General features: G+C 35.6%; 95 protein-coding genes (1 of these 95 cut by a window edge). 89 read left to right on the top strand and 6 right to left on the bottom strand.

The window, feature by feature from the left end; translation table 11 throughout:
* Positions 1 to 416 precede the first annotated feature (416 nt).
* The 16 genes from fapR to rplS all read left to right on the top strand — a co-directional run bounded on the left by fapR (position 417) and on the right by rplS (position 13,832).
* A complete protein-coding gene (gene fapR / locus HMPREF3177_RS05865; protein WP_070457646.1) occupies positions 417 to 986 on the top strand; it encodes a transcription factor FapR in 570 nt (189 codons plus the stop codon).
* Complete coding sequence (gene plsX, locus HMPREF3177_RS05870) at positions 983 to 1,963, top strand: phosphate acyltransferase PlsX (protein WP_070457649.1); 981 nt, start codon at positions 983 to 985, stop codon at positions 1,961 to 1,963. Before fapR ends, plsX begins: the two co-directional genes overlap by 4 nt.
* Positions 1,956 to 2,861 carry an ACP S-malonyltransferase gene (gene fabD, locus HMPREF3177_RS05875; protein WP_070457651.1) on the top strand — a complete coding sequence of 302 codons (906 nt, stop codon included), beginning with the start codon at positions 1,956 to 1,958 and terminating at the stop codon, positions 2,859 to 2,861. The genes plsX and fabD overlap by 8 nt, the downstream gene beginning before the upstream one ends.
* A complete protein-coding gene (fabG, locus tag HMPREF3177_RS05880) occupies positions 2,854 to 3,591 on the top strand; it encodes a 3-oxoacyl-[acyl-carrier-protein] reductase (RefSeq protein WP_070457653.1) in 738 nt (245 codons plus the stop codon). The genes fabD and fabG overlap by 8 nt, the downstream gene beginning before the upstream one ends.
* Before the next feature lie 221 nt (positions 3,592 to 3,812).
* The gene (locus HMPREF3177_RS05885) at positions 3,813 to 4,067 is read left to right on the top strand and encodes a hypothetical protein (protein ID WP_070457654.1); all 255 of its coding nucleotides are present in this window, start codon (positions 3,813 to 3,815) and stop codon (positions 4,065 to 4,067) included.
* 80 nt (positions 4,068 to 4,147) lie between these two features.
* Positions 4,148 to 4,384 (top strand): acyl carrier protein, encoded by a 237-nt coding sequence (locus tag HMPREF3177_RS05890; protein WP_040929198.1) that lies wholly within the window; start codon positions 4,148 to 4,150, stop codon positions 4,382 to 4,384.
* A gap of 96 nt (positions 4,385 to 4,480) precedes the next feature.
* Positions 4,481 to 5,242, top strand: coding sequence for a ribonuclease III (gene rnc / locus HMPREF3177_RS05895; RefSeq protein ID WP_083286891.1), 762 nt, complete (start codon positions 4,481 to 4,483; stop codon positions 5,240 to 5,242).
* A gap of 1 nt (position 5,243) precedes the next feature.
* Positions 5,244 to 8,789: a chromosome segregation protein SMC gene (gene smc, locus HMPREF3177_RS05900; protein WP_070457656.1), complete on the top strand. Its 3,546-nt coding sequence runs from the start codon at positions 5,244 to 5,246 to the stop codon at positions 8,787 to 8,789.
* Positions 8,790 to 9,905 (top strand): signal recognition particle-docking protein FtsY, encoded by a 1,116-nt coding sequence (ftsY, locus tag HMPREF3177_RS05905; RefSeq protein WP_068128810.1) that lies wholly within the window; start codon positions 8,790 to 8,792, stop codon positions 9,903 to 9,905.
* A complete protein-coding gene (locus tag HMPREF3177_RS05910) occupies positions 9,883 to 10,215 on the top strand; it encodes a putative DNA-binding protein (RefSeq protein ID WP_144265443.1) in 333 nt (110 codons plus the stop codon). The genes ftsY and HMPREF3177_RS05910 overlap by 23 nt, the downstream gene beginning before the upstream one ends.
* A gap of 11 nt (positions 10,216 to 10,226) precedes the next feature.
* A complete protein-coding gene (gene ffh, locus HMPREF3177_RS05915) occupies positions 10,227 to 11,573 on the top strand; it encodes a signal recognition particle protein (protein ID WP_070457661.1) in 1,347 nt (448 codons plus the stop codon).
* Between the two features lie 84 nt (positions 11,574 to 11,657).
* Entirely contained in the window at positions 11,658 to 11,930 is a 273-nt protein-coding gene (gene rpsP, locus HMPREF3177_RS05920; RefSeq protein ID WP_040929193.1) for a 30S ribosomal protein S16, read from the top strand.
* Between the two features lie 2 nt (positions 11,931 to 11,932).
* Positions 11,933 to 12,160 (top strand): KH domain-containing protein, encoded by a 228-nt coding sequence (locus HMPREF3177_RS05925; protein WP_040929192.1) that lies wholly within the window; start codon positions 11,933 to 11,935, stop codon positions 12,158 to 12,160.
* A gap of 47 nt (positions 12,161 to 12,207) precedes the next feature.
* Entirely contained in the window at positions 12,208 to 12,696 is a 489-nt protein-coding gene (rimM, locus tag HMPREF3177_RS05930; protein ID WP_070457663.1) for a ribosome maturation factor RimM, read from the top strand.
* Positions 12,693 to 13,364 (top strand): tRNA (guanosine(37)-N1)-methyltransferase TrmD, encoded by a 672-nt coding sequence (gene trmD, locus HMPREF3177_RS05935; protein ID WP_070457666.1) that lies wholly within the window; start codon positions 12,693 to 12,695, stop codon positions 13,362 to 13,364. Before rimM ends, trmD begins: the two co-directional genes overlap by 4 nt.
* 114 nt (positions 13,365 to 13,478) lie before the next feature.
* On the top strand, positions 13,479 to 13,832 hold the full coding sequence (gene rplS, locus HMPREF3177_RS05940; protein ID WP_040929189.1) for a 50S ribosomal protein L19: 354 nt from the start codon (positions 13,479 to 13,481) through the stop codon (positions 13,830 to 13,832).
* 232 nt (positions 13,833 to 14,064) lie between these two features.
* Here rplS and HMPREF3177_RS05945 read toward each other — a convergent pair whose 3' ends face one another.
* Genes HMPREF3177_RS05945 through HMPREF3177_RS05955 form a run of 3 tightly spaced genes read right to left on the bottom strand, consistent with a single transcriptional unit; the run spans position 14,065 to position 15,902 of the window.
* Complete coding sequence (locus HMPREF3177_RS05945; RefSeq protein ID WP_070457668.1) at positions 14,065 to 14,664, bottom strand: ABC-2 transporter permease; 600 nt, start codon at positions 14,662 to 14,664, stop codon at positions 14,065 to 14,067.
* Positions 14,665 to 15,525 carry an ABC transporter ATP-binding protein gene (locus HMPREF3177_RS05950; RefSeq protein WP_070457862.1) on the bottom strand — a complete coding sequence of 287 codons (861 nt, stop codon included), beginning with the start codon at positions 15,523 to 15,525 and terminating at the stop codon, positions 14,665 to 14,667.
* A 5-nt stretch (positions 15,526 to 15,530) separates the two neighbouring features.
* Positions 15,531 to 15,902, bottom strand: coding sequence for a GntR family transcriptional regulator (locus HMPREF3177_RS05955; protein WP_070457671.1), 372 nt, complete (start codon positions 15,900 to 15,902; stop codon positions 15,531 to 15,533).
* A 158-nt stretch (positions 15,903 to 16,060) separates the two neighbouring features.
* Here HMPREF3177_RS05955 and HMPREF3177_RS05960 point away from each other — a divergent pair, with 158 nt between their 5' ends.
* The 17 genes from HMPREF3177_RS05960 (at position 16,061) to HMPREF3177_RS06040 (ending at position 44,634) form a co-directional block, all read left to right on the top strand.
* Positions 16,061 to 16,525, top strand: a complete 465-nt coding sequence (locus tag HMPREF3177_RS05960; RefSeq protein ID WP_070457674.1) for a GNAT family N-acetyltransferase — start codon at positions 16,061 to 16,063, stop codon at positions 16,523 to 16,525.
* Positions 16,526 to 16,592: 67 nt separating this feature from the next.
* Positions 16,593 to 17,699 carry a glycerol dehydrogenase gene (locus HMPREF3177_RS05965; protein WP_070457677.1) on the top strand — a complete coding sequence of 369 codons (1,107 nt, stop codon included), beginning with the start codon at positions 16,593 to 16,595 and terminating at the stop codon, positions 17,697 to 17,699.
* Positions 17,700 to 17,816: 117 nt separating this feature from the next.
* A complete protein-coding gene (locus tag HMPREF3177_RS05970; protein WP_070457680.1) occupies positions 17,817 to 19,229 on the top strand; it encodes a YfcC family protein in 1,413 nt (470 codons plus the stop codon).
* Positions 19,230 to 19,269: 40 nt separating this feature from the next.
* Positions 19,270 to 19,650 (top strand): PH domain-containing protein, encoded by a 381-nt coding sequence (locus HMPREF3177_RS05975; RefSeq protein ID WP_070457682.1) that lies wholly within the window; start codon positions 19,270 to 19,272, stop codon positions 19,648 to 19,650.
* 39 nt (positions 19,651 to 19,689) lie between these two features.
* Positions 19,690 to 20,850, top strand: coding sequence for a M20 family metallopeptidase (locus HMPREF3177_RS05980; RefSeq protein WP_070457683.1), 1,161 nt, complete (start codon positions 19,690 to 19,692; stop codon positions 20,848 to 20,850).
* A gap of 77 nt (positions 20,851 to 20,927) precedes the next feature.
* Positions 20,928 to 21,518, top strand: coding sequence for a restriction endonuclease subunit S (locus HMPREF3177_RS05985; protein ID WP_070457685.1), 591 nt, complete (start codon positions 20,928 to 20,930; stop codon positions 21,516 to 21,518).
* Positions 21,505 to 22,836 (top strand): N-6 DNA methylase, encoded by a 1,332-nt coding sequence (locus HMPREF3177_RS05990; RefSeq protein ID WP_070457687.1) that lies wholly within the window; start codon positions 21,505 to 21,507, stop codon positions 22,834 to 22,836. Before HMPREF3177_RS05985 ends, HMPREF3177_RS05990 begins: the two co-directional genes overlap by 14 nt.
* Before the next feature lie 14 nt (positions 22,837 to 22,850).
* Complete coding sequence (locus tag HMPREF3177_RS05995; protein ID WP_070457689.1) at positions 22,851 to 26,432, top strand: PD-(D/E)XK nuclease family protein; 3,582 nt, start codon at positions 22,851 to 22,853, stop codon at positions 26,430 to 26,432.
* Complete coding sequence (locus tag HMPREF3177_RS06000; RefSeq protein WP_070457691.1) at positions 26,422 to 30,030, top strand: UvrD-helicase domain-containing protein; 3,609 nt, start codon at positions 26,422 to 26,424, stop codon at positions 30,028 to 30,030. The genes HMPREF3177_RS05995 and HMPREF3177_RS06000 overlap by 11 nt, the downstream gene beginning before the upstream one ends.
* A gap of 16 nt (positions 30,031 to 30,046) precedes the next feature.
* Positions 30,047 to 30,652: a hypothetical protein gene (locus HMPREF3177_RS06005; protein ID WP_070457693.1), complete on the top strand. Its 606-nt coding sequence runs from the start codon at positions 30,047 to 30,049 to the stop codon at positions 30,650 to 30,652.
* A gap of 138 nt (positions 30,653 to 30,790) precedes the next feature.
* Positions 30,791 to 33,376 carry an AAA family ATPase gene (locus HMPREF3177_RS06010; RefSeq protein WP_070457695.1) on the top strand — a complete coding sequence of 862 codons (2,586 nt, stop codon included), beginning with the start codon at positions 30,791 to 30,793 and terminating at the stop codon, positions 33,374 to 33,376.
* A gap of 102 nt (positions 33,377 to 33,478) precedes the next feature.
* On the top strand, positions 33,479 to 36,643 hold the full coding sequence (locus HMPREF3177_RS06015) for a DUF3427 domain-containing protein (protein ID WP_070457697.1): 3,165 nt from the start codon (positions 33,479 to 33,481) through the stop codon (positions 36,641 to 36,643).
* Between the two features lie 839 nt (positions 36,644 to 37,482).
* Positions 37,483 to 40,578: a sigma factor-like helix-turn-helix DNA-binding protein gene (locus HMPREF3177_RS06020; RefSeq protein ID WP_070457699.1), complete on the top strand. Its 3,096-nt coding sequence runs from the start codon at positions 37,483 to 37,485 to the stop codon at positions 40,576 to 40,578.
* 22 nt (positions 40,579 to 40,600) lie between these two features.
* Entirely contained in the window at positions 40,601 to 41,953 is a 1,353-nt protein-coding gene (locus tag HMPREF3177_RS06025; protein ID WP_256388376.1) for a DEAD/DEAH box helicase family protein, read from the top strand.
* Positions 41,937 to 42,122: a hypothetical protein gene (locus HMPREF3177_RS06030; RefSeq protein ID WP_070457703.1), complete on the top strand. Its 186-nt coding sequence runs from the start codon at positions 41,937 to 41,939 to the stop codon at positions 42,120 to 42,122. The genes HMPREF3177_RS06025 and HMPREF3177_RS06030 overlap by 17 nt, the downstream gene beginning before the upstream one ends.
* A gap of 5 nt (positions 42,123 to 42,127) precedes the next feature.
* Positions 42,128 to 44,167, top strand: coding sequence for an AAA family ATPase (locus tag HMPREF3177_RS06035; RefSeq protein ID WP_083286892.1), 2,040 nt, complete (start codon positions 42,128 to 42,130; stop codon positions 44,165 to 44,167).
* Positions 44,167 to 44,634, top strand: a complete 468-nt coding sequence (locus tag HMPREF3177_RS06040; RefSeq protein WP_070457707.1) for a hypothetical protein — start codon at positions 44,167 to 44,169, stop codon at positions 44,632 to 44,634. Before HMPREF3177_RS06035 ends, HMPREF3177_RS06040 begins: the two co-directional genes overlap by 1 nt.
* A 595-nt stretch (positions 44,635 to 45,229) precedes the next feature.
* Here HMPREF3177_RS06040 and HMPREF3177_RS06045 read toward each other — a convergent pair.
* The gene (locus HMPREF3177_RS06045; RefSeq protein ID WP_083286893.1) at positions 45,230 to 46,369 is read right to left on the bottom strand and encodes an ROK family transcriptional regulator; all 1,140 of its coding nucleotides are present in this window, start codon (positions 46,367 to 46,369) and stop codon (positions 45,230 to 45,232) included.
* 79 nt (positions 46,370 to 46,448) lie between these two features.
* Between HMPREF3177_RS06045 and xylA the strand changes: the two genes are divergently transcribed.
* From xylA to arsC, 7 genes are all read left to right on the top strand, one after another.
* A complete protein-coding gene (gene xylA / locus HMPREF3177_RS06050) occupies positions 46,449 to 47,774 on the top strand; it encodes a xylose isomerase (RefSeq protein ID WP_070457711.1) in 1,326 nt (441 codons plus the stop codon).
* A gap of 2 nt (positions 47,775 to 47,776) precedes the next feature.
* Complete coding sequence (gene xylB, locus HMPREF3177_RS06055; protein ID WP_070457713.1) at positions 47,777 to 49,267, top strand: xylulokinase; 1,491 nt, start codon at positions 47,777 to 47,779, stop codon at positions 49,265 to 49,267.
* A gap of 14 nt (positions 49,268 to 49,281) precedes the next feature.
* Positions 49,282 to 50,670, top strand: coding sequence for a D-xylose transporter XylE (gene xylE / locus HMPREF3177_RS06060; protein WP_070457716.1), 1,389 nt, complete (start codon positions 49,282 to 49,284; stop codon positions 50,668 to 50,670).
* A gap of 105 nt (positions 50,671 to 50,775) precedes the next feature.
* The gene (locus tag HMPREF3177_RS06065) at positions 50,776 to 51,240 is read left to right on the top strand and encodes a metal-dependent hydrolase (protein WP_070457718.1); all 465 of its coding nucleotides are present in this window, start codon (positions 50,776 to 50,778) and stop codon (positions 51,238 to 51,240) included.
* Between the two features lie 100 nt (positions 51,241 to 51,340).
* Positions 51,341 to 51,658 carry an ArsR/SmtB family transcription factor gene (locus HMPREF3177_RS06070; RefSeq protein WP_068130537.1) on the top strand — a complete coding sequence of 106 codons (318 nt, stop codon included), beginning with the start codon at positions 51,341 to 51,343 and terminating at the stop codon, positions 51,656 to 51,658.
* Complete coding sequence (gene arsB / locus HMPREF3177_RS06075) at positions 51,655 to 52,944, top strand: arsenite efflux transporter membrane subunit ArsB (RefSeq protein WP_070457720.1); 1,290 nt, start codon at positions 51,655 to 51,657, stop codon at positions 52,942 to 52,944. The genes HMPREF3177_RS06070 and arsB overlap by 4 nt, the downstream gene beginning before the upstream one ends.
* Positions 52,945 to 52,959: 15 nt before the next feature.
* Positions 52,960 to 53,358 (top strand): arsenate reductase (thioredoxin), encoded by a 399-nt coding sequence (gene arsC, locus HMPREF3177_RS06080; protein ID WP_040929157.1) that lies wholly within the window; start codon positions 52,960 to 52,962, stop codon positions 53,356 to 53,358.
* Between the two features lie 31 nt (positions 53,359 to 53,389).
* Here arsC and HMPREF3177_RS06085 read toward each other — a convergent pair whose 3' ends face one another.
* Positions 53,390 to 54,637: a Glu/Leu/Phe/Val family dehydrogenase gene (locus HMPREF3177_RS06085; protein ID WP_246827400.1), complete on the bottom strand. Its 1,248-nt coding sequence runs from the start codon at positions 54,635 to 54,637 to the stop codon at positions 53,390 to 53,392.
* 220 nt (positions 54,638 to 54,857) lie between these two features.
* On the opposite strand from HMPREF3177_RS06085, the gene ylqF reads away from it, so the two are divergent.
* The 44 genes from ylqF to HMPREF3177_RS06305 all read left to right on the top strand — a co-directional run bounded on the left by ylqF (position 54,858) and on the right by HMPREF3177_RS06305 (position 104,411).
* Positions 54,858 to 55,712 carry a ribosome biogenesis GTPase YlqF gene (ylqF, locus tag HMPREF3177_RS06090; RefSeq protein WP_070457722.1) on the top strand — a complete coding sequence of 285 codons (855 nt, stop codon included), beginning with the start codon at positions 54,858 to 54,860 and terminating at the stop codon, positions 55,710 to 55,712.
* Positions 55,702 to 56,454, top strand: a complete 753-nt coding sequence (locus HMPREF3177_RS06095) for a ribonuclease HII (RefSeq protein ID WP_305778311.1) — start codon at positions 55,702 to 55,704, stop codon at positions 56,452 to 56,454. Before ylqF ends, HMPREF3177_RS06095 begins: the two co-directional genes overlap by 11 nt.
* On the top strand, positions 56,451 to 57,626 hold the full coding sequence (locus HMPREF3177_RS06100; RefSeq protein WP_070457726.1) for a DUF418 domain-containing protein: 1,176 nt from the start codon (positions 56,451 to 56,453) through the stop codon (positions 57,624 to 57,626). Before HMPREF3177_RS06095 ends, HMPREF3177_RS06100 begins: the two co-directional genes overlap by 4 nt.
* 98 nt (positions 57,627 to 57,724) lie before the next feature.
* The gene (gene sucC / locus HMPREF3177_RS06105) at positions 57,725 to 58,894 is read left to right on the top strand and encodes an ADP-forming succinate--CoA ligase subunit beta (RefSeq protein WP_068130519.1); all 1,170 of its coding nucleotides are present in this window, start codon (positions 57,725 to 57,727) and stop codon (positions 58,892 to 58,894) included.
* An 18-nt stretch (positions 58,895 to 58,912) separates the two neighbouring features.
* Positions 58,913 to 59,818, top strand: a complete 906-nt coding sequence (gene sucD, locus HMPREF3177_RS06110) for a succinate--CoA ligase subunit alpha (RefSeq protein WP_070457728.1) — start codon at positions 58,913 to 58,915, stop codon at positions 59,816 to 59,818.
* A gap of 90 nt (positions 59,819 to 59,908) precedes the next feature.
* Complete coding sequence (dprA, locus tag HMPREF3177_RS06115) at positions 59,909 to 60,703, top strand: DNA-processing protein DprA (RefSeq protein WP_083286895.1); 795 nt, start codon at positions 59,909 to 59,911, stop codon at positions 60,701 to 60,703.
* Between the two features lie 84 nt (positions 60,704 to 60,787).
* Positions 60,788 to 62,854: a type I DNA topoisomerase gene (gene topA / locus HMPREF3177_RS06120; RefSeq protein ID WP_070457730.1), complete on the top strand. Its 2,067-nt coding sequence runs from the start codon at positions 60,788 to 60,790 to the stop codon at positions 62,852 to 62,854.
* A gap of 152 nt (positions 62,855 to 63,006) precedes the next feature.
* Entirely contained in the window at positions 63,007 to 63,888 is an 882-nt protein-coding gene (xerA, locus tag HMPREF3177_RS06125) for a site-specific tyrosine recombinase/integron integrase (protein WP_070457732.1), read from the top strand.
* Between the two features lie 5 nt (positions 63,889 to 63,893).
* Complete coding sequence (gene hslV / locus HMPREF3177_RS06130; protein ID WP_040929147.1) at positions 63,894 to 64,439, top strand: ATP-dependent protease subunit HslV; 546 nt, start codon at positions 63,894 to 63,896, stop codon at positions 64,437 to 64,439.
* An 8-nt stretch (positions 64,440 to 64,447) separates the two neighbouring features.
* The gene (gene hslU, locus HMPREF3177_RS06135) at positions 64,448 to 65,812 is read left to right on the top strand and encodes an ATP-dependent protease ATPase subunit HslU (RefSeq protein ID WP_070457734.1); all 1,365 of its coding nucleotides are present in this window, start codon (positions 64,448 to 64,450) and stop codon (positions 65,810 to 65,812) included.
* A gap of 18 nt (positions 65,813 to 65,830) precedes the next feature.
* Positions 65,831 to 66,601 (top strand): GTP-sensing pleiotropic transcriptional regulator CodY, encoded by a 771-nt coding sequence (gene codY, locus HMPREF3177_RS06140; RefSeq protein ID WP_070457737.1) that lies wholly within the window; start codon positions 65,831 to 65,833, stop codon positions 66,599 to 66,601.
* A gap of 140 nt (positions 66,602 to 66,741) precedes the next feature.
* On the top strand, positions 66,742 to 67,509 hold the full coding sequence (rpsB, locus tag HMPREF3177_RS06145) for a 30S ribosomal protein S2 (protein WP_040929145.1): 768 nt from the start codon (positions 66,742 to 66,744) through the stop codon (positions 67,507 to 67,509).
* Between the two features lie 82 nt (positions 67,510 to 67,591).
* The gene (gene tsf, locus HMPREF3177_RS06150; protein ID WP_070457739.1) at positions 67,592 to 68,473 is read left to right on the top strand and encodes a translation elongation factor Ts; all 882 of its coding nucleotides are present in this window, start codon (positions 67,592 to 67,594) and stop codon (positions 68,471 to 68,473) included.
* Positions 68,474 to 68,536: 63 nt separating this feature from the next.
* Positions 68,537 to 69,259: a UMP kinase gene (gene pyrH / locus HMPREF3177_RS06155; protein WP_102167568.1), complete on the top strand. Its 723-nt coding sequence runs from the start codon at positions 68,537 to 68,539 to the stop codon at positions 69,257 to 69,259.
* Positions 69,260 to 69,272: 13 nt separating this feature from the next.
* On the top strand, positions 69,273 to 69,830 hold the full coding sequence (gene frr / locus HMPREF3177_RS06160) for a ribosome recycling factor (protein WP_068130493.1): 558 nt from the start codon (positions 69,273 to 69,275) through the stop codon (positions 69,828 to 69,830).
* Between the two features lie 109 nt (positions 69,831 to 69,939).
* Positions 69,940 to 70,689 carry an isoprenyl transferase gene (locus tag HMPREF3177_RS06165; RefSeq protein WP_070457742.1) on the top strand — a complete coding sequence of 250 codons (750 nt, stop codon included), beginning with the start codon at positions 69,940 to 69,942 and terminating at the stop codon, positions 70,687 to 70,689.
* A complete protein-coding gene (locus tag HMPREF3177_RS06170) occupies positions 70,679 to 71,464 on the top strand; it encodes a phosphatidate cytidylyltransferase (RefSeq protein ID WP_070457744.1) in 786 nt (261 codons plus the stop codon). Before HMPREF3177_RS06165 ends, HMPREF3177_RS06170 begins: the two co-directional genes overlap by 11 nt.
* An 11-nt stretch (positions 71,465 to 71,475) precedes the next feature.
* A complete protein-coding gene (dxr, locus tag HMPREF3177_RS06175; protein WP_070457746.1) occupies positions 71,476 to 72,603 on the top strand; it encodes a 1-deoxy-D-xylulose-5-phosphate reductoisomerase in 1,128 nt (375 codons plus the stop codon).
* Positions 72,604 to 73,908 (top strand): RIP metalloprotease RseP, encoded by a 1,305-nt coding sequence (rseP, locus tag HMPREF3177_RS06180; protein ID WP_068130482.1) that lies wholly within the window; start codon positions 72,604 to 72,606, stop codon positions 73,906 to 73,908.
* Positions 73,909 to 73,912: 4 nt separating this feature from the next.
* Positions 73,913 to 75,604: a proline--tRNA ligase gene (locus HMPREF3177_RS06185; protein WP_070457748.1), complete on the top strand. Its 1,692-nt coding sequence runs from the start codon at positions 73,913 to 73,915 to the stop codon at positions 75,602 to 75,604.
* 38 nt (positions 75,605 to 75,642) lie between these two features.
* Positions 75,643 to 79,920 (top strand): PolC-type DNA polymerase III, encoded by a 4,278-nt coding sequence (locus tag HMPREF3177_RS06190; RefSeq protein ID WP_371440540.1) that lies wholly within the window; start codon positions 75,643 to 75,645, stop codon positions 79,918 to 79,920.
* Between the two features lie 106 nt (positions 79,921 to 80,026).
* Positions 80,027 to 80,494, top strand: coding sequence for a ribosome maturation factor RimP (gene rimP, locus HMPREF3177_RS06195; protein ID WP_040929136.1), 468 nt, complete (start codon positions 80,027 to 80,029; stop codon positions 80,492 to 80,494).
* An 8-nt stretch (positions 80,495 to 80,502) separates the two neighbouring features.
* Positions 80,503 to 81,591 (top strand): transcription termination factor NusA, encoded by a 1,089-nt coding sequence (gene nusA, locus HMPREF3177_RS06200; protein ID WP_070457864.1) that lies wholly within the window; start codon positions 80,503 to 80,505, stop codon positions 81,589 to 81,591.
* A 13-nt stretch (positions 81,592 to 81,604) separates the two neighbouring features.
* Positions 81,605 to 81,889 (top strand): RNase P modulator RnpM, encoded by a 285-nt coding sequence (gene rnpM, locus HMPREF3177_RS06205; RefSeq protein ID WP_068130472.1) that lies wholly within the window; start codon positions 81,605 to 81,607, stop codon positions 81,887 to 81,889.
* On the top strand, positions 81,886 to 82,191 hold the full coding sequence (locus tag HMPREF3177_RS06210; RefSeq protein WP_068130470.1) for a L7Ae/L30e/S12e/Gadd45 family ribosomal protein: 306 nt from the start codon (positions 81,886 to 81,888) through the stop codon (positions 82,189 to 82,191). The genes rnpM and HMPREF3177_RS06210 overlap by 4 nt, the downstream gene beginning before the upstream one ends.
* Positions 82,192 to 82,195: 4 nt before the next feature.
* Complete coding sequence (infB, locus tag HMPREF3177_RS06215) at positions 82,196 to 84,283, top strand: translation initiation factor IF-2 (RefSeq protein WP_070457752.1); 2,088 nt, start codon at positions 82,196 to 82,198, stop codon at positions 84,281 to 84,283.
* 2 nt (positions 84,284 to 84,285) lie between these two features.
* Complete coding sequence (gene rbfA / locus HMPREF3177_RS06220; protein ID WP_070457754.1) at positions 84,286 to 84,633, top strand: 30S ribosome-binding factor RbfA; 348 nt, start codon at positions 84,286 to 84,288, stop codon at positions 84,631 to 84,633.
* Positions 84,634 to 84,718: 85 nt separating this feature from the next.
* Positions 84,719 to 84,910 carry a hypothetical protein gene (locus HMPREF3177_RS06225; protein WP_040929132.1) on the top strand — a complete coding sequence of 64 codons (192 nt, stop codon included), beginning with the start codon at positions 84,719 to 84,721 and terminating at the stop codon, positions 84,908 to 84,910.
* 11 nt (positions 84,911 to 84,921) lie between these two features.
* Complete coding sequence (truB, locus tag HMPREF3177_RS06230; RefSeq protein ID WP_070457756.1) at positions 84,922 to 85,833, top strand: tRNA pseudouridine(55) synthase TruB; 912 nt, start codon at positions 84,922 to 84,924, stop codon at positions 85,831 to 85,833.
* Between the two features lie 7 nt (positions 85,834 to 85,840).
* On the top strand, positions 85,841 to 86,779 hold the full coding sequence (gene ribF / locus HMPREF3177_RS06235) for a riboflavin biosynthesis protein RibF (RefSeq protein WP_070457758.1): 939 nt from the start codon (positions 85,841 to 85,843) through the stop codon (positions 86,777 to 86,779).
* Positions 86,780 to 86,876: 97 nt separating this feature from the next.
* Positions 86,877 to 87,146: a 30S ribosomal protein S15 gene (gene rpsO, locus HMPREF3177_RS06240; RefSeq protein WP_040929129.1), complete on the top strand. Its 270-nt coding sequence runs from the start codon at positions 86,877 to 86,879 to the stop codon at positions 87,144 to 87,146.
* Positions 87,147 to 87,240: 94 nt separating this feature from the next.
* Entirely contained in the window at positions 87,241 to 89,376 is a 2,136-nt protein-coding gene (gene pnp, locus HMPREF3177_RS06245; RefSeq protein WP_070457760.1) for a polyribonucleotide nucleotidyltransferase, read from the top strand.
* Positions 89,377 to 89,379: 3 nt separating this feature from the next.
* Positions 89,380 to 91,056, top strand: a complete 1,677-nt coding sequence (locus HMPREF3177_RS06250; protein ID WP_070457762.1) for a ribonuclease J — start codon at positions 89,380 to 89,382, stop codon at positions 91,054 to 91,056.
* 60 nt (positions 91,057 to 91,116) lie between these two features.
* Positions 91,117 to 93,447: an FtsK/SpoIIIE family DNA translocase gene (locus tag HMPREF3177_RS06255; RefSeq protein ID WP_070457764.1), complete on the top strand. Its 2,331-nt coding sequence runs from the start codon at positions 91,117 to 91,119 to the stop codon at positions 93,445 to 93,447.
* A gap of 2 nt (positions 93,448 to 93,449) precedes the next feature.
* On the top strand, positions 93,450 to 94,706 hold the full coding sequence (yfmF, locus tag HMPREF3177_RS06260) for an EF-P 5-aminopentanol modification-associated protein YfmF (protein ID WP_070457766.1): 1,257 nt from the start codon (positions 93,450 to 93,452) through the stop codon (positions 94,704 to 94,706).
* Entirely contained in the window at positions 94,696 to 95,970 is a 1,275-nt protein-coding gene (yfmH, locus tag HMPREF3177_RS06265; protein WP_070457769.1) for an EF-P 5-aminopentanol modification-associated protein YfmH, read from the top strand. Before yfmF ends, yfmH begins: the two co-directional genes overlap by 11 nt.
* Complete coding sequence (locus HMPREF3177_RS06270; RefSeq protein WP_070457772.1) at positions 95,963 to 96,652, top strand: SDR family NAD(P)-dependent oxidoreductase; 690 nt, start codon at positions 95,963 to 95,965, stop codon at positions 96,650 to 96,652. Before yfmH ends, HMPREF3177_RS06270 begins: the two co-directional genes overlap by 8 nt.
* Positions 96,653 to 96,666: 14 nt before the next feature.
* Positions 96,667 to 97,416, top strand: a complete 750-nt coding sequence (locus tag HMPREF3177_RS06275) for a helix-turn-helix domain-containing protein (RefSeq protein ID WP_068130448.1) — start codon at positions 96,667 to 96,669, stop codon at positions 97,414 to 97,416.
* 3 nt (positions 97,417 to 97,419) lie between these two features.
* Positions 97,420 to 98,004, top strand: coding sequence for a CDP-diacylglycerol--glycerol-3-phosphate 3-phosphatidyltransferase (pgsA, locus tag HMPREF3177_RS06280; protein ID WP_068130445.1), 585 nt, complete (start codon positions 97,420 to 97,422; stop codon positions 98,002 to 98,004).
* A 165-nt stretch (positions 98,005 to 98,169) separates the two neighbouring features.
* Complete coding sequence (gene recA / locus HMPREF3177_RS06285) at positions 98,170 to 99,207, top strand: recombinase RecA (protein WP_068130443.1); 1,038 nt, start codon at positions 98,170 to 98,172, stop codon at positions 99,205 to 99,207.
* Positions 99,208 to 99,347: 140 nt separating this feature from the next.
* On the top strand, positions 99,348 to 100,907 hold the full coding sequence (gene rny, locus HMPREF3177_RS06290) for a ribonuclease Y (RefSeq protein ID WP_070457774.1): 1,560 nt from the start codon (positions 99,348 to 99,350) through the stop codon (positions 100,905 to 100,907).
* 47 nt (positions 100,908 to 100,954) lie between these two features.
* On the top strand, positions 100,955 to 101,713 hold the full coding sequence (locus HMPREF3177_RS06295; protein WP_068130438.1) for a TIGR00282 family metallophosphoesterase: 759 nt from the start codon (positions 100,955 to 100,957) through the stop codon (positions 101,711 to 101,713).
* A 95-nt stretch (positions 101,714 to 101,808) separates the two neighbouring features.
* Positions 101,809 to 103,527 carry a 2-oxoacid:acceptor oxidoreductase subunit alpha gene (locus HMPREF3177_RS06300; protein WP_068130434.1) on the top strand — a complete coding sequence of 573 codons (1,719 nt, stop codon included), beginning with the start codon at positions 101,809 to 101,811 and terminating at the stop codon, positions 103,525 to 103,527.
* 17 nt (positions 103,528 to 103,544) lie between these two features.
* Positions 103,545 to 104,411: a 2-oxoacid:ferredoxin oxidoreductase subunit beta gene (locus HMPREF3177_RS06305; RefSeq protein WP_068130431.1), complete on the top strand. Its 867-nt coding sequence runs from the start codon at positions 103,545 to 103,547 to the stop codon at positions 104,409 to 104,411.
* Positions 104,412 to 104,678: 267 nt separating this feature from the next.
* On the opposite strand, the gene HMPREF3177_RS06310 is transcribed toward HMPREF3177_RS06305, so the two are convergent.
* The gene (locus tag HMPREF3177_RS06310; protein WP_070457776.1) at positions 104,679 to 106,799 is read right to left on the bottom strand and encodes a DEAD/DEAH box helicase; all 2,121 of its coding nucleotides are present in this window, start codon (positions 106,797 to 106,799) and stop codon (positions 104,679 to 104,681) included.
* A gap of 198 nt (positions 106,800 to 106,997) precedes the next feature.
* Between HMPREF3177_RS06310 and HMPREF3177_RS06315 the strand changes: the two genes are divergently transcribed.
* The 5 genes from HMPREF3177_RS06315 to mutL form a co-directional block, all read left to right on the top strand.
* A complete protein-coding gene (locus HMPREF3177_RS06315) occupies positions 106,998 to 108,719 on the top strand; it encodes an ABC transporter ATP-binding protein (RefSeq protein ID WP_070457778.1) in 1,722 nt (573 codons plus the stop codon).
* A complete protein-coding gene (locus HMPREF3177_RS06320; protein WP_070457780.1) occupies positions 108,712 to 110,526 on the top strand; it encodes an ABC transporter ATP-binding protein in 1,815 nt (604 codons plus the stop codon). Before HMPREF3177_RS06315 ends, HMPREF3177_RS06320 begins: the two co-directional genes overlap by 8 nt.
* A gap of 58 nt (positions 110,527 to 110,584) precedes the next feature.
* Positions 110,585 to 111,010 carry a YlbF/YmcA family competence regulator gene (locus HMPREF3177_RS06325; RefSeq protein WP_070457782.1) on the top strand — a complete coding sequence of 142 codons (426 nt, stop codon included), beginning with the start codon at positions 110,585 to 110,587 and terminating at the stop codon, positions 111,008 to 111,010.
* A 70-nt stretch (positions 111,011 to 111,080) separates the two neighbouring features.
* A complete protein-coding gene (gene mutS, locus HMPREF3177_RS06330; protein ID WP_070457784.1) occupies positions 111,081 to 113,549 on the top strand; it encodes a DNA mismatch repair protein MutS in 2,469 nt (822 codons plus the stop codon).
* Positions 113,550 to 113,561: 12 nt separating this feature from the next.
* On the top strand, positions 113,562 to 115,343 hold the 5' portion of the coding sequence (gene mutL / locus HMPREF3177_RS06335) for a DNA mismatch repair endonuclease MutL (RefSeq protein WP_070457786.1). 48 nt of this gene lie beyond the right edge of the window; only the first 1,782 of its 1,830 coding nucleotides appear in the window; its start codon is at positions 113,562 to 113,564; the stop codon falls past the right edge of the window.

The raw sequence follows: 115,343 nt of genomic DNA on the forward strand, positions 1-115,343 counted from the left end.
AGAATAAAAAACAATTTTACACAACGCACGTTTGCGTAAACGACCACTCAATTAGTTTAACGCAACTTAAGATTCCGGAGGTTTTTCATCTGAGAATTCAGGAAGAGAAGCATCGAAGACTTCGGTTATCCTGCTTAATTTAACGCAAATCGCCTTTGTGTAAACGCTAACTCGATTAGTTTAACGATTAGAGGAAATGCGTCAACGTATCGGCAACCCTTTTTACGCAACTCGCATTTACGTTAAAAGATGAAAAACAATTTTACGCAACACGATTTCGCGTCAACAAACAATCCATTAGTTTAACAAAAAACAAAATTCACGATTTTTTTCATCTGAAATAATGTAAAAGATTGAAAAGTAATCATTAATTTTATATACTAATTTTAGCACCAACTACTAAATGGGGAGATAATGTGGCAAAGTTAAAGAAAGATGAACGCCGTCTAGAAATTGTGAGGCGATTGGACGAAGATCCGTTTTTAACAGATGAAACACTCGCAAACGATTTGAACGTTTCGATTCAAACGATTCGTCTGGACCGTTCAGTTTTAAACATTCCAGAACTGCGTGTCAGAGTTCAAGCAGTCGCTAAAAAGAATGCTGAAGAAATTAAAAGTATTCCACTTCAAGATGTCATCGGTGAACTGGTACAAATTGAAGTGAACAAACAAGCGTCTTCGTTTTTTACAGTTGAAAAAGAACACTCATTTTTAAATTATAATATCGCACGCGGACACTTCCTATTTGGTCAAGCAAACTCACTTGCTGTGGCAGTACTCGGTAAAAAGAAGGTGCTGACAAAGGAAGCAAACGTAAAATATTTAAAACCGGCAAAAGTCGGAGATAAGATTGTCGCAAAAGCGACCGTATTAAAAATTAAACCATATGAAGCACTTATATTAGTGGAATCATATGTAAAAGATGAAACAGTATTTATTGGACATTATGTCATGCATTTTGAAAATGAAGGTGAAATAGAATGAAAACAATCGCAGTCGATCTGATGGGTGGAGACCACGCACCAGAAGCAATTGTCGATGGTATTAAATCAGCATTAAAGAAATATGAAGATATTCAAATCTTAGCGTTCGGAACAGCAGGTAGTTGGACTGAGACGCATGATAGAGTGAAATTCGTAGAAGTGACAGAGGTCATTACAAGTGAAGACGATCCAGTACGTGCAGTTCGTCGTAAAAAAGATTCATCGATTGTACGTGCGGCAAAAGCAGTAAAAGAAGGGAAAGCAGATGCTTTCGTATCTGCAGGTAACACAGGTGCCTTACTTACGGCTGGATTATTCGTTATAGGACGTATTAAAGGAATCGAGCGTCCAGCGCTCGCGTCGATGATTCCGACGACGAATAATAAAGGCATGCTCTTACTCGATCTCGGTGCAAACTCTGAAAATAAGCCAAAGCACTTATTACAGTTTGCGCATATGGCGTCTATTTATATGGAAAACATTCGTGGACGTAAAAATCCTTCAATCGGTCTCATCAATAACGGTAGTGAAGATATTAAAGGAACACCACTTACTAAAGAGACGCACCAGTTACTTCAAGACTCAAACTTAAACTATAGTGGATATTTTGAGACGAGAGACATATTAACTGGTAAATACGATATCGGTGTCACAGACGGATTTACAGGTAACATCGTTCTTAAAACGATCGAAGGAACAGCAAGTAGCCTACTCGGTGAAGTGAAGAAAATCTTTTTATCTTCGATGTTAAATAAGTTATCTGCACTCGTCGTTAAAAAAGATTTAGGTCAATTAAAAGACTTAATGGATTACCGTCAATTTGGCGGTGCACCGTTACTCGGTTTAAATGGACATGTTTTAAAAGCGCACGGTTCAAGTGACGCTCTCGCAATAGAAAATGCGATTCGAAACGCGATTACAATGGCGAATAGTGACGCGATCGAACAAATTAAGGAGGCGATTTTCGAAGATGAGTAAACTCGTTTTGTTCCCGGGGCAAGGGGCACAGTATCATGAAATGGCAAAGGATTTATATGAACATAATGACGCAGCAAAAGAACTACTCGATACGATCTTTAGCTACGTTGATTTTGATTTAAAAGAGATCATGTTTTCTGAAGACGATGAACGACTCAATAATACAGCGTTCACGCAACCCGCATTATTTGCGCATTCACTTGCGGTGCTTAAAGCAACGGGAATTAAAGGCGATTACTTAATCGGACATAGTTTAGGAGAATTGCCAGCTCTAGTGCATGCGGGTGTTTTATCTTTAGAAGATGGAGTAAAAGCAGTCGCCATGCGCGGACGTTTAATGAGTGAAGCAAAAGACGGTAAAATGGCTGCAGTCATCGGTATGGATAAGGACAAGCTCGAAGCGTTATGTGAGTCACTCAGTGATGACGAAGAAAAAGTCTCACCAGCAAACATAAACGCACCAGACCAAATCGTGATTTCTGGAGATGTAGCGAAAGTCGATTTATTTATAGATGAAGCAAAAGCACACGGCGCGAGACGCGTCATTCCGCTAAAAGTATCAGGAGCATTCCACTCACACTTAATGAAAGACGCTCAAAATTCGTTCGAAACGTTCTTAAAAGATATTACGTTTAATGATGCAGAAATTCCTGTTATACAAAACGTTTCCGCAGAACCAGAAACTGATAAAGAAATTATTAAACAAAATTTAATTCAACAAATTACGTCGCCAGTTCGTTTCGTAGAATGTGTTGAAAAAGCAGTCGAACTTGGTGTAACTGAATCTGTCGAAGTTGGACCGAAAAAAGTTCAAACAGGTTTACTTAAAAAGATTACGAAGTCAGTAGACACAGCACATATCGATACAGTTAAAGAGGTGAATGAATACAATGAGTAAAGTAGCATTAGTTACAGGCGCATCAAGAGGTATCGGACGCGCAGTCGCATTACGTTTAGGTGAAGACGGCTATACAGTTATCGTCAACTATTCAGGAAATAAAGAAAAAGCAGAAGAAGTTGTAGAGAAGATTAAAGAACAAGGTGGCAACGCTGAAAGTTATCAGTGCCAAGTTCAAAATTACGATGAAGTGAAAGATATGATCGCGCATATTAAAGATACGTACGGTCAACTCGACGTTGTCGTGAACAACGCAGGAATCACAAAAGATACGCTACTTATGCGTATGAAGCCAGAAATGTTTGACGATGTTATTAACGTCAACTTAAAGGGTGCGTTTAACGTCATTCAAAACGTTTCTCGTATGATGATCCGTGCGAAATCTGGACGTATCATCAACATCTCAAGTATCGTCGGAACCCTTGGTAACCCTGGACAAGCAAACTATGTTGCGAGTAAAGCAGGAGTCGACGGTTTAACGAAAAGTGTCGCAAGAGAACTCGCAAGTAAAAATATTACAGTAAACGCAGTCGCACCAGGATTTATCGAAAGTGATATGACAGACGTATTAAGCGACGATTTAAAGAACAAAATGCTCGAACAAATTCCATTACAGCAGTTCGGTCAAGTTGAAGACATCGCAGAAGCTGTATCATTTTTAGCATCAGACCGTGCGCGCTATATTACAGGCCAAACGATTCACGTCAACGGTGGAATGTACATGGCGTAACCGCTGTGTTATTATAAACACAAGTTTCAGTGCCGAAAATAAAGGTCGGCCACGAACATTCGCGGGGTGTGGCTTTTATTCTTTTAAGAGAGTGATGAGATGGTTGTAGTCGGGCGACGGATGGTAGGTTTCTCTGTTGATAGTCTCATCTGCGACGGTGAAAGAAGTTTTTCGCAGTCGATTCGGGGAATCGTCGGCGAGATGAAAAACTCCCCGTCGCTATGGAGGTTATCGTCGGCGAGAGTCAGATTTCATCGACGATTCAAGCAGTATCGTCGGCGAAAATCGGGAAAACGAGAAATTCACCGACGATTCGATCATTCCCGTCGGCGAATCAAAAATTCATCGACGAAAGTCTCATCTGCGACGGTGAAATAAACTTTTCGCAGTCGATTCGGGGAATCGTCGGCGAAATTGAAGTTTCCCCGTCGATTCGAGACAATCGTCGGACCAAATCACGAAAATCACGCATTTAAAACCTGCTCACTGGGTATAAAGATTAAGAATCATCTCTACAACTGAGATACGACCACTATTTTAAGGAGGTGAAGTAGGAATGGATAATTTTGATAAAATTAAAGACATTATTGTCGACAAATTAGGTATCGATGAGGATCAAGTGACGAAAGATGCGACTTTCAAAGATGACCTTGGTGCGGACTCTTTAGACATTGCGGAACTTGTAATGGAATTAGAAGATGAGTTCGATACTGAGATTCCAGATGAGGAAGCTGAGAAAATCGTTACTGTTGGTGATGCTTTAGATTTCATCGAGAAGCTTGAAAACCAATAATTTGATAGACAAAATCCACTTTCTATAAAGTGGATTTTTCTTTTATATCGCTACAACAAACCGCATAAGTTTAGTAAACTATATTAGGGTGAGATTATGGATAAATTACTACAATCAATCGAACAAGATGAAGACTCTAAAAGACACGTCGATTCTTTTTTTAAAAAGTTCGATTCTTTTATGAAGAAACATCAGATTCAATATGAAAATGACAAATTATTTTTACAAGCATTTATGCACAGTTCATTCGTGTATAACATTCATTTAGACCGAATTCATTCGAACGAGCGTCTAGAATTTTTAGGTGACGCGGTATTAGAACTGATGGTCTCAGAATATATATTTGACGCGTTTAAAGATTTCCCTGAGGGAGATTTAACAAAGTTGCGTGCAAATATCGTTTGTGAGCCTTCACTTGTAATATTTGCGAACGACTTAAAAATGGAAGAGTTACTATTACTCGGTCCAGGAGAAAAAAAGACAGGCGGTAAAAAGCGTCCGTCGATTATCTCGGATATGTTCGAGGCATTTTTAGGTGCGTTATATCTCGATCAAGGATACGACGCTGTGTGGAAGTTTTTAAGTGTGAATGTATTCCCGAAAATTGAACGCGATGATTACCTCGGAATTTCAGACTTTAAAACAGCACTTCAAGAGTTTGTTCATAAAGCGTATAAAGAGGAAGTGTATTACCACTTACTCGAAGAGACAGGTCCGTCACACGACAAAAACTTCGTTTCTAACGTGACGTTAAACGATAAAGAAATCGGGCGTGGCAGTGGTCGCTCTAAAAAAGAGTCTGAACAACTCGCAGCAAAAGTTGCGTTTTATCATTTAAAAGAAAAGGCCGAAAGATAATATGGTATTTTTAAAAAGTATAGAAGCTAAAGGATTTAAATCGTTTGCCGATAAAACGACGATCGAATTTAATGACGGCGTCACTGCGGTTGTTGGACCGAACGGTAGTGGTAAAAGTAACATTATCGACGCTGTCAGGTTCGTTCTCGGTGAAACGAGCGCTAAGCAATTTCGCGGGTCTAAAATGGAAGACGTTATATTTAACGGAACGACAGAACGAAGTAAGCAAAACAGTGCAGTCGTTCAACTGAATTTAGACAATAAAGACCGCGTGTTAGACTTTGACTACGACAACGTCACGATTCGTCGTGAGCTATTTAGAAGTGGTGAAAGTAACTACTATATCAATAAAGAACGCGCAAAATTAAAAGACGTGACAGAACTCTTTATGGACTCTGGTCTTGGTAAACACGCATACAACATTATTTCTCAAGGTGAAGTTGATCACGTTTTAAATCAAAAACCAGAAACGCGCCGTGAAATTATCGAAGAAGTTGCCGGCGTCATGAAATATAAAACACGTAAAAAAGAAGCAGAACGTAAACTCGATGATACGTTACTCAACTTAAGTCGTATTCACGACATTACGAGTGAACTCGAGTCTCGCGTTAAAAAGCTCGAAAAAGAAAGTGCCATCGCGACTGAGTATTTAGCGCTTTTAAACGAGATGAAACAAAGCGACATTGAAGTTACTGTGTTTGATATTAAAGAGCTGTCTTCAAAACTTCATCAGTTAAAAGAGACGTATTCAAACGATGAACGTACAATTGAAGACGCGAGAAATCACGTCAATTTACTCGACGTTGCGATCAATAACTTACGCGACAAGCGAGAAGTATTAACCGAAAAAGAGCGTAGCATTCACGACGCGTTCGTCAAAGCATCTAGAGAAAAAGAACAAACAATCGGTAAAATCGAGTTATTTAAAGAACGTAAAACGAGTCGTTCAGATCAACACGACAATTTAACTGAAGAAAAAAGCAACAAATTAAAAGAACAAGAATCGTTAGAACGTGATCTCGATGAATTACGTACATCTTTTAATGAAACGAAAGATGAACAGTCGAACGTAAAAGCAGAAATCGATACAATCAACGCTTCGTTACAATCGCTTGTTGACGGTAACGACGTCGATATTGACGCATTAAAAGAACAGTATTATGCGGTCATGGTCGAAAAGACTTCTTTAGACAACCAGTTAAAAGACTATGAAAAACAAGAGGCAATCGATTCAAACAAGCGCGAAGAGTTAGATCGTCGCATGAACGAATTAAAAGAGTCTCTCGACACGTTAAATGAAAAAAATAAAAGTTTAACAGATACACTCTCATCACTTGAATCATCATTAAAAAATAAGCGTGAATCGTATAAAGAAACGAAATCAAAACGTGACCACGAACAGTCTCATACAAAGTCGTTAACAGAGCAATTCGACACGGCGAATCGTTACATCTCACAACTTACATCTAAACGTGATATGTATGAGTCGATGATGTCAAATTACGATGGATATTACCGTGGCGTAAAGTCTGTATTAAAACGTAAAGACAAGCTCACAGGTGTATTAGGTGCCGTTATGGAACTTATCGAAATCGACAGTGCGTATATGACAGCACTTGACGCAGCACTCGGTAGTCAAACGCAAAGTGTCGTGACAAAAACTGAACAGGATGCTAAACGTGCAATCCATTATTTAAAAGATAAAAACCTCGGTTACGCGACGTTTTTACCACTCGACACAATACAAAGGAGATCTTTATCTCAAGAAGTTGTATTTAAACTCGAATCGACATCAGTAGAGCATCATATATTAAAAGATTTAGTCGACACGAAATATGACGCACTGATCGGTCACTTATTTAGTACGACGATTATCGTCGAAAATTATGACGACGGTGCCCGATTATCTAGAGAGTTAAATTTTAAAGCGCGTATCGTAACACAAGACGGCGAAATTTTTAACCCGGGTGGTGCAGTCAGTGGGGGAAGCCGTCAAAACAACAACTCAGCACTTAAATTACGAAAAGAAAAAGATGCACTCGACGAAAAAATCAAAGCGTACACGCTAGAAGTCGACAGGCTTACTAAAGAACTTTCAAAAGAAAAGGACAGTCTAAAAGAATTAGACACTCTTCTAAACACGCTAGAAACTGAAGGCATTCAGTTAAAAGAATCATACGATGAACAGAGTCAGTTACTAGAACAAACGAACCAAGACATTAAATTAACAAATGAACGCATTGCGTTATTAAAAGAAACGTTTGATTCTACAACTGAAACTATGGAAGCATCGACGTTAATAAAAGCGATAGAAGAGAAAACAAAAACACTCGATTCGCTTCAAAAAGATATTCAGTTACTCACGAAAGCTCAAGGGGATACTGAAGCGGCTGAAAAAGAATACGAAAGTAAAAAGCAAACGCTTCTTACAAAACAAGCGGAATTAGAATCGACACTTCGATATAAACGTTCTCAAGTAACGGATTACGAAGAAAGGCTTTTAAAAGTGAAACGTGAAATTGAAGATATCGATTCACGTATTGAAATGTTGACTTCAGATTACGAGTCGATCGATATCGAAGCGTTAGAGACGTTATCTTTAGAACTCGACGAACAGTTAGACGTCTTACAAGACTCTTCATCACAACTTAAAAAAGAGATACACGAAGTGAGTGAAGAAACAAAGCACGACGTGAATTTACGTCAGTCGCATTTAGATACGATAGAGAAACTTTCTGAATCGCTACGTAAAACGCACGGTAAAAAGGAACGCGTCGAATCAATGTTAAGTGTAAAAATCGATTACTTATCTGAAACGTATGAAATGACGTTTGAACGTGCAGAAAAAGAATATACGGACTTAACAGACATCGACATGAAGCGCGAAAGAATTCAGTTAAATAAAAAAAGTATCGACGAACTCGGTAACGTAAACTTAAACGCAATTGATGAGTTTGAAGTCGTGAACGAACGTTATACGTTTTTAAAACACGAAGAAGACGATTTGTTACAAGCACGTGAAACGTTACTCGACGTCATTAAAGAAATGGACTATGAAGTGTCTGAACGCTTTAAAGAGACGTATCACAACGTCAATGAACACTTTAAAAAAGTGTTTAAGACGATGTTCGGCGGTGGGGAAGCAGAACTCCGCTTAACAGAACCGGGTGATTATTTAAATGCTGGATTACTCATATACGCTCAACCTCCAGGTAAAAAGCTAACGAGCATGTCGCTACTTAGTGGGGGAGAGCGCGCGTTAACAGCGATTAGTTTATTATTCAGTATATTAGAAGTGAGAAGTAGTCCGTTTATAATATTAGATGAAGTAGAAGCGGCACTCGATGAGGCGAACGTGTTACGATTCTCAAATTACTTAAGACATTTAACACGTTACAGCCAGTGTATCGTAATTACTCACCGTAAAAAGACGATGGAGCAAAGCGACCGATTATTCGGTGTGACGATGCAAGAAAAAGGTGTCTCTGAGCTAATTAGTGTAGACTTAAAGACATACGAGGAACGAGAAGTTGAGGGGGAATACTAAGTGAGTTTATTTAATCGTTTAAAAAAGAAATTCTCAGGTAAAGCAGATAAAGAAGAGTTTGAACAAACGCCCGTCACTGATGAAATGAAAGATGCAGATTTAGACGGAGACGGTTTAATATCGATTGAAGAATTTGAAGAGTGGGAACAAGAACAAGTCGGTTATAAATTTAAACAAGGACTTGAAAAATCTCGTGAGAAATTCCAAGATCAAATCAACCAGTTAATGGCGACGTACCGTAAAGTAGATGAGGACTTTTTTGAAGCGCTCGAAGAAGTGCTCATTACTGCAGACGTCGGTTTTGAAACGGTGATGGAGTTAACAGACGAGTTACGAGATTATGCGAAACTTAAAAACATTACTGAAACAAAAGAACTCCGTGAAGTCATCGTTGAAAAGATGATTGAAATATACGAGCGTAACGGTGACTTAGACGAAAGCATGAACATGCAAGACGATTTAACGATTATTTTAGTCGTCGGAGTAAACGGTGTCGGTAAAACGACGTCAATCGGTAAACTTGCACATCGCTATAAGTCTGAAGGTAAAGACGTATTACTCGCAGCCGCAGATACATTCAGAGCTGGGGCTATTAATCAGCTTGAAGTATGGGGTGAAAGAGTCGGTGCAGACGTCATTAAACACCAAGAAGGTTCAGATCCAGCAGCTGTAGTGTTCGACGCAGTAAACGCAGCAAAGCGCCGCGGCACGGACGTGTTAATTGTCGACACAGCAGGACGCCTACAAAATAAAGGGAACTTAATGAAAGAACTCGAAAAGATGAAACGCGTCATTCAAAGAGTCGACGAAAATGCTCCGCACGAAGTGCTACTCGTATTAGACGCTACAACTGGTCAAAATGCTATGCTTCAAGCGAAAGCATTTAACGAAGTAACAGAGTTAACAGGGCTTGTCTTAACAAAACTTGATGGTACCGCAAAAGGTGGTATCGTCCTTGCGATTAAAAACGAACTCGGTATTCCAGTAAAATTCGTCGGTCTCGGAGAAAAAATTGATGACCTAGAAATATTTAGTGCAGAAAACTATGTTTACGGACTATTTGCAGATATGATTGACAATGCAGAGGAAGTTGTTGAAGATGAACGAACTGAATAAGACGTTACGTATGAACTATTTATATGATTTTTATAACGGCTTATTAACAGATAAGCAAAAAGATTACGTAAAACTCTATTACTTAATGGACTTACAGTTTTCTGAAATCGCAGATGAGTTAAACGTGACGCGACAAGCGGTTTATGATAATTTAAAACGTACGACAGAAGTACTCGAAGCATACGAAGAACACCTCGGTATGTACGCGCGTTATTTAAAACGTCAACAATTATACGATGCGTTAAAAACATCGCTCGACGATAAGCAACAAGCACTGAGTATAATAGAAGAACTCGAATCACTCGATTAGGAGGAATTATTGTGGCATTTGAAGGATTAGGTTCAAGGCTTCAAAGTATCTTAGATGATATTAAAGGTAAAGGTAAAGTCACAGAACAAGATATAAAAACGATGATGCGTGAAGTACGCTTAGCACTTCTTGAAGCGGACGTTAACTTTAAAGTTGTCCGTCAGTTTATTAAAGATGTGTCCGCGCGTGCTGAAGGCGCAGATGTCATGAAATCATTAACGCCAGGCCAACAAGTCATTAAAATCGTACAAGAAGAACTTACAGCGTTAATGGGTGGAGAAAATGCGAAAATCAATTTAGCAAAAAAACCACCGACAGTTATTATGATGGTTGGTTTACAAGGGGCAGGTAAAACGACGACTGCTGGTAAACTCGCGTTACTGTTACGTAAACAACATAACAAAAAACCATTACTCGTAGCAGGAGATATATACCGTCCTGCTGCGATTGACCAGTTAGAAACGATCGGCCGTCAATTAGACATTCCAGTCTATTCAATGGGAGACAAAGAAAAAGTCGAAACAATCGTAGAAAACGCGATGCAGTACGCTAAAGAAGAACATTTAGACACAGTCATCATCGATACAGCAGGTCGACTGCACATCGACGAAGATTTAATGAACGAATTAAAAAACGTTAAAGAAATTTCAAATCCAGACGAAATTATGCTCGTCGTCGACTCGATGACAGGTCAAGACGCAGTGAACGTCGCTGAATCGTTTAACGATTTACTAGACATCACGGGAGTAACACTCACAAAGTTAGACGGGGACACTCGTGGTGGTGCGGCACTTTCAATTCGTAGCGTCACTGAAAAACCGATTAAATTTATCGGGGTATCAGAAAAACTAGACGGTCTAGAACCGTTCCATCCAGAGCGTATGGCAAGCAGAATTCTCGGAATGGGAGATATTTTATCGATTATCGACCGCGCGCAAGCAAACGTCGACATGGAAGAGCAAGAAAAGCTCGAGCAAAAGTTAAAAGAAAATTCGTTTACGTTAGACGACTTTTTAGATCAAATGGACCAAGTGAAAAATATGGGACCACTTGATGAGCTGATCAAAATGCTTCCTGGTGCGAATAAAATTAAAGGGTTAGATAAAGTAAAAATGAGCGGTAAAGAAATCGACCACGTTCAAGCGATTATCCGTTCAATGACGATGGAAGAGCGCGAGAATCCTGAGAAATTAAACATCTCAAGAAAGCGTCGTATCGCTAAAGGGTCAGGTCGATCACTTCAAGAAGTGAACCGTTTATTAAAACAATTTAACGAAATGAAAAAGATGATGAAGCAATTTACAAACCAAAAAGGGAAGCGTAAAAACCCATTTGGCGGTATGGGATTACCTTTTTAAAATTGTAAAGGAAAACCTCTTTACAACGTTAAAATCATCTGTTATTATTATATAAGTAATTTTGAACATGAGAGGTGTATATAAATGGCAACAAAAATCAGATTAACACGTATGGGTTCTAAAAGAAATCCTTTCTACAGAATCGTAGTTGCGGACTCAAGAGTAAAAAGAGATGGTCGTATTATCGAGCAACTTGGTTACTTTGACCCATTAAAAGAAGAAGACAACGTTAAATTAGATGATGAAAAAGCATTAGAGTGGATGTTAACAGGTGCAAAACCTTCAGACACTGTACGTTCTATTTTCAGTAAACGTGGTCTTATGGAAAAATTCCATAACGCGAAACAAGGTAAATAATTATGAAACAGCTACTCCAAACGATTTTACAACCTATCGTTCGTCATCCCGAAAGTCTTACGATTACTGAGACGACTGAAGATAGAAAAGTGGTCTATACTGTTAATGCACATGAAGAAGACATTGGCAGAATCATTGGTAAAGGTGGTCGTGCCATTAAAGCAGTGCGTACGATCATGACAGCAGCAAATGATGACCCGTCAGTAAGAGTGTTTGTTGACGTAGAGTAAAAACACATCCGACACGGGTGTGTTTTTTTATTCGGAAAGGAATCACGATGATTGATATTGGAACATTAGTAAATTTCCACGGTGTCCGTGGTGAAGTTAAAATTTTAAGTAGTAGTGATTTTACGAACGAACGATTTGCGGTCGGTCAAACAGTGACGATTAACAACGAAACATATACAGTCACGCGTTATCGTAAACATAAAAACTTTCATATGTTAACGTTCGACGGAGTTACAAATTTAAACGACGTAGAACATTTAAAAGGTCACACAGTGTATCAAGCACTAGATGCGATTGATATTGAACTACCAGAAGGGCAATATCATTATGAAGATATTATCGGCTGTGAAGTAATAAACTTAGACAATAACGAAACTTTAGGAGAAGTGACGTCAATTATCCCAACTGGTAGTAAAGACGTCTTTGTCGTATCTGATAAGTATATGATTCCAAACGTAGACGACTTTATTAAACTCATTGATATCGAGCGTAAACGAATTGAAATAGAACCGATTGAAGGGCTGTTAGATTTATGAACATATTCTACTTAACATTATTTCCTGAAATGTATGAAGGTATTTTAAGTTCATCAATTTTAAAGCGTGCAAATGACAAAGGTATCGTGAGTTATAAAACGATTAACTTTAGAGATTACGCAAACAACAAACATAATCAAGTCGACGACTATCCGTACGGTGGTGGTGCTGGTATGGTCTTAAAACCAGAACCAGTATACGAAGCGTTTGAATCATTACATTTAGAAAACGCACGCGTATTACTCATGTGTCCGTCCGGGAGACCGTTCGATCAACAGCTTGCTGAAGAATTATCTACTGAAGAAAACATCGTTTTTATAAACGGACATTACGAAGGATATGATGAGCGTATACGAAACCTCGCAACTGATGAAGTTTCAATCGGGGACTACGTATTAACGGGAGGAGAAATTGCGTCGATGGCAATGACAGACGCCATCGTTCGTCTCATCCCTGGAGTCATTCAACAAGAAAGTCACGAAAACGACAGCTTTTCAACAGGTATGCTCGAGCATCCACATTACACGAGACCAAGAGAATATCGAGGTATGAAAGTACCAGACGTATTACTGAGTGGAGATCATAAAAAAATCGAAGAGTGGCGAGAAGAGGAATCGTTAAAACGCACAAAAGAAAGACGACCAGATTTATTAAAAAATAAAAAATAAGTTGAATCGACCAATTAAATATGGTAATATGAATAAGTCTATGAGGACGAAAAATCACAACGATCCGCTGTATAGATGCTATATAAGATGGTTGGTAGGAAGAGGAGAATTTAAATGTCACAACAATTATTACAAGACATTACAAAGTCACAACTTAAAACTGACTTACCAGAGTTTAGAGCTGGGGACTCAGTAAAAGTACACGTACGTATCACTGAAGGTGAACGTGAAAGAATCCAGGTGTTCGAAGGTGTAGTCATTCGTCGCCGTGGTGGTGGAATTTCTGAAACATTCACAGTAAGAAAAATCTCTTACGGTGTTGGAGTAGAAAGAACATTCCCTGTTCACACACCGAAAATCGATAAAATCGAAGTGACTCGTAAAGGTAGCGTACGTCGTGCGAAATTATATTACTTACGTAGCTTACGTGGTAAAGCAGCACGTATCAAAGAGAAACGCGAAAACTAATTCACGTTATAAAAGACCGAAGATTTATTCTTCGATCTTTTTTTGTATAAATTTTTCTGTTCTCTTATCAATTATACTCTAAAAAACATTGTACTATACTTTAAACTATAAATTACATAAATGAATAGTTATGGGAAAATTTATGAACAAAAAACATACAGAATCCCTGTACTCAATGAATAAGTCTATGTAAAAGAGCTGCTCTAATTGTATAGAGTAGCTCTTTCTACATTTAAATATCTTTTCTTTTAATAATAAATAAGCTAAGTAGCCAAGAGACAGCAAAGAGTACACAAGCTAAAACAAATCCGATGTGTATCATGAGCGTGAATGGACTATCGCTTTTATCTAGTTGTTGTATGTTTTCCACCGCATATCCAAAGAACACTGCTTGTAGCATAAATAATGAGAATACGACATACACTGAGATGAGTAAAGCTTTCTCTGTAGTAAGTGCAAAGTTTAATGGGAAAAACACTATTGAAAGCCATAACGTTAACTGTAAGGCAAACTCTAAGTCTAGAAGTGATACGTCAAAGCCGATAATTTTAAATATTAAAGCAAATAGTGATCCACCAAAAATTGCGTATACTATCGTACTGATATATCTATAATTCACGATATCCTTTCTCGCAATAGGAAGTGTTAAATCAAAATGATTGATATTTGACTTAGCGAGTAAATAAACCGCGTTTACCGGAATATATACCATTGCAACTGCGATAATCGTATTTACAGGTGTCTTCATGAAAAGTAGAAATACAATGAGTACAGGTAAAAGATATAAGTAATTCTTTTGAATTTTAATATCTCTGATCATATAATTTAACATTTATTTCTCCCCCTTTAAGTGGTAGATGACATCATCGATTTTTACGGGTTGTATCACTATAGTGTCACCAAACACCGCTTCAACTTCTTTTGGTGATTGAGTTAAAGCTTCAAAGTTCACGTCACCTTTTTTAATCGATGTAAAATATGATTCTGTATCTCTATCTAATAAGTCGTTACTACCATGAACGATAAAGTAATTCTCAGCTAAATCATTTTTAGAAGTGTTTAGTATAATTTCACCGTCGTCGATCATGACGATGTAGTCTGCTAACTTTTCAAGATCTTCGGTAATATGCGTTGAAAATAAAATAGTTCTATCTTCATTTACCATAATCTCTCTTAATGTTTCTATAATTTCTCTTCTTACAACTGGGTCTAGACCTGTCGTTGGCTCATCCATAATAAATAGTTCAGGGTTATGAGATAATGCGAGAGCAATCGATGCTTTTGCACGCATTCCTGTAGATAAGTCTTTAAATTTTTTGTTTAAAGGTAAATTAAACTCTTTAATATAGTGACTACAAGCCTTCTCATCCCAGTTAGAATACGTTTTTGAAACGTATTTAATAATGTCGTTAAGTTTAAAACTTTCCATGTAGTTATTGGCAGCATCCACGTACCCAATTTTATCTTTTACTACCTTTTCATTGTTACTAATATCTAAACCAAATACTTTAACTTCACCAGAATTTGGTCGTGTCAGGTTCATAATCATTTCAATCGTCGTCGATTTACCAGCACCGTTTCGTCCGACAAATCCTGTAACAAAACCTTTTTTAATATTTAAGTTTAAATCTTCAATCGTAAAATCTTTGTAATGTTTATTTACGTTTTTAAGTTCAATTGCATTTTGATTCATCATTATCACTCCTCATATAAAATGTTAATTAACTCGAACAACTCATCTTTCGATAAATTGACAGATTTACTATTTTGAATGACATCGTCAATCATCTCCTCGAGTAATTTTAATTTTCTTTCACGGATTTGCTCGAGGTTTTGTTCTTTAACAAATGACCCCTTTCCAACAACGGAGTACGTATATCCCTCGTTTTCTAACTCTTCGTATGCACGTTTTGTCGTGATGACACTTACTTTTAAATCTTTAGCGAGTTGTCTCATAGAAGGTAGCGCATCCCCTTCATTAAGAGAACCATTCATAATACTCTCCTTAATTTGATTTACAATTTGTTCGTAAATCGGAGTTTTACTCGTATTGTCAATGAGAATATTCATAGCTGCATCTCCAATCTAAAATAATAATGTATATATACTCTATATACACTATACACATCATACTCACTTTGTGTCAACAAAAAACAGTTATTTCTAAAATTTTTGGTTTAAAAACATTGAGATACGTCTATAAGTTTAAATAAGAAAGGAGTCGACAGATGATAATCAGACGACTTGAAGATAAAGATATTGAATCATTAATGCATTTAGTAAATATCACGATGCGAGAAGTAAACACAGAAACTTATCCCGATGAGTTAATCGAGCAGTGGGTAGATGAACAAAAAGAAGACTATTATAGAAAAGAAGCAAAAGACACACATGTTTACGTTATTGAAAAAGAAGGAAACCTAATAGCAAGTGGCGGTATTTCAAAACCGGTTGACGGTGTATCGACACTTAAACTCGTATACGTTCACCCAGATCACGGTGGTGAAGGGCTCGGTCGTAAAATTATGGAGACCGTGTTAGAAGATGAGTACGTAAAAGAAGCGGATAAAATTGTCGGTAGTGCGTTAATCAACGCGATTCGTTTTTATAAAAAGTTCGGTTTTAGAACGAAAGACGATGAGTATGTGTTTAACGAAGACGGCACGATTGAAATTGAAAAGGATGTTTCATAAAACACTGTACATTAAAAATTAATATATACATCAAGATATTTATAAAATTTGAAAGGAAGTTGTATGAATGGAAAAAGTATTTATTAGTCCAGCGAAATACGTTCAAGGAAAAGATGCCTTACTAAATAGTAAGACGCATTTAGAAGCACTTGGTGAAGCACCGTTACTATTATGTGATGACGTCGTATATGACATTGTCGGTAAAAAGTTTCATGACTATTTAAATGAAAATGGATTTAATGTAACACGTGAGTTATTTAACGGTGAAGCATCGACGTCAGAAATCGAACGTATTTCTGAACGTGTGACGAAAGAAGAATGTGACTTTGTCATCGCACTTGGTGGTGGTAAGACGATCGACACAGGTAAAGCAGTTGCAGATGAAGCGGCAGTAAGTGTTGCGGTATTACCAACAATCGCGTCTACAGACGCACCAACATCAGCACTATCAGTAATTTACTCAGACGAAGGCACGTTTGAAAAGTACATCTTCTATGATAAAAACCCAGATTTAGTATTAGTCGATACAGCAGTCGTAGCAAACGCTCCAGAGCGTTTGCTTGCTTCAGGAATTGCAGATGCACTCGCAACATACGTTGAAGCACGTGCAGTCATCGAAGCAAAAGGTAACACCATGGCAGGCGGAGTAACGTCACTTGCAGCAGAAGCAATCGCAGAAAAATGTGTCGACACACTATTTGAAAAATCAGAACTTGCGATTGCAGCAAACCGTGCGAAAGTTGTAACAGAATCATTAGAAGACGTCGTAGAAGCAAACACACTATTAAGTGGTTTAGGATTTGAAAGTGGTGGACTTGCAGCTGCACACGCAATCCATAACGGATTCACAGCACTAGATGGTAAAATTCACGAACTTACTCACGGTGAAAAAGTTGCATACGGTACGTTAACACAACTTATTTTAGAAAATAGAGATATCGATGAAATCGACAACTATGTGTCACTCTATCAAACACTTGGATTACCAACGACACTCGAAGAATTACACTTAGGCGATGCGTCATATGAAGACTTATTAAAAGTTGGAGAGCTCGCAACAGCAGAAGGCGAAACGATTCACGAGATGCGTGTAAAGTATACAAAAGAAGACGTGGCGAATGCTTTACTCGCAGCAGATGAGTACGTAAAATCTTTAAACGAATTATATCAATAAACTATATATATAATCCGCGCATCTTAGATGTGCGGATTTTTTATTATCAGTCATTATGGTTTTTTATGAAAATACATGTATAATTAACAAATATAAAGAGCTTAAGAGGTGAAGGTTATGGATAATGAAAGTATAAAAAAGAAAAAATGGGAATTCCCAAACGTATTTGCGTTGTTATTTATGTTAATTATTTTTACGACAATAGTTAGCTATTTTATACCAGCAGGATCATTTGAACGTGAAGAGAAAGAAATTAATGGCATAAACCGTACTTTAGTAGTTGAAGGTACATATCAACCCGTTGAAGCTGAAAGTATTAATTTCTTTAATATGTTTGAAGCAGTATATAAGGGAATGGAGAACGCCGCTCCTATTATATTTTTCATATTTATTATCGGAGGGGCTTTCGGTATTTTAAACCAAACTCAAGCTATTGAAAGAGGGTTAAATGCTCTCGTTAAGAATATGGAAAATAGGCAGCACTTACTCATTCCAATCTTAATGCTATTATTTGCGATTGGTGGCGCAACTTTTGGAATGGCAGAAGAGCGTATTCCATTCATGCTAATACTCATTCCGTTAGTAATTAGAATTGGATATAGCTCCATGATCGCAGCAGCAGTAGTTATATTAGGATCTGTTTCTGGATTTACAGCAGCTTTCTTTAACCCATTTACAGTTGGGATTGCTCAAGGTATAGCACAAATCCCATTATTTTCCGGTTTAGGATTTAGATTGATTATGTGGGTTGTCATGGTAGGTATCACTATCGCTTGGGTAATGATGAAAGCTAAAAAAGTTAAAAAAGACCGAGAAGCTGGTTTAATTCCTGAAGAAGAATTGGACTTAGAAGATTTTGAGGCTGATACGAATTTTAACAGTGAAAAGTTTACGATAAATCAAAAAATTATTTTAACTATGTTTATCGCAACAATTTGTACTATTGCCGTAGGGGTCAGCTTCTATGGGTGGTATATTATGGAAATTGCTACGATGTTCTTAATGTCAGGTATTCTGATGGGGCTAGTTGGTAGACTGACTGTTAATGAAATCGCTGACGGATTTATATCAGGATGTAAAGAACTTGTTCAAGGTGCATTAGTAGTAGGATTTGCATATGGGGTATTAGTTATTTTAGAAGAGAGCATGACTATAGATACGATTCTGAATGTACTTGCCAACTCTATTAACCATTTACCATCAGTAGTATCTGCTTTAGCTATGTTAATCACTCAGAGTGGACTTAACTTTTTAGTACCATCAGGAAGCGGTCAAGCCGCACTATCGATGCCAATTATGTCAACTCTTGCAGATCTTACAGATGTCTCAAGACAAACTGCAGTACTCGCATTCCAGCTTGGTGACGGTATTTCAAACGCAATCACACCGACAAGTGGTGTGTTAATGGCAAGTCTTGCTATCGCTAAAATCGAGTGGACAAAATGGGCAAAGTTCGTATTTCCGATTATTATTATCCATTACGTACTCGCAGTTATATTTGTAACAATTGCACATTTATTTGTGTTTTAAATATAAATATATTTTTGTTGTATAATTAATTAATTTAACGATGAAAAGAGGAAAAAATTTACAAATCCCAGAGTTTACACTGTTTCAAAAATGTGATTTAGCGAAAGAGGTTCAAGATATTATGCTACCGAATGAAAAGTTTATCGTGGCATATAAAACATTTAGAGATAGTGTGACATTTACATCAAAAAGAATTATTTTTAGAGATTCTCAAGGAATTACTGGTAAAAAAGTAGAGGTATATTCATTACCATATAATTCAATATACATGTGGTCTACAGAAAACGCTGGGAAATTTATGGACTTTAATGCTGAATTAGAATTATGGACAAGAGCTGGTCAAATTAAAATTAAGCTCGATAAAAAAATAAACATTCGAGAAATCGATCAACTCATAGCCAAAGTTGTACTTGGCGAATAATATATTTAAAAGTGACCAAGTGTATAAAGGAGTCATAGAATGATTGAGTTAAAAGATTACGAAACGATAAAAAAAGATTTAGAAAATAATGCGATTGATATGTATAGAAATCCTGAACTTGGGGATGAGGAATATCGTGCGATGCGATTATTAACTGAAGAGTTAAAAAAGCACGATTTTGAAATAGAAACGAATATCGTCAATCGTCCGACGGCTTTTATTGGAACATATGACAGTAAAAAAGAAGGACCTACGATTTGTTATTTAGCAGAATATGACGCATTAAAAGGACTAGGACATGCGTGTGGACATAACTTAATTGGTAATATGAGTATCGGTGCAGGTATTCTATTAAGTAAACATGTAGATGAAACAGGAGGAAAAGTCGTTGTCGTCGGAACACCAGCAGAAGAAACGAACGGTGCAAAAGTACCGATGGCAGAAGAAGGTATATTTGACGATATGGACGTCGCACTAATGGTACATCCGTCAGACGTCTCATCAGAAAGTGGAGACATGCTCGCAATGGACGCGCTACAATTTGACTTCTACGGAAAAGCAGCACACGCAGCAGGCAATCCTGAAGAAGGCATTAACGCATTAGACGGCGTCCTTCAACTATTTAGTGGCATCAACGGTTTAAGAGAACATGTCCAAGATGACGTGAGAATACACGGCATTATCAATAACGGCGGACAAGCAGCAAATATCGTCCCAGAACACGCAACGGCACAATTCTACATTCGTGCAAACGAAAGAGACTATTTAGATGAAGTCGTAGAAAAAATTAGAAACGTTGCAAAAGGTGCAGCACTAATGACAGGAACAGAAGTCGTAATATCAAACTACGAGCTAAGTTACAACAACTTAATACCAAACGACACACTGTCAGAGCTTTTTACAAAACATCATAAGAAATTTACAGATCGACCAATCAATAAAAAAGAAAAATCAACAGGAAGTGCAGACATCGGAGACGTTTCACACCGAATCCCAGCACTCCATCCATATGTCGGCATGAACTGCCCAGGCGTAAAAGCACACACGCCAGAATTCAGAGAACAAACGATTACTGAAGACGGATTTAAAGCGATGGAAGAAGCGGTATTAGCACTCGCGAATACAGGACTCGAGTTGTTAGAGAATAGAGAAGTGCTTGAAGCGGTGAAGGAAGAACATAATAATCGTATATTTAAATAAGCCTAATTATTAGGCTTATTTATTTTTGCATATTATATATAATTAATTGTATACTATAAAATATAAGAGGTGGTTATATGAAATTATCAGATGTTGCGAATATCGTATCTGGAATGTCACTCGGGAGAATTAAGAGTGATGAACAAAATGGAAGTGCATTTAGTGTTTATAATCAACATATGTTTGACCATGATTTAGTTAGAGAGCCGCATAATGAAGATAACGATTCAAAAGTGATCTACTTGAGTGCGCCTGAAAAAATTGTAATAGTCGAAGAAGATGACATCGTTATAAGTATGGGATCGTATCAATGCACAAAAGTAGGGCGTGACAGCCATTCAAGTATATTGCCATATAACTTTACATATATTGATGAAGTTCATGAAACACTTGATAAACTTTACTTGGAATATTGGTTTAACCATTCAAAAGAAGCATACGATCAATTTCCTAAAAACGATGGACGTCGAATTCGTAAAAGATTAACACTAAACGATGTTCGAGAATTAGAAATTACATTACCTGATATAGAAACTCAAAGAAAAATTGGAGAAGTTTATGCATTGAAAAAAGAGTTAGATGTACTTTATAAAGAACGTGACAATCTTACGTTTAAACTTTTTGATTTAACATTCGTAAGTGAGGGTGATTACAATGGGAATAATTAAACAGTCTATCGATAGATTTTTAGAAATACGTGAAGCAAAACGTGAAGAGACAGGTATCTCAGATTCTGTAGAAAGACAATATGTAACAGCTGTAATATTTTATAAATATATTTCAGATTGTATAGATAAATCGAATACAGGATATACGATAGAAGAAGACGCTTCCTTCAAATCATGTATAGAAAAAATTAAAAATAATGCGTTTGATATGTTTGAGTTTCAGCGTGTTTTAATTGAGCTTCAAGAAAGTACTGATGATATTGATAGACAATTGTTTTCTCATATAAATGTATCAGTAGATAATATTGGTCGAAAGATAAAAGATAAAACATCTTATATTAAAGAACTATTTTTAGATATCGATGATATTGATGGCTTAAATAAAAAAGAAGAATATATATATTTCTTCAATCGTGTAGCTAATGTCAAAAAATCTCATCATCTAATTTCAAACATTAGAACGTCATATACAACAGGGTTGCTTAAACCATTTGTAAAAAACAAGCACTCAATATATTTACCATTTATGGACAATTTAACTGTAACAAATGTTTTAGATGTTATCGGCTCCTCTACAAAAATAGAGGGGACATTACTTTCAGAAGAAGAACGAAATATCGTATCCTTACATCTAATTATGGCGGGTGCTCAGTTTAAAGTAAACTTAATAAAACATCACAATTATTTAAGTTCTCAATTAACAAAACGTGAACTACTCTATGTTGATCTGGTAGATCAAGTGAAATCAAATCACTTAGATCGAAAAGACAAAGAAGAGTTATTTTCAACGTTTGTTAGTAAAATAGATGCCACAGGCGTCGCTATATTTTTCATTGAAGAAATATTTGTTAGAAGACAACAAAGAACAGGACTTATCGATGAACTCATAGAGAGAAACGCAATAGATGCGATTATACAACTATCTAAAGGAAGCCGTACATCATTTATGCCCGAAAATAATATCATTCTTATTATAAATAACAATAAGAAAACAGACGATATCTTGTTTATCGACGGTACTCTAGACAAAGTAAGTAAAAGAAAAATAACAACTTTAACAGATCAACATATTCAAAACATAAATGAAACACTTGTTGATCGAAAAACTATTAAAGGCTATAGCACAGTAGTAAAAAACAGTGATCTTGTAGATAGTATGGAAAAAATTAGTGTCCATAGTTATGTACAAGAAATTGATATTGATGAAACGATGACAACAGATGACCTATACAAAAAATTAACTGAAATCGACAAGACTATTGAAGAAAAAGAACAGAAAATAAATCATTTATTAAAACAGTTATTTAACAAATTATAGGAGAGGTGTTAATCATGAGTTTTCTTAATGATTTTAAAATTGAATATTTATCTCAATTGGACTTAAGTAGGATTTCTCTAGATAGTGAATATAGTTTAAATTCCAAAAACTATATTATCGTAAATGAACAAGATACTTTTGAACTGCAGCAACAAATAACGAATGAATATCCAAAGATTGGTTTTACTACATATGTAAATTCAGTCGAAATATTTTTACTAAACCTCAAAGAAGAATTACCTAATATTTTTGATAATGAACTAAGTAGGGATAGTCACGCGTATATCATTTATTCGATTTTGGAACAAAATAAAGAACGTCTGAATTGTATTAAAGATAAAAACAGAGATGTACAAATTTCATTAGCTTATGAATTTTTAAAATCCATAAATGAGTTGATAGAGTATAACATCAATATTGACAGCTTTGAAAATATAGTGAAGAAACTTAAGAGCGAGAGTCTTTTAGATGAAATTCATATGGAAAATCTTGAGGATATACATTTTATATATTCCAAATGGAATCAGTTTATTGAAAGTCATAATTTAAATAGCGGTCACACTATAAAAGATTTAATTACTGTGATCGAAAATACGAATGATATAGACTTTCTAAAAAACACATCTATTTATTGGCATTTAAGTGAAGAAGTTCTGCCAATTGAACTCGAATTATTTAAAACGTTAAAAAATAAACAACCAGAAGTAAAATTAGCTTTAATATCGAACTATCATAGTGATGATATTGAGAATAATAGAGTTATCAATTACGAGAAATCGATTGAGAAATTAAAACCATTAATCTCTGAAAAGAACCATTTAAAATTTATTGAAACCAAAACATTTGAAGATGAAGTATCCGTAGTAGCAAGTGAAATACGTCGATTAATAGCTGAAAAAAAGATAAATCATCTAAGCGAAATAGAAGTTATTTATCAGTCAGAAGAAACATTGAATAAAATAAAAAATATTTTCAAAGATTATGAGCTACCGATTGTTACAGATGAGAAAAAAACATTAACTTCACATGCATATATTAAATTTTTAATTAATCTAATTGATTTCCATATTTACAAAGAATCATATAAAAATGTTAGTAAAGAGCATTTGTTTATTAATATGCTAAAAACAAATTTCTTAAATGATTCATTGTTTAAAGGCGACATTAAACGCATTAGCAGATTTATAACGGATAACAATTTATCAATTGAAGAATTACATGATTCAGAAAAACTATTTGATATAAAATATGATAATACTTACTCATGTAATAGAGATATTGATTATAAAGTGGAAGCGGTAAAAGAGCTTAAAAATTATGATGACGAAGAGTACTATAAAAAAGTTTATGACGAACGAAGAAAATCGTATGAAGCAACTGATTCAGAAGAAACATTAGAAACTGTTGGCAGAGAGTACGATCCAATAGAGGGAGTCAAAAGCTTTGTTAGATCCATATATATTATGCAGCACGCACTAAAAACAGTTGAAGAATTTAAGTATAGTGTCTTACAGAACTCATCAAATAACTTTGCCACAGCATTATGGGAATATTTAAATGACTCAAAAATCTATGAAAAATTTCAAGGGCAATTTAGTTACTACAGTAATAACATTGAAACAATCGAATATGCTGGTGATATTGTAGAAGAGTCAAAACAAGTCAATAATGCGATAAACAATATACTTGAGGATCTACAAACGATTCAAAATATTAGTCAGTACAATAGTAATGAAAAGCTAATTAAAATTATGAGGGAGAAGCTACTTAATACTATTAAACAAGAAAAGAAAGATAATTCCATACTTGTAGAAAAATTTGGCGAAAGGCTGACACCGCAAGTAAAGTTTAGATTTTTTATCAACTTAACTCAACATGAATTACCTAAACATATAAAAGATGAAGTATTCATAAATGATTTTATAAAAGAGCGTTTTAAAGAAAATAACTATGATATTTCGCTTGACACAGAAAAAAGATATATACAAAACGAATATGAATTTTATAAATCGATTTATCTCACACATACTAATGCATATTTATCTTACTCTAAACGAAATCTTAATGGCGATGATGTACAAGAAAGCCTTTACAGTAGATCATTAAAGAAAGATGAGTCATTTGTTTTAGATGAAGCGGCTATTGGTCATAATGCAAAAACGATAACAAATAAGTTTTTAATTGACTCTAATGAAATAATATCTGATGAAAAGAGCTTCGAAGAAGCACTACAAGCTACAAAAAAACATTTACGACCAGAAAAGTATAGTGCATGGGTAGATATAATGGATACTGTAAAAGAAAGTGATGAGGATTTATATAATCAGCTGACAACTGCATTTGACTTCAATAATGATGAGGAATCAATCGGGTCAGAAATCGCTTCAGAGTTATATATCACACACGAATTAGAGGAAAACTCAAATATAAAGGTGATTGAAGCGAGTGTCTCGAGGTATGAATCTTATAACCAATGTTCATTTAAACATTTTGCAAATTATGGACTACGTTTAAAAGCAAAAGAATCACAAGAAATCGAACCTAAGCATATAGGAACCCTTCAACATGATATTATGGAAATTATTATAAACGATGTTAAAAGCAACATTTCAAAGTATAGAGAAATCGATGAAGAACAAGATGAAGAACAATTTGAATTAGAGATTCAAAGCATTCGAAGTAAGGTCTCAGAATTAGTAGATGTAGAAACATCGAAAATTAAAAATAGAATATTTAATAGTACTACTTATAATATACAAGTAAAAACAGAGGTTAAAAGGGCATTATCTAACGCTGTTGAATTTACATTGCGCACACTAAGAGAAACAAGTTTTGATGTATATGCTCTAGAGTTAGCTTTCGGTTATGAAAATAGTAATAATGATAAAGATTTCTTAAATGTGAAACCGATTTCTGAAGTTACGATAGAAAATTTAAAATATAGACTATATATTAAAGGATTTATTGATAGAGTTGATATATACATTGACGAAAACGGTAATGGGTTTATTAACGTTATAGACTATAAACTCGGTGATAATAAGTTAGAATACGATAAAATTTTAAATGATCAACAGCTACAAATGTTAACTTATATGCACATTCTCGAGAATAACTTAGGATCTCAAATAGAGAATATAAATCTACTACCAAGTGCGATGATGTATTATCAAATTCATTCTAAAATATCAAATTATAAAGCGAAAATAGGTAACAAAAGCAACCTTGAATTATTAACGAATTATAGGCCAAATGTCTTTCAGATAGAGAAATTAGAAGAGTATGAAAATAAAGACCTATATAATAAACCAGCAGAAGAAGACAGGCAAAAGTATAACTTTTTGACTGAACATGTACTGAATAATTTCAAAGATAGTACGAAAAAAATATTTAGTGGAGATGTTTCTGTAAATCCAAAAGAATCAAAAAATAGCAGCAATGATCTTACATTACCATGTGAATACTGTGATTTTAAAGATGCATGTTTATTTGAAAAAAATGCATATAAAAGAAATATTAGATTTTACAATGAGGAATTTATCCGAAATAAAGAAGAGGCTGTTTTAGATAAGGAGGATTCATCAAATGGAAACTAAATTAAATGACGCACAATATATTGCGGTTCATGTAAATGCTAAAAATGTATTAGTGTCCGCAGCAGCAGGATCAGGGAAAACGTTTGTCTTAGTAGAACGTATATTAAATAATATAAGAGACAAAAATTACAATATCGACGAAATGCTAATTAGTACATTTACTAATGATAGTGCTAAAGATATGAAAAGTAGAATTGAAAATAAATTAAGAGAAAAAGGTTTAGATGAGCAAGTTTTAAAATTAAATAATGCGCAGATTTCAACGATGCATAGTTTTTGTTTAAGCGTTATACAAGATTATGGTTACCTATTGGGGTTAAGTAATAATATTAGAACGATTGATGAAAATGAACAGAGACAATTATTTTTTAATATTGCAGAAAAAATTTTAGATAAATATGTTAAAGAGAATAATGAAGACTTTGTTGATTTATTAAATGGCACAGCAGAAAAAAATAATCCCTATAAGTTAATTGATAAATTAGAGACTTTATATAATGTTAAGAGAAGTTCTTCGGATTTAGATGAGCATTTTTCAAAGAAAACCTATGAGAACAGTGATATATATTCAAATGAATTTGAAGCAAACTATAATGCAGTATTGAAAGAAATCTTAAATGAAATAGAAAACAGACTTGTAAATGATTACGAATCTATATTAAGTCTTAACATGATAAAACATTCAGAATATTATCAAATACATGAAGAAGAAATTAAAAGCATATATAAGAATGACTTGGACATAACACCATTTCCGAGTGCAAAGAATGTTACAGGTCAAACTCAAGTATATAATCTTATTAAAAATTGTTATAAGTCCATTAGAAGCTATAAAGATTCGAAAGAAAAATTTTATAATGTTTTGAAAGCAGTCGAAACGAAAGGAAAATATTTTTCTGTAGAGAAAAGATTATTAGAGCTGCTAGATAGTTTGAATTTCACGGAGATACCAACTTTTTCTAAATTAAAAAAAGATGTGCAGAAATATTATGATGTTGATAAACATGATGAAGATGTCTATAACGAATTGAGATCAACGTTTATGAAAAGTAACTTTAAGGAAACAGTTAAAAAATTAATACTTAATAGATTAATCATCGAACCTAAACTGAATAAGCATAAATACTTAATTTTAAAACTACTCGATGACATAGACGAAGAATTAAGAGAGTATAAATTTAATAATGATTTAGTTGATTATAATGATTATGAGCATTTTACAATTCAGATTTTGAAGGAGTTTAAAGATGTAAGAAATATTTATACTCAAAAATTTAAAGAAATACTAATTGATGAATATCAAGATTTTAATAAGTTACAAGAGGAAATTGTTAAATTACTAACTACTGATGACACAGAAAAAACAGTGTTTATGGTCGGTGACGTAAAGCAATCTATTTATCAGTTTAGACTCTCTGATCCAGATCTATTTAACGATAAATATAATTCGCCTGACTACGTAACTATCGATAAAAAAGATGATCTTAACAAAGCAGATCAAAATGTGATTGTTAATTTATCTCGAAATTATAGATCGAGCAAAGGGATTATTGATATTACAAATAATATATTTAAGAATGTTATGAAAGAAGAAGTTGGTGGAATTAATTATACAGATGAGCACTTTCTCAAGTTATATAAAGAAAATGCGAGTGATATCACTATAAAACCACATGTATATAGGAGTGAATTGAATTCTAATGAGAAATTAGACATTGAAAAGAAATTTATCGTGAGTAAAATTAAGTCACTAATCAAAGAAGGTGGAGTTGAATTCAAAGATATTGCGATATTGACGAGCACACGTTCTAATCATAAAGAATTTAGTGTTGAGTTAGCGAGTCACGGTATTCCAACAACTTTAAATACAAGAACCGGTTTTTTTGAGTCATTAGAAATTACGATATTACTCTCCGTATTAAAAGCTGTTGACGATCCATTAGATGATGCGGCTTTAGTAGGTATGATGCGTCTACCAATTTTTAACTTTACTCTAAAAGATTTAGCTTTAATTAAAACGAATGGTAGTGCTGGTCATTACATATATAGCTTATATACAATTAGTTTTGATAAGAAAAATATTTTCGATGATATTCAATTAAAAAATAAAGTGAATGTATTTCTAGATAAACTTAAAAAATTAACTGTACTTGCAAAATATTCATCTGTTACAGAATTAGTTGAAAAAATAATAGAAGAGTTAGAGCTAGAATTTTATATTAAGACATTATCGTTAGCTGAATCTAGATTAAATAATATAGAAAATCTAATTAACCTTATTGAAAACTTTGAACAGCAAGGATTATATACCATCTCTGATGTGTTGAATCAATTCGCTTTTTATCAAAGAAAAGAAATTGATTTTGGTGATGGAAATACAATTACTAATAAAAACAAAGTGAAAATCATGACGGTGCATGCTTCAAAAGGATTGGAGTTTAAACACGTCATTTATGCTGATCTTTATAAAAAGTTTCGATTTGATTCAGCTGAGGGCAGATTTGTTGTCGATCCTAAGAATGGAATTGGATTAAATTACTTTTTTAAGTATAAAAACAATTTTTATAACTATGAAACTGATGAAAACAAATCAATTAAAGGTAAATATAAGTTAAGGTTACTTGGTGAAGAATTACGTAAAATGTATGTCGCGTGTACTCGTGCAGAAGAAAACCTCGAAATGCTAATTTTTGAAGAAAATCCGAAAAGTATAGAATCATCTACTACTCCACAGGATGTTTTATTGAATGCGATTGAGACCGGTAATGTTGAAGTAAAAGAAATTACGAATAATGATTTATCGATAGATAATCAAGAATTTTTTAATTCTGATGAAGAAGAAAAGCATGATATACGACAAACCATTGAGTTCAAAGAATACAAGGGCGTTTCAGATGGAGGAAGAGGATCTCTACTATCTGCAACTAAGATAAAGGAAGAGATTAATAAAAACGAAAATAACTTTGACGATAAAAATAATGTAGAATTTAAAGGATTACCAGTTCCAAATATTTATAAAGGGACAACAAAACTTGTGACATCGCCAGGACTGCTAGGTACATTTATGCATGAACTTATGGAATATACTATCAAAGCATCTAAAGAACATAACTATATTGTTAGTGACGACTTAATAGAAGATAACTTTAAAAAAGTACTCAATAAACACAGATGGACAGAGTCACAAGTGAGTAGGCAAAAAGCCAAATTTAAACAAAATGTTAATCAGTTTTTTGAAGAAGAATTTATCATAGATAAACTAAGGAATGCTAAAAATGTCTTTTTTGAGCATAGATTTAATGTGAAATTAACAGAGACGGTCGGAGAAAACTACAAAGGATATAATTTTAATGAAGGTGATTTGTTAGAGGGTGTTATTGACCTCTTGATTCAAGTGAACGATGACGAATATATAATTGTCGATTACAAAACAGATACTGTCAGTTCTAAAGATACGGATGGTACTCTAATAAGCAAATATGAAGTACAGTTAGAATTATATAAACAAGCATTAATAAAAAGTAATAATGCAAAAAAAGTTGATGCTTATTTATACTTCTTTAACAACAAACATTCTAACGCATTACTAAAAGTTTAATAGGAGATTAGATTTTATGAATTTATTAAGTGTTTTCAACACAGAAAATATTTTGCTACTTATAATGATTACCTTTATCACCTATTTCGTAAATAAATTTCTCCAAGACGGTAAGATTAAGTATGATTATCAATTTCAGTTAACCTCTCAATTGAGGGAACAAACAGCTTTGTGTTTAAAAGCATCAAATACGGTTCGTGAAGTTGTAATACTTATGTATAAGGAGAAAGGATATGATTTAAAAAATAATATTCAGACGAAAGAAAGTAATTTTGAGGAATTAGAGAGAGAATATTATCGTGCACACTATGAATTTATCTATCATTATAATTTACTGCTCCTCACCTTAAAATCTATTAATCAAAAATATTATAATATTAAGAACCAAATTGACCAATGTCAAGAATTAGGAAATAAAGTAAGAATATTTATATTAAATGATATCATAAATCAAACAGACTTTGATAAATTAAAAAACCAACAAAAGAAATATTCAACTGAATATAGAAAGCAATCAGAAGAGCTAAGAGACTCTATATCAGATCTTTTAGTAGAACTCAGTGAACCTATCAGTTTTAAAAGGAAAGTAAAATCTATATTTGATAGTAAAAGACAGAAGTAATTGAATATATTTAAATATACAATAATATCCCTAATATTTTAGGGATATTTTTTATTGACTTTTAAAATTATTGATTGTATACTTCAATTAACGATAATATATATTAAAAAATATATATAAAATACAGGAGGATATACAATGATGAATGTAAAAGTTACAAGAGAATTAAAAGAGAGTCTAGAAACATTGGTACAAATGAAGCATATTGATGAGAATTACGTCATCCAAACACAAGACTTGTTTTATGCAATGATGTTAACGGATGATACAGGATTTGGTAGACGTCTTGGTTCACAGACGATTACGGCACATAAAGTACGACGTTTATTGGATGAAGCGATTATCGTAGAAGAGCGAAACACATTTACCCCAGATACTGCTATGAGTGAAGATGCTTATTTTTCCAATAGACGTGGGCGTCGAAAATTTTTAGAACAATTTAAAAATTCTCCATTAGAAATTTTACAAGAGAAAGAATCAAACAATAAAATTAATGTTCTGAAAGATTTTAAAGTATCTGAAGATGTTTATAACGCATTTGTAGTAGCGAATGACTTAGCAATGCAAGCAAATACTGAAAGTAAAATTGATACATTTTATTTTTTAATTGCATTCAGTCAAGACGAATCGTCAAATGCACATTATTTACTCTTACACCAAACTTTAAAATACGATTTACATGTAGATACAGAAGACATTAGTAAGCGATATACATTTAGTAATTTAGCAGTAAGTAGATGGCATGATGGTTATAAAAAATATCGACATGAAGAACAAAAAGAAGTCCAAAATAAAATGGTAAACCGGTTGAACGATCCCGATTACTCATTACTTAATGATATTTCAGTAGATTTAACGAAAGAGGCATCAACATTAAGTAGTGTAATTGGTAGAGAAGACGAAATTAAGCAGTTAGAACTTATTTTGACGAGAAAGAATAAAAATAATGCGGCGTTAGTTGGTGATGGAGGTGTCGGTAAAAGTGCAATTATTGAAGGACTTGCTAAAAAAATCGCATCAGGAGAAATACAATCATTAAAAAATATTAAAATACTACAATTCAATTTATCGACACTAATGAATAAAATTGGCAACCATTTTTCACAAGGCATCATAAAATTACAGCAAGAAATGGAAGCTGAACGTGACGTCGTATTATATATCGATGAAATGCACATGCTCGCACAATTAAAATCACTAACTGACATACTCAAACCTTTGATGGCACGTGGAGACTTTAGAATCATCGGATGTACGACGAGAGAAGAATTTAGAATGATACAAAATGACAAAGCACTCACACGTAGGTTTGACGTAATAGAAGTCGAGGAACCATCGATTGAAGAAACGACGCAGATTATTAAAAAATCCATCCATTCGTACGAAAAATATTATACGATGAACTATTCAAAAGAAGTTTTAGAAAAAGTAGCAAACGTCGCAAAAGAATATATGCCAAGTCAAAAGCTGCCAGATAGTGCATTTACATTACTCGATAATGCCGGTGCAGTCGCAAGACTTGAATATGGACTAAAAGATACTGTATCAGATTATATTAATAAACGACAAGCAATTAAAGAGAGACTAAAAGCTGCTCAACAAATTGAGTATAACGAACAAGAAGTAGATCGTATTCGAAAAGAACTCGATGAACTTAAAAAAGAATACGAAAACGAATTAGCGACAGAAAGACAGACAAAATATGAGTATACAATTAAGCGTCATCACTTAAAAGAAGCAGTAAAACGAAGAACGAATGACGAAGTTGACGAATCATTGTTTTATTCTGAAGAGGAGGAGATTCAAGCAAAAAAAGAAAAAATAGCGACATTAGAAACCACACTTAAAAATAATATTATTGGCCAGGACGAAGCGATAAAATCTGTCACAAAAGTCGTCAAACGTTCAACGTTTGGTGTAACAGATGACAGTAAACCAGAAGGTGTGTTTTTATTCGTTGGAAATACAGGTGTCGGTAAAACAGAAACTGTCAAAGCACTCACACGCGTGTTAAAAGGTAACGAAAGCAAAATGATACGAATTGACATGTCAGAATACCAACAACCACATGAGGTTTCAAAGCTCATCGGATCACCTCCAGGATACGCCGGAAGCACTTCAGGTGGTCAGCTTACAAACAAAGTCATCGAGCAACCAGACGCAATCATCTTATTTGATGAAATCGAAAAGGCACATCCAAAAGTATTAGACCTATTACTTCAAGTATTTGACGACGGTAGACTAACAGATAGTCTCGGACGAGAAGTAGACTTTACTAAAACGATAATATTTATGACGTCAAACATTGGAGCAGCCGAGATTGCAAACAAGACAGTCGTTGGGTTTGAAGCGGTAGAAACAGACGATAAAGAGTGGCTACACTATGTAAAACAAAGCTTAAGACCAGAATTATACAACCGTATCGATGAAATCATTGTGTTTAAAGAATTTACAGAAGAAGCAGCGATGAAGATAACTACACAGTTAGTTGAAGAAGAAATTTCAAAGTTAGAAGTAGAACTCGGAATGATTGTTACAATCGATGATAATTTCGTAGAATGGTTAGTAAGTGAATGTTACGAGAAAGAATATGGTGCGAGACCATTAAAAAGAGCAGTAAAAAATCATATCACAGATCCAGTCATCGACTGGTTTGGAGAAAAAAGTGAAACGTCGATTAGAGTGAGTAGAAATGGCGTTATTAGTAAATATATTGAAGCTTAAAAGTTTTATGAGTAAGTATAGCATTAATAATAAAACGGTTACATTTATTTATTGATATTTCAATTGTTATATGATAATTAATATTTATAAGGAGTGGTCATAATGGAATATAATATTTCAGATAATGGATTAAAAATTTATGAAGTCGCAGGGGAATATAAAACAAATTCTACTAATATAATAAATAGCAAAATTTTAAATGTTAAAGAATCTCTTGAATACCTTCATAATATGAATGAAGCTAAAGTTGAAGAAGAGCTTAAGAAATTAAAAGAAGAAGACCAGTATAAAACAGAAGAAATAGTTAGATATATACGTGAAAAAGTTTCAGGAGAGCTGAATACCTTTCCAATGGCATTAACTCTATATGGAGATCAAAATATAGAAGAGTATAAGCACGAATTAACTGATGACTTTCAAATGATAGAAAGTAAATTGATTGTAAATGACGACTCAACAGGTGAGAAATTACTAAATCACTTAAAAAATGAGCTATTAACATGTTCTAGTTTTGATATTATCGTTAGCTTTATTAGAGGGTCAGGACTTAATTTACTTATAAACACATTAGAATTATTACAAAAATATAATGTGAAAGGTCGTATTATTACGACAACTTATATGAACGTGACTGAAGCTAAAGCACTACAAGTGCTAAAAGATTTTCCAAATATTGAGTTAAAAGTTTATGAGAGCCAAGACATAAAAGATAGTTTTCATACTAAAGGGTATATATTTCATAGGGAAAAAAATTACGGCTCGGTAATTGTAGGCTCATCAAATATTTCAAAGGCAGCTTTAACGACAGGTGAGGAATGGAATATACGTACGTATGAGAGGGCAAGTGACTCAATATACGACAGTATGTCTTCACGTTTTGAACGCTTATGGAATCATGAAAATACAGTTGAAGTTACCAATGCTTATATTAAAAAATATAAGCACTTCCTAGAAACAAAAACTGTTTTAAAGCCGCTAAAAACTTCTTTTAATAGTCAGGTATTAAAAGATAATAAGTCATCGAATATTTTACCAAACTCAATGCAAAAGACAGCTATAAAAAATATGCTAGAGTCCATAGATAAAGGTTATAAAAGAGGACTAGCGATTGCCGCAACGGGTACAGGTAAGACATTTTTATCCGCAATGTGTGCTAGAGAACTCGAACCAAAAAACGTGTTATTTATAGCACATAGAATTGAATTATTAAATGGTGCTAAAGAAACATTTAAAAAGATATTTAATAATTATGCAGGAGATGAATTTAAAATATATAAAGGCAGTAAAAGAGAGTTTGCGAAATTTACGTTTGCTTCAATTCAAACATTATATAACGATTATGAAAAGTTGAATAGAAATGAATTTGATTTAATCATCATTGATGAATTTCATCACGGATCATCACCAACTTATAAAGAAATCATCGACTACTTTACACCAAACTTTTTACTCGGATTAACCGCAACACCAGACCGTACTGATGGTGGAAATATTTATGAACTTGCGAACTACAATGTTATCGTTGATGTTAGATTACAACATGCACTTGAAAGTGAACTACTCGTACCATTTCAGTATTATGGTATAAGCGATACGACAATAGATTTAGCTAAAAACGATAAAATTAAAGAGGATGATTTAGTTAAAATCTTAAATTCGAACCGTCGTGTAGATTTTATTGTAAAAAAGATGGAACAATACATTTTAACAGGTTCAAGAAAATGTTTAGCCTTTTGTCAAAATATTGAACACGCTGAATATATGAATGCAGAGTTTCAAAAAAGAGGATATCACTCAGCAGTTCTAACTGGAAATGATAACGACGAAACGCGTTCAGAAATGATTAAACAACTGGAAGATGACAATCATCCGTTAGAAATCATATGCATCGTTGATTTATTTAATGAAGGTGTCGATATTCCTAAGGTAAACTTGATTTTATTCTTAAGACCGACAGAATCTGCAATTATATTTACTCAACAACTCGGCCGTGGATTACGTAAAGCAAAAGACAAAGAGTATTTAACAGTGCTAGATTTTGTAACGAATAATAGAAATAACTATCTTATTCCGATCGCATTAAATGGCAACAAAGATTTTATAAACAAACATAAGCTTAAAAATAGAGTGAAAGGTAACTTTAATGACCGATCAAGTTCTATTCATATAGAATTCGATCATATAGCGAAAGAACGTATTCTAGAAAGTCTCGATAATACGGACTTTATGGGATCACAGTTCATTAAAAAAGATGTGCGAGAGTTTTTAGAAATCATACGTTTAGAAACTAAAAATGATGCGAAGAAACTTTCAATTATGGACTTTTACAGCCATGAACAAGCACCATCATTGTCAGGGTTATTTAAAAGAACATACAAAAACTTATCAAAACTTAATAAAGCTATCAACGAAGAACGAGAAGTTGATAAAGAAATCAACAAATCGCCTTATTTAACAGCGGTCATGAATGAGATCATGAAAAATATTCCGGTAAAAGTGTTATACGACCCAATAATTTTCATAATGACGTTGTTAAATAAAAAACTAGAAGAACAACAAGTCATCTCTTATATAGAAGATAAGTTAAATATTCAACTCAACAGTCAAGCAAAAGATAAAATCCACTATGCATTTAAACGAACATCTAAAATTGAGCATGGTAGCAAACCTATATTTAAATATACAGATGGGGTATTATATTCAGACTATAACCTATCCGAACAAGTGAGAAAAGAATTAAATGAATTCTTAGAATTTGTGCAACTCAGTTACAAGCAAAACTATCCAGTAGATAATTTAAATAAAGAAAACGAGCTTATACTTTATGAAGAATATTCAACTGGTCAGGTAGGTGCAATAGTTGGATCGGTAAAAGATCACACTCAACATCAAACTGGATTTATTGAACTAGAAGGGGATATTTATTTGTTTGTTACATTAACGAAAGACGAAAATACTACAGAAGAACACCTCTTATACGATGATTACTTTATGTCAACAAATCAGTTCCATTGGGAATCACCAGGTGGACGAAATGGGATGAGCGAAGATACTGAAGCTGGGGAAAAAATCATTAATCATAAAAAATATGGAATGAAAGTTCATCTCTTAGCGAGATCTACAAAAAAAGTTGATGAAGTTACATTGCCATTATATTATCTTGGTGAAGTAGAGTACGAATCCCATGAAGGTGGAAAACCTATGTCCGTTATTTGGAATTTCAAAGATCCAGTACCTACAGACATAATTGATGAATTAGAAAACTAATATTATATAGAAGTCTCTATCAAAGAGGCTTCTTTTTTGTTGACTATTTATTAGTGATCTTTACTAAAGATTTAAGGTGTGCTCTAACTTATATAAGAGAAAATAACGTTTTCAATAAAGGTTTTGGAGGATGTTCATGAAAGAATCATGTCAATTTGCAAAAACAGATCCAATTGAACACTATACTTTTGATAATTCACTTGGTAGTAAGGTTTGAAAAAGTGGTTTGGTCGGAATAGAGGAATTATTTGGGCATATTCACTCTATAGAAGATGAAAATACGAAAGGTTTTTTTGGTGTGGATTACAGTCAGGGATACCGTGCGACCGTCTATTATACGGATTATGTGACGGAAGATATTAATAAAAGATTCTTCCCCCTTTAAAAACTTAAATAACCATGAAGTGTTTAGTAAAAATACATGTGGCGTGAAAATCATTGTTTCATACCTAAGAGAAACACTTATTAATAAAAACATAATCATTAAAGCAGTATGTGATAACTATTTTGATGAAGAAAATAATTTACCCCTTATTATAATAGTGAAAGTTTAGAAAATATCGTCCAAGACCCAGATATTTATGAAGTAAAATTTGAAGAATTAGAGAGCATTTTGCTCCAATCTATGTAGACAGATATTTGAATGAATCAAACAAAAGTTTAACGATTGAAAATAGAGACGATAGTTTTACTAATGAATGCTTTAGATGTATATAGGGATTTATAGTCTAAGATCTAGTTATATAGAGAAGTTTGTGCTATACATATAGTAGAGTGGACTTACACATTTTATAGATAGTACTTGATTTAATTATGTACTTGGAAAAGGATCCGATATTATGAAATTTGAGTTACCTAAATATGCAAACTTAGAAGAAATAAAAAAACATAGTTATTATATGAAGCAGTTTCTTAATGATGAGATATTAGAACTATTGAGAGAGTTATATATAAAAGACAGAACGGCATTTAATTTAGTTCTGATGGAAATGCAACTTAGAGGTATTGCTTTCACAGAACAACATCAAAGCAATCTGTTGAAAGGAATAGACTTTGATCTAGAGCCATATATAAAAGCATCTAAAGACACGAATAATTTCAAGAAATTTCCTTTCAAATTTTTTGGACTATCAAATCTTGTAGCTGATTTGAAAATAGAATCAGATCTTTTCTTTAACTATATCCCATTAAGCGGGTTTGATAAATACATACCTAATGAGAAGAAACATTTATTTCCCTATAAATTAAAAGAATATGGATTTGAGTTGATTTCAAGCACACAGGAAAAAATGGATGATGAACACTATGAAATAGATACAAATACAACTCCTAAAAAAAGAGAAACAAGCATGGAGTATTATATACCGAAAGAGATATTTCCTCATTTTATTAATTTTTGTGAAGACAATGGCTATACAATGGAAAAAATTGATGTTGCACTTAAGAGTTACAAAAATGCAAAAGGAACTCGAAAGAAAACATATGATGGTTTATATCAATACTGTAAGAACAATAACATGATTTTTAAAGGTGACATTGTAAATGACTTAGTTTCTACACTAAATATTACACAAAAACGTTTAGAGAGTTTTGGATATGATTTCACTAACTTTATGAACAATTATTTTAGTGAAGCAAATATTTGTAATGAAAAACCTTACGATAAAACGATTAGAATTATAGAAGATATTTATGAAAATGATTATGAAAAATTTGATTTATTAACTACAAATTATGAATCAATTTTAGATGAGCTAAAAAATCATAATGGATATCAATATATTATGTGCTCAAAGATATCTGATATTTTTAATCAATATAATTTATCAAACATATTTTATAATGAAGATAGACTAATTACTAACTTAGGTACAGAGTATCAAGATAGGTTTATAGCTAGATTATTAATAGAACTTTTAAATGAGCTTCCGAACCCCCAATCAATAGGAATATTTATCACTAATTTATTAGATGAACGTCAAACTAAAGTGTTATCTATGAGATATAGAGGAAAAACTTTAGAAGAAACAGGTTTTTCATTGAGAGTGACAAGGGAACGCATTAGACAAATAGAAGCGAAGGCGAAGAAAAACCTAAGAAATAATACTACAATTAAAAAATGCCTAGATTTTATTTTATTAAAATATAATGACAAGACGTACATAAAATTTTCGCAAATATTAAAGCTACTTAACCTTTCTTCAGATTATGAGTTTGTAATCCCAGCTATTTTTGAAAACGATTCTAATTTCATCATTATGAACGATGAGAAATTGTTAGTTAAAAATAATCTATACGGAAGAATGAAAACTGAAATTGAAACACTGATTGCTCAGGAGAAACTAGTTATAAGTATTAATGAACTCATCAACTTTTCTGAGGATAATTTTGAAATTATAACTAAACTATTTAAAGAGTTTAAATATAAATACTTTAATAAAAATTTTGTGCCAGAAAGCATTTCAATCACAAACTCTCTTAGTTATATTTTGAAGCAGAATCAAGGTAAGAGCTTTAAGATTAGCGACGACAACACGGAGTTTTTGAGAGAAGAGATATATAATACTTTCGGAAAAGTAGTTGATTCAAATACAAGGTCTTTATTTGCAAGAGTAGCAGATGCAAAAAACGTTGCTTTAATTGAAGAGGGGACATATGCATATATGGATTTTACTGATGTGAATCCAAGCTTTTTAAATGAATTAAAAGTTTTTATTGAAAATGAAATTTTAAATGTTAATTATGCTAACCCAAGAACTATATATAAAAATAATAAAGACTTAATGCTTAAAAATAATGTGTTTTCACATGTACACCTATATTCTTTAATAAAAGAGTTTTTCTCGGATGATTTTAAAGTTGGTCATCAAAACACTCTATATATCTATGATAAAGAAACTGACGATTTCTCAGCTGAAGAGTTACTTTTAGACTTATTAAAAAATAAGTCGCCTGTAACGACAGATTATGTATTAGAAACATTGGGTTGGAATAAACTAAAATTAGAACAATTAATCCCAAAAATAGACAGTGTAATATTTACAGGGAATCGACAAGTGACATTAATATCGGATATTGAAAATGATAGTAAGTATTTTGAAGTTTACGATATTATCAGTAAAGAATTAGAGAAAGGTTACATTATTACTCATGATTTTATGATGAAATTAATTTTTAGTAATAATGAAATATCAGATTTTCTGACTGCGCACAATATAGGTAATTTATCTGGTTTTGCACAATTTATTAAGGCTAAATTTTCTGATGTACGAGGTTTTTCTCAATTCTTATATTTAAAAAACTCTCCGATCACAAAAATAAATGATGTAATTTTGAATGAACTAAGTGATATGCCAAGCTATAGGGATTTTGAAAATCTTATTGTGGGAAAGGGTTATTCAGCTCAAACATTTCATAAGATGAAAAATGAACTTATAGAAGATGGGAAAATTATTCCATATGACGAATTCAGTTTCATTAATACAGATAAATTTATTTTAAGAGATGGTTTAGAAACAGAGATTCTTGAGTTGTTAGATAGAGAATTAACAAATAAAGATTTTATTACAACTTATGATATCAATCAACTTACCCAAATCATAAACCTGAATGATGAGTACATGGTCCAGACTGAGACTATAGCCTTCTTTGCAAATAAAGCTGGTTACTACTTGTATGAGGCTTATCCTGGATCAACTTATGCCTTACCTGTAATTACTAAAGAAGACTATGGATCGTACGATAAGTTGATATTGGATATATTGAGCAACACAGATGAGACTATTAACAATGAAGAGAAGCTTTTAAAATTTCTTAAGGAGAAAGGTCTAATTAATGAGCGTGCAGACAAGCTATATACAAGTTTAATTCATAGTGATTTATTTGAATTTGATTCACTTGGATATTTTAGTATCAAGGAGGTAGACCCTAATTAAAGATAATCATCACTCAAAAATTATTGAAGCAAGAGGGTATCAGCAAGAAGCAATATCTAGTTGGAAAGATGCAAATAATAAAGGTATTCTAGAGATGGCTACAGGAACAGGAAAAACCATAACAAGCTTATTAGCAGCAAGATCTTTTATATCAGAGGTTAAATCAAGTATAACTGTAATTGTTGTTCCGTTTCAGCACCTTGTTGATCAATGGGAAAGAGATGTTAAGTTTATATTAGATTCTCCTACAGTAAAGTGTATGGGAGCGCGAACTTCTTGGAATAAGAAATTAAAAACTATGATTCAAGAGCATAATCTAAACTTGCTTGATGATTTTGTCATAGTAACAACCTATAATACTGTTTTATCAAAAGAATTTACTGACTTACTTAAAATGATAGTTGCACCTAAAATGATAATTGCAGATGAATGCCATTATATTACTTATAACGGTTTTAAAGATTTCCCATTTTATTCATTTGATGCCTTACTAGGTCTTTCTGCTACTCCAGATAGATGGTGGGATGAAGAAGGAACTTCTTTCATGAAAAGTATGTTAGGTAGGGTTGTTTATGAATATACCTTAGAACAAGCTATACAAAATAAGAAACTAACTCCATATAAATATTTTCCTCATATCGTTGATTTTGAAGAGATTGAAATGGAAGAATATATAAAGCTAACTCGAAGAATTATATATCACATGAATGATAAAGATAGTGACAAAGAACAGGTAGAAACATTACTCAGACGTAGAGCGATGTTAATAAGTAAAGCAGAAAATAAAATAGAAACATTTTTAAATGATTTTAAGGATGAAAATCTTAAACAAATATCTCATACATTAGTTTATTGCGCACCAGGAGAAATTGATAAAATTGTAAAGAAGATTTCTGATCTTGGAGTTAAAGTATCGAAGTTTAATGCAGAAGTAAATAATAAAGACCGAGTGACAATACTTGAAATGTTTGAAAAAGGATATATACAGGTTCTAGTTGCAATAAAATGTTTGGACGAAGGTGTAGATGTTCCTGCAACCAGGAAAGCATATTTCTTAGCAAGTACTTCAAATCCAAGAGAATTTGTTCAACGTAGAGGTAGGATTTTAAGAACAAGTATTGGGAAGAAATTTGCAGAAATACATGATTATATCGTGTTACCAATTGGAATGGACGCAGATGAGTTTTATAGTATAGCATCTAAAGAGTTTCCAAGGTTTTCTGAGTTTAATGAAAGTGCATTAAATTCAGTTGATAATAAATTAGATATGCACAATATCTTAGAAAATTATGACATGACCCATTTAATGTATAAAAAACCATGGGATGTGTATAAAGATATGAAGGAGAATTTTAAAAGTGTCAATTTTGAATAAAGAGTTGAGTAAAAGATTGAATGTTTTAGACGAAGATGCGCAACAACTACTTAGACCATTTCTAACTGATCTAGTTAATGCAAATACTCGTCAAGAAGAAGCTTCGGCTAAACGTAGATTTGAAAAATCACTAAACGAGCATTTAAAATTAGATAAAGGAGAGTTGTAGTATTTATGAAGCTTTTGAAAATGGAATTAGAAAACTTTAGACAATATTATGGTAAACAAAGTATTGAATTTGCATCTAATAATAGAGAGAATACTACAATTATTTTTGGAGAAAATGGTAAAGGGAAAACTGGTATATATAGGGCGATAATGTTTGTACTATTTGGCTCTACACATATCTCTCAAGACTCTGAGAATGAGAAGATTCATTTAACAAACTTTAAATTATTGAGTGAAAGTCAAGGGGTAGCTGAGTCATCAGTTCGTCTAATTTTTGAACATGAAAATAAAAAATATGAGATTTTTAGAACTAGAAGAGCCTTTCAAAGCACACCAATGTTAATTGAAGAAAGAGAAGGGAAAGTAGAGTTTACTGAAATAGATTTACATACGGGTAATATAAAACCAGAAATCTTAACAGATAAACAAGAGGTTGCACTTAAGATTAATAAGATTATCAACGAAGATATTAAAGACTTCTTTCTATTCGACGCTGAGAAAATCGATACTCTTGCTAAAACAGACAGTAGTGTTAGAAAGGAAGTTAAAGATGCAATCTTTAACTTGCTACAGCTAGATAAAGTAGATAAAGGTACAAAGTTACTTAATGAGCTAAAAAGAGAAGTTAAAAATGCTTTGGATAAAAATATGGAAAGTGGGAACATTAAACAAGTTTCAGCTCATAAGGATAAATTAGAACAATCGATTGAAGAGTTGAATGAAGAAATTAGTAAACTTGAAGATCAATCAGAAAAAACATATGAAATTATTTCTAAGCATGAAGCAAGTTTGGAAAAAAATAAAGATATTTTCAAAACTAAAGATAATCTGGAAGAAAAGAAACAAGAAGTAGCTGTACTTTTAGATCAGCAAAGTATAAACATCTCAAGTCTTAGCGACTCATTATTTGAAAAAGGCCCTGTTCTTTTACTAGAGGATGTATTTTATAATAACCAAAGTTATCTAGAAAATTATTTAGGTGATGAAAAAGTTAACATACCAAAAGAGATTTTAACAGAATCTTTAAATGATAGTAAGTGTATTATTTGTGACCATGATTTAGCTGAAAGTAATAGAAAGTATATTCAAGCATTACTAGACTCTCAGAGACACTCTAAAGCATATGATTTAGCAAGAGATATACTGAGATATGCAACAGATCATAAAGAATCTTATTCGACTAATCTTGAAAGATTTAACGATGATTTACAAAACTATAAAAATCTATCACTAACAATAGACCGTGAAAATGAAAAAATTGAGAGTATGAATAATGAAATTTCTACGTTGGCAAGAAATACTTCTGATCTAAAAGATATCCAAGAAATGATAGAAAAGGAAAGAGAGAATTATAATAATTTACTAAAAGAATCAGGAGTATCGCAAAATAAGTTAACAGAATTAATGGAAGAGAAAGTAAAAATAGATAATGATTATCAAGAATTATTGAGAAAAGAAGGAACTAACCAATTCAACACAGACAAATATATGAAATTGGATGAATTAGAAGAATCATTAAAATCAATTTCATTTAAATTTAGTGACGATGTAAGAGAGTTACTCGGACAATATACTTCTGAATTATTTAAAACACTTATTGATAAAAAAGATGTAAATGTTATAGATAGAGTAGAAATTGATAAGAAATTCCAAATTAGAGCAATTAATGGAAATGGCCATGAGGTTACCCAAGACATCTCTCAAGGACAAAGACAAATTCTATCACTATCATTTATTACTGCTTTAGCAAGAGTTGCAGCACGTGAAAATTCTGGGAATAGAATAGATTATCCATTATTTATGGACTCTCCTTTCAACAGATTGAGTGGTCAAAACAGAGATAATCTAATTAGTAATATTCCTGATCTAACGTCACAGTGGATACTCTTAGTTACGGATACAGAATGGACAACGAATGAAGAAAAAGTACTTAAAAATGAAAAGCGCCTAGGAAAGTGGTATAGAATCAATCAAATAGAAACACATTATTCTGAAATAGAAGTAGTGGGCTTAGATGAAACAATGGCGACAAGAGGTGTTAACTAATGTCATTTCTAAAAGACTCATCAATCGTTTTTGTATCAGACAAAAAATACGATACTATATATAAATCATTAAGCACGATGGAAGATTCATATAAAAAAATTGATTATAAATACCTATTCTTACTCTCAGTTGCAATTGGATTTAAAAATTCAATAAGAGTACCTGTAGAAAATAAAGGTAGAGAAATAAGAGCGAGCTATTATACGCAGAATGAAGAATCATTATTAATTAACATGTTAATGGCTGATCCAGATATTAACCATGACATTGAATGGTTATTGGATTCTGAGAACTTTGGTGAGATTAGAAAAATTATTAATGAGTATGCAAATGCTGGTATGGAGATTATTTGTAATCGTGGTCTCGATGATTACTGGGATGGTGAAAATTTAGTAAAAAACGACAGTACAATTATATTTGAACTTTCTAAATTTGTACTATCTGAGATTAGTAATGTTCCTTTTTAATGAGTTCAGCATGTTTTCTATATTGAATTAGGAAACATGCTTTTTATATTTTTGAAGTATTTACAACCTAGATTATATTTAGGATAACGATAATACATAGAGGTGAGTCATGACGTGGATAAAGCACTTTTAAATTCTCATGAGAGAGAATTTATTAATAAAAACTCCAATAAGGAAAGTTTTATCCTCTCGAATTGATTATAAATAATGGACAGAAAAAATTACTCTCTCCAATTTTTAGAAGAAATGGATAAGTATCATTATTTTATTATCTCAGTTAATTTTTGTAACTGAGGGTGGTTTGGAGACTCTTAAGGCTATACTCTTTAAGTTAAAAGAAATAAAGATCAGAGACTGTGGATATTTTAAAAACTCAGATAAATTAAAAGATATATTTGAAATATATCTCTTAATTTATATGTTGTCCATTATTATACTGACAGTTATTTGATTTCACAAATTTCTATAATGGAAGGATTTCACAGAAGATTTATATCTGAAAAAGAAAAGTATTTAAGAAAAAGTGAGGTGCTACCCAAAAGTTGGATTTTAGTGTCCAACTTTAGGATGCACCTCATTATACTGTACTCTTTTTTCATTCATACAAATACTTATCCCTAATTATTGATGCGATTCCCGTTTTTCTTGATGCTTGGCTTTCTTCATTAAATTTAACATTTGAATTGATAACTTTGTTATTTATATCTAAGTTATCTTTTAAATTAGCAATATGATTTCCTAATATTATAAGTTCTGGATCGAATATTCTTGCTATATTTAGTACTCCTAAATTTAAAAACTTTGAAAGCTTTATATATATTTCAGAGGTGATATCACTATCTAGATGATTCAAGGCGCTGAATGTTTTTTCTTTTAGCTGAATCCCTTTTTCTTCTAAAATTTCATAAATTGCTTGTTCTGAAACATACTGTTCAAAACACCCATTTTGACCACAACGGCATTTTTTACCATTTTCTTTAATGATTGTGTGTCCGAATTCTCCAGAATATCCATATTCTCCTTTGTAGAGTTCTCCATTTATGATTATGCCTGTCCCAACTCCTTGACTTACACTCAGGTAGATAAGATTTTTAACATCTGGATATTGATGATTTATACCAATTGCCCCAGCGTTTGCTTCGTTGATTATTCTATATGTATATTCAGGATGTAATTTCGTTAGTTCTTCGATAAGATTATAGTCTTTCCAGTTTAAATTTGGAGCATCTACTATGTAACCATTTTTATTTACAATACCTGGGATTGTGAGCCCAATTTGAAGAAGGTCTGTGTCTTTAAGACTGTAATTTATTTTTAGTTTCGCGATTAAACGAGTAATAATTTTTAAAATAGATTCTTTATTTGTACATTTTGTGTTTTGTTTTTCGGTATCTAATAATTCAAGTTTTAGATTGAGTATAGATGCTTCTATTATATTTGCCTCTATTATAATTACTATAATGTATTTCGCAGTTGAATTCAGTTCTATTAAACGCGGCTTTTTCCCTCCGCTAGATTTACCATAGCCTAAATCATTGACTAATCCCTTTGCTATCAGTTCCTTAACAATTGTAGAAACAGTAGCTTTGTTAAGATTTGTATGTTTAGCTATTTCTGTTCTAGAAATAGAATCATTGCTTTCTAATACTCTTAAAATAGAATTTGTATTAAATTTTTTAATAGACTGTTGGGTGATTGATTGAGCACACATATAATTTACTCCTTTTAAATTCATATGTTTCAGTTTGACATATCTTATACAATAATTATATACTTTGTTTAGTGATTAAACAAAGTTTTTAAGGAGAATATTAATGGCTTATTTTAAACAAGATGTGATTCAATATGAGGGACCGAATTCTACAAATCCGTATAGTTTTAAGTACTATAACCCGAATGAGAAGTTTGATGGTAAAACAATGGAGGAGATTCTTCGTTTTGGTGTTGCTTACTGGCACACTTTCACTGCAGATTTATCTGATCCATTCGGTGTTGGAACTGCTGTACGTGATTGGGATAGTTTAAGCGAAATGGATAAGGCTAAAGCTCGTGTAGATGCTATTTTCGAATTTATGGAAAAATTAAACATTCCTTATTTCTGTTTTCATGATGTTGATATTGCACCTGAAGGTAAAACTTTAAAAGAAACAAATGAAAACCTTGATGAGATTGTTGCACTAATTAAAAAGAAAATGGAGGAAACTGGTAAAAAGTTATTGTGGAATACGTCTAATAACTTTACACATGAGCGTTTTGTACACGGTGCAGCTACTTCTTCAAATGCTGATGTATTTGCATATGCAGCTGCAAAAGTTAAAAAGAACTTAGATATCGCAAAAGAATTAGGAGCAGAAAACTTTGTGTTTTGGGGCGGACGTGAAGGATATGAAAGTCTTTTAAACACTGATATGAAACTAGAGTTAGATAACTTAGCACGTTTCTTTAAGCTTGCAAAAAACTATGCAGATGAGATTGGTTATACAGGTCAATTTTTAATTGAACCAAAGCCTAAAGAGCCAACTTCACATCAATATGATACTGATGTAGCAACTGCACATGCGTTTTTACAAAAATACGATTTAGATGATGTGTTTAAATTTAATATTGAAGCAAACCACGCGACATTAGCAGGTCATACTTTCCAACATGAACTTCATTATGCACGAATTAACGATATGCTTGGTTCTGTCGATGCTAACCAAGGGCATCCACTACTTGGATGGGATACTGATGAGTTTCCGACAGATATTTATGAAACTACTCTTGCAATGTACGAGATTCTAAAAAATGGTGGACTAGGAAGCGGTGGATTAAACTTCGACGCTAAACCACGACGTACATCATTTGCTCAAGATGATTTAATTTTAACGCATATTGCTGGTATGGATGCTTTTGCATTAGGTTTACGTGTAGCACATAAGATGATTGAAGATAACTTCTTTGAAAATATCAAAAAAGAAAAATATGAATCATTTGAAACTGGAATTGGTCAGAAAATTCTAAATGAAGAAGTTACATTAAGTGATTTAGCAGAATACGCACTTGAAAACGATCAAATTACTAATAAATCTGATCATTTAGAAACAATCAAAGCACAATTTAATCAGTATTTATTAAATATTAACATTGAGGATAAATAAAAATGTCACATGTTATTGGAATGGATATTGGTACAAGCGGTTTAAAAAGTGTTGTCATTAATAAAAAAGGTCACGTGGTAGATGAATACCACGTGACTTATAAAACATCACATCCATATTCTGGATATAGTGAGATGGATCCAGAGGTATGGTATGAAGCGGTGATTGAAAGTTTAGATTATTTATTACATAAAGAAGCTGGTAAAAAAGTTAGTGGGATAAGTTTCTCAGGTCAAATGCATGGACTAGTTATTATAGATGAAAATGGTGATTCTATTCGTCCAGCAATCTTATGGAATGATACGAGAAACACTAAGCAAGTAAAACAAATACTAGATAGCGTCACATTAGATAAGTTGCTTGAAAATACTTCTAATACGGTATTAGAAGGATTTACTTTACCTAAATTACTTTGGGTTAGAGAAAATGAATTTGAAAATTATAAAAAAGTACATAAAATCATGTTACCTAAAGACTATATCGTTTATCGATTGACAGGTAACGTGTATTCAGAGCCTTCAGATTTTGCTGGGACTATAATGTATGATGTTAAAAAAGAAACATTTGCATACGATCTTCTTAACGAATTAGATATTGATGTTGATATTTGTCCGGAAATTATACCTTCACACGGAAAATCAGGTGTTATTAAAGATGAAGTTAAAAAACAATTAAATATAAGTAGAGACATCAATATTTATCAAGGTGGAGCAGATAATGCATGTGGTGCACTTGGATCAGGTATTACTGATGAATCTAGACAATTAGTAAGTATCGGAACTTCAGGTGTCGCACTTGCGATTGAGAATAGTTCTGAATTTAAGAATGACGGGTCAGTACATTATTTTAATCACTGCGTTCCTAATCAAAAATATATCATGGGTGTAACATTATCATCAGGTAGTAGTTTAGAGTGGTTAAAAGAAATATTAGATGCTAATGTATCATTTGAAACTTTTATAAAAGGGTTTACAGATTCTCCAATCGGATCTAATGGTTTATTATTTGCGCCATTTTTACAAGGAGAACGCACACCATATAACGATGCGAATATTAGAGGAAGCTTTATAGGGTTAGACAGAAGTATGAATAAGAATGATTTAAAACGTGCAGTTATTGAAGGTATTAGTTTTTCTATTAATGAAAGTATTGTGATTATGAGAAATCATGGATTAAACATAAAAAATATTGTATCTATAGGTGGAGGAGCTAAAAATAAGGAATGGCTGAATGTTCAAGCAGACTTATTTAATGCTAAGATTTATACTCGTACCGAAGAACAAGGCCCAGCATTTGGTGCAGCAATGCTTGCAGCAATGGGTGAGGGTTGGTTCAGCAGTTTTGACAATATGATCCATGAATTTATTGATTACAATGAAGAGATTCAACCAAGAAAAGAAAACTCTGAGAAATACAAAAAGCTATTTGAAATTTATAAAAAATTATATAGTCAGACAATTGAGCTAAGTAAAGAGTTAAGAGAATTCAAATAAAGAAAGGGCTTAATATGAAACCTTCTTATAATAATAAAGGATTTATAGCTGCAATAACTATTATTGCAACGCTTGGTGGATTACTTTTTGGTTATGACACAGCTGTTATATCAGGTGCTGAACAGTCTCTGCAAAAATATATTACAAAAGATTATAGTACATTAGTTCATGGTATTACAGTATCCAGTGCCTTAATAGGATGTATTATTGGTGGTTTACTATCTAATTATTCTGCAAGTCGATTCGGACGAAAGAAATCATTACAGTTTGCTGCAGTATTATTTATAATCTCAGCATTATTATCTGCATATCCAGAAACATTCTTTTTTGAAGTTGGTGAGAGTAGTCTTGGGCTTTTAATTGCATTTAATATTTATAGAATAATAGGTGGGATTGGTGTAGGTCTTGCTTCAGCTATTTCACCAATGTATATCAGTGAAATGGCACCATCTGGAGTTCGTGGTAGACTTGTTTCCTTTAACCAATTTGCAATTATCTTTGGTATGCTCGTAGTATATTTTGTGAATTATTGGATAGTGTACGGCGAATCAACAACTTATATTGATACAATCGGTTGGAGAAGAATGTTTTTAACAGAGGCAATTCCAGCGAGTGTTTTCTTTATAACACTATTCTTTATACCAGAAACACCAAGATACCTAATGTTAGCAGATAAAAGCGAACAAGCACTAAAAGTATTAAATAAAATTTATAATTCAAAAAATCATGCTCAGAACGTGTTTAATGATATTGTCCAAACGACTAAAAAAGGTGTAGACGTTAAAGCACCGTTATTTAGTTTTGGTAAAACAGTAATTATTATCGGTATTTTATTATCAGTTTTCCAGCAATTTGTTGGTATCAACGTAGCACTATATTATGCACCGAGAATATTCTCACAACTCGGTGTTGGTGCAGATGCATCAATGATTCAAACAGTTGTTATGGGATTTGTAAATGTAGTATTTACAGTTGTCGCTATTATGTATGTTGATAAATTTGGACGTAAACCACTTTTAATTATCGGTTCGACGGGTATGATGATTGGTATGATTGGCATTAGTATGATGACTTATACGGGTACAATCGGAATTATTACACTAGTGTTTATGATTATCTTTACAGCATCATTTATGATGAGCTGGGGCCCAATCGCTTGGGTATTATTAGCAGAGATTTTCCCGAACAGAATTCGTAGTAGTGCAATGGCACTTGCAGTTGCATTCCAATGGTTTGCAAACTTTTCTATTACTTCGTTCTATCCATTCATGATGGATATTAGTGGAACAATGACATACGGATTTTATGCATTAATGTGCTTGTTATCAGGATTATTTGTTATTAAATATGTACCTGAAACTAAAGGAAAAACTCTAGAAGAACTAGAAACAATTTGGAAATAAATTTTAACCTCCTTAAGTATGAAAACTTTTGCTTAAGGGGGTTATTTTATTCATCCATAACACAATTCTCTATTTTAATAGTAGAATAGCTAAGGGGGAAATTTTGTGACTGGTAAAACACATGCAAGCTGTGGATGTTTGATCGGGATGTATTTTGCGAAGGACTACGGTGTATCTTTAGAGTCTGTTGTTATTTTATCTGTAGCGGTGACAGGGTCTGTAGTTCCGGATATTTGTCACACGAAAAGTTATATTGGTCGTCGTCTCCCTATTGTTAGCTTTATTTTTAGCATAATTTTTGGACATAGATCGTTTACACATTCGTTATTATTTTTATTATTAAATTTTATGATTTTAGATATTATCAGTGTGCCGACGGTATTTATAGTGAGTTATACGGTTGGGATTTTGTCGCATCTAATATTAGATATGATGACCAAAACGGGTGTGTCTTTATTTTATCCGTTGAAAAAACGAATGTCGTTACCGATTTACTTTAAAACAGGTGGTATTGTCGATTATTTACTGTTTTTTGTTTTTATCGGTATAACTTACTGTATTTTAATGTAATTAATGCTTGTTAAAGTGATATTTATAAAATAATAAATAAAAGCACATAGACAACAATCTATATAGATGTTAATCTATTTACCATCTAGGAGGTTTAGTCATGTCTTATAAAGAACTATCAAAAATATTAAAAGTCTTATCAGATCCAAGTCGGTTGGAGATACTAGATTTACTATCTTGTGGGGAATTATGTGCTTGTGACTTGTTGGAATACTTTCATTTCTCACAACCTACACTCAGTCATCATATGAAGACTTTAGTAGATAATGAATTAGTTACAACAAGAAAAGACGGTAACAAACATTGGTATCAACTGAATCATGATAATTTAGATGAAATTATCAAAAATTTAAATATTATTAATACATCGACCGAAAGATGTGTATGTAAAAATGTGAAATCAGGTGATTGCTGTTGATGATTTTAGCAATTTTGATTTTCCTTTTAACTTTAATTTTTGTTATATGGCAACCGAAAGGTTTAGATATTGGTGTTACAGCTCTAATTGGGGCAGTTGTGGCTATCATTACAGGAGTTGTAAGTTTTTCTGATGTACTAGAAGTAACAGGTATTGTTTGGAATGCAACTCTAACTTTTGTAGCTGTTATTCTAATTTCATTAATATTAGATGAAATTGGATTTTTTGAATGGTCTGCAATACATATGGTCAGAGCTTCAAATGGTAATGGGTTAAAAATGTTTGTTTTTATCATGTTACTTGGAGCAGTTGTAGCAGCATTTTTCGCAAATGATGGTGCCGCTTTAATATTAACGCCTATTGTATTAGCAATGGTAAGAAATTTAGGATTTAATAAAAAAGAGATTTTCCCTTTTATTATTGCTAGTGGCTTTATTGCGGATACGACATCACTACCTTTAATTGTAAGTAACTTAGTGAATATTGTTTCTGCAGATTACTTCGATATTGGATTTATTGAATATTTTAACCGTATGATTGTTCCTAATATATTCTCTTTAATTGCTAGTATTGTCGTTTTATGGTTATATTTCAGAAAATCTATACCTAAAACATTTAATGCAGAAAATCTACCTGATCCTAAAAATGCAATTAAAGATCTTAAACTATTTAAGGTTTCATGGATTGTATTAGTCATATTACTTGTTGGTTATCTTGTGAGTGAATTTGTTCAGATACCTGTATCTTTTGTTACTGGTACGATTGCTATAATATTTGTGCTATTCGCTCGAAATTCTAAAGCAGTTAATACAAAACAAGTGATTACGGGTGCACCATGGAATATCGTTCTATTTTCTATTGGTATGTATTTAGTTGTATTTGGGTTAAAAAATGTAGGCATCACAACATTTTTAGCTGAAATATTAACTAATATTTCAAGTTATGGATTATTCATCAGTGTGATGGGGATGGGCTTTATAGCTGCTTTCTTATCATCAATTATGAACAATATGCCAACTGTTTTAATAGATGCAATAGCGATTGGTCAATCTAGTGCTACAGGACTACTAAAAGAGGGTATGGTTTATGCGAATATTATAGGTTCTGATTTAGGACCTAAAATTACGCCGATTGGTTCTTTAGCAACATTATTATGGCTACATGTTTTAGCACAAAAAGGTGTAAAGATTTCATGGGGAACATACTTTAAAACGGGAATTGTCATTACTATTCCAGTCCTATTTGTAACACTCTTAGGATTGTACTTTACACTAATCATATTTTAAAAAGAGGCTTTAATTATGGATAAGAAAACAATTTATTTTATATGTACTGGCAACTCTTGCCGTAGCCAAATGGCTGAGGGTTGGGGGAAGAAATTATTAGGTGAAGACTGGAATGTCTATTCTGCTGGTATTGAAACACATGGTGTTAATCCTAAAGCAGTAGAAGCTATGAAAGAAGTAGGTATTGATATATCAGACCATACGTCAGACTTGATTGATAATGATATTTTAAAACAATCAGATTTAGTCGTAACGTTATGTAGTGATGCAGATGAGAATTGTCCTATCTTACCGGTAAACGTTAAAAAAGAACATTGGGGTTTTGATGATCCTGCGGGTAAAGAGTGGTCAGAATTCGAGCGTGTTAGAGATGAAATTAAATTAGCGATAGAACAATTTAAATTGAGACATTAAAAAAGAGGCGAGTATGTTCGCCTCTTTTATATTAAGATAATTTACCTTGTAACTTCATAACGTCTGCTACTTTTTGAATTGAGTTTAAGTAAGCCGCTTCTCTGAATGTTACGTCGTGTTTTTCTTTTGTATCCCAGATTTCGTCAAATGCTTGGATCATTTTCTCTTCTTGACGCTCTAAGACTTCTTTTTCTGTCCAGTAGAATCCTTGTAGGTTTTGTACCCACTCATAGTAAGATACGATTACTCCACCTGAGTTTGTAAGGATGTCTGGTACTACTGTGATGCCTCTTTCTTTGAATACTGCATCTCCTTCAGTAGTGACTGGTCCGTTTGCACCTTCAAGTACGATGTTTGCTTTTACTAATTTCGCAACGCGCTCATCGATTGCGTTTGCAAGTGCTGCTGGTACCATAATGTCTACGTCTAATGACCAGAAGTCTTCTGGGTTTAAGATTTTAACGTCGTCCATTTCTTTGAATTTACCACGGTTTGCTTCTAGCTCTTCGTAAGTAAATCCTTCTTCACGGTAGATAGCAAATAGTCCATCTGGATGCCACTCCATAACTGCTTGTACTGTTGCACCGAGTTGTTCGAAGTATTTTACCGCGTGGCTTCCTACGTTACCGAATCCTTGTACTGCAAGTGTTGCTTCTTCGAAGTGGATATCGAATTTCTTAGCAACTTGACGTCCAATGACTGAAATACCGAATCCTGTTGATTCTGTACGTCCTAGTGATCCACCGTATTCTACTGGTTTACCAGTGAATGTACCGAGTGCTTGTGTACCAGCTAATTGACAGTATTCGTCAACCATCCAGCTGATCATTTGTGCACTACAGCCTACGTCTGGTGCAGGTACGTCGATTTTTTCACCTAAGTATTTGTAAAGACCACGAACGTATCCGCGCGCTAATTGCTCGAGTTCGTTTTCAGATAGTTTTGTTGGGTCAGCAACGATACCACCTTTACCACCACCGTATGGTGTACCTGTTACTGCACATTTAAATGTCATCCAAATAGATAACGCTTTTACGTCATCGTACGTTGTTGCAGGGTGAATACGAATTCCACCTTTTGCTGGTCCGAGTGACGTGTTGTGTGCTGCACGGTAACCTTTGAACGTTCTGATTGTACCGTCATCCATCTTAACTGGAATGCTAACTTCAATCATACGCTCAACGTCTTTTAAAATTTCAAAGACTGCTGGTTCCGTATTCAAAATTCTACATGCTGATTCAACTTGTTGTTGCGCATTGATAAATGAGTTGTTACTCAAAGGAAAGACCACCTTTTTTGATATTAAGTTTATATGTATATAATATCACGTTTATAAAATAATGAAAGATTGTTCTTTTTTTATTTTGAACAAAAATTTAGTGTTCGTATGGCTATTCTTTTTTCATATTTCACATATGCTAATTTCTAGTAGTATATCGTATGTTAAACGGAATTTGCTATAATCGAATAGAATCTAAAACGTATAGGGAAGTGATGAGATGTCTATTAACTGGTTTCCTGGACATATGGCTAAAGCAAGGCGCCAAATTGAAGAGAATTTAGGAAAAGTTGATGTAGTGATAGAAATTTTAGACGCGAGAATTCCAATGTCGAGTCAAAATCCGATGATGAACGAGATCGTTAAAAATAAACCACGTATTGTCATTTTAAATAAGTCGGATCTCGCAGATCAAAGTATGACAAATCAGTGGATGAATTACTTTAAATCGATTGGAACGTATCCGATTGCGCTAGATGCGCGTAGCAATAACGTATTAAAGCGTATTGAACCAGTTGCTATTGAAGCGACTGAAGAGATGTTTCAACGTATGGAAGCTCGCGGTATTAACCGTCGTCCGATTCGTGCGATAATCATTGGTATTCCAAACGTTGGGAAGTCGACGTTAATTAATAGTTTAGCGCGTAAAAAAGCAGCTAGAACTGGAAATACACCTGGATTAACGAAATCTCAGCAGTGGATTAAAGCAGGTAATAATTTAGAACTGCTAGACACTCCTGGGGTATTATGGCCGAAATTTGAAGGAGACGTCGGGTTAAAGTTAAGTTTAACTGGTGCGATTACGGATAGAGTCGTTCATTTAGATGAGGTCGCTATTTTTGGTATGAAGTTTTTAATTGAAAATGACAAAGAAAATTTCGATACGTTTTATAATATTAATAATTATGATGAAACAGATATTGTTTCAGTGTTTGACGCAATTGGTAGAAGTCGTGGAATGTTAATGTCTGGTAACGAAGTTGATTATGAACAAGTGACGAATCGTGTAGTCTATGACATTCGTAACGGTAAGATTGGTAGATATACGTTTGATGAGGTTAATGATGACAATTAAAGAAGTAAAAGAATTTTTACAGACGATTCATTCTATAGAAGATTTAGACAATACTGATTTACAAAGTGATACACGCGTCGGTGTACAAAATGCAATTAAAAGTCGCAGACGTCAACTTGAAAAAAACGAAGAGACAAAATTACGCTATGAACGAATGATGGCGTATGAAAATGAGTTAACAGGTGTAATTGCCGGAGTCGATGAAGCAGGGCGCGGACCACTCGCAGGAGAAGTCGTTGCCGGTGCTGTAATTTTAGGTGACGAGAAGTTATATGGGTTAGATGACTCTAAAAAATTAAGTGAATCTGAAAGAAATCGCTTATATGAGTTAATTTTAGATACGTGCACAGTCGGTATAGGTATCGCGACTGTTGAAGAAATTGACACATTAAATATATATGAAGCGACGAAACTTGCGATGACTCGTGCAGTGAAAAATTTAAATAGATACGTTGATCATTTATTAATTGATGCGATGGAATTAGATGTAGATATTCATCAGCAAAGTATCATTAAAGGAGATGCTAATTCTAATTCAATTGCAGCCGCTTCGATTATCGCTAAAGTATATCGTGACCGTTTAATGAAAGCACATAGTAAAGAGTATCCAGCATACGATTTTGAAAAAAACTCAGGGTACGGAACGAAAAATCATTTAGAAGCGTTAAGACAATACGGAGCAACACCGATTCATAGAAAAAGTTTTTCACCCGTTAAGGAAATTCAGGAGGTTTTTAGATGAACAGAATTAAAGTAGTAGATAGTTTAAGAGGATTTAGTTTACTAGGGATATTACTCGCTAACTTGCTCGTTTTTAACTACGGTATGTTTGGTAATAGTTATCCTGAAGTGTATGACGTGTCTAATATCGGCATCTTTTTAATGAATACGATTCGTGTATTATTTGAAGGTAGTACGATGCCGATATTTGCCTTTTTATTTGGATTTGGGATGTATATGATGGCGTCTAGTTTTAAACGTAAAGATCTCGGTGTAAAACGTGGACTCATTCGTCGCGGACTCGCGTTACTATTATTTGGTACACTGCACGCGATGTATTTATTTGAAGGAGATATTTTGTTCGTTTATGGACTGATGACGATTGTTTTATTTTGGCTACCGAATCGAAGTCTTAAAACGATGATTATTTGTTTTCTTCTATCATCAGCGCTCGTTGTATTAATGCATTTAGACTTTGGTAGTAGTGTAGAAGACATAGATGAAGAGTTTGAGAGTTATACGACAGAGTTAACCGATGACAAAGTCGAATATTTACTCGAAGAAAAAGAAGCGTATCGTACGTTATCGAATGCTGAACGTCAGTCGTTTATATTCGATTCAGAGAACCCGTTTTTAGGCGGAGGAATGGTCGGATATGTATTTACGTATATACTCATTATTTCCTTTTACGTGCCTGTCTTTATATCTGGAATGATTGCAGCGAAACTTAAAATGTTTGAAACAGGTGGCACGTGGAAAAAAGCACTCATTCTACTCGTACCGATCGGTATTATATTAAATATATTTGGGATAAATAACGAAACGCTCGATTTTTATGCGTTCTTTATCGACACAGCGTTAGCTTATGGATATATCGCACTATTTTATTATCTATATAAGGAAAACATATTTATGGATAGTTTAGCAGCCGTCGGTAAATTATCACTAACGAATTATATTTTACAATCAGTGTTTCACTCATTTATATATTACGGTAGTGGACTCGGACGATTTGGAGACGGGAATTTTACGCTGTCGTTTACGTTAGCAGTTTTCTTCTTTATCGTACAAATTATATGTAGTCATTATTATATGAAGAAATTTAAATACGGACCGCTCGAATATATACTTAGAATTTGGACGTATTTCTCATTTAAACCACATTTAAAACGTGGAAAAAACGCACATATTTAAAAATTACACTTTTTAGAAGCGTGTTAAGTTTACAATAGTGCGATGAATTTATATAATAGTTTTGAAAGCTTATTATTATAACGCTTAGGAGGCAGACCATGAATATTCATGAGTATCAAGGAAAACAAATTTTCCGCTCTAAAGGTGTAAAAGTACCGAACGGTGACGTTGCGCGTACGCCTGAAGAAGCGGTAGAAGTAGCAAAAACATTAGACTCTGACGTCTACGTAGTGAAAGCACAAATTCACGCGGGTGGACGTGGGAAAGCTGGAGGCGTAAAGATTGCGAAATCTTTAGATGAAGTTAAAGAATACGCTGAAAGTTTACTCGGATCTACATTAGTTACGGTTCAAAACGGACCAGATGGTACTGTTGTTAACCGTTTATTAATTGAAGAAGGTTGCGACATTAAAGATGAATACTACATCAGCTTTGTTGTAGACCGTGCGACAAACCGTGTCGTGTTAATGGGTTCTGAAGAAGGTGGAACTGAAATCGAAGAGGTTGCAGCTAAAACACCTGAAAAGATCTTCACTGAAGTGATCGACCCAGCAGTTGGTTTATTACCATTCCAAGCAAGAAGACTTGCGTTTAACATCAACATTCCAACTGAGTTAATTAACAAAGCGGCAAAATTATTACTTGGACTCTATGATGTATTTGTAGAAAAAGATGCATCAATCGTCGAAATTAACCCACTTGTAACAACAGGTGACGGTGAAGTTATGGCGTTAGATGCGAAAATCAACTTTGACGATAACGCATTATACCGTCAAAAAGAAGTAATGGAAATGCGTGACTTCGACGAAGAAGATCCAAAAGAAGTTGAAGCGTCTAAATACGACTTATCTTATATTGCACTAGATGGTAACATCGGTTGTATGGTTAACGGTGCTGGACTTGCGATGGCAACGATGGACACAATTAACCACTTCGGTGGAAGCCCAGCGAACTTCTTAGACGTAGGTGGCGGTGCGACTGAAGAGAAAGTTACAAAAGCATTCGAACTCATCTTAAGTGATGAAAACGTAGAAGGAATCTTTGTAAACATCTTCGGTGGAATCATGTTATGTGACGTCATTGCTAAAGGTGTTGTACAAGCAGTTAAAAACGTCGGACTTGAAATTCCATTAGTCGTACGTTTAGAAGGTACAAACGTTAAAGAAGGTAAAGAGATTCTTAAAGACTCTGGTTTAGCAATTACACCAGCAAGCACAATGGCTGAAGGTGCACAAAAAATTATCGCACTCGTTGAAGAAAATAAATAAGATAAGGGGAAATTAATTGTGGCAGTATTTGTAGATAAAGATACAAAAGTAATCGTACAAGGTATTACTGGATCTACTGCATTATTCCATACGAAACAAATGTTAGACTACGGCACAAAAATTGTCGGTGGTGTAACACCAGGTAAAGGTGGACAAGTAGTAGAAGGTGTACCTGTATTCAATACAGTAGAAGAAGCGAAAAAAGAAACTGGCGCGACAGTATCAGTTGTATACGTTCCAGCTCCATTCGCAGCAGATTCAATCATGGAAGCAGCAGATGCAGGTGTAGAACTTGTTATTTGTATTACAGAACATATTCCAGTATTAGACATGGTTAAAGTCGTTGACTACTTAGAAGACAAAGAAACACGTCTTGTTGGACCAAACTGTCCTGGTATCATCACTGCTGATGAAACTAAAATCGGTATTATGCCAGGTTATATCCACAAAAAAGGTCACGTTGGAGTCGTATCACGTTCTGGTACGTTAACGTACGAAGCAGTTCACCAATTAACTGAAGCTGGCATCGGTCAAACGACAGCTGTTGGTATCGGTGGAGACCCAGTAAACGGTACAGACTTCATCGACGTATTAAAAGCATTTAACGAAGACGATGAAACACTTGCAGTTGTAATGATCGGTGAAATCGGTGGTACAGCTGAAGAAGAAGCAGCAGCTTGGGTGAAAGAAAATATGACAAAACCAGTTGTTGGATTCATCGGTGGTCAAACAGCGCCTCCAGGAAAACGTATGGGTCACGCTGGTGCGATCATTTCAGGTGGTCAAGGTACAGCAGAAGGTAAAATTAAAGCGATGAACGACGCAGGTATCGACACAGCAGATACACCGTCAGTAATCGGTGAGACATTAATCGAGCGTATTAAAAAAGAAGGCCTTTACGAGCAATGTCTAACAATTAAATAATAAATTTAAATTGTAACGCAGAGATAATATAATCTCTGCGTTTTTTTTATTTTTATACCAATTTTAAAAACTATCGATTATAATACAGTTATGAAACTTCACATTTTACAATTAAGTTTTGGAAAAGTTACAAGAAAAGAGTTTCAGAAGATCCGAAATGGTGAAGTATTAAAAGAATCTACAATTAAGAAGTTACAGCATGCGAGAGAAATTTCGTTAGAAGACATCCACCGTAAATTGTGTGAGAACGGTGTGACGTTTATAACGGAGAGTTCAAAGTATTATCCAGCATCGTTAAAAGAAATTTATGACCCGCCGTACGTATTATATGTAAAGGGCTCTTTATCGGCTTTAAATAGTCGCAAAATCGGCATCGTTGGTAGTCGTAAAGCTGGAATGTATACGCGTCAAGCGTTACAAAGAATCATTCCAGCGTTAAATGAGTTTACAGTCGTGTCAGGTCTCGCATATGGTGCAGATGATATCGCGCACCATATTGCACTTGAAGAGAATATTCAAACGATCGGTGTACTCGCATTTGGTCACGATATCCATTATCCGAAGTCAACAATAAAAACGAGACATCGTATTGAAAAATATAGTTGTACGATTAGTGAGTATCCACCAGGCACACCGATAAATAAGCATCAATTCGTCGCACGAAATAGAATTATCGCTGGCTTAAGTGAAGGTGTATTAGTCACTGAAGCCGAAGAAAAAAGCGGAAGTTTAATTACGTTAGAGATGGCGATGGAAGAAAATCGACACGTCTTTTGTATACCAGGAAATATTACGTCACCACTCAGTGCAGGTGTAAATGCGCGGTTAAAAGAAGGTGCGATATTCGTTACAAAAGCTGATGATATTTTATATGAATTACAATAAATGAATTTAGAACCGTTGACAAATTTAAAAGTTAGTGTGTAATATTGTTCATTGAATCATAAAACGTGAGGGAGGCAATTAAAAGTGGCAGATAATTTAGTCATTGTAGAGTCCCCAGCAAAAGCGAAGACGATTGGTAAATATCTTGGAAAACGATATAAAGTCGTCGCTTCGATGGGTCACCTTAGAGATTTGCCCCGTAGTCAAATTGGTATTGACGTCGAAAACAACTACCAACCAAAATATATAACGATTAGAGGTAAAGGACCTTTACTTCAAGAACTTAAAAAAGAAGCAAAAAAAGCAAAACGAATCTATTTAGCATCGGACCCAGACCGTGAAGGTGAAGCAATCGCGTGGCATTTAGCACACGCTCTCGGTGACGATAAAGAATATCACCGCGTCGTATTTAATGAAATTACAAAAGATGCAGTAAAAAATAGTTTTAAAGAACCGAGAGAAATGGACCAACAACTCGTCGACGCACAGCAAGCACGTCGTATATTAGACAGACTCGTTGGTTATAACATTTCACCAGTATTATGGAAGAAAGTTAAAAAAGGATTATCTGCAGGACGTGTACAATCAGTTGCATTAAAACTGATTATCGACAGAGAAAATGAAATCCGTAACTTTAAACCAGAAGAATATTGGTCAATTGAAGGTCACTTTAAATATAAGCGCTCGAAATTTACAGGTAAGTTTTATAAGCTAGCGTCTGACGCTAAAAAGACAGAGTTACCAAATGAATCTGTCGTTAAAGACGTTTTAAAGCAAATTAAAGGAGACGACTTTAACGTCGACTCTGTCGAGAAAAAAGAAAAACTGAGATATCCTGCGTATCCATTTACGACTTCTACATTACAACAAGAAGCGGCGCGTAAATTAAATTTCCGTGCACGTAAAACGATGATGCTCGCTCAACAACTGTATGAAGGAATTGACGTAAAAGGACAAGGGACGATTGGTTTAATTACGTATATGAGAACAGACTCTACGCGCGTATCTAACGAAGCGAAGTCTGAAGCATACGGATATATAGAAAACACGTACGGTAAAGAGTTTTTAGGTAAACGTAAAGATAAAAAGTCTGAAGGACAAGATGCGCACGAAGCGGTGCGTCCAACATCTACATTACGTACACCACAAGAAATGAAAGCTTTCTTATCACGTGATCAGTACCGTTTGTACAAACTAATTTGGGACCGTTTCGTCGCTAGTTTAATGGCACCAGCAGTGCTCGATACTGTGCGCGTGGACTTAAACAATAACGGAGTCATCTTTAGAAGTAACGGTTCTACTATTAAATTTAAAGGATTCTTACAAGTATACGAAGAAGGTACAGACGAAAAAGTAGATGCGAAAGAAAATATTATCCCTGAAATTTCTGAAGGTGAAACGGTTACTGCTGAAAAGATCGATTCAAATCAGCACTTTACTCAACCACCACCACGTTACACTGAAGCACGTCTTGTAAAAACGTTAGAAGAGTCAGGTATCGGCCGACCATCTACGTACGCACCGACGATTGAGACGATTCAAAAACGTAACTACGTACGTCTCGACCAGCGTCGTTTTGTTCCAACTGAACTTGGAGAAATCGTTTCTGAACAAGTATCCGATTACTTCCCAGATATTATCGATGTTGATTTTACGAAAGATATGGAAAAACAACTCGACGAAATTGCAGACGGCAACAAAGAGTGGGTAAAAGTGATCGATGACTTTTATAAAGGGTTTAGACCACAAGTTGAAAAAGCTGAATCAGAAATGGAAGAAATCGAAATTAAAGACGAACCCGCAGGCATAGACTGTGAAAAATGTGGCTCGCCAATGGTTTACAAAATGGGACGTTACGGTAAATTTATGGCATGTTCAAACTTCCCAGATTGCCGTAACACAAAACCAATCGTTAAGAAGATCGGTGTAAAATGTCCGACTTGTAAAGAAGGCGAAATCGTTGAACGTAAGTCTAAAAAAGGTCGTATTTTCTACGGATGTGAACGATATCCAGACTGTGACTTCGTATCATGGGATAAGCCAGTCGGTAGAGATTGTCCGAAATGTGACCAGTACTTAGTCGAGCAACGTAAAGGTAAAACGGTCAAGGTAAAATGTTCGAACTGTGATTATGAAGAAGATGCAAACTAAAAATAATCTAGGCTACTAATCTAGCCTAGATTTTTTATGGTGTTTCATAAGAAAAAAGATATTTCAGAAAAATAGTAATTGTGTGCAATTGTCTGTCAAATATATTAAACTATTCAATGGGAATTTTTTTATAACAGTGAGGAGGACTGTGGATGGACTATGTACTCGACTTTTTAGACGTATTAAAGTATCAAAAGCAGTATTCTCCAAAAACGATTGAAAGTTATCAACTCGATTTACGCGAGTTTGAATCATTTTTATACGCGGAACATCTAACGGTAACGACGTTTGAGTCGAGAGATGCACGTAATTATTTAACGTTTATATACGATAAAGACTATAAAAAGACGACGATTAGCCGTAAAATTTCTGCGATTCGTAGTTTTTATAATTATTTAAACGAACGATATATCGTAGAAAACAATCCGGTGAGTCAAGTGTCTTTTCCAAAGCGAGACTCTATGTTACCGGATTTCTTGTATGAAAACCAAATCGATGCTTTGTTTCAGTCACTCGATAAAAACAAAAAGATGTACACGAGAGATCGTGCGTTACTCGAGTTATTATACGGCACAGGAATACGTAGTGCAGAACTATTAAACATCGAAGTTTCTGATATCGACTTTGATCACCGGTTGTTAAAAGTACTCGGTAAAGGGAACAAAGAACGTATCGTACCGTTTAATGAATCCGTAAAAGAAGCGTTACTTGAATATATCGAGACGTTTTCTAAACATATGGAAGAGACAGGTGCTTTTTGGTTAAATTATAATTTGACGAAATTAACTGACCGTGGATTACGCTATATCATCAATAAAGTGATGAAAGAAAGTGCAATAAAAGCATCGCTTCATCCGCATACGTTACGACATACGTTCGCAACGCATATGTTAAATAACGGTGCAGACATACGTGCAGTACAAGAACTACTTGGTCATGAGTCGTTATCGACGACTCAAAGGTATACGCACGTTTCTAAAGAGCAGTTGAGACAAGCGTATTTAAGCGCACATCCACAAAATAATAAGAGGTGACGAAAGTGGCAATTAAAGGAACGACGATATTTGCAGTCAAGCATAAAGGTAAAATGGCGATGGCTGGTGACGGACAAGTTACTTTAGGTAACCAAGTCGTCATGAAACATACCGCGAGAAAAGTGAGACGTTTATATGAAGGAAAAGTTGTCGCTGGATTTGCAGGCAGTGTCGCTGATGCATTTACTTTATATGAAAAATTTGAAGCAAGACTATATGAGTATAACGGTCAACTTGAACGTGCAGCCGTAGAACTTGCGAAAGAGTGGCGTACAGATAAAATGCTCCGCCAACTTGAAGCGATGTTAATCGTTATGAATAAAGATACGATGTTAATCGTTTCAGGTACAGGTGAAGTCATCGAGCCAGACGATGGTATTTTATCGATTGGGTCTGGTGGGAACTTCGCACTCGCTGCAGGACGCGCGATGAAATTACACGGAGACGATTTAGATGCTGAGACGATTGCGCGTGACGCGTTAAAAATCGCTGCAGATATTTGTGTCTTTACAAATGATAATATTATCGTTGAAACGATAGATGCTGAATAGGAGGATATATATTGGCTAGTTTATCTCCAAGAGAAATTGTGTCAAAACTCGACGAAAACATCGTCGGACAATATGAAGCAAAGCGTAAAGTTGCGATAGCGATGAGAAATAGATATCGCCGTATGAAATTAAGTGATGAACTTAAACATGAAGTCATCCCGAAAAATATATTAATGATTGGACCAACAGGTGTCGGTAAAACAGAAGTCGCAAGACGCATGGCTAAAATTACCGGTGCACCGTTTACGAAAGTTGAAGCGACAAAGTATACAGAAGTCGGTTATGTCGGTCGTGACGTCGAGTCGATGGTGAGAGACTTAGTCGAGACGAGCGTAAAAATGGTGAAAGAAGAATTATTTAAAGGCGTTCGTGAAGAGGCGACGAAATTAGCGAACGAACGTTTAATAAAACTACTCGCACCAGGACGTTTTAAAGAACCGACGTTTAACAATCCGTTTGAAATGCTTTCAAATATGGGTAAAACAGAAGAACCAGTAGAAGAAGTTGATGACACTGTACGTGAAAAACGTCGTAACATCCGCCAGGATTTAGAAGACGGACGTTTAGAAGAGCGTGTCGTTGAAATCGAAGTCGAAGAGAAACAAATGTCGATGATGATGCCAGGTATGGACAATGGTATGGGCGATATGTTACAAAATATGATGCCGAAGAAAAAACGTAAAAAACGTCTGCCAGTAAAACATGCGCGTGAGCATTTAATTAGAGAAGAGTCTGAAGGGCTGATCGACACGGACCTCGTCTATGACCGAGCGATTGAACTCGCTGAAACGTTAGGGATTATCTTTATCGATGAGATGGATAAAATTGCGATGGGGTCAAATAGTCAAGCTGGAGTATCTCGTGAAGGGGTACAACGTGACATTTTACCAATCGTTGAAGGAAGTGTTGTTGAAACGAAATACGGACCGGTGAATACGGAACATATTTTATTTATCGGTGCTGGAGCGTTCCACGTTGCAAAACCGAGTGATTTAATTCCAGAGTTACAAGGGCGTTTCCCGATTCGTGTAGAACTCGATAAGTTAAAAGCAGAAGACTTTAAACGTATTTTAACTGAACCAAAACATTCATTATTAAAGCAATATGAAGCACTGCTTGAAACTGAAGGTGTGACGGTCAGTTATACCGATGAAGCAATTGAAGCACTCGCAAATATTGCGTACGACGTAAACTCTACGACGGATGATATCGGTGCAAGACGACTTCATACGATTATGGAAACTCTGCTTGAAGAGTTACTGTTTGAAGCGGATAATATGCACGGTGCACACGTTGAAATTACGGAGAAGTACGTAAATGATAAGCTAGACACAATTAAGAGTAGTAAAAACTTAAGTCAATTTATTTTATAAAACGGAGGGCTATTCTATATGCCAACATTATTAGAAAGAGCGAGAGAAATTAATAAGCTCATTCAAGAAAACGTAAAATACGAAGCGTTAGCAGAAAAACTTAGTAGAATATTAGACTGTAACACGTTCATCGTCGCGAGTGATGCGAAGTTACTCGGTTACGGTACGTATCACGAAAGTTTCGATGAAAACAGTCGTATGCACGAATTTTTAGAAAAACGTGAGTTCCCTGAGTATTATATGAACCGTATTATGCGACTACGTGAAACAGAAGAGAATATCGACTTTAGTAATAAGTTAACGATTTTCCCAGAAGAAGTTGCTGAATATAGTAACTCAGAGACGTGCGTCATTCCAATTTTCGGTGGTGGAGATCGCCTTGGAACACTCGTCGTCGGTAAAAAAGAAGAAAAATTTACCGAAGAAGATCTCGTCTTATGTGAGTACGCAAGTACTGTTGTAGGTATGGAAATGATGAACGAGCGTCAAAAAGAAGTTGAAAAAGAAGCGCGTGACAAAGCGAGCATCGCGATGGCAATCCGTTCATTATCATACTCTGAACGTGAAGCAATCGAACACATTTTTGAAGAGCTCGATGCGTTAGAAGGTTTACTCGTCGCGTCAAAAGTTGCGGATAGAGTCGGGATTACACGTTCAGTTATCGTAAACGCGTTAAGAAAGTTAGAAAGTGCAGGCGTTATTGAATCTCGTTCACTCGGTATGAAAGGGACGTTTATTCGCATTAAAAAGCCAGGATTCTTAAAAGAACTAGAAAAAGATATGTTTTAGTTGAAGCCCTGACTAAACTGTGCTATTATAATAAACGGCTATAAAGCCAATTACACACGTTTTAGCAAGGAGTTAACTGGTGCCGTAACGGTTGTTAGCTAGCGCTAAAGCGGAGGTAAAAACCAAGGAGGAAAATATTCATGGCAGTAATTAGTATGAAACAATTACTTGAAGCTGGTGTACATTTTGGACACCAAACACGCCGTTGGAACCCGAAGATGAAAAAATACATCTTCACGGAGCGTAACGGTATCTACATTATCGATTTACAACAAACAGTTAAGATGGTTGACGATGCGTACAACTTCATTAAAGAAGTTTCACGTGACGGTGGTAAAGTATTATTCGTCGGTACGAAAAAGCAAGCTCAAGATGCGATTAAAGAAGAAGCAGAGCGTGCAGGTCAACTTTACGTAAACCACAGATGGTTAGGTGGTATCTTAACAAACTTCGATACAATCAAAGGACGTATCGACAGAATTTCTGAAATCGAAAAAATGGAAGAAGACGGATTATTCGAAGTACTTCCTAAAAAAGAAGTTGCAGAAATCAATAAAGAATACGATCGTTTAATCAAATTCTTAGGTGGAATTCGTGAAATGACAGATATGCCTAAAGCATTATTCGTCGTAGATCCACGTAAAGAATCTATCGCGATCAACGAAGCTAAAATCTTAGGTATCCCAGTCGTTGCAATGGTTGACACTAACTGTGACCCAGACGAAGTGGACTACGTTATCCCTTCTAACGACGATGCGATTCGTGCGGTACGCTTAATGACATCTAAAATGGCTGACGCTGTATTAGAAGGTCAACAAGGTGTATCTAACGAAGATGTTGCAGCTGAGCAAAACATCGACTTAACAGAAGAAGAGTCAGCTGAAGAAGCATCAGAAACTGAAGAATAATAAACAATTTGGTGATAAGTACTTGTTATTTATCACCTTTTTTAAAACATAAATTGATTTTAAAGAATATGGAGGAACAATAATGGCTAAAATTACAGCTCAATTAGTTAAAGAATTACGTGAAAAAACTGGCGCAGGTATGATGGATTGTAAAAAAGCGTTACAAGAAACTGATGGTAACATCGAAGAAGCAATCCAATACCTACGTGAAAAAGGTATTGCATCTGCTGGTAAAAAAGCAGACCGTATCGCTACTGAAGGTTTAATTGAAATCGCAGTAGACGGTAACGATGCAGCAATCGTTGAAATTAACGCTGAAACTGACTTCGTTGCACGTAACGAACAGTTCCAAAACTTAGTTAAGAAAATTGCTGAGCATATCGTTAAAACAAAACCAGCTAATCTTGAAGAGTTAAACACTTCTGAATTAGATGGTCAATCAGTTGAGGAAGTTATGAAATCAGCAATTGCTACAATTGGTGAAAACATGAACATCCGTCGTTTTGAAGTTTTAACTAAGCCAGAAAATGGTGCATTCGGTGAGTACATCCACATGGGTGGTACGATCGGTGTGTTATCTGTAATTGAAGGTTCAACAGACGAAGCAATCGCTAAAGATGTTTCAATGCACGCTGCTGCATTAAATCCTCAATATGCAAAACAAGACGAAGTACCACAAGAAGAGTTAGATAAAGAGCGTGAAGTATTACGTAACCAAGCGCTTGAAGAAGGTAAACCAGAAAACATCGTTGATAAAATGGTTGAAGGAAGAATGCGTAAATTCTTAGAAGAAATCGTCATCGGTTCACAACCATTCGTTAAAGATAGTGACAAAACTGTCGATCAATTCTTAAAAGAAAACAACGCTGAACTCGTTACTTTCGTTCGTTTTGGACTAGGTGAAGGTTTAGAAAAACGTAATGAAGACTTTGCTGCAGAAGTTAAAGGCCAAATGGGTCAGTAATTAAAAAGACACTTCGGTGTCTTTTTTCTATATCAATATATATAACAGTTAAAAGGAATGAAAATCATGAGTTCTTCTAAATATGAACGCATCGTATTAAAACTTTCTGGTGAGGCACTTGCTGGTGGAGAAGGTGTCGGAATTAAACCGGATATCATTAAAAATATCGCAAAGCAAATTAAAGAAGCGAGAGAACTAGATGTAGAAATCGCTGTAATCGTCGGCGGTGGAAACATTTGGCGTGGTAAAACTGGAAGTGACTTAGGTATGGAACGTGGGAACGCAGACTATATCGGTATGCTCGCTACAGTAATGAACTCACTCGCGTTACAAGACAGTTTAGAACAATTAGGTGTTGATACACGCGTATTAACATCGATTGAAATGAAACAAATTGCAGAGCCGTATATTCGACGTCGTGCGATTCGTCACTTAGAAAAAGGACGCGTCGTTATATTTGCAGCAGGAATTGGTAACCCGTACTTCTCAACAGATACAACAGCAGCATTACGTGCAGCTGAAATCAATGCTGACGTTATCTTAATGGGTAAAAATAACGTAGACGGCGTATATTCAGCAGATCCAAAGCACGACGACACAGCGACAAAGTTCGAATCGCTTTCTTATATCGACATGTTACAGAAGAACTTACAAGTGATGGACGCAACAGCAACATCGTTTTGTATGGACAACTCTATCCCACTTGTGGTATTTTCAATTACAGAAGAGGGCAATATCAAACGCGCAGTACTCGGCGAAGATATTGGTACAACGATAACAGATTAAAAGGGAGAAAATAATGGCTAACGACGTATTGAAACAAGCAGAAAAGAAAATGAACGACGCAATTGATGCGTTAAATCGTGAACTTGCAGGAATTCGTACAGCAACAGCAAACGCAAGTCTATTAGACCGCGTATACGTAAACTATTACGGTGCAGACACTCCGCTTCAACAACTTGCGAACATTCAAGTTCCAGAAGCGAGAATGTTAACAGTGACACCGTACGACAAAAGCTCAGTAGACGACGTATTAAAAGCGATTCAATTAGCAGACTTAGGTGTAAACCCAACGTCAGATGGTACGATGATTCGTATTACAATTCCGCAACTAACAGAAGACAGACGTAAAGAATTAACAAAAGACGTTAAAAGCGTTGGTGAAAACTCTAAAGTCGTTATTCGTAACATCCGCCGTGATGCAAACGATACACTAAAGAAACAAGAGAAAGACTCTGAAATTAGTGAAGACGAATTACGTTCATTAGAAGAAGATGTTCAAGATTTAACAAATAAATTTGTGAACATCATCGACGAACGTGTAAAAGAAAAAGAAGCAGACATTATGGAAGTTTAAAAGTTTACAGGTAAGCATTCGCTTACCTGTATTTTTTAATGTTTCTTATGTTAAAATAGATTAATATGTACAGTCTGTACGTTTTTTAATTTTAACTCGGAGGCTACTTATGTTTAATGAGAAAAACTCGACCGATATAAATGGTCCAAACCATGTAGCGATTATCATGGATGGAAACGGCAGATACGCTAAAAGCCTTGGATTACCTCGAGTAAAAGGGCACGAACAAGGTATGGAGGCTGTTCGTCGAATAGTCGTAGCTGCGAATCAATTAAATATAAAGTATTTAACGCTATATGCATTTTCTACAGAGAACTGGTCACGCCCACAAAGTGAAGTATCATTTTTGATGAAGCTTCCTGGAATTTTTATGAACAAATTCTTACCAGAATTGATGAGAGAAAATGTAAAAGTAGAGACGATCGGTGAATTTGATGAATTACCTTTACATACTAAAAAAGCCGTCTCTTATGCCGTCAATAAAACAAAAAACAATACGGGTTTAACGTTAATTTTTGCGCTGAATTACGGTGGTAGAAATGAAATTGTACGCGCTGTAAAAAATATCGCAAAAGACGTAGAAAGAGGGACTATAGAGTCATCAAATATTACTGACGAAACGTTTAGCACGTATTTATATACAAAAGACTATCCGGATCCGGAATTACTCATTCGTACGAGTGGGGAATATCGAATAAGTAACTTTTTATTATGGCAAATTTCGTATAGTGAATTATATTTTACAGATACGTATTGGCCGGAATTATCTGTTGAAGAGTTCAATTCGATTATAGAAAGTTATTGTAAAAGAGACCGAAGATTTGGTGGGTTAAAGGAGGAACGTCACGATGAAAACTAGAGTTATTACAGCAGTTGTCGCGTTACTCATATTTTTACCTCTTGTAATCTACGGCGGTATTCCATTTTTAGCGATCGTTTACTTAATGTCTTTTGTCGCTTTATACGAAATCTTAAAAATGAATCGAATTCATATTTTCAGTGTGCCGGGTATTATGTCAATTCTCGCGTTGTTTTTAATCCTCGGACCAAATTCGACATTTTTACCAACAGTTGAAGCGTACCGTTTAAATTTACTCATCGGTATTGCGCTCGTTATGTTGTCGTTTACTGTTATATCTAATAACCGATTCTCGTTTGTCGACATGGGATTTTGTGTCATGAGTGTCGCTTATATCGGTATTGGATTTATGTATGCATATGAAACGAGAAATGCTGGTTTGATTTATTTAATGTACGGACTTTTAATCGTATGGACGACAGATACAGGTGCGTATTTATTTGGACGCGCCATTGGTAAGCGAAAATTATGGCCGCGTATCTCACCAAATAAAACGATAGAAGGTGCGCTCGGTGGGCTATTTAGTGCTGCAGTTCTTGCAGTAATATTTTCACTGACGGGTCTTTTAGATAACAATATGTTTTCACTCATCGTTTTAACGGTGATTTTAAGTGCATTTGGTCAAATGGGAGATCTCGTTGAATCTGCATTAAAGAGACATTTTGACGTCAAAGATTCAGGGACAATTTTACCTGGCCACGGTGGTATTCTAGACAGATTCGATAGTTTTATATTCGTTCTACCGTTAATGAATATACTACCGATAATTATTTAGAAGGTGACTTTATGAAAAAAATATCGATATTAGGTGTGACGGGGTCAATTGGAACTCAAACACTAGACGTCATAAGGTATAATAGTGATAAGTTTTCTGTAGAAGCAATTTCTGCAGGTCGAAATATCGAGATGTTAAGGCAAATTATTACAGAGTTTAAACCGAAACTCGTATCAGTCATGGACGAACGAGATGCGACATCTTTAAAAGGTGAGTTTACAGATGTGACATTTACGTACGGAAATGATGGTCTAGTAGACGTTGCGACATATGACGCGGATATATTAGTGACTGCGATATTAGGAAGTGTCGGACTCGTTCCGACGTTACGCGCAATTGAAAAGGGGCGTAAAATCGCTTTAGCTAACAAGGAAACACTCGTCGCAGCAGGTGACATCGTCATGAAGCATGCGAAACAGTACGGTGCAGAAATTATTCCTGTCGATAGTGAACATTCTGCGATTTTTCAATGTTTAAATGGTGAAAAACTCTCTCAAGTTCGTCAGCTCATTATTACTGCGTCAGGCGGAAGTTTTAGAGATTTAACACGTGAAGAGTTAAAACACGTCACGAAAAAAGATGCTTTAAACCATCCGAACTGGTCGATGGGGCAAAAGATTACGATTGACAGCGCAACGATGATGAATAAAGGTTTAGAAGTCATCGAAGCACATCATTTATTTAATATACCAATCGATAAAATTAAAACGCTAATTCATCGTGAAAGCATTATACACTCGATGGTTGAGTTTACGGACAATAGTATAATCGCTCAACTTGGAAATAGTGATATGCGTACAGCGATTCAATACGCGATGACGTATCCAGACCGTATTTATAAAGACAATCCACTGGATATCAATACGTTATCGACATTAAATTTTGAACCGATGGACTTTAAGCGATTTAAAATGATTCAACTTGCGTATGATGCGTTAAAAGTTGGTGGAACGATGCCAGCGGTTATGAACGCAGCGAATGAGTATGCAGTGAACAAATTTTTAAACGATGAAATTACATTTTTAGAAATAGAAGATATCGTTGAATCGAGAATGGCACACCATGAGGTTGTACAAAATCCAGACCTCGAAACGATATTACATTACGATAAGTTATATAAGTCGGACTGGAGGGTTTAACTGTTGGTAGGTATTTTATCTTTTATAGTCGTATTTGGAGTACTCGTTACAGTACATGAACTCGGTCACTTATACTTTGCAAAACGTGCAGGTATCTATTGTCCGGAGTTTGCGATTGGAATGGGACCAAAACTATTTTCATACAGCCATAACGACACGTTATATACAATTCGTTTATTACCAGTCGGAGGATACGTTCGTATGGCAAGTGCGGATATGGAAGTGAACCCTTTAAACAAAGGGATGAGCATCGCACTAAAATTAAACGATTCAAACGAAATTACACACGTATTATTAGATGATAAACATAATTTTAACGACATCGAAGCGGTGGAAGTTATTGACAACGATTTTGTTGAGAAAATGACAGTGACAGCGAATCGCTATAGCGATAATAATGTCGTCACGTACACGCTCGCAAAAACAGCGTATTTAGTTGAAAACGGACAATTAGAACGTATCGCAAGCTACGATGAACGTTTTGAGTCAAAGACGCCGTGGCAACGATTTTTAACATTGTTTGCAGGACCATTATTTAACTTCTTACTCGCATTTGTGTTATTTATCTTTTTAGCTTATGTTGTTGGTAAAACAGTCGACACACCGATTGTCGGTGAAGTATCTGAAGGGTCTCCAGCAGAAAAAGCTGGAATTGTCGTCGGTGACGAAGTGAAAGAAGTCAACGGTCAAGTCGTCAGTGACTGGACAGAAATGACACAAACGATCGCAGCAAACGGTGGAGAAGATAAACCGATTACGTTTACAGTTGAAAACGATGGTAACGTCCGTGAAGTTGACATCGTGCCGATGATTGAAGAGACAGAGACTCCAACTGGTGACGTTGAGAAACGATTAATTATCGGTGTGCGTCAAATGATGGCAGAACCTAAAAATATTTTCGAACCGATTCTTTGGGGTACTGAAAGAATGATTGAAGTGAGTACGATGTTACTCACGCTACTCGGTCAACTGTTCTTATCGATATTCCAAGGTGAGTTTACATTTGATATGTTAAACGGACCTGTCGGTATTTATAAAGTGACAGAATCCGTCGCGCAGCTCGGCATTATAAGTTTAATCGCATTTACTGCGATGATTAGTGTAAACTTAGGGGTAATGAACTTATTACCAATTCCAGCACTTGACGGTGGAAGAATATTATTCGTCTTATACGAAGCGATATTTAGAAAACCGGTAAATAAAAAGGTTGCAATGAATATTCAAATTGCAGGTGTATTATTCGTTATAATGATTATGATCTTAGTGACATGGAATGACATCAAAGTATTTTTCTTAGGGGGATAATTGAATGAGACAATCAAAAATGTTTATACCAACGCAGCGTGAAGTTCCAGCTTCAGCTGAAAGTTTAAGTCACCAGTTAATGTTAAAGTCAGGAATGATTAAACAACTCGCGCGCGGGGTGTATACGTACTTACCAATTACAAAACTCGTACTACAAAACATCGAAAACATCGTACGTGAAGAGATGAATCGTATCGATGGAAACGAAGTTCAAATGCCAGTACTCGCACCGAGAGAATTATGGGAAGAGTCTGGCCGCTGGGAGAAATATGGTAAAGAATTAATGCGTTTAAAAGACCGTCACGATAGAGACTTTTTACTCGGACCAACACATGAAGAAGTCGTCGTGGACTTAGTGAGAGACGAGTTACGTAGTTATAAACGTCTACCACTCACGATTTACCAAATCCAAACGAAATTCCGTGACGAACTACGCCCACGCTTTGGATTATTACGTGGAAGAGAATTCATTATGAAAGATGCGTATTCGTTCCACATCGACCAAGAGTCACTGTCTAAAACGTATCAAGATATGTACAATGCGTATGAAAAAATATTTACACGTTTCGGTTTAGATTTTAGAGCAGTTGAAGCAGATAGTGGTGCAATCGGTGGTTCACACACTCACGAATTTATGGCGCTATCTGAAATTGGTGAAGATACGATTGTATTCAGTGAAAATAGTGATTATGCTGCAAACATCGAAAAAGCAGCGTGCTTACGTCCTGAAGAAAAAAGCAATGATGTAGAAAAAGATATCGAAAAAGTAGATACACCGAACGTAAAATCATGTAGTGAACTTGCTGATTTACTCGGTATTGATCTAAAAGAAACGACGAAAACGATGGTCGTTAACGTCGACGGTGAATTTAAAATGATCGTACTTCGTGGTGATCACGAGTTAAATACGATTAAATTAAAATCATTCTTTAACTCAAGTACAGAGCCAGAGCTTGCAGATCAATCAGATATTTTAGAAATTTTCAATGCACACCCAGGATCACTCGGACCAGTTAACAGTAAAATTCCTGTATATATCGATTATCAAGTAGAAGTGATGAAGAACTTCCCAGTTGGTGCGAATGAAGATAACTATCACTTTATCAACGTGAACTTAAAAGACGTTGAGGTTGAAGACTTCGGAGATTTCAGATTCATTACTGAAGGTGAAATGGCACCAGATGGTAGCGGACCAGTGAAGTTTAGAGAAGGTATCGAAGTTGGACAAGTGTTCGAGCTAGGTACTGAATACAGTGAAGCATTAAATTTAACAGTGCTAAACGAACGTGGCCAAAGTGTTCCAGTTTTAATGGGATGTTACGGTATCGGTATTTCAAGAGCTTTATCAGCAATCATTGAAAAATACCACGACGAAAATGGAATTATGTGGCCGAAATCTGTCACTCCTTTTGACGTACACATCGTCATGATGAACGTTAAAAAAGAAGAGTTCGTAAATCCAGCAGAAGAATTATACGACTCACTATCTAAACAATATAAAGTATTACTCGATGACCGAGATGAGCGCGCGGGCGTTAAATTTAACGACTCAGACTTAATCGGTATTCCAGTAAGAGTTGTCGTCGGACGCGGTATTAAAGACGGTGTCGTTGAAGTGAAATTTAGAAATAGTGGAAAAACGCACGACGTTAAATTAGAAGACTTAGAATCATTTATAAACGAACATTATAACTAACAATACTACAGCGTAAATCGAGAGATTTACGCTTCTTTTTGGAGAGATGCTTTGTGGATTACAACCAGCAATTTAACATACTCTTACAACAGGCAAATATAGAAGACAATGAACAGTTAACTGGCGGGGAACTTAGAAAAGTAATCGTCGACGACAAAACGCGTGAATGGGAGTTTCATATTCATTTTGAAACGCTCATCGATTACGCGGTATTTGCGTTTTTAAAGCAAAAAGTCGAAGAGACGTTTCGAAATATCGCAACGGTTCGCTTAAGAGTGCATGCTAATGAATTCAAAGAGCGAGACGTTTACGAGTATTTAAACGAAGCGCTCGAAAATATCGAAGTGACTGAAAACTTTAAGCGCCAAATTAACAATTCAAAAATTATGTATAACGATGACACTTTAAAATTTAGTTTTACGAGTGACGTCACTAAAGAATATTTTGAACGACAAATTAAAAACAATTTAATTTTAGAATATCGTTCATATGGCATCCTCATCTCAGACATCGTGGCAGATGTAGATTTTGATGCACAAACTAAAAACGATGAAAAACTCGATCAAAAAATTACGAATCATACAGAAAAATTATTAGAACAACATAAAAAAGAGAAAGAAAAAGAAGTATCGAAGCCTAAAGAAATCGTTAAGCAAATTGGTAAAAAACTTACGTTTGATGGCGTAAGAAAGATGTATACGATTGAAGATGAAGAATATAACGTCCGATTAGAAGGTGTAATTTTCAGTAAAGACGTGATACATACACGTACTGGAAAGCAAATTTTAAATATGAAAATTACCGACTACACGGATAGCATTCAAGTGAAACGTTTCGGTAACAAAGAAGAAGAAACTAACGTATTCGAAGCGCTGAATAAAGGGGACTGGGTAATCGTCGAAGGAAATATTGAGTACGATGACTTCGCAAAAGACCTTGTCATGAATTTACGTGCGTTAACGATTACTAAACCACCTAAACATGAAGATGATAGTGAAGAGAAGCGTGTCGAACTTCATCTTCATACGATGATGAGTGCGATGGACGGTGTGACGACAATAGAAGATTATATTGACCGCGCGGTTGAATACGGACATCCTGCACTTGCTATAACAGACCATAACAACGTTCAAGCATTCCCAAACGCATATAACTATGCTAAAAGTAAAGGTTTAAAAATGCTCTTTGGTATGGAAGCAAACATCGTCGAAGATAGTGCGAAACTTGCATTTAAAGATAGTTCAGTGCGTTTAGAGGACGCGACGTACGTCGTATTTGACGTTGAGACGACAGGGTTATCTAGTAGATACGATAAAATTATCGAACTCGCAGCAGTTAAAGTACATAACGGTGAAATCATCGACCGTTATGAAAGCTTTATTAATCCGCATGAACCGTTATCAGAGGTCATTAAAAACTTAACAGGTATTACAGATTCGATGTTAGAAAACGAACGTGAATTTGAAGATGTTCTCCCTGAATTTAGAGAGTGGGTCGGGGATGCGATATATGTCGCACATAACGCGACGTTTGACATGGGCTTCATTGATACGGCGTTCACTAAGCTTGGGTTTGGTCCGTCAGATAACCCTGTCATCGACACGTTAGAGATTACACGAGTAATAAATAAAGACTTAAAACGTCATAACTTAGCAGCGCTCGCAAAACATTATAACGTCGAACTCGTCAGTCACCATAGAGCAATCTACGACGCAGAAGCGACAGGTTTTATATTTATAAAGATGTTAGCGCAGTTAAAGAATGCGGGCATTGAAAAGCACGAAGATATTAATACGCTCGCTAGAGACGATGCGTTTAAGTTAAGTAAACCGAGCCGCGCGACGATCTTAGTCAAAAACCAAATTGGTTTAAAAAACTTATTTAAAATTGTTTCAGATAGTTTAACAGATAGTTTTTACCAAGTACCGCGAGTGAGAAAGCACTTTTTAGACGCTCACCGTGAAGGGTTAATTATCGGAAGTGCGTGTGATAACGGAGAAGTGTTTCGAACGTTATTAGAAAAGTCATATGACGATACACTTAAAAAAGCACGTTACTATGACTATTTAGAAGTGTTCCCAAAAGACTTATATGTCCATCTCTATGAACGCGAGTTAATACGAGATGACGATATGTACGAAGAACTCATTCATAACATGATTAAAATCGGTGACGAGTTATCGATTCCAGTCGTCGCGACAGGAAACGTTCATTATCTCGATAAAAAAGATAAAATTCGTCGCGAAATTATCATTAAAGGAAACCCCGGGAATCCGTTATCCCGACAAACGTTACCAGATGCTCATTTTAGAACGACAACTGAAATGCTTGAGGACTTTGCATTTTTAGGTGACGAACTTTCACGAAAGATTGTCATTGAAAATACGAATGAAATTAGTCGCTCGATTGACGAAGTCGAAGTTATTAAAAACGGATTATTCACACCAGAAATTGAAAATGCGAACGAAGAAGTAAAAGAGTTAACGTATTCGACAGCAAAAGAGATTTACGGTGATCCATTACCAGAAATCATCGAAGCACGTTTAGAAAAAGAGTTAAACAGTATTATTTCAAACGGGTTTGGCGTCGTGTACTTAATCTCACAAAAGCTCGTTAAAAAATCACTCGATGACGGCTACTTAGTTGGGAGTCGTGGTTCGGTTGGTTCAAGTTTAGTTGCGACGATGATGGGGATTACTGAAGTGAACCCGATGCCGCCGCACTATATTTGTCCGAAGTGTAAGCATAGTGAGTTTTTCGACGATGGTAAATATAACTCAGGATTTGACTTACCTGACAAAAAATGTGAGAAGTGTAATGTCGAATTCATTAAAGAAGGTCAGGATATTCCGTTTGAAACGTTTTTAGGATTTAAAGGGGATAAAGTTCCAGATATCGATTTAAACTTTAGTGGAGAATATCAAGCGACAGCACATAACTACACGAAAGAACTATTCGGTGTAGACTACGTCTACCGTGCAGGAACGATTTCTACACTCGCAGATAAGACTGCATTCGGATACGTGAATGGATATATGAATGATCACGGACTTCATAAACGTAAAGCAGAAATCGATAGACTATCAAGCGAATGTGAAGGGATTAAACGTACGACAGGTCAGCACCCAGGGGGAATTATCGTTATCCCGGATTCTATGGACGTCTTTGATTTTACGCCAATTCAATATCCAGCAGACGATACGTCGAGTGAATGGCGTACGACACACTTTGACTTCCATAGTATCGACGAAAACGTCTTAAAACTCGATATCCTTGGTCACGTTGATCCGACGATGATTCGTATGCTCGAAGATTTAACAGGCGTGGATCCGAAGACGATTCGAATCGACGACGAAGATACGATGAAACTATTTGAAGGTCCAGAAGTACTCGGTGTAAGTCGAGATGACATTATGAGTAACACTGGAACGTACGGCGTACCTGAATTCGGAACACCTTTTGTTCGTGAAATGTTAGAAGATACAAAACCAAATACATTTGGTGAGCTCGTTCAAATCTCGGGATTATCACACGGTACAGACGTTTGGCTAGGAAATGCGCAGGATTTAATCCGAAAAGGAATTTGTGACATTTCAACAGTTATCGGGTGTCGTGACGATATAATGGTTACTTTAATGTATAAAGGACTCGAGCCGAGTTTAGCGTTTAAAATTATGGAGAGTGTACGTAAAGGACGCGGACTTCAACCTGAGTGGATTGAAGCGATGAAAGCAAATGGGGTAGAAGATTGGTATATCGATTCTTGCTTAAAAATTAAGTACATGTTCCCGAAAGCACACGCAGCAGCGTACGTACTTATGGCAGTAAGAATTGCGTACTTTAAAGTGCATTATCCTAAAGAATATTACGCGACATATTTAAGTGTACGTGCAGCTGACTTTGATTTAATGACGATGACAAAAGACAAGACGACAATTCGTACGCGCGTAAAAGAGATGAAAGACAACTATAATGAGTTAACGAAAAAAGAAAAAGACTTATTAATCGTTTTAGAAATTGTGAATGAGATGAGACATCGTGATATTAATATGTTACCGGTCAATATCGAAAAATCTCATCCAGAGCACTTCATTATAGAAGGCGATGCTTTAATCCCACCGTTTACTGCAGTACCAGGACTCGGGCTAAGTGTTGCAAGAAATATTGCTGAAGTGAGAAAACATGACCACTTTATAAGTAAAGAAGATTTAAATAAAAAAGCTGGAGTATCCCAAAAAGTGATCGATTATTTAACAGAACTTGGAAGTTTAGATCATTTACCAGATAAAGCACAGCTTTCTATATTCGACTTATAAATAATGATGTGTTATAATTAACTAGAAATAAAATGTTGTGGATTTGGAAAAGAGCGCACCATCGTGTCCGCTCTTTTCTTATGTTTTAAGCGAGGTGAACGTATCGGTGAATAAAAAAGAATTACACATATTTGAATTAGCAGAACCGGTTGTAGAATCATTGGACTACTCATTAATTGAAGTGGAGTACAAAAAAGAAGGTAAAGATTGGTTTTTAAGATTTTATTTAGACAAACCAGGTGGAATTACGTTAGATGATTGCGTACGTGGCAGTGAAGTACTTGCTGAGAAATTAGACGAATGGGATATTATCGACGGTCATTATTTCCTCGATGTCTCTTCACCAGGTGCAGAGCGTCCAATCAAAACTGAAAAAGATTTAGAGACGACGTTAAACAATGGTATTTATGTAAAAACGTACCAGCATATCGATGGTGAACAAGAATGGACAGGGATACTCACAGAGTACGATGACAGTTCGGTAACGATTAAGTATCGCGATAAAACGCGCGAAAAGACTGTAACAGTCGATCGTGACAAAATTGCTGTAATTCGTAAAGCTGTATTAGTTTGAATGGAGGAATAGTAGTGAATCAGGAATTACTGAATGCAATAGAATATATTCAAAAAGAAAAGAACATCCCAGTAGAAGTACTCGTTGAAGCAATTGAAGCGGCACTTTTAACTGCGTATAAAAGAAATTATAAAGAACATAAAAACGTCCGTGTAGAAATTAATATGGACACAGGAAACTACCGCGTTGTATCTAGAAAAGACGTCGTTGAGGAAGTAGAAGACGACACAGCAGAGATCGATTTACTCACAGCGAGAGAATACAACCCAGCATATGAAGTCGGTGACCCGTTTGATGAAGACGTAACACCTTCAGACTTTAACCGTGTCGGTGCACAAGCTGCGAAACAAGCAGTTATGCAAAGAATTCGAGATGCTGAACGTGAAATTTTATATGAAGAGTTTATCGATAAAGAAGATGAGTTATTAATCGGAACAGTTGATAGAGTCGACAGTCGTTTCGTATACGTCACACTTGGTAACACGGATGCTGTATTACCAGAGTCAGAGCGTATGGCAAATGAAGTCTACAAAACTGGCGATAAAATTCGCGTCTATTTAAACAAAGTAGAACAAACGACACGTGGACCACAAATTTACGTCTCACGTACACATCCAAATCTTTTAAAACGACTCTTCGAAGAAGAAGTTCCAGAAATTTATGACGGAACAGTACTGATTATGAGTGTCGCAAGAGAAGCTGGCGAACGTTCTAAAATTTCAGTATACGCTGAAAACGAAAACGTCGATGCAGTTGGGTCATGTGTTGGTGCAAGAGGTGCCCGCGTTGAAGCAATCGTCGACGAGTTATCAGGTGAAAAAATCGACATCGTATTATATGACAAAGATCCTAAAGTATACGTTAAAAACGCATTATCACCGTCAGAAGTGGTCGACGTAATTATTAATGAAGATGAAAAATCAACGACAGTCGTTGTACCAGATCACCAGTTATCACTCGCAATTGGTAAACGTGGTCAAAACGCACGACTTGCTGCGAAGTTAACAGGCTGGAAGATCGATATCGTTTCAGAATCTGAATTTAACGGTGATGCTGAGGATGAAGAAACTTTAGAAGAAACTGAAGTAGAAGAGTAGAGGTGTGACGTTTATGGCACGAAAAATTCCGATGAGAAAAGATATTTTATCTGGTGAAATGTTTAAAAAACAAGATCTTATACGAATCGTTAAAACGAAAGACGGCGAAGTATTTGCAGATGAAACTGGAAAGAAAAACGGTCGTGGTGCCTACGTCGTCAAAGATTTAGAAAAAGTAAACGATGCACGTGACAAAAAGGTTTTAGAAAGTAAACTCGGTGTATCAACAGAGGTGTTAGGCCCAGTGTATGACGAAATTATTCGTCTCATATACCGCGAGGATATTCCGAAGCGATGAATAAAGAGTTAAATTTACTCGGACTTGCAACACGTGCAGGAAAAGTAATTAACGGTGAACCTCTAACTTTAGATGGTATTAAACGTAAATCAGTGAAACTTGTTTACTTAGCAAGTGACGCTGGGAATAGTACAAAAAAGAGAATACGCGATAAAACAACAACTCAGTCAATTCCTTTAATTGAAGATTATACTAATCACGAGCTTTCACAAAGCACTGGAGCATATAACCGAGTGGTTCTCGGTGTGACAGATGTTGGCTTTAAAAAGAAGTTGTTAGAGTTGAATGAGAAAGGAACGTGATTCAATGAGTAAGATTAGAATTCATGAATACGCGAAACAACATAACTTACAGAGTAAAGAAGTTATAAATACTTTAAACGAGAGTGGAAAAGACTTTAGCTCTCATATGCAGACGTTAAACGATGATGACGTTAAACTATTAGACCAAAAGTTTGTTAAAAAAGAAAAGAAAAATGACAAACCAAAACAAAACAAAGATAAAAAACATAAACATAACAATAAAAAGCAAGACAATAAAAAGAACGTAAACAAAAAGAATGACAAAAAGAATAAGCAGCAAAAGCAACAACCAAAACAACAAGAAAAGCCTGTAAAAGAAGCTAAAGCTGAGGTTCAAGGTGAAAAGACGTTTACGTATGAAGAAGGAATTACAGTCGGTGAGCTTGCTTCAAAAATTAATGTCGACGCATCAAAAGTCGTTAAAGACTTATTTATGCTCGGAATTATGACAAACATCAACCAAAGTTTAGATGACGAAGCGGTTGAAATCGTCGCAGATAACTACGGCTATACAGCTGAAAAAGAAGAAGTTATCGACGACACGGACCTCGATATTTACTTCGATTTAGAAAACGAAGAGTTAACAGAAGAGCGTCCAGCGATCGTTACGATTATGGGACACGTTGACCACGGTAAAACGACGCTACTTGACTCAATCCGTAACGCAAACGTAACGAGTGGAGAAGCGGGTGGAATCACTCAGCATATCGGTGCATACCAAATTCATTGGAACGGTAAAGATATTACATTCTTAGATACACCAGGACACGAAGCGTTCACTACGATGCGTGCACGTGGTGCTCAAGTGACAGACTTAACAGTACTAGTCGTCGCAGCAGATGACGGTGTAATGCCTCAAACAATCGAAGCGTTAAACCATGCTAAAGCTGCAGAGACACCAATTATCGTAGCAGTAAACAAAATCGATAAGCCAACAGCAAATCCTGACCGCGTCATGACTGAACTCGGTGAACACGGATTATTCCCAGAAGACTGGGGTGGAGATACGATCTTCGTACCACTTTCAGCATTAACTGGTGAAGGAATCGATGATTTACTTGAAATGATTACACTAGTCAGTGAAGTCGAAGAGTTAAGCACAAAATCTGACCGCGACGCGATTGGTACAGTAATCGAAGCAGAGCTCGACAAATCACGTGGACCTGTAGCGACGCTACTCGTTCAGCACGGTACGTTACATGTTGGAGATTCTTTAGTTGTTGGAAATACGTTCGGTAAAGTACGTGCGATGACAAACGACTTAGGTGAAAGAATCCAAACAGCTGGACCATCATTACCAGTTGAAATTACTGGTTTAAACGATATTCCACAAGCTGGCGACAGATTCGTCGTCTTTGAAGATGATAAAAAAGCACGTTCTATCGGTGAAAAACGCCGTGAAGACAAAATTATGCGCGACCGCGAGTCTACAAATAAGATTAGTTTAGATAACTTATTTGAAACGCTTAAAGAAGGCGAGTTAAAAGACTTAAACTTAATTCTTAAAGCGGACGTTCAAGGTACAGTAGAAGCTCTTGCAGCGTCACTCATGAAGATTGACGTTGAAGGTGTAAATATCCGAATTATCCATACAGGTGTTGGAGCAATTAACGAATCAGACGTTACACTTGCAAACGCATCGAACGCGATTATTATCGGATTTAACGTACGTCCAGATGCAAACGCACGTCGTACAGCAGAAAACGAAAAAGTAGACATTCGTCTACACCGCGTAATCTATAAAGCATTAGAAGAAATAGAGCAAGCAATGAAAGGTATGCTCGACCCTGAATACGAAGAAGAAGTCATTGGATACGCAGAAGTACGTCAAACGATTAAAGTTTCTAAAATCGGTACAATCGCTGGTTCTTACGTGACTGAAGGTAAGATTACTAGAGACGCAGGCGTTCGTGTAATCCGTGAAGGTGTCGTCATCTTTGAAGGTGAACTCGATTCACTGAAACGATTTAAAGACGACGCAAAAGAAGTTGCTTCAGGATACGAATGTGGGATTACGATCAAAAACTTTAACGATATTAAAGAGGGCGACCAAATCGAAGCGTTCCAAATGGTTGAAGTTAGGAGAGTTTAATTATGGCTAAGCGTAATGACCGAGTTGCAGAAGAAATTAAAAAAGTAGTGACTGAAGTCATCGATAACGAAGTGATGGATAAAGAACCATCGTTAAAACTCGTTACAGTGACTGAAGTTGAAGTTTCTGAAGAGCTTGAATATGCGAACGTATACTTTACGACTTTAAACGAAAATAAAAGAGAAGTTGAAGATATTTTAAATAAATATCGAGGATTACTTCGTTCAGCAGTTGCAAAAAATATTCGTTTAAGAAAAGCACCAGAAATTTACGTAAAGTACGATCAATCTGTCGACTACGGTAGCAGAATTGAAGACTTATTAAACCAAATTAAAAACGAAGGCAAATAATATGAGCGACGATTCGTCGCTCATTATTTTTTTATGAATAGATAAGTGGTATATTTATAATTAAATAATTGTATGGAGGAAAGAGATGTCAAACAATTTTTGGTTTTTAATGTACTTAGTATTTCTCGGATTATTAGTAATCGGAATCGATGCATTATTTTTCAATTTACTACCGACTAAAACATTTGGTTCAGCATTTTTATCACTCGTATTTATCGTTGTTATTGCTGGACTCTTTGTCTTTTTATATGAAAAAATCTTTAATCGAAAAAAGTAAGAGGTGTCACAATGTATAGTGGAGTCATCTGTGTGGATAAACCAAAAGGTATGACAAGTCATGACGTCGTCATGAAAGTCAGACGTAAATTACATATGAAAAAGGTCGGTCATACAGGAACGTTAGATCCGGATGTGACTGGTGTGTTACCGGTTGTCGTTGGAGATGCAACGCAACTGACTGAAGTGTTACAAGAAAGACAAAAAAGTTATACAGCAGTAGTAACGCTCGGATTTTCAACGACAACTGAAGATTCTGCAGGTGAAAAAGTAAAAACGAGTGACGTATCACATATTACTAAAGAAATGATTGACGACGTTATTGAAAACTTTGAAAGAGATTATAACCAAACAGTACCGATGTATAGCTCGGTGAAAGTAAACGGTAAAAAGTTATATGAATACGCACGAAATAACGAAAAGGTAGAAAGACCGAGCCGCGTCGTTACGATTTATCGTTTAGAACGTACTGGAGATATTACGTTTAAAGATACGATAGATTTTCAAATTGACGTAACATGCTCAAAAGGTACATACATTCGTACGCTCGCTGTAGACATCGGTCGTAAACTCGGTGTTGAAGCACATATGTCATATTTAAGAAGAACAGAATCGTGTGGGTTTACTGAAGATGATGCGGTCGAATTAGATACAATTAGTGAAGCGTCGATAATTCCGATTTTAGAAGTTTTAAGCGATGAATATACTGTAGAACTGTTCGACGAACTGAAAGACCGTGGACCATTGTTTAAAATTTCAAATGGGCAAAAGATGAGTCAAAATGATATGATGAAACTAACGAATAATGAAGACGTAGAGACTGTTTTATTTGTTAAAAACAACCGACCAATCGGTTTGTATAAAAAACATAAAGAAAACGAATTTAAACCGTTTAAAATGTTTCTTACGTCAAATGACTTGTGAGGGCTTTATGAAAACATATCGACTATATTATTCAAATGATTTATCTATAGAAAACGAACCAATCGCATTAGCGCTCGGTTTTTTTGATGGACTCCATCTCGGACATCAACAAGTGATTGACACGATGATTGAAATTGCTGAAGAAAAAGGATTAAAAAAAGCAGTGATGACGTTTGATCCGCATCCTTCTGTCGTTTTAAATCCGAAAATGCGACGGACGACGTATATTACGCCGTTAAAAGAAAAAGAAGAGATGCTAAAAGAAAAAGGCATCGACTACTTATTTGTCGTAAACTTCTCAAGTGACTTTGCAGCGTTATCTCCAGATACGTTTGTGAAAGAGTATTTAATCTCTAACAACGTGAAAGAAGTAATCGCAGGGTTTGATTTTTCATATGGACAGTACGGTAAAGGATCGATTACGACGTTAAAGACGTATGACGAATTTAACACGACTAAAGTACTTCCGATAAACGAGAACGAAGAAAAAATTTCGACGACAAAAATCCGAGAACTTCTTTTAAGTGACAAGCTAGAAGAAGCAAATAAAATACTCGGTCGACCATATCAAATTAACGGTGTCGTCGTTCAAGGTGAAAAACGCGGGAGAACGATCGGGTTTAGAACAGCAAACATCGAACCGAGCGGACCGTTTTTACTACCGTCACTCGGGGTGTACGTTGTTACGATGACGATTGGTGCAGATGATACGATTTATAGAGGTGTCGCATCGATTGGTAAAAAACCGACGTTCCACGAAGATTATAAAGTGACGATTGAAGTCCATTTAATTGATTTTGACCGTACGATATACGGTGAAGAAGTGTCAGTGTATCTTCATAACTATTTACGTGGAGAAAAGAAATTTGACGGTTTAGATGATTTAATTGAAGCGATGACAATCGATAAAGAAAACGCCATACAGTTACTTGAAAAATTCGAGTAAAGCGCGTATAATAATTTAAGTGCGATATCTTGGTCATTAGACACCCTAACTTTTGACTCAGATATTAGCGAATATATATATAAGGGAGGACATGACTATGTCAATGTCAAAAGAAAGAAAACAACAATTAATCGAAGAATACCGTGTACACGAAACGGACACTGGATCTCCAGAAGTTCAAATTGCAGTGTTAACTGAAGAAATTAACACATTAAACGCACACTTAAAAGTACACAAAAAAGACCACCATTCACGTCGCGGACTTTTAAAAATGGTTGGTCGCCGTAAGCACTTATTAAACTACTTACGTGAAAAAGACGTTACACGTTACCGTGAGTTAATTAAAAAATTAGGTTTACGTCGTTAATAGAGAGAGCATACCATTTGGTATGCTTTTTTTTATATAAATTAGTCGTTAAAAATGGTATCATAAAGAGAAGTATGTAGAGGAGAGAAATTATATGATAGAAACTAAGAAAACGTTTCAAACGGAGTGGGCAGGACGTCCACTAATCGTTGAATACGGCGAAGTAGCCAAACAAGCAAACGGTGCAGTTCTAGTACGATATGGAGACACAGTTGTCTTATCGACAGTGACTGCTTCTAAAGAACCTAAAGATATGGACTTTTTCCCACTAACAGTGGCGTACGAAGAGAAATTATACGCACGCGGTAAAATACCTGGTGGATTTAATAAACGTGAAGGACGTCCAAGTGAAGCAGCGACACTTGCGAGTCGTTTAATCGACCGTCCAATTCGTCCACTTTTCCCAGACGGATTTAGACACGACGTTCAAATTATTTCGACAGTGCTTTCTGTTGATTCAAACAACTCACCTGAAATGACAGCGATGCTCGGTTCATCGATTGCTTTATCTGTTTCTGACGTACCGTTTAACGGACCGATTGCTGGTGTACGTATCGGTATTAAAGACGACGAGTTCGTCATTAACCCAGATGTTGAGACGTTAAACAACTCTGTATTAGAACTTGATTTAGCAGGAACGTTTGACGCAATCAACATGGTTGAAGCAGGTGCAAAAGAAGTACCTGAAGATAAAATGCTCGAAGCAATTCTTTTTGGGCATAAAGAAATTAAAAAGTTAGTCGAGTTCCAACAAGAAATCGTCGACTACGTGAATCCTGAGAAAATGGCATTTGAATCACCAGTTGACGACGAAGAAATTCAAAAGATCGTCGATAGTCAACTCGAGCAGTTTGATATTGAAGAGTGTGTATTAACAGTTGATAAGCACGAACGTGATAATAAATTATCTGAAGTGAAAGAAGCAATTATCGCTCTACTCGATGAAGAAGACGAAAACTTCGAAGCGAACGAAAAAGAAGCGAAACGCTTATTTAACGATGCGGTATTTAATACAGTGCGTCGTTTAATCACTGAAGATAAAATCCGTCCAGATAGAAGAAAACCGGACGAAATTCGTCCGTTAAACTCTCAAGTTGCGCTTTTACCTAGAGCACACGGCTCTGGTTTATTTACACGTGGACAAACACAAGTATTATCTGTTGCAACGTTAGGAAGTTTAAGTGAGCACCAAATTATCGACGGACTCGGAGAAGAAGAAGAGAAGCATTTCATGCATCACTATAACTTCCCGCACTTCTCTGTCGGTGAAACTGGACCACTTCGCGCTCCAGGGCGTCGTGAGATTGGTCACGGTGCGTTAGGTGAACGTGCACTTAGCCAAGTCATTCCTTCACAAGAGGAATTCCCGTATACGATTCGCGTCGTGTCAGAAGTTTTAGAGTCGAACGGTTCTTCATCGCAAGCGTCAATTTGTGGTGGAACGCTCGCATTAATGGACGCAGGTGTGCCAATTAAAGCACCAGTTGCTGGTATTGCGATGGGTATGATGATGAATGGTGAAAACTATACAATCCTTTCAGACATCCAAGGTATGGAAGACGCATTAGGTGATATGGACTTTAAAGTAGCAGGTACTGCTAAAGGGATTACTGCAATTCAAATGGATATTAAAGTCGACGGATTACGTGAAGATATTTTAGAAGAGGCGTTAGAACAAGCACGCGTCGGTCGTCTACACATTTTAGATAACATGTTAGCGACAATCGAATCACCAAGAACAGAGTTATCACCATACGCTCCGAAAATTGAAACGATGACAATCAACCCAGATAAAATTCGTGACGTCATTGGACCTGGTGGTAAACAAATTAACGAAATTATCGATGAAACTGGCGTAACGTTAGATATCGAGCAAGACGGAACGATCTTTATCGGTGCTGTCGACCAAGAAATGATCGACAAAGCACGTAAAATTATCGAAGACTTAACGCGTGAAGCAAAAGTTGGAGAAATCTACATGGGTACAGTAAAGCGTATTGAAAAATTCGGTGCGTTCGTAGAGTTATTCCCTGGTAAAGACGCACTCGTTCACATTTCTAACTTAGATCACGCACACGTTAAAAACGTAGAAGACGTGTTAAAAGTTGGCGATGAAACACTCGTTAAAGTAACAGAAATCGATAAGCAAGGACGCGTAAATGCATCTCGTAAAGCATTAATTGAAAAGAAAGATAACGATAAAAACAAAAAGAATAACGAGGAGGGATAAATTGTGGCAAAAGAAAGAAAGCGTAACGCGAACGTAAAAATCATCCCACTCGGCGGAGTTGGAGAGATTGCTAAAAACATGTACATCGTCGAAGTAGACGATGAAATGTTCATGCTAGACGCGGGGTTAATGTTTCCGGAAAACGAAATGTACGGTGTAGATGTCGTTATTCCGGACATTACGTACGTGAAAGAAAATATCGACCGTTTAAAAGCGATATTTATCTCGCATGGTCATGCAGATTCAATCGGTGCATTACCGTATATTTTAGAAGATATCGACGTACCGATTTATGCTTCAAAGCTGACGATTGCTTTAATTAAAGAATCATTTAAAGAATTAAATATTCGTAAAAAACAAAAGTTCTATACGATTAATAGTGAATCAAAAATGAACTTTAAAAATGCAAGTTTTGAATTTTTCGAAACGAGCCATAGTATTCCTGATTCTTACGGATGCTCAATTAAAACGAAGTACGGTTCAATCGTCTATACTGGTGAGTTTAAATTCGATCAAAGTCTCGAAGGAGATTACGGATTTAACGGTGCGAAGATGTACGACTTAGCACGTGAAGATGATTGTCTCGTATTAATTAGTGATTCTACAGAAGCAGAAAAGCGCGGATATAATACACCTGAAAATATTATCGAAGAGCAGTTATTATCAGATTTCTTAAAATCTAAAGGGCGCATTATCGTGTCACTTTATGCATCGAACTTCGTACGTATTCAACAAGTGTTAACAAACGCACATAAAGCAAACCGAAAAGTGACATTTTTAGGTAAGACGTTAGAAGCATCGTTTAAAGTCGCAAGAAAGCTCGGATATTTCGATATTCCTGAAGGGTTACTCGTTCCGTCACATCAAATTAAAAACTTCCCAGATAATGAAATTGTCATTATCGCAACTGGTAAACAAGGGGAACCATTCGATGCACTGACAGAGATGTCAAAAGGAACGCATGAAGTGACAAACATTAAAGAAAACGATGAAGTGTATATTTTAACGACGCCATCGTCAAACATGGAAGTCATTTTATATTCAACGCTAAACGACTTAACTAAAGCAGGTGCTAAAATTTACTTACCGACAAGTGGAATTCACGCATCGAGTCACGGTTTAAGTGAAGAGTTAAAAATGATGTTTAATATATTTAAACCGAAATATTTTGTTCCTGTTCAGGGCGAATATAAAAACCAGATTGCTCACGCAAAACTTGCTGCTGAAGCAGGTATCGATCCAGAAAATATCTTCTTACTTGAAAAAGGTGACGTCGTCAGCTACGACGGAGAAGAGATGTACTATCAAGAAAAAGTACATGCAGGTAACGTCTTAATTGACGGTAGAGGTGTCGGGGACGTTGGTAACATCGTCTTAAGAGACCGCCGTATATTAAGTGAAGACGGTATATTCATTGCGGTTGTTACGATCGATCGTAACGAGCGAAAAATTAAAGCCGGTCCTGAAATTCAAAGTCGTGGCTTTGTCTACGTCAAAGAAAGTGAAGAGCTATTAGCCACTGCTGAAGCAATTGTAAAAGAAGTCGTTGAAGATTCTATTCAATCAGGAAACTTAGACTGGAACGACTTAAAACAAGACGTTAGAGAAGCGTTACTTAAGTTCTTATACGAAAGTACGAAACGTCGTCCGATGATTATACCAATCATATCTGAAATATAAGAAAGAATTTTGGAGATATTATATTATAGTATCTCCAAATTTTTTAGGAAGGAGTTTGTGATGGCGAAAAAGAAAGCAACGCGTCGTAAAAAGAAAGATGAGCGCCAAACCTATTATGCGTTAACGAGTTTTATCACATTATTACTTGTCTTTATATCTTTGTTTCAACTCGGTAGTTTTGGTGAATATATCGATTCAATATTTACGTACCTGTTTGGAACGAGTAAATATTTTACGTACTTAATCATTACATTAACGAGTATTTACGTCGCCATGAACCGTAACTTCCCATTCACAAAGCGCATGTTCGGTTATATATTGCTACAATTTGGACTGATTTTTTTATTCCATAGTGTGCTTTATTTAACGAACAAACCACTCATTAATAATTTTTATAGTTTTGATGAAATAAAAAATACGATCGCTACGACAGGATTTAAAAACTTCACCGGTGGCGGAATTATTGGTCAAGTACTATTTACAGCGATGAATAACACGCTCAGCTTTATCGGTACAGTTTTACTTGCTGCTGTGTTTATTTACTTTTCGATTATTATGATTCGAAATAAAAGCGTCGAAGAACAACTGCGTAAAGATTTTTCTCGCGTCGGACAATTGTTATCAGTGACTAGTAAAAGTATCAATAGTAAAACGTCTGAAATCATCGAGAAAAATAAAGAAAAACGTGCGAATAAACCAGAAAAAATAGAGAAGAAAAAAGCAAAGAAAACGAAAGTTGAAGATCCAATTATCGAGTCTTCAAGTCATGATGATATCGAAGAAGAAGTCGAAGAAGCAGTATATGAACCTGAAATTGTCGGTAGTGATGATATCGAGAGTGACCTCGTAGAAACAAAAGATGAGACTGTTGATTTAGAGTACGAAGAAGAGGAACTCGATGACTCGATTGAAGACGTCGAGGAGAATACTCCACTCGACGAACTAGACGAAGAAGAAATTAAAGAGCTTCTCGAGTATAAAGTACCACCGATTACATTACTAAAAGATGCTGAAGTGTCAGAAAAGATGTCAAATGACGTCGTGTTAAAACAAGGTAAAGTTTTAGAAGAAACACTTCATAACTTTGGTGTAAAAGCGAAAGTGTCAAAAATTAGAATCGGTCCAGCCGTGACACAGTTTGAAGTGCAGCCGGATATCGGCGTAAAGGTCAGCCGTATTATTAATTTACAAAATGATATTGCACTGTCGCTTGCAGCAAAAGATATTCGTATCGAAGCACCGATTCCTGGTAAATCAGCTGTCGGTATTGAAGTGCCGAACTCGGTCGTTTCAATGGTTACATTACGTGAAGTTATGAAGCGTAAGACGAGTACAAACCCGCTAGAAGTTGCGCTTGGTAAAGACATTTCTGGTGCACCGATTATGGCAGAGTTAAACAAGATGCCACACTTACTCGTTGCTGGGTCTACAGGAAGCGGTAAATCCGTATGTATTAACGGTATTATCATTTCGATTTTACTAAACGCAAAACCGCACGAAGTAAAATTAATGATGATTGACCCAAAAATGGTGGAGTTAAATGTATATAACGGTATTCCACACCTACTAAGTCCTGTCGTGACGAATCCACAAAAAGCAGCGGACGCTTTACAACGCGTCGTAAACGAGATGGAACGCCGATATGACTTATTTAGTGCAACAAATACTAAGAACATTTCAGCATATAACAATTACTTAGAACGTACAGCTGAAGATAAAGATAAAGTATCTAAAATGCCGTATATCGTCGTCATCATCGATGAGCTTGCTGATTTAATGATGGTCGCAAGTAAAGACGTTGAAGCAAGTATTACGCGTATTGCACAAATGGCACGTGCTGCAGGTATTCATTTAATTATCGCTACACAGCGTCCATCTGTTGACGTTATTACAGGGATCATTAAAGCAAACATACCGTCACGTATTGCATTTGCCGTCAGCTCAACGACTGACTCTCGTACGATATTAGACTCCGGGGGTGCAGAAAAACTCCTAGGTAAAGGGGATATGCTTTTCTTACCATCTGGTAGATCAAAACCAGTTCGTGTCCAAGGGGCATTTTTATCAGATGAAGAAGTGAATGATGTCGTCAATTACGTCACGAGCCAGATGAAAGCAAATTACGATAAGTCGGTCATATTAAATCAAAAAGAGCCGAAAAAAGAAGAAGTTGAATCTGAAGACGAATTATACGGGGAAGCGAAATGGTTCGTCATCACAGAGCAGCGCGCAAGTGCAAGTTTACTTCAACGACAATTTAGAATCGGCTATAACCGTGCAGCGCGTCTCGTTGACGATTTAGAGCGTAACGGTATAATCGGACCAGCAAGTGGTTCAAAGCCGAGAAACGTACTCGTCACAGAAGACGAAATGGATGAGAGGGAGAGTTAGTATTGGAAATTAGAAATGAACGATTAAATAACATTCCAATCGTAACGATCGATACAAATAAATTTAAAACATTCACGTTACGCGTCACATTTAGAAATGAGTTAGATGTAAACACTGTTACAGCGAGAAATTTACTTGCTCGCATGATGGTAAAACGTACAAAGACGCATAATAGTGAAGCGGCACTCGTACAGTATTTATCAGAATATTACGGTGCACATCTAACGTATCAAACGTCAAAAGTTGGGACGAGTCATCTCGTCCACTTTACGTTAGAGTTTGTAAACGAACGTTTTATTAAAGAAGACTTAAACATATTAGAACACATGTCTAAACTATTAAATGACGTGTTAACGACACCATTCTCTTACGATGAAGAAACGGTTAAATTTTTAGAAAAAGAAAAACGACTCTATAAAAACCGTCTAAAAAGTATGATGGATAACAGTATGCAGCGCGCATACACAGGTCTTTTAAAAGAGATGTTTGGAGATAAACCAGAAGGACAACTGTCTTACGGAAATATTGAAGATATCGATGAAATTACAATCGATGACATTAAAAAAGTTCACAAGACGATGATGGATACGGACGAAATGATGATTTTACTCTGTGGAAATATTGACGATCGTTCAATTAATCTTTTACAAAAAATCTACGATAGAGAAAACTATGTTGAATTACCGTTCAATAATTATGAAGTAGATCTTAAAAAAATTGTCAACTACAAAGTAATGCATGACGACGTAGAACAGTCTAAAGCAATTTTAGGTTTTAGAATCGATAAAGAAAAAACTAACGAAATGTCAGTGCGTATTTTTAACCGTATGTTTGGTGGTGGCGCGTCGAGCTATCTATTTAAGCATTTACGTGAAGCACGTTCGTTAGCGTATCAAATTAGTTCAAACGTCGATGTTAAAAATGGATATTTATTTGCTTTAGCTGGAGTTGACCACTCACGTGTGAAAGAAACGGAACAGCACATCATTATCGAACTTGAAAAATTCCAAAATGGTGACTTTACTACTGAGTTTTTAGAAGAGACGAAGAAAAAGTTATTATCAGATAGAGAAAACAGTAAAGATCGAGCAAAAGGTATGATATCAATTGTATATAGCGAAAACTTAACAGGATTGACAGATGATGAATTTAAAGAAAAAGTTGAAAGCATTACGCGTGAAGATATTATTGAAGCAGCGCACTCGATTCATCTCGATACGGTATATACGCTAACAGGAGGAGAAAGTGATGACAGTTAAATATTATGAAGCACTTGAAGAAACAGTCATTAGTAAAACACTCCCAAACGGATTAGAAGTCATTTACGTTAAAAAGCCAGGGTTTAACAAAAAGTTTGCGACGTATACGACGCGTTTTGGTTCTGTAGATAATCATTTTACAGTCGACGGTGTGACGCACAAAATTCCTGACGGAATCGCACACTTTTTAGAGCATAAAATGTTTGAAAAAGAAGATGGTGATGTCTTCCATAAATTTAGTGAACACGGTGCAAGTGCGAATGCATTTACATCTTTTGACCGTACGAGTTATTTATTTAGTTGTACAGACAACTTTTATGACAACTTAAAACTCCTTATGGATATGGTCGAAGAGCCTTATTTCACCGATCAATCTGTTGAAAAAGAAGTCGGTATTATTAACGAAGAAATCAAAATGTATCAAGATAATCCGGGGTATAAATTATTCTCTACGATGATGGAGTCACTATATAACACACATCCGGTTCGTATTGATATCGCTGGAACGCTCGAATCGATTCAACAAATTACAAAAGAAGATTTATATTTGTGTCATGAGACATTTTACGCACCGAACAATATGGTGTTAATCGTCGTCGGTGATTTAGATGATAGTGAGTTATTTAGTTTTATCGAAACACATCAATCAAAACGTAATCACGACCCGAAAGAGTTAACACTTCATACAGTGACTGAAGAAAATCACGTTCACGACAAAGAAAAAACAATTAAGATGAACGTGTCGGATGACAGAGTGATGCTCGGATATAAATATAATCACGATTTAGATGACGCGTCGTTATTAAAACTCGATTTCACAATGATGTTTGCGTTAGAGATGGTATTTGGAGCGAAATCTCAGTATTTCTATGATCTAATCGATGAAAATCTTGTAGATGATAGTTTCCAATACGGCTTCCAAGGGGAATCTGACTTCTCACACACGCTATTTATTGCACATAGTGAAAAACCTGAAGAAACGATTCAACGAATTCAGGCGATTATCGATGAAGTTAAAAATACGGATTATTTCACTGAAGAGATGTTACAAAGCGAAAAACGTGAAACAATTGGTGACTATTTATCTTCTTTAAATTCACCAGAATATATTGCAAATCAATATACAAAATATTTATTAGACGGTGGCAACCTTTATGACATTCCAAATATCGTCGATTCGATTACCGTCGATGACGTGAAGGATGCATTTAACACTGTATTAAATGACGACTATGCCTCTGTCGTGATGATGAAAAATGCGTAACGTCATACTAGTTGGAAGTAGCGGATCCATTGGATCCGCAATACATAACGAATTAAAAGACGAACACGTCATTAGCTATTCTAGACACACACCGTCAACTTATGACAATTTGCATCATTACTTTGACTTATCACAGCCGATTTCTATTGAAGAAGTCGAAGCGACGTTTAAACATATCGAAACAATCGATTGTTTAATTTATACACCTGGTAGTGCGTATTTTGATATGCTAGAAGATACACCACTACATGTTATCGACGAACAGTATAACATCCAAGTGCGGAACTTAATTGTTTTTATACAGGCAGCATTACCGAGATTAAAGAAGAGTTCACACGGACGCATCGTCGTCATTTCAAGTGTGTACGGTCAAATTGGTGCGAGTTGTGAAAGTGTTTATGCGTCGATGAAAGGTGCACAAAACACACTCGTTCGTTCACTCGCTGTCGAGTACGCGGGTACGAATATTACGATTAACGCCGTCGCACCAGGTGCTGTTAAAGGTAAGATGACTAATCTTTTAAGTGAAGAGGATATTAAAGTTTTACTCGAAGAGTTACCACAGCAAAGACTGATTGAACCAGTTGAAGTTGCAAAACTTGTGAACTTCGTACTCAGTAAAGAGAGTCAATCGATCACAGGTGAAGTGCTAAATATTAACGGTGGATGGTACACGTTATAAAGAAGGGTTAAATTATGAGTTTAGGACCATATTTAAGAAATGTGAGAGAACAAAAAGGCATTACGTTACGTGAAATTGAAGCACGTACGAATATTCGTCGTGACATTATTCAAACGATTGAAAGAGGCGACTATCACGCGCTTCCGGATAGTAGTCATACGAAGTATTTAATTCGTACGTATGCGGATGCTTTACAGTTAAATAGTGACGATTTGTTTGAACGTTATGGTGACGAAATACCGACAAAAGAAGCGGTCTATAAAGAACGTAAAGAAAATAAAGTCGATAAAGACATGCTCTATTTAAAAAAGACGATATATACTTTTTTAATTGTGATCGGAGTGTTGTTTGTTCTTTGGCTTGTTCTTTTACAAGTCGGTGGACAAGGAGATTACTTTAGAAAGTCTCCTGTATATGATGAGGTCGAAGTCTCACCTAAAGAAGAAAGCGACACGTTTAACGTAACGCTAGAGCGCGTTGAAGACAATACAGCATTTTATACGATAAATACGTCAAATGACATTAACGTCACGTTTAAAGGTGACGGGAGTACTGTCAACATGACAGACGATAACAATAATACGTATGTTAACGAAACAATTAATGATGAGACATATTTAATTCAGTCAGATGCATCAGAGTTATTTATTGCAGTTGAAGACAACGACAAACTCAGTATTTTTGTGAATGATGTTGAATTAGAAGACGATGAAGTACAAAATGACGGCACGTTGTTTTATCATTTTACGATTGAGAGGGAGTAAACTATGAATTTACCTAACTGGATTACAGTGATAAGAATCATACTAATACCGGTCTTTATTATATTTGCAATTAACGATTTTAACTTCGGTACAGTAGCGATACTTGGAGGAAACGAGATTTTAATTGAGCAACTTATCGCAGCGATTATTTTCGTCGTCGCGTCACTGACAGATGCGTTAGACGGCTATTTAGCACGAAAGTTAAATTTAATTACAAATATGGGTAAATTTCTAGACCCACTTGCAGATAAACTACTCGTCGCTTCAGGTCTCATTGTATTAGTCGAGTGGTCAGTAATTTCAAGTTGGATCGCTATCGTAATTATCGCAAGAGAATTTGCAGTTACAGGATTACGTTTACTTCAAATCGAACAAGGGTTTGTCAGTGCCGCTGGTAATTTAGGAAAAATTAAAACAGTATTCCAAATGGTTGCTCTCGTCTTACTTCTATTTGGAGATTTATTTGTCAATTATATCGGGGTATCTATCGGTATGATATCTCTATATATCGCAGTGTTCTTCACGATTTTATCGATGATTGAGTATTTCTACAAAGGACGAGACGTGTTTTTAAATCAAAAAGCGTAACTTTTAATTATCTGCTTTAAAAAGTAAGCGATATTTAAAATACTGAATTTAATATTTGAAATTTAGCACATAAAAGACGAACATATATTCGTCTTTTATTTTTTGTTATGGTATACTTTAAATATCGAAAAATGATTTAAAAGATAGTTCGGAGGAATGTAATAGATGGATGAAAGACAAAAAGCTCTAGAAACTGTTCAAAAGAATATGGATAAGATGTTCGGTAAAGGTGCCGTTATGAAACTCGGTGACGATCCTGGACGTAAAGTAAAAACGACGTCATCAGGTTCGATCACATTAGACCGTGCACTCGGTGTCGGTGGATATCCACAAGGTAGAATTATCGAAATCTACGGACCAGAATCTTCAGGGAAAACGACAGTCGCATTACATGCGATTGCTGAAGTGCAGCGTCAAGGTGGAATCGCTGCATTTATCGATGCTGAGCACGCACTGGACCCAGTGTATGCTAAAAACTTAGGTGTCGATATCGAGAATTTATACCTGTCTCAGCCAGACCACGGGGAGCAAGGATTAGAAATCGCCGAAGCATTCGTACGAAGTGGTGCAGTGGATATCGTCGTTATTGACTCAGTTGCAGCATTAACACCAAAAGCAGAAATCGAAGGTGAGATGGGAGATACTCACGTCGGTTTACAAGCGAGAATGATGTCACAAGCATTACGTAAACTATCTGCTGCAATTTCTAAAAGTAATACGACAGCGATTTTCATCAACCAAATTCGTGAAAAAGTTGGAGTTATGTTCGGTAACCCGGAAACGACACCTGGTGGACGTGCGCTGAAGTTCTACAGTTCAGTTCGTTTAGAAGTGCGCCGTGCAGAACAGTTAAAACTCGGACAAGATATCGTCGGAAACCGTACGAAAATTAAAGTTGTTAAAAACAAAGTTGCACCACCATTTAGAGTAGCAGAAGTAGATATTATGTACGGACAAGGTATTTCTAGAACAGGTGAACTTCTCGATCTCGGAGTCGAATACGACATCGTCGATAAAAGCGGTGCGTGGTACTCTTATAACGGGGAAAGACTCGGTCAAGGTAAAGAAAACGCAAAAGAGTACTTAACGAATAACCCTGAAGTACTAGAAGAAATTAATGATAAATTACGAAACGAATTAGGCTTTGAAGGTGAAGTCACTGAAGAAAGTGAAGAAGTAGAAAACAGCCTATTTGATGAGTAATATTATCAAGCATGAGTCACTCTCATGCTTGATTTTTTTATGTAAAATATATAAAATGAAATCTGTATGATAAATTATTATATTTAAAATACACATTTTTAACCAACACGTGAATAGCATGTATTAGGGAGGTGTTTTTTGTGGACATGAAAGACATTTTCTTAATCTTACTTGGTATTATTCTCGGTGTTGTTATCGGATATTTAATCGTCAATAGAATTATGACGAATAAGCAGCAACAAGCAAGATCTTCAGCTGAACATATCATCGAAGAAGCAAATAAAACTGCGATGAATTTAAAAAAGGAGAAATTGCTTGAAGCAAAAGAATACAATCAAAAGTTAAAAGAAGAGTTTGATCGTGAGCAAAACGATGCACGACAAAAACTACAAGCTTTTGAATCTCGACTACTTTCTCGAGAGGAAAACTTAGATAGAAAAAGTGAAACTCTAGATAAGAAAGATGAGATATTAGATTTAAAAGAAGCGAAAATTGAAGACAAACAGCAATCGGTGGATGCCAAGGAACAAAAGATTAATGAAATCATCAGTCAACAAAATGATGAATTAACTCGCATCTCCGGATTAACAAGTGCTGAAGCTAAAGATGAAATCTTTAGAGCGCTCGAAAAAGAACTGTCACACGATATGGCTGTAATGCTAAAAGAGCGTCAAGAACAAGCGGAATATGAAGCGGACCGAAAAGCAAAAGAATTGCTTGCGACGACGATTCAACGATACGCAGCAGAGTACACGAGTGAATCGACGGTATCTGTTGTCAACTTACCAAACGACGAAATGAAAGGTCGTATTATCGGACGTGAAGGTCGTAACATTCGTACGATTGAAACGTTAACAGGAGTCGATTTAATTATCGACGATACACCAGAAGCGGTTATCCTTTCAGGATTCGATCCAATACGTAGAACGATCGCTAAAAATGCGTTAGACGAACTCGTCTTAGATGGACGTATTCACCCAGGACGCATTGAAGAAATGGTCGATAAAGCGAGACGTAATATGGAGAGTATCATTCGCGATGCTGGTGAACAAGCAGCATTCGAATTGGATATTCATAATTTACATCCTGAACTCATTAAACATCTTGGTAAGATGAAATTCCGTTTAAGTTACGGTCAAAACGTATTAAAGCACTCAGTAGAAGTTGGATTTTTAGCAGGTATGCTCGCTGCTGAACTTGGCGAAGACGTGAGTCTCGCGAGACGTGCAGGATTACTCCACGATATCGGTAAATCGATCGACCATGAAGTCGAAGGTTCACACGTAGAAATCGGAGTAGACTTAGCAAAACGCTACAAAGAAAACGAGACAGTGATTAACGCAATCGCTTCACATCATGGTGACGTTGAAGCAACGAGTATCATTTCTATAATCGTTGCAGCAGCTGACGCATTAAGTGCAGCACGTCCAGGTGCACGTCGTGAAACGTTAGAAAATTACGTAAAACGACTTGAAAACTTAGAGAAAATTGCAGAAGGCTACGACGGCGTAAAGAAGTCGTTTGCCATTCAAGCGGGACGAGAAATTCGAATTATGGTTCGTCCAGAAGACGTCGATGATGTACAAGCATATCGACTCGCTCGAGATATTAAATCACAAATCGAAGATGAACTGCAGTATCCAGGACATATTAAAGTGACAGTTGTCCGTGAGATGAGGGCTGTAGAATATGCCAAATAAAGATTGGAACATTGTTTCCAATCTTTTTTTATGAAAGGAATAAAAGATTGAGAATTTTATTTATTGGAGATATTGTCGGTAAAATTGGGCGTCGAATGGTAAAGGAAAATTTACCAGAGTTAAAACGAGAATATAACATACAATATACAATCGCAAACGGAGAAAATGCTGCACACGGCAAAGGGATGACAAAAGCGATTTATAAAGAGCTCATGGGATACGGTGTGGACTTTATCACACTCGGAAACCATGCATTTCATAAAGATGAAGTATTTGAACTCTTTGAAGCAGATAAAAAAATTATCCGTCCACTTAATTATCCGTCAATCGTTCCAGGCGAAGGATTTAAAAAAGTAAATATTAACAATGAAACGTTAATGATTGTGAATCTACAAGGGCGTAGTTTTATGGAGTCGATTGATAACCCGTTTACAGAAATCGATGCATTGTTAAAAAGAGAATCCGCTGATCAAATATTTGTGGATTTTCACTGTGAAACGACATCTGAAGCGATTGCAATGGGATATTATTTAGACGGTAGAGTGAATGCTGTCGTCGGGACGCATACGCACGTTCAAACGAACGACGCAGTCGTTTTAGACAACGGGACGATGTACATAACAGATGTCGGTATGACAGGGTATAAAGATGGCATACTCGGTATCGATAAAGAAGCGGTCATTTCTAGATTTTTAGACCAATTACCAAAACGACATGTCGTACCTGATAAAGGTGATGGTATTTTATCTGCAGTAGTGATTGATACAGTCAAACAGACAATTGAACCGATTTTAATACGAGAGTAATCGGACATAAGTATGAATTTTAAGTGAATGACAGTATGTACACTGAATTCAACAGTTAAATTTGATATGATTTAATTGTTAGAGGAGGCACGAAAATGATCAGTCAATTATCATGGAAAGTCGGTGGACAACAAGGTGAGGGAATTGAGTCGACAGGTGAAATTTTCTCAACGACGTTAAACCGTATGGGGTACTACTTATATAGTTACCGTCACTTTTCATCAAGAATTAAAGGTGGTCATACGAACAACAACATTCGTATTTCAACAAAAGAAGTACGATCAATTAGCGACCACACAAATATATTAGTTGCGTTCGATCAAGAGACGATCGATATTAACGCAAGCGAGTTAATAGATGGCGGTGTAATATTAGCTGACGAAAAGTTTAAACCAGAAGTAAAAGAGGATTTAAACGTTCAGCTCATCGCAGTTCCATTTACTGAAATCGCAAATGAACACGGCAGTAAGTTAATGAAAAACATGGTTGCTGTCGGTGCAAGTGCAAGTCTTATGCATCTTGATATTGAGAAGTTTACAGATATGATTTATACGATGTTTGCACGTAAAGGGCAAGAAATTGTCGATAATAATATAAATGCATTAAAAGACGGGTTTAATTATATCGAAGAACGACTCGACCAAATCGACGGAGACTTTGAATTAGAAAAAGTTGAAACTCGTGATTCTTTATATCTCATTGGTAACGATGCGATAGGTTTTGGTGCATTAAACGCAGGTGTACGTTTTATGGCAGCATACCCAATTACTCCAGCGAGTGACATTATGGAGTATATGATCGAACATTTACCAAAGGTCGATGGTACAGTCATCCAAACTGAAGATGAAATTTCAGCGGTTACGATGGCAATCGGTTCGAACTATGCAGGTGCAAGAAGTTTTACATCTAGTTCAGGTCCTGGACTGTCACTTATGATGGAGTCTATTGGACTATCAGGTATGACTGAAACGCCACTCGTAATCGTCGATACGATGCGTGGAGGTCCGTCAACAGGCCTTCCTACAAAGCAAGAGCAATCGGATTTAATGCAGATGATTTATGGTACGCACGGTGAAATTCCAAAAATCATCCTCGCACCAACAGACGTAGAAGATGCATTTTATCTGACAACTGAAGCGTTTAACTTAGCAGATGAATATCAAGTGCCTGTCATTCTTTTATCAGATTTACAAATGTCACTCGGTAAGCAGTCATCAAATCCGTTTGACCCTTCAAAAGTCGTCATTAATAGAGGACAAATGATTACTGAAGACATCGACGGAGACGAAAGTTACTTTGAACGCTTTAAAGTGACAGAAAGTGGTATTTCCGCACGACCGATTCCTGGAGTGAAAGGCGGTATTCACCACGTCACGGGTGTTGAACATAACCCGAACGGTACGCCTAACGAAAGTGCAGTGAACCGTAAAACACAAATGGACAAACGTATGCGTAAACTTGAGGGACTAACGATCGATGCACCGTTTAAAGTAAATGGTGACGTAGACTCTGAGTTACTCGTCATTAGTTTCTTAAGTGGTAACGGCCCAGTCGATGAAGCGGTCGAACGTATCGATAAAAATATAACGACGATTCATATGCGTCAACTGTTCCCAGTGCCAATTGAAGCACTACAGCCATACTTAGATGGCGCTAAAGAGATACTCGTCGTCGAGCAAAACTATACGGGACAACTATATAACATCATTAAGATGAACTACCCACACCATGGTAAAATGTCTCAGTTTAATAAATATGACGGTACGCCGTTAAAACCGGTAGAAATCGAACGTCATTTGAACGAATTATTGTAATTAAAGGATGAATAGTCATGGCAAAATTTAAAGATTTTAGAAACGATATAAAGCCAAACTGGTGTCCTGGATGCGGTCACTTCAGTATTCAATCTGCGATTCAACGTGCCTCTGCAAACGTTGGATTAGAGCCAGAAGACTTAGCATTAGTCAGTGGGATCGGTTGTAGTGGACGTGTATCCGGATATATTCGTTCATATGGTTTCCACGCAACACACGGTAGAAGTCTACCAATCGCCCAAGGTATTAAAATGGCCAATAAAGATTTAGAAGTTATCGCAACAGGTGGAGATGGTGACGGATTTGCGATCGGTGTTGGACATACTGTTCACGCGATCAAACGTAACATTGATATGACGTATATCGTCATGGATAACCAAGTGTACGGCTTAACAAAAGGTCAAACATCACCGTCAAGTGCGAAAGGATTTGTTACGAACACGACACCAAACGGTTCAATTGAAAGTCCAATCGTTCCAATATCAACTGCGATGGCAAGCGGTGCGACATTTGTCGCTCAAAGTGTCTCGTCTGATATTAAAGGATTAACTGCAATAATTGAAGCGGCAATTAAACACGACGGCTTCGCATTCGTAAACGTTTATAGTCCGTGTGTCACATACAACAAAGTGAACACATATGAATGGTTTAAAGAACGTGTGACTGATATCGAAGATATCGAAGACTACGATAGAGAAGATCGCAACAAAGTAATGAACTACATTAACGAGCACGAAGGGTTATTAAAAGGAATTTTATATCAAGACAATCACTCTAAATCATATGCATCACATATCGACGGCTATTTAGATGAAGCAGTCGTTAATCATGATTTAAAGTTAAAAGACGATCAGTTTAACGAACTGATGAATCATTTCGCATAATAAAACACGCAAATTAAGAGAAATCTTAGTTTGCGTGTTTCTTTTTGTTTTGGGTGAGAGGTTTTGGATATTTTGCGTTAACGAATTTAAACATGCGTTTACGCAAATCGGGTTATTATAAAATTATTATTTATTGTTTAACATAAATCGCTTTTCTGTAAAAGGGATGCTCTTTAATTTGACACAAAAGCTCTAATTGTCAACGAAACTGAGCGCTCGTTTACGCAAATCGATTTTGCGTAAAATTAAGATAAACTCCAACTCCGTCTATGCACCATGGCTCTCCTCTAATCGTTTTCTTTCGATTTCAAACGCTTCTTTTTGAATATCTTTTTCATTAATTTCTATTTCTTGAGCTTTAAAGATATCAGCAACGCTTGAGTCGTTTGCGTATAGGTTAAATGATTTTAGTTTTTCATCTCTAACTTGTGTGATTGCTTCGTCGATACTGTTTTCCGATAACAATCTATACACGATGACGTTTTTCGTTTGTCCCATACGATACGCTCGACCGATTGCTTGAAGTTCTGTCGATGGTTTCCATTGTGGTTCACATAAAATTACAATGTTCGCAGCTTGTATGTTTAACCCAACTCCAGCTGCGTCTATTTGACCGATTAACGTTGCACCTGCTTCTCGATGTGTAAACGTATCGATCATTTGTTGACGTTCGTTCATTGAAACGTCTCCAGAAATTATCCCCGCACTTTGCGCACCGAGTGTTTGATGGATGAGCTCTAAATTATCTTTAAAGAAGCTGAAGATTAAGATCTTATGACCGTTTTCTTTTGCCTCTGTACAAATTTCTATTAAGTTCGCGAGTTTTTCAGAATCGTTGATGTTATTACCAGTAAATGCAGCTCGTCTCATCTTCATAAGACCAGGTAAGCCTTCTCGAACCGCGTCGTTATAGTACTGACGTTCTTTTTGACTCATTTCAGAAAACATCTCGATGAATTCTATATCTGGGAGTTCTTTTAACACATCGATACGTTTACGTCTTAAATAGGCAGGTGATACGATCGTTTTAAATGTTTCTGGTTCATTCATACGTGGATTATTATCGATTTCTTTAATGATTTGAGGTTGTAATATGCCGATTAAGTGCTTCATCTCGTTTAAATTGTTTTCAATCGGTGTACCTGTCATCATCATGACGTATTCACTTTTTTCAGCAAGCGCCATAGCATTTTTAGTACGCTGTGTATTTGGATTTTTAATTAAATGCGCTTCATCGATAATTAAGCAGTCGATAAAATCTAATGCGTCGAAATCTATGTTTTTCGTATGCTCTGGATTTGTAATTAAAATACTCGGTGTTTCAAGCCATTCGTTAAACGCTTCGTCACGCTTAGCACCGTGAAATATTTTTACAGGGATGCTCGTCCATTTTTCAATTTCATGCGCCCAGTTCGCCATCACGCTTTTTGGACAAATGACAAATGCGCGCGTTTTATTTTCCTTAAATAAATGCGTAATCACTCCGAGTGCTTGAATTGTTTTACCGAGCCCCATTTCGTCACCGATTAGCGTGCGTTTGTTATACAACGCATACTTCGTTCCGAATGCTTGATACGGACGTAATGTTCCACCTGTAAGTAGTGATACGTCGAGGTCCATGTTTGTTATTTTTTCAACTAATACTGAAGGTAAATCGCCTGCGTGTTGACTCGACGAGACGCCTGTTCTAGATTCTATAAATGCATAAAATGACGCACTGTCATTCATAAATGCTTCTTTTATTTTTAACTCATTATTTAGATCACTATAGAGCGTATCGACATCTTTATGTAGTTGACTGAGCTCTGGTTGTACTTTTTCAAATTGATGAAACGCCGCGTTAATCTTTTCTTTTTCAGCTGAAGATTGAAACCACGACATAAAAATACCACGTTTTTTCTTCATCGTTTTTAATAGATTTTCCGCGTCATTTGTAACAGTTTCATTTTTTAACTGTTCCACTTCATTTTTGTATGTCGTATTAAAGTACCAATAATTTAATAATGTACGCGCATCTTGAGTTAAATTATCAATATCAATTTTGGGGAACGTATGATTCGTAATGTCGCGGATCATTTCGTCTTTATCTTTTACTAATCGTTCGACTTCTTCAGGTTCGGCCCCTTTGAGTACGATTTGTAAAGACTTCGAATCAAATCGTCTTAAATCTCCGATGTTGAAAATGTTATTTTCACGTAAACTTGTGATGAGTCTACGATTATCATCAATTAAAACATCTACCGGGACAACTTTAATATCACTCTCCGCACGTCTTTTCTGTATGTTTTGTAGCGCGGTTTTCATTGTGTCATCACTAATATGCGTTAGAAAATTATCAATATTACGTTTCAGCTGTTCTACTTGAAACTTTTCTGACTGAACATCCATATCTCATTAACTCCTTAGATTTTTGTTTAAAAAGTTACTTTTAATATATAGGAATCACGTTAAAAATTCTATAATCATCGTTTTTGATTCGGACGAAAGAATGATTTTGAAAATTTAATCTACTTCAACAGTAAGTTCAGTGTAATTGTGCTAAAATAGGTTTAAAGTAATTCGAAAACCGAAATAAGAGGTGTCACTATGCGAACAGTCTTTAGTTATGCGCTAAAGTATAAATGGCTGATCAGCCTCGGGCTTTTACTTATGTTTGTAGAGCTTGCGGTGGAGTTAATTCAGCCGTTATTTATCCAGGGGGTAATCGATGACGGGATTGCAGAAAATAATTTAAATACCGTTTGGTTTTATTTAGGTCTGATGTTATTTGCATCGATTATTTCAACTATTGCCGGTATTTTTAACACATATTTATCGAGCTTTGCAACGAATGCATTTGGTAATGACTTACGAAATGCGATTTTTAGACGTGTCCAACGTTTTTCGTTAGAGACGTTATCAAAATTCAACGGTTCGACGCTAATTACGAGACTCACTCAAGATGTTTTAATTTCTGAGATGTTACTATTTATGGGAATGCGTATATTACTACGTGCACCGCTTCTCGTTATCGGGTCGTTAGTGATGTCATTTGTCGTGAACGTAAAACTCGGCTTTTACTTAACACTATTGACACCGATTTTACTCGTCTTTTTATATATCGTAGCGAAAATGGGAGCGACTATTTTCAGTCGTATTCAAAGACGTCTCGATAAGATTAACCGCTTCTTCCAAGAGAATTTAAGCGGGATGCTTTTAATAAAAGTAAATAACCGTGCAGAATATGAATCGAATCGTTTTAGTGGCATTGCAGGTAAACTACGCGATGATATGATTTTTGGACTTCGATTAATGGAGTCGATCTTACCGGTTCTTTTACTCATTATGAACGGAAGTTTACTGCTCGTACTTTACGTATCGTCTGACTTATTACAGACGAGTTCAGTACAAGTCGGTGAAGTCGTCGCTGTTATTAACTACGCGCTAAGAATGCAAGGCGGATTTTCTATGTTTAGTTTCTTAATTATTTCTGCGACGCGTGCGAAAGCTTCAGCAGACCGTATTAGTGAAGTGTTACATGCAGATATTACTGAAGCAGAAACTGCTAAGAAAATCGATAACAATGAAGGTGCATCTGTAGAGTTTAAAAATGTAACATTTAAATACGTGAACAGCGTTTCAAATATATTAGAAGACATCTCGTTTAAAGTTGATAAAAATGAAACACTCGTCATTATGGGGGCGACTGGTTCTGGTAAAAGTTCACTCGTGAATCTTATACCAAGACTATATGATCCACAGCACGGAGAAGTGTATGTCGACGGTAAAAATGTGAAAGATTGGAACGTCAATGAATTACGAGAACTCATTGGATACGTTCCGCAGTCAGCAGTGTTATTTACCGGTACAATTTTTGAAAACATGTTGTGGGGAGACGAATTTGCGACAGAAGCTGACGTCTATGATGCGACGAAAAAAGCACAAGTTCACGACAACATTATTCGTTTTGATCATCAATATAGCACACAAGTCGGTCAACGCGGCGTGCAGTTATCTGGTGGACAAAAACAACGTCTATCTATTGCACGTGCACTTTTAAAGCGTCCCTCTGTCCTTATATTAGATGACTCAACGAGTGCGTTAGATAGAACGACTGAAAGTAGTTTATGGGAAAAGATGAGTGATTTAAACGTCACGAGAATTATTATTACGCAAAAAATTTCAACGGCACAAACTGCGGATAAAATACTTCTTCTTGAAAAAGGAAAAGTATCAGCAATTGGTACACACGATTCACTCCTGAAAGAATCTGAGTTATATCAATCGATTGTAGAAAGCCAAAAGACGGGAGGGTCGTTTGATGATTAAATTTATAAGAGAACCTTTCGGTTTAAAACCAATATTAAAGAAAGAAGATATTGGCAATAAAGGAAACAAAAATCAGCAACGTGCATCGAATATGTCTGGTACGTTAAAGCGACTCTGGAAGTTTATGAGAGATGAACGTTACAAAGTATTACTCGTTATAATTATCGTTGTCATTACGAGTTTACTCGGTATCATCGGTCCGTTTTTAGTTGGTCGAGCGATCGATAATTATCTCGTACCAAAAGAGTTTGATGGGTTTGTAACTCTATTACTCGTATTACTCGGTGTATATGTCCTTCATAGTATTTCGACGTTAGCACAGTCGTTTATTATGGTTGGTGCGAGTCAACGTACAGTATTTAATATGAGATATCGATTATTTAATCATATGCAGTATTTACCGATTGACTTTTACAATAAACGTCAACAAGGGGAGTTAATGAGTCGTATGACAAACGACATCGAGACGATTTCTCAAACGTTAAACTCCTCGTTCATACAGTTTACGACGTCTGTAATTACACTTATCGGTACAATTTCAGTTATGCTGTACTTAAGCCCGTTACTTACAGTACTTACGCTTACAATCATTCCGTTATTATTTGTTCTGGTAAAGTATATAACAAACCGTACGCGTCCGTTATATAGAATACGTCAAAGAAGTACTGGGGAGTTAAACGCTTATATCGAAGAAGTAATTTCTGGTCAAGAAATCGTTAAAGCATTCTCTCAAGAAGATTATGTTATCGATCAATTTGAAAAGAGAACGAGAAACTTACGTGACGTCACATTTTGGGCGAACCTTTACAGTGGTATGATTCCTAAAATTATGAACATGTTAAACAACTTAAGTTTTACAATCGTTGCAGGTATCGGTGGGATACTCGCACTAACGACAGATACTGTAACAGTTGGTATTATCGTCGTATTCGCTGAATATGCGAGACAATTTACACGTCCACTCGCAGATCTAGCGAACCAGTTTAACCAAGTACTTTCTGCAATCGCAGGGGCAGAACGTGTATTCCATATTATCGATACTGAAACAGAAAAAGATGACGGTACGATTACAGATAGAGATTTAAACGGTCATATCGAGTTTAAAAACGTCGTATTTAGTTACGACAAAGATCAAAAGCGTCCGACAATTAACGATGTATCGTTTGACATCAAGCCAGGTGAATCGATTGCGTTAATCGGTTCAACAGGTGCTGGTAAAACGACGATCGTACAATTATTGAATCGATTTTACGAAGTTGACAAAGGTGAGATTTTAATCGACGGAGAAAACATCGAAAACTATAAGCGACACGTCTTAAAAGAAAACAGTGCGTTCGTTATACAAGATCCGTTTATATTTAACGCATCGATTAAAGAAAACGTTCGATTCGGTAAGCTAGACGCGACTGATGAAGAAATTATCGAAGCATGTAAAAATGCGAACGCTCATGATTCTATTATGGAACTTGAATATGGATATGACACAGTGATCGACGGAGAAAATCATGCATTATCTGTCGGAGAGCGTCAACTTATATCAATCGCACGTGCGTTTATACGTAACCCGAACATATTATTACTTGACGAAGCGACTTCAAGTATCGACACGATTACAGAGTTAAAAATTCAAGAAGCATTAGAAAGCTTAATGAAAGGTCGTACGTCTATAATCATCGCACACCGATTAAATACAGTGCGCGCAGTCGACCGTTTAATCGTATTAGAACATGGTGAAATTATTGAATCCGGAAGTCATAAAGAACTCCTCGACCAAAAAGGTGTATATTATAAAATGGTGAACGGATAGTAATATTCAATGATATACTTTATAATAGTGACATACTAAAAATAAAAGGTGAGTTATAATGGCAAATAAAGATGAAATTGTAGCAGCTGCAAAAGAAGTCGGTAAAATGATTTCGGAAACTGAAGAAGTAAAATTCTTTGAAAAGGCAGAGGCGAAAATTCACGAAAATAAAGAAATCCGTGAAAAGATGGCAAGTTTACGTTCACTGCAACAACAAGCAGTAAACTTCCAAAGTTACGGGAAAACACGTGCATATGAACTTGCACAAGAGAAAATTGACGCACTCGAAAAAGAACTTGACGATATGCCAATCGTTCAGCAATTTATCGATGCGCAAGAAAATGTAAACGACATTTTACAAATGGTGTCACACGCTATTAGTAGTTCAGTGACATATGAAATTATCGAGCGTACAGGTGGAGATCACTTAGAAGGTGAAACTGGTGCTGCGATGAACAATAAAGCAAGTAAAGACGTTGAGTAAGGGAGTGGCTAGAGCCACTCTTTTTTTCATGGTATAATTTAAGTCATATTAATGGTTAGGATGAGTGTATATGTCGAACGTTACTCCGATGATGAAACAATATTTATCGATTAAAGAAAACTATCAAGATGCCTTTTTATTTTTTAGACTTGGTGATTTTTATGAGTTGTTTTATGACGATGCAGTTGAAGCGGCTAAGCTGTTAGAAATTACGTTAACTGCGAGAGATAAAACGAGTAAAGTACCGATGGCAGGTGTACCGCATCATTCTGCGACGCGCTACATTGAAAAACTCATTAACTTAGGTCATAAAGTCGCGATTTGTGAGCAGATGGAAGATCCAAAGCTCGTAAAAGGTATGGTGAAACGTGAAGTTGTTCGCGTCATTACACCGGGAACGTTAATCGATGATTTTGGTATCGAACAAGATAAAAGTAACTATATTTTATCACTATATGTAAATAAAGATACGTACGAAGTCGTTTACGGAGATATTTCGACGGGCGATATGTATCAATTTAAAACGAAAGACATAGATACGTTATACACTCAATTATCACGTATAAATGCGAGAGAAATCGTGACGACAAATGACGGAGAAACTGTACTTAAAAACATGTTTACAGATCCACCGTTAATCACTGTCGTAGAACATAGTGAAGAGAATGCTCATACACAGTTACTATCTTATATAGAAACTCAAAACAAACAAAAACTAACACATTTAAAAGATATTGTAGAGATCAATGTCGACTTACATTTAAAGTTATCTCAGTCGACGATTAGTAACTTAGAGCTCGTTGAAAATCTTCAAACTAAAAAGCAAAAAGGGTCGTTATATTGGTACTTAAATCAAACAGAAACACCGATGGGGCGACGTAAACTGAAGCGTTTAATAGAATCGCCACTCATCGACGTTAATGAGATTAAAAACCGTCAAGACGTCGTTCAAGTGTTACTCGACAATTTTATCGAGCGTGAAGATATAAAAGCTGCGTTAAATAACGTCTATGATATCGAAAGACTGACAGGTCGAATGAGTTTTGGAAATATCGACGTAAAAGGATTTGTAGAACTTAGAGATTCTTTAGAAGGCTTACCTGACGTGTACCGATTACTTTCATCGATTGGTTTAATTGATAATGTGTTATTTAAAGACTTTGACGTGTTAAGTGACGTCTACTCAATGCTAAAAGTATTAAAATCTGACGCACCAAAGACGATTCGTGAAGGTAATATTTTTGAATCAGGTGTTAGTGAAAAGCTCGACGAGTTAAGAGATTTACAACATAACTCAAGAGAGTGGTTAGAAAATTATTTAGAAACTGAAAAGAAAAGAACGAACATTAAAAATATGAAAATCGGTTTTAACAAAGTGTTCGGATACTTTTTAGAAATCTCAAAAGGACAAGCAGCGACATTTAACGCTGAAAACTTTGGTTATGACCGTAGACAAACGTTAACAAATTCTGAGCGCTATATTACGCCAGAGTTAAAAGAAATGGAAGATAAAATACTAAAAGCAGAAGATGAAAGTGTCATCTTAGAGTATGAAATGTTCGTCGAGTTACGTGACAGCGTCAAATTACACACTGCAAGACTTCAACGTACGAGTGAACAACTGTCTATACTTGACTGCTTAATTAGTTTTGCAGACGTTTCTAATACGCACCAACTCGTTCGACCAACGTTTACGGATGGGGAATTAGAAATTATCGATGGGAGACACCCAATCGTTGAAAAGATGCTCGGAGAAAGAACGTACGTACCAAATGACGTCGTTATGGATAACGATACGTTTATTTATTTAATTACTGGACCGAATATGAGTGGTAAAAGTACGTATATGCGTCAAGTTGCGATGATTACAATTATGGCGCAAATCGGTATGAACGTACCAGCATCGTCATGTAAGATACCTGTATTTGACGCAATATTTACGAGAATTGGTGCGAGTGACGATCTATCGAGTGGTAAATCAACATTTATGATAGAAATGATGGAAGCGAATGATGCGTTAAAACACGCGACAAAAAATAGTTTAATTATATTTGATGAACTTGGAAGAGGTACGAGTACGTACGACGGCATGGCACTCGCTGAAGCGATGTTAAAGTATATTCATAATCATATCGGCGCGAAAACACTATTTTCAACGCACTACCATGAACTGACGAATTTAGACGCGTCACTGCATCACTTAATGAACGTGCACGTTAAAGCGTCAGAAAAGAACGGTAAACTTGAGTTCCAACATAAGGTGGAAAAAGGTGCAGTTGAAAAGAGTTACGGTATACAAGTAGCAGAACTCGCAGACCTTCCAAGAGAAGTGACGATTGAAGCGAGAAAAGTTTTAAAACGTTTAGAAGAAGCGAACTACGATAAGAAAGAAGACGTCACACAACTTGAATTATCGTTAGAAGAAGACACAGAAACGTTTAGTGTTGTAGAAGAAAAAATCAAAGCATTAAACGTAAATCATATGTCACCGATAGAAGCGTTGACATTACTGAGTGAACTTCAAGACGAACTAAAGTAAAGAGGGGATTATATGGAGAGAGTCCACGTACTAGATCCAGTTATCCAAAATAAGATTGCGGCTGGTGAAGTAGTCGAACGTCCAAGTTCGATCGTTAAAGAGCTCGTTGAAAACTCTATAGATGCGAAATCGACTTCGATTGAAGTGTTTATTGAAGAGAGCGGACTAAAAATGATACGTGTCGTCGATAACGGCGAAGGTATTGACGACAGAGATAGTCGTTTAATATTTGAGCGTCATGCAACAAGTAAAATCGCAGAAGACTACGATCTATTTGAAATTCGTTCGATGGGGTTTCGAGGAGAAGCTCTCGCGAGTATTGGAGCGGTATCTAAAGCGACGGTTGAAAGTTATCGTAAAGATAGACAACCGTTTAAACTCGAGTATAGCGGTGGTCGCGAAGTAAATTACACAGATGGTAAATCACGTATCGGGACAGTAGTTACGATTGAAGACTTATTTTTTAATACACCGGCACGCTATAAATATATTAAGAGCTTACAAACTGAAGCGGGTCGTATTATCGATATTATGCAGCGTTTTAGTTTTAACCATCCGCATATTCAGTTTAAATTAGCATTTGACGGTAAAGTTCGTTTTCATACAAAAGGAAATGGAAATTTACAAGAAGTCATTTCTGATGTGTACGGACTAAACGTCGCGAGACATAGTGTAAAAGTGGAAGCGAAAACTCCGGATTATAAATTATCCGGATTTATCGTTCGACCAGAAATTACGAGAAGTAACAAAAACTATATTAACCTTGCGATCAACTCGCGTATTATTAAAGATTTTAGACTCGTACAAAGTGTAGTCGAAGCGTATCATACACTACTACCAAAAGATAAATATCCAGTCGTTATATTAAATATCGACATGGATCCAAAACTCGTTGACGTAAACGTCCATCCAGCGAAAACTGAAGTCCGACTGTCTAAGTTAAAAGAGTTACAACAATTAATCGAACAGACGATTCGTGAGGAATTACGTTCTGAACGTCTCATTCCAGAAATCGAAGCGCGTGAGAAAACTGAAAAGCCAGTGATGACACAAAACGTGTTTGATTTTTCATCACACCGAGTGTTTGACAGTTCGTTTAAAGATTATAAAAGGGAAAACACATTTTCAAATAATGAAAACAATACTAAAAATAATTTTGATATTCATACGGAAAAAAGAGATGAAGTATCTTATGTGAATACGCCAATTGAAGAGCATATGAGTCATTCACGAGAGTCGTATGATGATTATAACGATTCAAAATTACCGTATTTAGAAATCGTCGGTCAAATTCACGGCACGTATATCGTCATGCAAAACGATGAAGGTATGTACTTAATGGACCAACATGCCGCACAAGAGCGTATTAAGTATGAGTATTTCTATGAAAACATTCAAAATAGCGATGAGCGTGTACCTTTACTGTTACCATATCATTTCGAGTTTTCATATGACGACGTCATTCGAATCGATGAAAAACTAAAAGATTTAAAAGCGCTCGGCTTTAATATTGAAAAAACGGGTATTAAGCAATATACAGTGACAGAATATCCGTCGTGGATATTAAAAGACGATCCAGAAGGAGATATCGAGTCGGTCATTGATTTTATCTCGAATACTGATGAGTTTTCAGTCAATAAATATCGTGAAGAGATGTCGATTATGATGAGCTGTAAACAATCGATTAAAGCGAATCATTATTTAGATTTAACGCAAATGCGTGCATTATTAAAAGATTTATCTCAGTGTAAGTCACCATATACATGCCCACACGGTAGACCTGTCATTATTAAG

Source organism: Nosocomiicoccus sp. HMSC09A07 (genome assembly GCF_001808485.1).
Lineage (GTDB): Bacteria > Bacillota > Bacilli > Staphylococcales > Salinicoccaceae > Nosocomiicoccus > Nosocomiicoccus ampullae_A.

Excerpts from the sequence above, each read along its gene's own strand:
- plsX (WP_070457649.1), top strand. The coding sequence starts at position 983 with ATGAAAACAATCGCAGTCGATCTGATGGGTGGAGACCACGCACCAGAA.
- fabD (WP_070457651.1), top strand. The coding sequence starts at position 1,956 with ATGAGTAAACTCGTTTTGTTCCCGGGGCAAGGGGCACAGTATCATGAA.
- fabG (WP_070457653.1), top strand. The coding sequence starts at position 2,854 with ATGAGTAAAGTAGCATTAGTTACAGGCGCATCAAGAGGTATCGGACGC.
- HMPREF3177_RS05885 (WP_070457654.1), top strand. The coding sequence starts at position 3,813 with ATGGAGGTTATCGTCGGCGAGAGTCAGATTTCATCGACGATTCAAGCA.
- HMPREF3177_RS05890 (WP_040929198.1), top strand. The coding sequence starts at position 4,148 with ATGGATAATTTTGATAAAATTAAAGACATTATTGTCGACAAATTAGGT.
- rnc (WP_083286891.1), top strand. The coding sequence starts at position 4,481 with ATGGATAAATTACTACAATCAATCGAACAAGATGAAGACTCTAAAAGA.
- smc (WP_070457656.1), top strand. The coding sequence starts at position 5,244 with ATGGTATTTTTAAAAAGTATAGAAGCTAAAGGATTTAAATCGTTTGCC.
- rpsP (WP_040929193.1), top strand. The coding sequence starts at position 11,658 with ATGGCAACAAAAATCAGATTAACACGTATGGGTTCTAAAAGAAATCCT.
- HMPREF3177_RS05925 (WP_040929192.1), top strand. The coding sequence starts at position 11,933 with ATGAAACAGCTACTCCAAACGATTTTACAACCTATCGTTCGTCATCCC.
- rimM (WP_070457663.1), top strand. The coding sequence starts at position 12,208 with ATGATTGATATTGGAACATTAGTAAATTTCCACGGTGTCCGTGGTGAA.
- trmD (WP_070457666.1), top strand. The coding sequence starts at position 12,693 with ATGAACATATTCTACTTAACATTATTTCCTGAAATGTATGAAGGTATT.
- rplS (WP_040929189.1), top strand. The coding sequence starts at position 13,479 with ATGTCACAACAATTATTACAAGACATTACAAAGTCACAACTTAAAACT.
- HMPREF3177_RS05945 (WP_070457668.1), bottom strand. The coding sequence starts at position 14,664 with ATGTTAAATTATATGATCAGAGATATTAAAATTCAAAAGAATTACTTA.
- HMPREF3177_RS05950 (WP_070457862.1), bottom strand. The coding sequence starts at position 15,525 with ATGAATCAAAATGCAATTGAACTTAAAAACGTAAATAAACATTACAAA.
- HMPREF3177_RS05955 (WP_070457671.1), bottom strand. The coding sequence starts at position 15,902 with ATGAATATTCTCATTGACAATACGAGTAAAACTCCGATTTACGAACAA.
- HMPREF3177_RS05960 (WP_070457674.1), top strand. The coding sequence starts at position 16,061 with ATGATAATCAGACGACTTGAAGATAAAGATATTGAATCATTAATGCAT.
- HMPREF3177_RS05965 (WP_070457677.1), top strand. The coding sequence starts at position 16,593 with ATGGAAAAAGTATTTATTAGTCCAGCGAAATACGTTCAAGGAAAAGAT.
- HMPREF3177_RS05970 (WP_070457680.1), top strand. The coding sequence starts at position 17,817 with ATGGATAATGAAAGTATAAAAAAGAAAAAATGGGAATTCCCAAACGTA.
- HMPREF3177_RS05975 (WP_070457682.1), top strand. The coding sequence starts at position 19,270 with ATGAAAAGAGGAAAAAATTTACAAATCCCAGAGTTTACACTGTTTCAA.
- HMPREF3177_RS05980 (WP_070457683.1), top strand. The coding sequence starts at position 19,690 with ATGATTGAGTTAAAAGATTACGAAACGATAAAAAAAGATTTAGAAAAT.
- HMPREF3177_RS05985 (WP_070457685.1), top strand. The coding sequence starts at position 20,928 with ATGAAATTATCAGATGTTGCGAATATCGTATCTGGAATGTCACTCGGG.
- HMPREF3177_RS05990 (WP_070457687.1), top strand. The coding sequence starts at position 21,505 with ATGGGAATAATTAAACAGTCTATCGATAGATTTTTAGAAATACGTGAA.
- HMPREF3177_RS05995 (WP_070457689.1), top strand. The coding sequence starts at position 22,851 with ATGAGTTTTCTTAATGATTTTAAAATTGAATATTTATCTCAATTGGAC.
- HMPREF3177_RS06000 (WP_070457691.1), top strand. The coding sequence starts at position 26,422 with ATGGAAACTAAATTAAATGACGCACAATATATTGCGGTTCATGTAAAT.
- HMPREF3177_RS06005 (WP_070457693.1), top strand. The coding sequence starts at position 30,047 with ATGAATTTATTAAGTGTTTTCAACACAGAAAATATTTTGCTACTTATA.
- HMPREF3177_RS06010 (WP_070457695.1), top strand. The coding sequence starts at position 30,791 with ATGATGAATGTAAAAGTTACAAGAGAATTAAAAGAGAGTCTAGAAACA.
- HMPREF3177_RS06015 (WP_070457697.1), top strand. The coding sequence starts at position 33,479 with ATGGAATATAATATTTCAGATAATGGATTAAAAATTTATGAAGTCGCA.
- HMPREF3177_RS06020 (WP_070457699.1), top strand. The coding sequence starts at position 37,483 with ATGAAATTTGAGTTACCTAAATATGCAAACTTAGAAGAAATAAAAAAA.
- HMPREF3177_RS06035 (WP_083286892.1), top strand. The coding sequence starts at position 42,128 with ATGAAGCTTTTGAAAATGGAATTAGAAAACTTTAGACAATATTATGGT.
- HMPREF3177_RS06040 (WP_070457707.1), top strand. The coding sequence starts at position 44,167 with ATGTCATTTCTAAAAGACTCATCAATCGTTTTTGTATCAGACAAAAAA.
- HMPREF3177_RS06045 (WP_083286893.1), bottom strand. The coding sequence starts at position 46,369 with ATGAATTTAAAAGGAGTAAATTATATGTGTGCTCAATCAATCACCCAA.
- xylA (WP_070457711.1), top strand. The coding sequence starts at position 46,449 with ATGGCTTATTTTAAACAAGATGTGATTCAATATGAGGGACCGAATTCT.
- xylB (WP_070457713.1), top strand. The coding sequence starts at position 47,777 with ATGTCACATGTTATTGGAATGGATATTGGTACAAGCGGTTTAAAAAGT.
- xylE (WP_070457716.1), top strand. The coding sequence starts at position 49,282 with ATGAAACCTTCTTATAATAATAAAGGATTTATAGCTGCAATAACTATT.
- HMPREF3177_RS06070 (WP_068130537.1), top strand. The coding sequence starts at position 51,341 with ATGTCTTATAAAGAACTATCAAAAATATTAAAAGTCTTATCAGATCCA.
- arsC (WP_040929157.1), top strand. The coding sequence starts at position 52,960 with ATGGATAAGAAAACAATTTATTTTATATGTACTGGCAACTCTTGCCGT.
- ylqF (WP_070457722.1), top strand. The coding sequence starts at position 54,858 with ATGTCTATTAACTGGTTTCCTGGACATATGGCTAAAGCAAGGCGCCAA.
- HMPREF3177_RS06095 (WP_305778311.1), top strand. The coding sequence starts at position 55,702 with ATGACAATTAAAGAAGTAAAAGAATTTTTACAGACGATTCATTCTATA.
- HMPREF3177_RS06100 (WP_070457726.1), top strand. The coding sequence starts at position 56,451 with ATGAACAGAATTAAAGTAGTAGATAGTTTAAGAGGATTTAGTTTACTA.
- sucC (WP_068130519.1), top strand. The coding sequence starts at position 57,725 with ATGAATATTCATGAGTATCAAGGAAAACAAATTTTCCGCTCTAAAGGT.
- dprA (WP_083286895.1), top strand. The coding sequence starts at position 59,909 with ATGAAACTTCACATTTTACAATTAAGTTTTGGAAAAGTTACAAGAAAA.
- xerA (WP_070457732.1), top strand. The coding sequence starts at position 63,007 with ATGGACTATGTACTCGACTTTTTAGACGTATTAAAGTATCAAAAGCAG.
- codY (WP_070457737.1), top strand. The coding sequence starts at position 65,831 with ATGCCAACATTATTAGAAAGAGCGAGAGAAATTAATAAGCTCATTCAA.
- rpsB (WP_040929145.1), top strand. The coding sequence starts at position 66,742 with ATGGCAGTAATTAGTATGAAACAATTACTTGAAGCTGGTGTACATTTT.
- tsf (WP_070457739.1), top strand. The coding sequence starts at position 67,592 with ATGGCTAAAATTACAGCTCAATTAGTTAAAGAATTACGTGAAAAAACT.
- frr (WP_068130493.1), top strand. The coding sequence starts at position 69,273 with ATGGCTAACGACGTATTGAAACAAGCAGAAAAGAAAATGAACGACGCA.
- HMPREF3177_RS06165 (WP_070457742.1), top strand. The coding sequence starts at position 69,940 with ATGTTTAATGAGAAAAACTCGACCGATATAAATGGTCCAAACCATGTA.
- HMPREF3177_RS06170 (WP_070457744.1), top strand. The coding sequence starts at position 70,679 with ATGAAAACTAGAGTTATTACAGCAGTTGTCGCGTTACTCATATTTTTA.
- dxr (WP_070457746.1), top strand. The coding sequence starts at position 71,476 with ATGAAAAAAATATCGATATTAGGTGTGACGGGGTCAATTGGAACTCAA.
- HMPREF3177_RS06185 (WP_070457748.1), top strand. The coding sequence starts at position 73,913 with ATGAGACAATCAAAAATGTTTATACCAACGCAGCGTGAAGTTCCAGCT.
- rnpM (WP_068130472.1), top strand. The coding sequence starts at position 81,605 with ATGGCACGAAAAATTCCGATGAGAAAAGATATTTTATCTGGTGAAATG.
- HMPREF3177_RS06210 (WP_068130470.1), top strand. The coding sequence starts at position 81,886 with ATGAATAAAGAGTTAAATTTACTCGGACTTGCAACACGTGCAGGAAAA.
- infB (WP_070457752.1), top strand. The coding sequence starts at position 82,196 with ATGAGTAAGATTAGAATTCATGAATACGCGAAACAACATAACTTACAG.
- rbfA (WP_070457754.1), top strand. The coding sequence starts at position 84,286 with ATGGCTAAGCGTAATGACCGAGTTGCAGAAGAAATTAAAAAAGTAGTG.
- HMPREF3177_RS06225 (WP_040929132.1), top strand. The coding sequence starts at position 84,719 with ATGTCAAACAATTTTTGGTTTTTAATGTACTTAGTATTTCTCGGATTA.
- truB (WP_070457756.1), top strand. The coding sequence starts at position 84,922 with ATGTATAGTGGAGTCATCTGTGTGGATAAACCAAAAGGTATGACAAGT.
- ribF (WP_070457758.1), top strand. The coding sequence starts at position 85,841 with ATGAAAACATATCGACTATATTATTCAAATGATTTATCTATAGAAAAC.
- rpsO (WP_040929129.1), top strand. The coding sequence starts at position 86,877 with ATGTCAATGTCAAAAGAAAGAAAACAACAATTAATCGAAGAATACCGT.
- pnp (WP_070457760.1), top strand. The coding sequence starts at position 87,241 with ATGATAGAAACTAAGAAAACGTTTCAAACGGAGTGGGCAGGACGTCCA.
- HMPREF3177_RS06255 (WP_070457764.1), top strand. The coding sequence starts at position 91,117 with ATGGCGAAAAAGAAAGCAACGCGTCGTAAAAAGAAAGATGAGCGCCAA.
- yfmH (WP_070457769.1), top strand. The coding sequence starts at position 94,696 with ATGACAGTTAAATATTATGAAGCACTTGAAGAAACAGTCATTAGTAAA.
- HMPREF3177_RS06270 (WP_070457772.1), top strand. The coding sequence starts at position 95,963 with ATGCGTAACGTCATACTAGTTGGAAGTAGCGGATCCATTGGATCCGCA.
- HMPREF3177_RS06275 (WP_068130448.1), top strand. The coding sequence starts at position 96,667 with ATGAGTTTAGGACCATATTTAAGAAATGTGAGAGAACAAAAAGGCATT.
- pgsA (WP_068130445.1), top strand. The coding sequence starts at position 97,420 with ATGAATTTACCTAACTGGATTACAGTGATAAGAATCATACTAATACCG.
- recA (WP_068130443.1), top strand. The coding sequence starts at position 98,170 with ATGGATGAAAGACAAAAAGCTCTAGAAACTGTTCAAAAGAATATGGAT.
- HMPREF3177_RS06300 (WP_068130434.1), top strand. The coding sequence starts at position 101,809 with ATGATCAGTCAATTATCATGGAAAGTCGGTGGACAACAAGGTGAGGGA.
- HMPREF3177_RS06305 (WP_068130431.1), top strand. The coding sequence starts at position 103,545 with ATGGCAAAATTTAAAGATTTTAGAAACGATATAAAGCCAAACTGGTGT.
- HMPREF3177_RS06310 (WP_070457776.1), bottom strand. The coding sequence starts at position 106,799 with ATGGATGTTCAGTCAGAAAAGTTTCAAGTAGAACAGCTGAAACGTAAT.
- HMPREF3177_RS06315 (WP_070457778.1), top strand. The coding sequence starts at position 106,998 with ATGCGAACAGTCTTTAGTTATGCGCTAAAGTATAAATGGCTGATCAGC.
- HMPREF3177_RS06320 (WP_070457780.1), top strand. The coding sequence starts at position 108,712 with ATGATTAAATTTATAAGAGAACCTTTCGGTTTAAAACCAATATTAAAG.
- HMPREF3177_RS06325 (WP_070457782.1), top strand. The coding sequence starts at position 110,585 with ATGGCAAATAAAGATGAAATTGTAGCAGCTGCAAAAGAAGTCGGTAAA.
- mutS (WP_070457784.1), top strand. The coding sequence starts at position 111,081 with ATGTCGAACGTTACTCCGATGATGAAACAATATTTATCGATTAAAGAA.